69 protein-coding genes and 1 riboswitch (1 of these 70 only partly in view) are annotated in these 96,170 nt (G+C 72.6%); of the genes, 36 read left to right on the top strand and 33 right to left on the bottom strand.

Annotated elements, in window-relative coordinates; genetic code table 11:
- The 3 genes from V6U79_RS14775 to V6U79_RS14785 all read right to left on the bottom strand — a co-directional run.
- A protein-coding gene (locus tag V6U79_RS14775; RefSeq protein ID WP_334614956.1) for an MATE family efflux transporter crosses the window boundary here: on the bottom strand, positions 1-535 show its 5' portion. 848 nt of this gene lie to the left of the window's left edge; the window shows 535 of its 1,383 coding nt (coding positions 1-535); it begins with the start codon at positions 533-535; the stop codon falls past the left edge of the window.
- A gap of 8 nt (positions 536-543) precedes the next feature.
- Entirely contained in the window at positions 544-1,839 is a 1,296-nt protein-coding gene (locus V6U79_RS14780) for a hypothetical protein (RefSeq protein WP_334614957.1), read from the bottom strand.
- Between the two features lie 170 nt (positions 1,840-2,009).
- Complete coding sequence (locus V6U79_RS14785; RefSeq protein WP_334614958.1) at positions 2,010-3,320, bottom strand: phenylacetate--CoA ligase family protein; 1,311 nt, start codon at positions 3,318-3,320, stop codon at positions 2,010-2,012.
- Positions 3,321-3,464: 144 nt separating this feature from the next.
- Between V6U79_RS14785 and V6U79_RS14790 the strand changes: the two genes are divergently transcribed.
- Positions 3,465-6,575, top strand: coding sequence for a M14 family metallopeptidase (locus tag V6U79_RS14790; protein ID WP_334614959.1), 3,111 nt, complete (start codon positions 3,465-3,467; stop codon positions 6,573-6,575).
- A 93-nt stretch (positions 6,576-6,668) separates the two neighbouring features.
- Entirely contained in the window at positions 6,669-7,598 is a 930-nt protein-coding gene (locus tag V6U79_RS14795; protein ID WP_334614960.1) for an NAD(+)/NADH kinase, read from the top strand.
- A 30-nt stretch (positions 7,599-7,628) separates the two neighbouring features.
- On the opposite strand, the gene pgm is transcribed toward V6U79_RS14795, so the two are convergent.
- Positions 7,629-9,272 (bottom strand): phosphoglucomutase (alpha-D-glucose-1,6-bisphosphate-dependent), encoded by a 1,644-nt coding sequence (pgm, locus tag V6U79_RS14800; RefSeq protein WP_334614961.1) that lies wholly within the window; start codon positions 9,270-9,272, stop codon positions 7,629-7,631.
- 47 nt (positions 9,273-9,319) lie between these two features.
- Positions 9,320-10,552 (bottom strand): glucose-1-phosphate adenylyltransferase, encoded by a 1,233-nt coding sequence (glgC, locus tag V6U79_RS14805; RefSeq protein ID WP_334526289.1) that lies wholly within the window; start codon positions 10,550-10,552, stop codon positions 9,320-9,322.
- A gap of 72 nt (positions 10,553-10,624) precedes the next feature.
- Here glgC and glgA point away from each other — a divergent pair, with 72 nt between their 5' ends.
- The 3 genes from glgA to glgB are packed head-to-tail and all read left to right on the top strand — an operon-like array spanning position 10,625 to position 16,060.
- Positions 10,625-11,836 (top strand): glycogen synthase, encoded by a 1,212-nt coding sequence (gene glgA, locus V6U79_RS14810; protein ID WP_334614962.1) that lies wholly within the window; start codon positions 10,625-10,627, stop codon positions 11,834-11,836.
- Between the two features lie 37 nt (positions 11,837-11,873).
- The gene (locus V6U79_RS14815; RefSeq protein ID WP_334614963.1) at positions 11,874-13,970 is read left to right on the top strand and encodes an alpha-1,4-glucan--maltose-1-phosphate maltosyltransferase; all 2,097 of its coding nucleotides are present in this window, start codon (positions 11,874-11,876) and stop codon (positions 13,968-13,970) included.
- Positions 13,958-16,060 carry a 1,4-alpha-glucan branching protein GlgB gene (gene glgB, locus V6U79_RS14820; protein ID WP_334614964.1) on the top strand — a complete coding sequence of 701 codons (2,103 nt, stop codon included), beginning with the start codon at positions 13,958-13,960 and terminating at the stop codon, positions 16,058-16,060. The genes V6U79_RS14815 and glgB overlap by 13 nt, the downstream gene beginning before the upstream one ends.
- Before the next feature lie 691 nt (positions 16,061-16,751).
- On the opposite strand, the gene V6U79_RS14825 is transcribed toward glgB, so the two are convergent.
- The gene (locus tag V6U79_RS14825) at positions 16,752-17,150 is read right to left on the bottom strand and encodes a hypothetical protein (protein WP_334614965.1); all 399 of its coding nucleotides are present in this window, start codon (positions 17,148-17,150) and stop codon (positions 16,752-16,754) included.
- A gap of 65 nt (positions 17,151-17,215) precedes the next feature.
- Entirely contained in the window at positions 17,216-23,629 is a 6,414-nt protein-coding gene (locus V6U79_RS14830; RefSeq protein ID WP_334614966.1) for an RHS repeat domain-containing protein, read from the bottom strand.
- Positions 23,630-24,010: 381 nt separating this feature from the next.
- Between V6U79_RS14830 and V6U79_RS14835 the strand changes: the two genes are divergently transcribed.
- Entirely contained in the window at positions 24,011-28,465 is a 4,455-nt protein-coding gene (locus tag V6U79_RS14835; protein ID WP_334614967.1) for a LamG-like jellyroll fold domain-containing protein, read from the top strand.
- Between the two features lie 147 nt (positions 28,466-28,612).
- Here the strand turns inward: V6U79_RS14835 and V6U79_RS14840 are convergent, their stop codons facing one another.
- Positions 28,613-29,653: an App1 family protein phosphatidate phosphatase gene (locus V6U79_RS14840; RefSeq protein ID WP_334526266.1), complete on the bottom strand. Its 1,041-nt coding sequence runs from the start codon at positions 29,651-29,653 to the stop codon at positions 28,613-28,615.
- Between the two features lie 124 nt (positions 29,654-29,777).
- On the opposite strand from V6U79_RS14840, the gene V6U79_RS14845 reads away from it, so the two are divergent.
- The 5 genes from V6U79_RS14845 (at position 29,778) to V6U79_RS14865 (ending at position 34,087) form a co-directional block, all read left to right on the top strand.
- A complete protein-coding gene (locus V6U79_RS14845; RefSeq protein ID WP_442933780.1) occupies positions 29,778-31,412 on the top strand; it encodes a hypothetical protein in 1,635 nt (544 codons plus the stop codon).
- Between the two features lie 22 nt (positions 31,413-31,434).
- Complete coding sequence (gene yaaA, locus V6U79_RS14850; RefSeq protein ID WP_334614969.1) at positions 31,435-32,229, top strand: peroxide stress protein YaaA; 795 nt, start codon at positions 31,435-31,437, stop codon at positions 32,227-32,229.
- A gap of 100 nt (positions 32,230-32,329) precedes the next feature.
- Entirely contained in the window at positions 32,330-32,995 is a 666-nt protein-coding gene (locus V6U79_RS14855) for a hypothetical protein (protein ID WP_334526258.1), read from the top strand.
- 7 nt (positions 32,996-33,002) lie between these two features.
- Positions 33,003-33,128, top strand: coding sequence for a hypothetical protein (locus tag V6U79_RS14860; RefSeq protein ID WP_334526256.1), 126 nt, complete (start codon positions 33,003-33,005; stop codon positions 33,126-33,128).
- 56 nt (positions 33,129-33,184) lie between these two features.
- Positions 33,185-34,087 carry a TAXI family TRAP transporter solute-binding subunit gene (locus V6U79_RS14865; RefSeq protein ID WP_334526355.1) on the top strand — a complete coding sequence of 301 codons (903 nt, stop codon included), beginning with the start codon at positions 33,185-33,187 and terminating at the stop codon, positions 34,085-34,087.
- On the opposite strand, the gene V6U79_RS14870 is transcribed toward V6U79_RS14865, so the two are convergent.
- Complete coding sequence (locus V6U79_RS14870) at positions 34,077-35,516, bottom strand: sensor histidine kinase (RefSeq protein WP_334614970.1); 1,440 nt, start codon at positions 35,514-35,516, stop codon at positions 34,077-34,079. The genes V6U79_RS14865 and V6U79_RS14870 overlap by 11 nt on opposite strands.
- A gap of 9 nt (positions 35,517-35,525) precedes the next feature.
- Positions 35,526-36,194 carry a response regulator transcription factor gene (locus tag V6U79_RS14875; RefSeq protein WP_334526251.1) on the bottom strand — a complete coding sequence of 223 codons (669 nt, stop codon included), beginning with the start codon at positions 36,192-36,194 and terminating at the stop codon, positions 35,526-35,528.
- 99 nt (positions 36,195-36,293) lie between these two features.
- Between V6U79_RS14875 and V6U79_RS14880 the strand changes: the two genes are divergently transcribed.
- Both V6U79_RS14880 and V6U79_RS14885 read left to right on the top strand, forming a co-directional pair.
- Positions 36,294-36,632: a DUF952 domain-containing protein gene (locus V6U79_RS14880; protein ID WP_334614971.1), complete on the top strand. Its 339-nt coding sequence runs from the start codon at positions 36,294-36,296 to the stop codon at positions 36,630-36,632.
- Positions 36,633-36,697: 65 nt separating this feature from the next.
- Positions 36,698-37,243 (top strand): acyltransferase, encoded by a 546-nt coding sequence (locus V6U79_RS14885; RefSeq protein ID WP_334614972.1) that lies wholly within the window; start codon positions 36,698-36,700, stop codon positions 37,241-37,243.
- 60 nt (positions 37,244-37,303) lie between these two features.
- Here V6U79_RS14885 and V6U79_RS14890 read toward each other — a convergent pair whose 3' ends face one another.
- Entirely contained in the window at positions 37,304-39,061 is a 1,758-nt protein-coding gene (locus V6U79_RS14890; RefSeq protein ID WP_442933781.1) for a CDP-glycerol glycerophosphotransferase family protein, read from the bottom strand.
- Positions 39,062-39,489: 428 nt separating this feature from the next.
- Between V6U79_RS14890 and V6U79_RS14895 the strand changes: the two genes are divergently transcribed.
- Complete coding sequence (locus tag V6U79_RS14895; RefSeq protein ID WP_334614973.1) at positions 39,490-41,601, top strand: DUF6541 family protein; 2,112 nt, start codon at positions 39,490-39,492, stop codon at positions 41,599-41,601.
- A gap of 24 nt (positions 41,602-41,625) precedes the next feature.
- Here V6U79_RS14895 and V6U79_RS14900 read toward each other — a convergent pair whose 3' ends face one another.
- The 3 genes from V6U79_RS14900 to V6U79_RS14910 all read right to left on the bottom strand — a co-directional run bounded on the left by V6U79_RS14900 (position 41,626) and on the right by V6U79_RS14910 (position 45,924).
- On the bottom strand, positions 41,626-43,716 hold the full coding sequence (locus tag V6U79_RS14900) for a DUF6077 domain-containing protein (RefSeq protein ID WP_334526224.1): 2,091 nt from the start codon (positions 43,714-43,716) through the stop codon (positions 41,626-41,628).
- 145 nt (positions 43,717-43,861) lie between these two features.
- The gene (locus V6U79_RS14905; protein ID WP_334526221.1) at positions 43,862-44,827 is read right to left on the bottom strand and encodes a Gfo/Idh/MocA family protein; all 966 of its coding nucleotides are present in this window, start codon (positions 44,825-44,827) and stop codon (positions 43,862-43,864) included.
- Positions 44,824-45,924, bottom strand: coding sequence for a DegT/DnrJ/EryC1/StrS family aminotransferase (locus tag V6U79_RS14910; RefSeq protein WP_334526218.1), 1,101 nt, complete (start codon positions 45,922-45,924; stop codon positions 44,824-44,826). Before V6U79_RS14910 ends, V6U79_RS14905 begins: the two co-directional genes overlap by 4 nt.
- A 202-nt stretch (positions 45,925-46,126) precedes the next feature.
- Here V6U79_RS14910 and V6U79_RS14915 point away from each other — a divergent pair, with 202 nt between their 5' ends.
- On the top strand, positions 46,127-47,203 hold the full coding sequence (locus V6U79_RS14915; RefSeq protein ID WP_334526215.1) for a lysylphosphatidylglycerol synthase transmembrane domain-containing protein: 1,077 nt from the start codon (positions 46,127-46,129) through the stop codon (positions 47,201-47,203).
- 64 nt (positions 47,204-47,267) lie between these two features.
- Here the strand turns inward: V6U79_RS14915 and V6U79_RS14920 are convergent, their stop codons facing one another.
- The 9 genes from V6U79_RS14920 to V6U79_RS14960 all read right to left on the bottom strand — a co-directional run bounded on the left by V6U79_RS14920 (position 47,268) and on the right by V6U79_RS14960 (position 56,016).
- Complete coding sequence (locus V6U79_RS14920; RefSeq protein WP_334614974.1) at positions 47,268-48,503, bottom strand: acyl-CoA reductase; 1,236 nt, start codon at positions 48,501-48,503, stop codon at positions 47,268-47,270.
- Positions 48,500-49,546, bottom strand: a complete 1,047-nt coding sequence (locus tag V6U79_RS14925; RefSeq protein ID WP_334526209.1) for a LuxE/PaaK family acyltransferase — start codon at positions 49,544-49,546, stop codon at positions 48,500-48,502. The genes V6U79_RS14920 and V6U79_RS14925 overlap by 4 nt, the downstream gene beginning before the upstream one ends.
- Positions 49,543-50,964 carry an AMP-binding protein gene (locus tag V6U79_RS14930; protein WP_334614975.1) on the bottom strand — a complete coding sequence of 474 codons (1,422 nt, stop codon included), beginning with the start codon at positions 50,962-50,964 and terminating at the stop codon, positions 49,543-49,545. The genes V6U79_RS14925 and V6U79_RS14930 overlap by 4 nt, the downstream gene beginning before the upstream one ends.
- Positions 50,961-51,716, bottom strand: coding sequence for an SDR family NAD(P)-dependent oxidoreductase (locus V6U79_RS14935; protein ID WP_334526203.1), 756 nt, complete (start codon positions 51,714-51,716; stop codon positions 50,961-50,963). The genes V6U79_RS14930 and V6U79_RS14935 overlap by 4 nt, the downstream gene beginning before the upstream one ends.
- A complete protein-coding gene (locus V6U79_RS14940) occupies positions 51,709-51,948 on the bottom strand; it encodes an acyl carrier protein (RefSeq protein WP_334526200.1) in 240 nt (79 codons plus the stop codon). Before V6U79_RS14940 ends, V6U79_RS14935 begins: the two co-directional genes overlap by 8 nt.
- Before the next feature lie 25 nt (positions 51,949-51,973).
- The gene (locus V6U79_RS14945) at positions 51,974-52,609 is read right to left on the bottom strand and encodes an acyltransferase (RefSeq protein ID WP_334526239.1); all 636 of its coding nucleotides are present in this window, start codon (positions 52,607-52,609) and stop codon (positions 51,974-51,976) included.
- Between the two features lie 2 nt (positions 52,610-52,611).
- Positions 52,612-53,802 (bottom strand): glycosyltransferase family 4 protein, encoded by a 1,191-nt coding sequence (locus V6U79_RS14950; protein ID WP_334614976.1) that lies wholly within the window; start codon positions 53,800-53,802, stop codon positions 52,612-52,614.
- A 116-nt stretch (positions 53,803-53,918) separates the two neighbouring features.
- On the bottom strand, positions 53,919-54,851 hold the full coding sequence (locus V6U79_RS14955) for an NAD-dependent epimerase/dehydratase family protein (protein WP_334526194.1): 933 nt from the start codon (positions 54,849-54,851) through the stop codon (positions 53,919-53,921).
- Between the two features lie 25 nt (positions 54,852-54,876).
- Positions 54,877-56,016 (bottom strand): DegT/DnrJ/EryC1/StrS family aminotransferase, encoded by a 1,140-nt coding sequence (locus tag V6U79_RS14960; RefSeq protein WP_334614977.1) that lies wholly within the window; start codon positions 56,014-56,016, stop codon positions 54,877-54,879.
- 117 nt (positions 56,017-56,133) lie between these two features.
- Between V6U79_RS14960 and lhgD the strand changes: the two genes are divergently transcribed.
- Positions 56,134-57,330: an L-2-hydroxyglutarate dehydrogenase gene (lhgD, locus tag V6U79_RS14965; RefSeq protein ID WP_334614978.1), complete on the top strand. Its 1,197-nt coding sequence runs from the start codon at positions 56,134-56,136 to the stop codon at positions 57,328-57,330.
- Positions 57,331-57,376: 46 nt separating this feature from the next.
- Here lhgD and V6U79_RS14970 read toward each other — a convergent pair whose 3' ends face one another.
- Positions 57,377-57,985, bottom strand: a complete 609-nt coding sequence (locus V6U79_RS14970; protein ID WP_334615001.1) for a TetR/AcrR family transcriptional regulator — start codon at positions 57,983-57,985, stop codon at positions 57,377-57,379.
- A gap of 218 nt (positions 57,986-58,203) precedes the next feature.
- Here V6U79_RS14970 and V6U79_RS14975 point away from each other — a divergent pair, with 218 nt between their 5' ends.
- The 5 genes from V6U79_RS14975 to V6U79_RS14995 all read left to right on the top strand — a co-directional run bounded on the left by V6U79_RS14975 (position 58,204) and on the right by V6U79_RS14995 (position 64,512).
- Entirely contained in the window at positions 58,204-59,097 is an 894-nt protein-coding gene (locus V6U79_RS14975; protein ID WP_334526185.1) for an ABC transporter permease, read from the top strand.
- On the top strand, positions 59,090-59,908 hold the full coding sequence (locus V6U79_RS14980; RefSeq protein WP_334526182.1) for an ABC transporter ATP-binding protein: 819 nt from the start codon (positions 59,090-59,092) through the stop codon (positions 59,906-59,908). Before V6U79_RS14975 ends, V6U79_RS14980 begins: the two co-directional genes overlap by 8 nt.
- A 158-nt stretch (positions 59,909-60,066) precedes the next feature.
- Complete coding sequence (locus V6U79_RS14985) at positions 60,067-61,578, top strand: D-ribitol-5-phosphate cytidylyltransferase (protein WP_334526179.1); 1,512 nt, start codon at positions 60,067-60,069, stop codon at positions 61,576-61,578.
- Between the two features lie 22 nt (positions 61,579-61,600).
- Positions 61,601-63,304, top strand: a complete 1,704-nt coding sequence (locus V6U79_RS14990; protein WP_334526177.1) for a CDP-glycerol glycerophosphotransferase family protein — start codon at positions 61,601-61,603, stop codon at positions 63,302-63,304.
- A 272-nt stretch (positions 63,305-63,576) separates the two neighbouring features.
- A complete protein-coding gene (locus V6U79_RS14995) occupies positions 63,577-64,512 on the top strand; it encodes a peptidoglycan-binding protein (RefSeq protein WP_334614979.1) in 936 nt (311 codons plus the stop codon).
- A 60-nt stretch (positions 64,513-64,572) separates the two neighbouring features.
- On the opposite strand, the gene V6U79_RS15000 is transcribed toward V6U79_RS14995, so the two are convergent.
- The 5 genes from V6U79_RS15000 to V6U79_RS15020 form a co-directional block, all read right to left on the bottom strand.
- Positions 64,573-65,325 (bottom strand): alpha/beta fold hydrolase, encoded by a 753-nt coding sequence (locus tag V6U79_RS15000; protein WP_334526171.1) that lies wholly within the window; start codon positions 65,323-65,325, stop codon positions 64,573-64,575.
- A gap of 103 nt (positions 65,326-65,428) precedes the next feature.
- Positions 65,429-66,265 (bottom strand): C39 family peptidase, encoded by an 837-nt coding sequence (locus V6U79_RS15005; RefSeq protein ID WP_334614980.1) that lies wholly within the window; start codon positions 66,263-66,265, stop codon positions 65,429-65,431.
- Between the two features lie 7 nt (positions 66,266-66,272).
- Positions 66,273-66,415: riboswitch (cyclic di-AMP (ydaO/yuaA leader) on the bottom strand.
- A gap of 309 nt (positions 66,416-66,724) precedes the next feature.
- Complete coding sequence (locus tag V6U79_RS15010; protein WP_334614981.1) at positions 66,725-67,480, bottom strand: hypothetical protein; 756 nt, start codon at positions 67,478-67,480, stop codon at positions 66,725-66,727.
- A 149-nt stretch (positions 67,481-67,629) separates the two neighbouring features.
- The gene (locus tag V6U79_RS15015) at positions 67,630-68,067 is read right to left on the bottom strand and encodes a hypothetical protein (protein WP_334614982.1); all 438 of its coding nucleotides are present in this window, start codon (positions 68,065-68,067) and stop codon (positions 67,630-67,632) included.
- Positions 68,068-68,209: 142 nt separating this feature from the next.
- Positions 68,210-69,388 (bottom strand): acyltransferase family protein, encoded by a 1,179-nt coding sequence (locus V6U79_RS15020; RefSeq protein WP_334526159.1) that lies wholly within the window; start codon positions 69,386-69,388, stop codon positions 68,210-68,212.
- 274 nt (positions 69,389-69,662) lie between these two features.
- Here V6U79_RS15020 and V6U79_RS15025 point away from each other — a divergent pair, with 274 nt between their 5' ends.
- The 10 genes from V6U79_RS15025 (at position 69,663) to V6U79_RS15070 (ending at position 80,695) form a co-directional block, all read left to right on the top strand.
- Positions 69,663-70,988, top strand: coding sequence for a polysaccharide pyruvyl transferase family protein (locus tag V6U79_RS15025; protein WP_334526157.1), 1,326 nt, complete (start codon positions 69,663-69,665; stop codon positions 70,986-70,988).
- Positions 70,989-71,077: 89 nt separating this feature from the next.
- On the top strand, positions 71,078-72,208 hold the full coding sequence (locus V6U79_RS15030; RefSeq protein WP_334614983.1) for a glycosyltransferase family 2 protein: 1,131 nt from the start codon (positions 71,078-71,080) through the stop codon (positions 72,206-72,208).
- Positions 72,205-72,708: a GNAT family N-acetyltransferase gene (locus V6U79_RS15035; protein ID WP_334614984.1), complete on the top strand. Its 504-nt coding sequence runs from the start codon at positions 72,205-72,207 to the stop codon at positions 72,706-72,708. The genes V6U79_RS15030 and V6U79_RS15035 overlap by 4 nt, the downstream gene beginning before the upstream one ends.
- Positions 72,705-73,757, top strand: a complete 1,053-nt coding sequence (gene pseI / locus V6U79_RS15040) for a pseudaminic acid synthase (RefSeq protein WP_334526148.1) — start codon at positions 72,705-72,707, stop codon at positions 73,755-73,757. The genes V6U79_RS15035 and pseI overlap by 4 nt, the downstream gene beginning before the upstream one ends.
- Positions 73,758-74,114: 357 nt before the next feature.
- A complete protein-coding gene (pseB, locus tag V6U79_RS15045; protein ID WP_334614985.1) occupies positions 74,115-75,098 on the top strand; it encodes a UDP-N-acetylglucosamine 4,6-dehydratase (inverting) in 984 nt (327 codons plus the stop codon).
- On the top strand, positions 75,095-76,252 hold the full coding sequence (locus V6U79_RS15050) for a DegT/DnrJ/EryC1/StrS family aminotransferase (protein WP_334614986.1): 1,158 nt from the start codon (positions 75,095-75,097) through the stop codon (positions 76,250-76,252). The genes pseB and V6U79_RS15050 overlap by 4 nt, the downstream gene beginning before the upstream one ends.
- 10 nt (positions 76,253-76,262) lie before the next feature.
- Positions 76,263-77,102 (top strand): hypothetical protein, encoded by an 840-nt coding sequence (locus tag V6U79_RS15055; RefSeq protein WP_334614987.1) that lies wholly within the window; start codon positions 76,263-76,265, stop codon positions 77,100-77,102.
- The gene (locus V6U79_RS15060; protein ID WP_334614988.1) at positions 77,092-78,915 is read left to right on the top strand and encodes a class I SAM-dependent methyltransferase; all 1,824 of its coding nucleotides are present in this window, start codon (positions 77,092-77,094) and stop codon (positions 78,913-78,915) included. The genes V6U79_RS15055 and V6U79_RS15060 overlap by 11 nt, the downstream gene beginning before the upstream one ends.
- On the top strand, positions 78,912-79,643 hold the full coding sequence (locus tag V6U79_RS15065) for a cytidylyltransferase domain-containing protein (protein ID WP_334614989.1): 732 nt from the start codon (positions 78,912-78,914) through the stop codon (positions 79,641-79,643). The genes V6U79_RS15060 and V6U79_RS15065 overlap by 4 nt, the downstream gene beginning before the upstream one ends.
- Entirely contained in the window at positions 79,640-80,695 is a 1,056-nt protein-coding gene (locus tag V6U79_RS15070; RefSeq protein ID WP_334615002.1) for a PseG/SpsG family protein, read from the top strand. The genes V6U79_RS15065 and V6U79_RS15070 overlap by 4 nt, the downstream gene beginning before the upstream one ends.
- 117 nt (positions 80,696-80,812) lie before the next feature.
- On the opposite strand, the gene V6U79_RS15075 is transcribed toward V6U79_RS15070, so the two are convergent.
- Positions 80,813-82,762: a hypothetical protein gene (locus tag V6U79_RS15075; RefSeq protein WP_334614990.1), complete on the bottom strand. Its 1,950-nt coding sequence runs from the start codon at positions 82,760-82,762 to the stop codon at positions 80,813-80,815.
- A 166-nt stretch (positions 82,763-82,928) separates the two neighbouring features.
- On the opposite strand from V6U79_RS15075, the gene V6U79_RS15080 reads away from it, so the two are divergent.
- Both V6U79_RS15080 and V6U79_RS15085 read left to right on the top strand, forming a co-directional pair.
- On the top strand, positions 82,929-83,561 hold the full coding sequence (locus V6U79_RS15080; protein ID WP_334526130.1) for an alpha-ketoglutarate-dependent dioxygenase AlkB: 633 nt from the start codon (positions 82,929-82,931) through the stop codon (positions 83,559-83,561).
- Positions 83,562-84,394: 833 nt separating this feature from the next.
- Entirely contained in the window at positions 84,395-85,729 is a 1,335-nt protein-coding gene (locus tag V6U79_RS15085; protein WP_334534439.1) for a uracil-xanthine permease family protein, read from the top strand.
- A gap of 110 nt (positions 85,730-85,839) precedes the next feature.
- Here V6U79_RS15085 and V6U79_RS15090 read toward each other — a convergent pair whose 3' ends face one another.
- The gene (locus V6U79_RS15090; protein WP_334534436.1) at positions 85,840-88,329 is read right to left on the bottom strand and encodes a DNA gyrase/topoisomerase IV subunit A; all 2,490 of its coding nucleotides are present in this window, start codon (positions 88,327-88,329) and stop codon (positions 85,840-85,842) included.
- Between the two features lie 29 nt (positions 88,330-88,358).
- The gene (locus V6U79_RS15095; RefSeq protein WP_334614991.1) at positions 88,359-90,416 is read right to left on the bottom strand and encodes a DNA gyrase/topoisomerase IV subunit B; all 2,058 of its coding nucleotides are present in this window, start codon (positions 90,414-90,416) and stop codon (positions 88,359-88,361) included.
- Between the two features lie 297 nt (positions 90,417-90,713).
- Here V6U79_RS15095 and V6U79_RS15100 point away from each other — a divergent pair, with 297 nt between their 5' ends.
- Positions 90,714-91,970 carry an SGNH/GDSL hydrolase family protein gene (locus V6U79_RS15100; protein ID WP_334614992.1) on the top strand — a complete coding sequence of 419 codons (1,257 nt, stop codon included), beginning with the start codon at positions 90,714-90,716 and terminating at the stop codon, positions 91,968-91,970.
- A gap of 414 nt (positions 91,971-92,384) precedes the next feature.
- Here V6U79_RS15100 and V6U79_RS15105 read toward each other — a convergent pair whose 3' ends face one another.
- A complete protein-coding gene (locus V6U79_RS15105) occupies positions 92,385-93,026 on the bottom strand; it encodes a class I SAM-dependent methyltransferase (RefSeq protein WP_334534426.1) in 642 nt (213 codons plus the stop codon).
- Between the two features lie 320 nt (positions 93,027-93,346).
- Here V6U79_RS15105 and V6U79_RS15110 point away from each other — a divergent pair, with 320 nt between their 5' ends.
- On the top strand, positions 93,347-95,017 hold the full coding sequence (locus V6U79_RS15110; protein ID WP_334614993.1) for a carbamoyltransferase family protein: 1,671 nt from the start codon (positions 93,347-93,349) through the stop codon (positions 95,015-95,017).
- Positions 95,014-96,036 (top strand): glycosyltransferase family 2 protein, encoded by a 1,023-nt coding sequence (locus V6U79_RS15115; RefSeq protein ID WP_334614994.1) that lies wholly within the window; start codon positions 95,014-95,016, stop codon positions 96,034-96,036. Before V6U79_RS15110 ends, V6U79_RS15115 begins: the two co-directional genes overlap by 4 nt.
- The last annotated feature ends 134 nt before the right edge of the window (positions 96,037-96,170 follow it).

Below are 96,170 nucleotides of genomic sequence, written 5' to 3' on the forward strand. Positions count from 1 at the left end.
TCACCTGCAACAGACCGAGGAGAGCGGCCGCGGCCGTCAGGCCGGTCCATACCGCCTCACGGTGGCAGGGCGGGCGGGGCGACCCGATGCCCAGGGCGACCGTCTTGCCGTAGTCGTGCAGCACCAGCCCCGGAAGCGTGGCGCCGGCGACGACCAGGTATCCGGACCGGTCGAGGACCCCGCCGACGACGAGGGGCACGGCACAGGCGACGCCGACGGCGGCGGCCCGACGGGTCCCGGCGGCGATCGCCGCGCGACCGGAACCGGCCAGCACGGACTCGGTCACCGTGGCCCGGGACAGGCCGGTCGCCAGCACGTAGAGCGAGAAGGCGAGCGCGAAGCGGCCAAGGTGCTCGATGGATTCCAGCCGAGCCACGGTCAGCGAGAGGAGCAGGTTTCCCAGACTGGACAGGGCGCCCGCGGTGACCGCCCAGCCCGCTCGGCCGGCCGCCCCTGCCCGGCCGGCCCGCACGGCGCGCGCTGCCCGCCTGACCAGCCCGTGCGGGCGAGCCTTCGTGCCGGTCGCGCCGGTCATCGCCCGGATCAGGACAGCCGGGAGCCGGACAGCACCGGAACGTCGCCGGGCCGCGGTGGAGCGGGCACTCGATCCGGCGCCCGCCGCCCCGGCGTCCTCCGGCGGGTCAGCCACAGCAGCGCGAAGACGGGCAGTGCGGCGACGGCGTGCTGGAGGAAGCCGATCATGGAGTCGGGGTAGGTGCTCGACCAGAGCAGCGGACCGCCCATCACGAAGCAGAACAGGCTGAGTCGCACCGGTCCCGGCGCGCCCCGCCGGAGCAGCAGCACCACCAGGGAAGCCCAGCCGATGTAGTAGAGCAGCACCCCGAGCCAGCCGTCGAAGAAGTAGACGTTGCCCAGGGCCAGGAAGCTGTACGACGAGGTCGCCACGCCGCCGAGGTACTGGTTGATCAGGGCGCCCGTGGAGATCATCGGCCGCTCCTGATCGAGGATTCGGGGCACGAGCCCGTACCGGAGGAACTCCGTGGGACCGGGCTGGCCTACGTCCACCGGCACGTCGTACCGGCCGGCCTCGGCGAGCTGCAGGTCGACCCGGAGCCGGTCGCCTGCGGAGACGTCGGCGGAGACGGAGACCCCGCCCTCGGCGCGGATCTCGTTGCGGATGGCGAACAGGGACGGCCACGCCAGCAGCAGCACGACGCCGACGGCCACGACCGCGCGCGTGCGTAGCAGACCACACACCGCGCCGGCGCCGGCCGCGAACGTGATGTATCCGATCGCCGGCGAGACGATGCCGGTGAGCGCGACGGTCGTGACCTGCCCGGCGATCACGAACCCGGTCCAGCCGAGCACCCGCGCACGGCCGACCCGGCCGCTCAGGAAGCTGGCGACCAGCAGGGCGAAGGCGAGATAGGGCCATCCGGCGGCGAGCGCCGCCACCCGTGCCAGCGGTGAGGCGGCGACGTCATGGGTCAGTTGAGTGAAGATCGTGCCCCTGCCGGCGTAGGCCCCCGTCAGAGAGGCCACGACGCTGACCACCGCGACCACCCGGGCGATGCGGTACAGGTGCGGGTGAGCCAGGTTGGCCTCGGCGGCGCGTTGCCGCCAGCCGGGTCGCGGGGGCGCCGCGGCCAGGGCGACCGTCTCGACCAGCACGGTGCCGACCAACGCCACGGAGAGCAGCCGGAGGATGAAGGTGGTCCCGGGATTGCCGTTGAGGAGCGCCATCGGCACGATCAGGATGGCGAACGGGGCGATGACCAGGATGCTGACCGGGTAGCGCCGCAGCACCCAGTGCCCGAGGCCACGCGGGTCGTTACCGGTTCTCAGGCCGACCGCGTTCCGCCGGGCGGATGCCCGCACCGGGTCGAGGGTCAGGGCCGATTCATACGTTGCCGTCCGCACCTGTGTGCAACGACGGCCGGGCCGGCGGGACACGGCGGCGACAAGGGTACGGAGACGGCTGCTCCCGTGGTGCGCCGTTTCCGCCGACACGGCGGGCCACCGCCACCCGGGACGGCCAGGTGTCCGACTCAGGAGACGAAGAGGGCGTGCTTACCGGCACGGGTCCTGGACGCCTCGGCGACCTGGGTGAAGGTGACCGTGCGTGGGTCGAGGGCCGGGTGGTCCTTGCTCAACTCCCGGACGAAGAACGCGGTGACGTCCGGGAGGTCCAGCGGCCGGTCAGCCTCGACGTGGATCCGCAGCGCGTCCGGCCGCTCCTGCCGGAACTGCACGCCGATTATCCCCGGGTACGACTTGAGGATGTGTACCGGCAGGATCGCGGACAGGTCGAGGATCCCCTGGGACGAGCCGACCCGGACGATGTCCTGCTGACGGCCGAGCACGGCGCGGAAGGCCAGTGCGTTGCCGTCCCGCACGTCGCTCGGCTCGACCCGGTCGCCGATCGCGTAGTTGACCAACGGGAAGAGCCGGCGGTCGAGGGTGGTGACACCGAGGTCCCCACCGTCGGACACCAGGCAGATGTAGCTGTCCCAGAGCATCCGGATGTCCCGGGTCCCCCGGCGGGACATCGCCAGCACACCGGTCTCCGCCGAGCCGTACTCGATGACCGCCGGGGCCTTGAAGACCTGCTCGATCAGCGCGATGTCCGCGTCGCTGGCCGTTTCGGCGCACATGACCACCGCGCGCAGTGCGCTCATCTCCCCCAGGGTCAACCGGTTGCGCTCGATGTACCGGGCCAGCTTGAACACCGCTGAGGTGTAGCCGGCCAGCGACACCGGATTCCGCTCGCGCAGGGCCAGGTAGTGCGCGTGCAACGACGGCTCGCTCAGGTCGTAGGCGTTCAACCGGGTGACGTTGATCAGCCGATCGGCGAGACGTCGCTTCGCCTGCGCCAGCCGTCCGCGCAGGCCGCTGCCGAAGAGATGGGAGTGGCCCCACAGGAGCACGTTCGGATCTGTCGGACGGATTCCCGACCAGTGCCGGCCGAGGTACGCGTTGACCCAACGCTCGTCCACTTCGCCGGCACCACGGGGATACCGCGTGGGCTGTCCCGTGCTGCCGCCGGTGGTGTAGGCGTCGGTGATCCGGCCGTCCTGGAAGATCTCCCCGGCACGAGCGATCAGGACCTCCTTGGTCAGCGGCGGGAACTCGCGCAGCGCACCGGGCCGGTCGATCCGCTCGGGGAGACCGTGCTCGCGACGCCACGACCGGTAGAACGGCACCTCCGCGAGGCAGTACGCCCACACCTCGTTGAACCGGCGTACCTGCTGCTGCTCGATCCACCCCCGGGACGGGTGGGTGTCGTACCGGGCGATCTTCCGGGCCAGCTGACGATGACGGTCGGCGAGGACGGTGCCGCGCAGCAACCACGGGTTCATGAGCGGTAGCCCTTCCTGGGAGACACCGCACCCAACGAGGACCCGGGGGGCGGGTTACGACACCACCCCGACCATCAGGTCTATTGACATCCTTCACCGCCGGCAGAAGGCTCGCGCTACAGGTCCTTCCACCAAGGAGGCTCGATGAGGCGCACACGGCTGGCGATCGCCGGCGTGTTCACTCTGGTCGGCGCACTGGCGCTGACCGCACCGGCCAGCGCGCGACCACCGTCCGACCCGGGCAGCCGCGACGGCCTGGAGGTGTACGTCGGGACGGTCAACGCGGAGCAGTTGGAGAAGCTGCGCGGCGCGGGGGTCGACCTCGGTCACGACCACCAGGACAGCGACGGGGCCGGCAACACCACGGTCGAGACCGTGTTGAGCCGGCGGCAGGCGGAGCGCCTGGCCGGCCAGGGCGTCAAGCTCGACGTCAAGAAGGTGCGCGGCAAGGCCGCCTCCCAGGCGCTGCGGGAGCAGGCCGCGGCCGGTTGGGACGCGTTCCGCCCGTACAGCGCGCCGGGCGGCCTGCGGGACGAGATCACCGCCACCGCGGCCCGCTTCCCCAGACTGGCCAAGTTGGAGACCATCGGCCGTACCTGGCAGGGCAAACCGATCCTCGCGGTGAAGGTCACCAAGAACGCGCGGAGCGTGCCGGACGGCAAGCGCCCGGCGGTGCTCTACGGCAGCGCCCAGCACGCCCGGGAGTGGATCACCCCGGAGATGACCCGCCGGCTGATGCACCACGTGCTGGACAACTACGGCAGCGATCCGCAGATCACCCGCCTGGTCGACACCACCGAGCTGTGGTTCCTGCCGGTGGCCAACCCGGACGGGTACGACCACACCTTCACCCCCGGCAACCGGCTGTGGCGCAAGAACCTGCGCGACAACGACGGGGACGGGCAGATCACCACCGCCGACGGCGTCGACCTCAACCGCAACTTCAGTTACAAGTGGGGCTACGACGACGAGGGCTCCTCGCCGGAGCCGAACAGCGACACCTACCGGGGGCCGGGCCCGAACTCCGAGCCGGAGACGAAGGCGCTGGACCGGCTCTTCAAGCGGGTCGGCTTCGAGTTCTTCGTCAACTACCACTCGGCCGCGCAGCTGCTGCTCTACGGCGTCGGCTGGCAGGTGAGCACCCCCACCCCGGACGACGTGATCTACGAGGCGATGGTCGGCGACGACGCGCATCCGGCGGTCCCCGGCTACGACCCGGACATCTCCGCCGAGCTCTACACCACCAATGGCGACACCGACAGCCACGCCACCGTCCGGTACGGCACCCTCGGCTTCACGCCGGAGATGTCCACCTGCCAGGCGGCCGCCGCGTCGGACCCGGACGACCAGTGGCGCCCCGAGGACTGCGTCAGCGGCTTCATCTTCCCCGACGACGAGAAGCTGATCTCGGCCGAGGTGGCGAAGAACCTGCCGTTCGCCCTGGCGGTGGCGAAGTCGGCGGCCGACCCGGACGACCCGGTGTCGGTGGTCGGACGGAGCACCCCGGACTTCGTGGTGGACGCCTTCGACACCTCCTACGGGCGCGACCAGCAGGTCGCGTCGATCACCCGGCGGGCGTTGAAGAACGTGCGGATGCACTACACCGTCAACGGCGGCCGGCCGAAGACCGCCAAGGTCCGCGAGTGGCGCGGCGGTGAGCGGTACGGCGACACCCACGACGACTACTACGCCGAGCTGCGCGGCACGGTGCGCGGCGCGAAGCCGGGCGACCGGGTCGAGGTCTGGTTCACCGGGGTCAAGCCCCGCCAGGGCCCGGTGGCCAGCGAACACTTCACCTACCGGGTGCACGGCGACATCGGCGGTGACGTGCTGGTCCTCGCGGTGGAGGACGTGACCGGGCTCAGCCCGGCGCAGAACGCCACCGGCGCGAAGTACGCCGACGAGATCGCCGCGTCGCTGGCGAAGGCCGGCCGCAGCAGCGACGTGTACGACTTCGACACGATGGGCCGCAAGGCGCCGCACCCGCTGGGGGTGCTCTCGCACTACCGGACGGTGGTCTGGGAGACCGGCGACGACATCATCCTGCGCTCCCCCGGCCAGGTCGGCGGAACCGCGGCCCGGGCGGCGCTGGAGACCGAGCTGGCCGTGCGGGACTACCTCAACGAGGGCGGCAAGCTGCTGGTCAGCGGCAAGTACGCGCTCTTCGCCCAGGCCGCGAACGGCTCGTACGTCTATCAGCCGAACCCGGGGGCGGAGTGCACGGACCCGGACGACGCCAGCTGCCTGCCGCTGCTGAACGACTTCCAGCAGTACTACCTCGGGGCGTACAACTACGTCAGCGACGGTGGCTCCGCCCCGGACGGCACGCCGTACCCGCTGCGCGGCGCCGAGGGGGCCTTCGCCGGCTTCTCCGGGCAGCTCAACGCGGAGGGCTCCGCCGGCAACCAGGACCACACCGCCTCGTTCCTGTCCACGTCGAGCTTCCTCCCGCCGGACAGGTTCCCGCAGTTCGCCAGCTCGGCGACGGTGGACTGGGCGCGGCCGGGCAGCGCGCCGTTCGACCCGCGCACCGGTGAGTGGTACCTGTACAGCGGGCGGGCCGACGAGTCGTACAAGCGGCTCACCCGGACCGTCGACCTGACCTCGGCCTCCAGCGGCGAGCTGCGCTTCTTCACCTCGTACGACATCGAGCAGAACTGGGACTACCTGTTCGTGGAGGCGCACGAGGTGGGCAGCGACGACTGGACCACGTTGCCGGACAAGAACGGCCGCACCGGCACCGGGACCGGGGAGAGCTGCGAGTCCGGCTGGGCGGCGACCCTGCACCCCTTCCTCACCCACTACCAGGGCGCGGACTGCTCGCCCACCGGCAGCACCGGCAGCTGGAACGCGGCCACCGGCGCCTCCGGGGGCTGGCAGGAGTTCGCCGTCGACCTGTCGGCGTACGCCGGCAAGAAGGTCGAGCTGTCGATCACGTACGCCTCCGACTGGGGCACCCAGGGCCTGGGTGTCTTCCTGGACGACGCGCGGGTGTACGCCGACGGCGTGGTCGTCTCGGAGACCTCCTTCGAGGCCGCCGACCTGGACGGCTGGACGGTGGCCGGTCCGCCGGCCGGCTCCGCCCCGGCCGCCAACGACTGGGCCCGCAGCCAGCAGGCCTTCGAGGAGGGCGCGGCGGTGGTCACCGACGACACCGTCTACCTGGGCTTCGGCCTGGAGGGCCTGGCCCCGGCGGCCCGGGACGATCTGGTCGCCCGGTCGCTGGCCCACCTGAGCGGAGCGGCGCGGCGCTGACACCGCGGACCGGGCGCGCCGGCGGTGGGGACACCGTCGGCGCGCCTTCCGGTACGCCCGCCGCCGACCCGGCGGATGTGGTGAGCTGTAGCGGTGGCGGGGTACCTGATCGGTCTGGTGCTGCATCCCACCCGGGACGTCTCCGAGGTGGTCGAGATCATCGAACGGTGGGCCGCCCGGCACGGGAAGTCGCTGGCCGTCCGGGTCGACGACCGGCACCGGGTGCCGCCGACGGTGGAACCGGTCCCAGCGGAGGAGCTGGCAGCCCGGTGCGACGCGCTGATCAGCATCGGCGGGGACGGCACCATGCTGGGCGCGCTGCGCTCGGCCGTGCGCCACCCGAAGCCGGTGCTCGGGGTGCACCTGGGGCGGCTGGGCTTCCTGGTCGAGGTGGAGCCGCCCGACCTGCCGCGAGCGCTGGCCCGGCTGGTCGCACGGGACTTCACCGTCGAGTCGCACGCCTGCCTGGCCTGCGACATCTGCGGCGACGACATGGTCGCGTTCAACGACGTCGCGCTGGTCCGCCAGCCCGGCTCCGGCTTCGTCACCGCCACCCTCGCCGTCGACGGCCAGCAGTACGGCTACTACCGCTGCGACGCCCTGGTGGTGAGCACGCCGACCGGCTCGACGGCGTACAGCTACGCCGCGGGCGGTCCGCTGATCTCGCCGGCCGCCGACGCCGTGGTGGTGACGCCCTCCGCGCCGATGTCCGGCATCTCCCGGTCGGTGGTGCTCTCCCCGGACGAGACGATCCGGTTGGAGCTGCGCGCCGAGTCGGCGCCGGTGGCCGTGGAGATCGACGGCATGGTCATCCAGGAGGCGGCCACGGAGGGCGCGGTGCACGTGCGCTACCAGCGCGACGCCGGCCTGGTGGTACGCCTCGACCCGCGCCGCTACCAGGAGCGCAACAAGCTCAAGCTCGGCCTGCTCGACCTGCCGCTGCTGCCGGAGCAGCTGCGCGAGCTCCTCCCCGCGGGGCTGCGCGAGCAGCTCAACCGCCGGGAGCTGCTCCCGCCCCGCTGACCGGTCCGCCCCCGTCCCGTCGACCCGGCGTCAGGCCTTGGCGAGCACCCCGTCCACCAGCGCCTTCGCCTCCTCCTGGATCCGCGTCAGGTGCTCCGCCCCCTGGAACGACTCGGCGTAGATCTTGTAGACGTCCTCGGTGCCCGACGGGCGGGCGGCGAACCAGCCCGACCCGGTGGTCACCTTGAGCCCGCCGATCGACGCGCCGTTGCCCGGTGCGGCGGTGAGCGTGGCGGTGATCGGCTCGCCGGCCAGCTCGGTGGCGCCGACCTGCTCCGGAGAGAGCTTGCCGAGCACCGCCTTCTGGGCCCGGGTGGCCGGGGCGTCGATCCGGGCGTACGCGGGGTCGCCGAAGCGCTCGGTCAGCTCGGCGTAGTGCTGGCTGGGGGTCCGGCCGGTGGTGGCGATGATCTCCGCGGCGAGCAGGCAGAGCAGGATGCCGTCCTTGTCGGTGGTCCAGGTGCCCCCGTCGCGGCGCAGGAAGGACGCGCCGGCGCTCTCCTCACCGCCGAAGCCGACCGCCCCGTCGAGCAGCCCGGGGACGAACCACTTGAAGCCCACCGGCACCTCCAGCAGCGGCCGGCCGAGGTCGGCCGCGATCCGGTCGATCATGGAGGAGGAGACCAGCGTCTTGCCGACGGCCGCCGCCGGGCCCCACTGCGACCGGGTACGGAACAGGTGGCCGATCGCCACCGCCAGGTAGTGGTTGGGGTTCATCAGGCCACCGTCGGGGGTGACGATGCCGTGCCGGTCGGCGTCGGCGTCGTTGCCGGTGGAGACCGCGTAGTCGGCGCGGGCGGCGATCAGGGAGGCCATCGCGTTCGGCGAGGAGCAGTCCATCCGGATCTTGCCGTCGCCGTCCAGGGTCATGAACCGCCACGTCGGGTCGACCGTGGGGTTGATCACGGTCAGGTCGAGCCGGTGCCGCTCGGCGATCTCGCCCCAGTAGGCGACGCTGGCGCCGCCGAGCGGGTCGGTGCCGATGCGCACCCCGGCGGCGCGGATCGCGTCGATGTCGAGCACCGCGGGCAGGTCGTCGACGTAGTTGGCGAGGAAGTCGTACCCGCCGGTGGTGTCGGCGGCCCGGGCCCGCGCGTACGGGATCCGCCGGACCTCCTTGAGCCCGGCGGCGAGGATCGCGTTGGCCCGGTCCTGGATCCACTTCGTGACGTCGGTGTCGGCGGGCCCGCCGTGGGTGGGGTTGTACTTGAAGCCGCCGTCGTCGGGTGGGTTGTGCGACGGGGTGATCACGATGCCGTCGGCGAGCCCGCTGGTCCGTCCCCGGTTGTGGCTGAGGATGGCGTGCGACAGCGCCGGGGTCGGGGTGTAGCCGTCGCGGCTGTCCCGCAGCACGGTGACGTCGTTGGCGGCGAGCACCTCCAGCGCGTCCGCCTCGGCCGGGGCGGAGAGCGCGTGGGTGTCCCGGGCCAGGAAGAGCGGACCGTCAAGGCCCTGCTCCCGCCGGTAGTCGCAGAGCGCCTGGGTGACCGCGAGGATGTGGTCCGAGTTGAAGGAGTTCCGCAGCGACGACCCCCGGTGTCCGGAGGTGCCGAACGAGACCTGCTGCGCCGGGTCCGCCGGATCGGGGTGCTCGGCGTAGTAGGCGGTCAGCAGCCGGGGCACGTCGACCAGGTCGGCGGGCTCGGCGGGCTGTCCGGCACGGGGGTGGGACACTGCGGGATCCTCCTCGGTTCAGGCGCTGGCTGCTGGCGGGGCGGGGTTCAGGGCTCGACGCGCTGACCCTTGCCGATGACCACGATGCCATTGTCGGAGACGGTGTAGCGCTGCCGGTCCTTCTCCAGGTCCACGCCGATCTCCGCGCCCTCGGGGACGAAGACGTTCTTGTCCAGGATGGCCCGGCGCACCACGGCGTGCCGGCCGATCTCCACGCCTTCCATCAGCACCGCGCCGTCCACGTGCGCCCAGGAGTGGACCTTGACCTTCGGCGAGACGATCGAGTTCTCGACCAGCGAGCCGGAGATCACCGCGCCGGGCGAGACCATCGAGCCGACGGCCCGGCCGACCCGCTCGCCCCACTGGTGGACGAACTTCGCCGGCGGGAACGGCGGCTGGGCACTGTAGATCGGCCAGTCGAAGTTGTAGAGGTTGAACACCGGGTGGACGTTGATCAGGTCCATGTGGGCGTCGAAGAAGGAGTCCAGCGTCCCCACGTCACGCCAGTAGCCCCGGTCCCGGTCGGTGCTGCCGGGCACCTCGTTGTCCTTGAAGTCGTAGACGTTGGCGTCGCCCCGCTCGACGAACATGGGGATGATGTTGCCGCCCATGTCGTGTTTGCTGGTCTTGTCCTCCGCGTCGCGCTCGACGGCCTCGCAGAGCGCCTTGGTGGTGAACACGTAGTTGCCCATCGAGGCGTAGATCTGGTCCGGGGCGTCGGGCAGGCCCACCGCGTCGGTGGGCTTCTCGCGGAACGCCCTGATCCGCCGGCCGTCCTCGCCGACCTCGATCACGCCGAACTGGTCGGCCATCGACAACGGCTGGCGGATGCCGGCGACGGTGACCCCGGCGCCGGAGGCGATGTGGTCCTCCACCATCTGCCGGGGGTCCATCCGGTAGATGTGGTCGGCGCCGAAGACGATCACATAGTCCGGCTGCTCGTCGTTGATCAGGTTGAAGCTCTGGTAGATGGCGTCGGCCGAGCCGGCGAACCACCAGGGACCGCGCCGCTGCTGGGCCGGCACCGGGGTGACGTAGTTGCCCAGCATGGTCGACATCCGCCAGGTCGTGGTGACGTGCCGGTCCAGCGAGTGGGACTTGTACTGGGTCAACACGACCATCTTCAGATAGCCGGCGTTTGCCAGGTTGGAGAGGACGAAGTCGACCATGCGGTACATCCCGCCGAACGGGACGGCCGGCTTGGCCCGGTCCGCGGTGAGCGGCATGAGGCGCTTGCCCTCTCCACCGGCCAGGACGATCGCGAGCACCTTGGCAGCCATGCAACGACGCTATCCATCCCGCTGCCACTTCACCACTTGTACGGGCACAGTTCTGCACTAGGGTGCGGGGGCATGACGGACTCCGTACCCTCGCTCCGCGTCGACCTGCTCACCCGGGAGTACCCGCCGGAGGTCTACGGCGGCGCCGGGGTGCACGTCGAGTACCTGGCCCGGGAACTGCGCCGACTCGCCGACGTGCGGGTGCACTGCTTCGGCGCGCCGCGCACCGGACCGGGCGTCACCGCGTACGCCGAACCGGCCGGCCTGGCCGGCGCGAACGCCGCGCTGCGCACCATGGGCGTGGATCTGGAGATGGCCGCGGGGTGTGCCGGCAGTGACGTGGTGCACAGCCACACCTGGTACGCCAACCTGGCCGGGCACACCGCGAAGCTGCTGCACGGGGTGCCGCACGTGGTGACCGCGCACAGCCTGGAACCGCTGCGGCCGTGGAAGGCCGAGCAGCTCGGCGGGGGCTACGCGCTCTCCTCCTGGTGCGAACGCACCGCGGTGGAGGGCGCCGACGCGGTGATCGCGGTCAGCGAGGGGATGCGGCGCGACGTGCTCACCGCCTACCCGGCGGTCGACCCGGACCGGGTCCGGGTGGTCTACAACGGCATCGACACCGCGCAGTACGCCCCGGACCACGGCACCGACGTGATGGACCGGCTCGGCATCGACCCGTCCCGCCCGAGCGTGGTGTACGTGGGGCGGATCACCCGGCAGAAGGGCCTGCCGTACCTGCTGCGCGCGGCCCGCGAGCTGCCCGCCGACACCCAGCTGGTGCTGCTCGCCGGGGCCCCCGACACTCCGGACATCGCCGCTGAGGTCCAGGGGCTGGTCACCGAGCTGCGGGCGAACCGCTCCGGGGTGGTCTGGGTCGCCGAGATGCTGCCCAAGCACGAGGTGATCCAGGTGCTCACCCACGCGACGATCTTCGTCTGCCCGTCGGTCTACGAGCCGATGGGCATCGTCAACCTGGAGGCGATGGCCTGCGAGACGGCCGTGGTGGCGACCGCCACCGGCGGCATTCCCGAGGTGGTCGCCGACAAGGAGACCGGGCTGCTGGTGCCGATCGACCAGGCGACCGACGGCAGCGGCCGGCCGTTGGACCCGGAGCGGTTCGTGGCCGACCTGGGCGCGACGATCAACGGGCTGCTGGCCGACCCGTCACGGACCGAGGCGTTCGGCCTCGCCGGGCGGCGGCGGGCCGTCGAGCACTTCTCCTGGGACGCCATCGCGGCACGCACGCTGGAGGTCTACCGGTCGGTGGGCGCGACGGGCTGACCGAGCACGAAGCGATCTCGCACAGTAGGTTGGCGGTGTGAGCGGACGGTTCCCGATCGAAGACGTCTCCCCCGTGGTCGCCTGCGGTCGCTACCCCGCCAAGGCGGTGGTCGGCGAGGTGGTGCCGGTCTCGGCTCGCGCCTACCGGGAGGGCCACGACGCGCTCGGCTGCAACGTGGTCTGGCTCGGCCCGGACGGCGCGGCGCGGCCGTTCACCCGGATGCGCCCGGGTGAACCGGGCCAGGACCGCTGGCACGCGGCCATCCGGCCGGACGCGGTCGGCGAGTGGTTCTTCACCGTCGAGGCGTTCCAGGACCCGTACCTGACCTGGCAGAACGCGGTCACCAAGAAGATCGCCGCCGGGCAGGGCCCGGAGGACCTGGCCAACGACCTGGCCGAGGGCGCCCGGGTGCTGGAGGCGGCGGTCGCGCTGGTCCCCGCCGCCGAGACGGAGCGGGTGCGGACGGCGGTGGCGGCGCTGCGCGACGAGCGGCTGGCGCTGCCCCACCGGGTGGCCCCGGCGTTGGGCCTCGCCGACCTGCTCTGGGCGCACCCGGTGCGGGAGCTGGTCACCACCGGGGACGAGTACCGGCTCTGGGTGGACCGCCCCCGGGCGCTCTTCTCCGCCTGGTACGAGTTCTTCCCCCGCTCCGAGGGGGCGGTCCCGGCCACAGTGGACGCGCCCGCCCGGTCCGGGACCTTCGCCACCGCGATGGACCGGCTGCCCGGCGTCGCGGCCATGGGCTTCGACGTGCTCTACCTGCCGCCGATCCACCCGATCGGCCGGGTCAACCGCAAGGGCCCCAACAACGCGCTCACCGCCGGCCCGGACGACGTGGGCTCGCCGTGGGCGATCGGCGCCGCCGAGGGCGGCCACGACGCCATCCACCCCGACCTGGGTGAGCCGGACGACTTCCGGGACTTCATCGCCGCCGCCGCCGAGCAGGGCCTGGAGGTGGCGATGGACCTGGCTTTGCAGTGTGCCCCCGACCACCCCTGGGTGACGCAGCACCCCGAGTGGTTCACCACCCGCGCCGACGGCAGCATCGCCTACGCGGAGAACCCGCCGAAGAAGTACCAGGACATCTACCCGCTGAACTTCGACAACGACCCGGAGGGCATCCGCGCCGAGGTGCTGCGGGTGGTGCTGCACTGGGTCGGCGAGGGCATCCGGATCTTCCGGGTGGACAACCCGCACACCAAGCCGTTCGACTTCTGGCACTGGCTGATCGCCGAGGTCAAGAAGGTCGACCCGGACGTGCTCTTCCTCGCCGAGGCGTTCACCCGGCCGGCGATCATGCACGGGCTGGGCAAGATCGGCTTCACCCAGTCGTACACCTACTTCACCTGGCGCACCTCGGCGGCCGAGATGCGGGCGTACTGCGAGGAGCTGGTCGCGGCGGCCGACTACATGCGGCCCAACTTCTGGCCCAACACCCCGGACATCCTGCACGAGTCCCTGCAGCACGGCGGCCCGCCGATGTTCAAGATCCGGGCGGTGCTGGCCGCGCTGCTCTCCCCCTCGTGGGGCGTGTACGCCGGCTTCGAGCTCTTCGAGCACGTGGCCCGCCCCGGCGCCGAGGAGTACCTCGACAACGAGAAGTACGAGCTGCGGCCCCGGGACTGGGCCGGCGCGCAGGCCCACGGCCGCTCCCTGGCCCCCTTCATCGCCACCCTCAACCGGGTACGCCGGGACAACCCCGCCCTGCACCGGCTGCGCAACCTGCGCTTCCACGACATCGACAACCCGGCCCTGCTCTGCTGGTCCAAACACGACCCGGACACCGGCAACACCGTCATCGTGGTCTGCTCGTTCGACTCGCACACCGTGCAGTGGGGCAACACCACCCTGGACATGCCGGCGCTGGGCTTCGACTGGCACGAGCGGTTCACCGTGCACGACGAGCTGACCGGGGCCAGCTACGAGTGGGGGCAGCGCAACGCGGTGCGGCTCGACCCGTACCTGCAACCGGCGCACGTGCTGACCGTGCGCCGGCCGCACGCCGCCGACGCTCCGGCGCCCGCGACGACGGTCCCGGCCACCCTGACCGTGGCAGACGTACCCACCGACCTCTCGGGCGGCACCGCCCCGACCGCTCCGGCCCAGAAGGACGACGACCGATGGACCAGCTGATCGCCGGCGAGACGCACGATCCGCACGCCGTGCTGGGCGCGCACCCCGCCGACGGGCGCACCACCATCCGGGCGATGCGCCGGGGGGCCGGCGACGTGGCCGTGCTCGTCGGCGCCGAGCGGCACCCGATGAAGCGGGTGCACGACGTCGGGATCTTCGAGACCGTCGTCGACGGCACCGTGCTGGACTACCGGGTCGACGCCGACGGCCGGGTCACCGACGACCCCTACCGCTACCCGCCCACCATCGGCGAGCTGGACCTGCACCTGATCGGCGAGGGCCGGCACGAACGGCTCTGGGAGGCGCTCGGCGCGCGCGTCTTCGACGAGGGCGTGGCCTTCTCCGTGTGGGCGCCCAACGCCCGCGGGGTGCGGGTGATCGGCGACTTCACCGGCTGGGGCGCCGACGACGGCTGGCCGATGCGCTCGCTGGGCTCCAGCGGCGTGTGGGAGATCTTCGTGCCGGGCGCGCAGGTCGGCGCCCGCTACAAGTACCGCGTCCTCGGCGCCGACGGGCGGTGGCGGGACAAGGCCGACCCCCTCGCGGCGTACGCGGAGGTGCCGCCGGCCACCGCCTCGGTGGTGCACCACTCCACGTACGAGTGGGACGACGCGGCCTGGCTGGAACGGCGGGCGCGGCGCCAGCCCCACCAGGAGCCGATGAGCGTGTACGAGGTGCACCTCGGCTCGTGGCGGCCCGGCCTGGGCTACCGGGACCTGGCCGAGCAGCTCACCGCGTACGTCACCGAGCTGGGCTTCACCCACGTGGAGTTCCTGCCGGTGATGGAGCACCCGTTCGGCGGCTCCTGGGGTTACCAGGTCACCGGCTACTACGCGCCCACGTCCCGGTTCGGCAGCCCCGACGACTTCCGCTACCTGGTGGACCGGCTGCACTCCGCCGGCATCGGGGTGATCCTGGACTGGGTGCCGGCGCACTTCCCCAAGGACGAGTGGGCCCTCGCCCGCTTCGACGGCACCCCGCTCTACGAGCACCCCGACCCGCGCCGCGGCGAGCACCCCGACTGGGGCACGTACGTCTTCGACTTCGGCCGCCGCGAGGTCCGCAACTTCCTCGTCGCCAACGCGCTCTACTGGTGCGAGGAGTTCCACATCGACGGGTTGCGGGTCGACGCGGTCGCCTCCATGCTCTACCTGGACTACTCCCGTCAGGACGGGCAGTGGGCGCCCAACCAGCACGGCGGCCGCGAGAACCTGGAGGCGATCGCGCTGCTCCAGGAGGTCAACGCCACCGTCTACCGGCGCCACGCCGGGGTGGTGATGATCGCCGAGGAGTCCACCGCCTGGCCCGGGGTGACCCGGCCGACCGCCGAGGGTGGCCTCGGCTTCGGTTTCAAGTGGAACATGGGCTGGATGCACGACACCCTGCTCTACACCTCCAAGGACCCGATCTACCGCCAGCACCACCACCACCAGCTCACCTTCTCCCTGGCGTACGCCTGGAGCGAGAACTACGCGCTGCCGATCAGCCACGACGAGGTGGTGCACGGCAAGGGCTCCCTCGCCGGCAAGATGCCCGGCGACACCTGGCAGCGGCTGGCCAACGTGCGGGCGCTGCTGGCGTACATGTGGGCCCACCCCGGCAAGCAACTGCTCTTCATGGGCTCGGAGCTGGCCGACGACCGGGAGTGGAGCGAGGAGCGCGGCCTCGACTGGTACCTGCTGCACGACCCGGCCCGGGCCGGCGTGCAGCGCCTCGTCGGCGACCTGAACACCGTCTACCGGGGCACCCCGGCGCTCTGGGCGCAGGACACCGAGCCGGCCGGCTTCCGCTGGATCGCCGGCGACGACGTCGCCAACAACACGGTTTCGTTCGTGCGGATCGCTCCGGACGGCGCGACGCTGGTCTGCGTGGCGAACTTCTCCGCCCTGCCGTTGGAGGACTACCGGGTGGGGCTGCCGGCGGGCGGGACGTGGACCGAGGTGATCAACACCGACGCGCAGCACTACGGCGGGTCGGGGGTCGGGAACATGGGGGCGGTGCACGCGGAGGACGTGCCGTGGCACGGGATGCCGGCGTCAGCGGCGCTGCGGGTGCCGCCGCTCGGGGTGCTCTGGTTGCGCCGCGATTGACCCTTGGTCAGTACGGCAGGCGGGCATCGCTCCCGGTTGCTCACCACATCCTCGGATACGAGCAGGTGTGGCGGCTGCCCCGGGTATCGAGGTCGCTCGACCAGATCGGGTCGCGGGAAGGACCACGAGAGCCAGGTCCCTCTGGCGACGACGCCAGGCCTCGTCGTAGACACCAATCTCCAGGGGCGCCGAAACGGGCAGGTCTGCCAACTCCCTACGCAACCCGGCGGAGCCGGCGGCAGAGCCCGCGCGCTCGATGATCTTCGTATGCGCCGCAGGTAATCGCGAGCAGACCGAAGGACGAGCCCAGCTCACCGCGTTCCTTCGGCACCCTCGCGAACAGGCGTGCCAGGGCTGCTCGCCGTTACGGCAGGCGCCGCTTCGGCACCCCCAACCACTCGTACGCCACCACGCTGAGCCTGTCGGCCGAGCCGTCCCAACTGCAGATCGATCGGAAGAGGGACACGAACTGCGTCCTTTCGATGCGTTTCCCCTATCATCGGCCGAACCGCGACGGCGCTACTGCGGGTGTCGCCGCTGGGTGTCCTCGGCAGCGTCGAAAGTGGCAGGGCGAGACTCCGAAGAAGCCTCGCCCTGCCAGACAGCGCGCGGGTTAGCAGAACTAGACCGCCCAGCGAACTTTCGCGATCTGTCTCAGGACGAGACGCCGGGTGCCTCCACGATCACTGGGTCAACTCCGTTCGAGAACGAAGCGGCGACCGAGATCAGGATCACCGATGAACCAGAACAGAACAATCTCGCCGTCGGCTGAATCCGACCGGAGGTTAGTCGAATATGGGACCGGAAAGCCGTCGAGCGCATCGAAGACGAGAGCGACTTGTGTCTTCCTCTCGCTGTAGTCGTTTACTGCGGCCCGGACCGACCACGTCCCAGAGCCGGACATCGTATTCGATTGTGTCGATGCCCGCCCCAAGAGCGAGGCGGGGATCTGCGACGCGCGGAACGTTCCATCGTCGTTGAAAACAAACTCGCAGCCACCAGCACCTCGCCACGACCCCACCACCGTGAGGTCGGACAGTTCCGGGCGGGAGTCCTCAAGCCAGCTCGACACCGCGTTGATCGCGACCACCACGAGAAGGAAGACCGCGCACGCGGCGGCAACTCCAACAGCAAGTCGCCGCCGCGAACGTCCGGTTACTGCGGACACGCCGAGTTCACACAGGTGGTGGACCTAAAACGGTAACTCTGAATCACGAAGTGCTCAAACGGATAGGCATCCGCTCCGCTTCCCGCATTCCCGTCACCGCGTGGTGGCGTCACTCCGGGAATCCTTGTGCCGGAAGCGAGGGTCGTGGCGTTCTGCACATGGTACTCAACGACGGGGTTGTCGTTCTCGTATCCCACTACCTGCCAATCGACGTCGAACGACCCCGTCAGGGCCGTAACCCGGCGGCTACCTATCGCACCCCTGGTCCCATGGCTCAACATGTCCCGGGCGAAAGCCTTGCGGCTCACGCTCGGCGGCATGTCGGCGAAGTGGTAGTCCTGGCGGCCGCCCAACTCGCCGGCAGCGGCCCTCCTGTCGATGTCAAGGTAGATGTTCGAGAACTCGCTCGTCAGCCAGAGCTCCCTGGTCATCCGATCCCCCCAACGGAAGTACTCGTAGGTCGCGCATCGATCCGTGGAGCCGACGATGCCGCAGGTGAGATTCGGCGAGCGGAAGCCCGGAACCAGACCTGTGAAGAATTGCCGCAATATGTCGTCCGGGCTTTCCTGGCGGGCCCCCTCGGCGTGGCAGTACTCAGGGGTTGCGAGCGTGCAAGCCTCCGGCCGCGGCTTCGGTTTGCCGCCGCCCTTGCCGCCGCCCTTGCCGCCGCCCTTGCCGCCGCCCTTGATGCGAGTCTTCTTGCCGCCAGGCTCGTGAATGATCTCTCCACCATCAGGAGTCGGGGTGGAGTAGATGGTGCAGGGGTCGTCGGCGCAGTCCTTCATGCCCGTGGGGTCGCTGAAGACCATTGGGCTGTTGTGTCCGTAGGCGTAGGGGTTCCACTGTTGCGGGTCTGCCGTGTCTATGACGGGGTCGACGGAGATGAACCGTCCGATGACGGGGTCGTAGGCGCGGGCGCCGATGATCGTCAGTCCGGTGGGGCTCATCGGCTTGTCGAGGAATCCGCGGTTGTCGGGTGCGGTGACGGCGGCGCCGCGGGGTGCGCCGTAGGGGGTGTACTGCCTCCAGGTCGGGGTTTGCGCGGTGCTGTCGAGGTAGAGGCTGGGGGTGCCGTGGTGATCGGCGATGGCGAAGCTGTACGCCGTGCCGCTGCCCGAGCGGATGCAGGTGCCGCCGCCGGGAAGGGCGTAATAGCGGTTGCCGTCGGTGACGCCGGTGGCGGTGTTGAGGGTGAGCTGCTGCCCGGGCAGGTAGAGGGTGGTCTTGCCGGGTTCCTTCTGCAGCAGCAGGTTGCCGTCGGCGTCGTGGATGAAGGTGCTGTCGCCGCCGGTGCCGCCGGTGACCGCGGTGAGTTTGCCGGCGTCGTCCCAGGTGAGGGTCTGGTTGCCCTGGGCGGCGTTGCGGCCGGTGGTGTTACCGGCGGCGTCGTAGGTGTAGGAGGTGGTGCCGGTGGCACCACCGGTCTTCGTGGCCGAGGTCAGGGTGTGGGGCTTGTTCTGACCGTTGCCGTCGTAGGTGTAGGTGGTGGTGATGTCGGTGCCGCCGGCCAGGCCGCGCTCGATCTGCTTGGTCCGGTTGCCGATCAGGTCGATCTGCCAGCTGGTCCAGTAGGCGCTGCCGCTGCCGGCGCTGTTGCCGACCATGGACCTGTTGGTGGTGGTCGGCGTGGCGGCGCAGGCGTCCGTGGCCGTCCAGGCTTCGGTGAGCCGGGCCAGGCCGTCGTAGCCAAAGCACTGGGTCTCGGCCGGGGTGGTGGCCCCGTACCGCTTGCTGATCTTGCGGAGCAGCTTGCCGGCCGGGTCGTACTGGTACTCCTGCTCGTCCACGGTCGACGGGGTCGCCGTGGACCGGGTGATCAGCTGCTTGGTGAGCTTGGCGTTGTGCGTGTCGTAGGTGTTGGTGACGTAGGCGACGTTCGTGCCCGACCCGATGGTCTGCTGGTTGACCCGGCCCCACGCGTCGTAGGTGACGCCGTTGTTGTAGCCGGCCAGGCCACCGAGCGTGGTCGGCAGGTCCAGCACACCGGAGTAGCCGTGCAGCACCGTCTCCGCGGGCAGGCTGCCCTTGGCCGGGTACGTGTCGGTCAACGGCAGACCCAGCACCGAGGTGTACGACTTCCCGAAGAAGTACGACCCCGCCAGGGATCCCTCGCCGGCCGGGATCGTCACGGTGACGCCCAGGCTGCTGCCGAAGACGTTGAACGCCTTCTGCTGCGACGTGTACGCCTGACCACCCCGGTACGCGATCGTCGTGGTCAACTTGCCGATGGCGTTGGTGACCCCGGCGACGGCGTTGCTGTTGTCGTACACCCACGCCGCCCGCTGGTTCGCCGACGACTGGTTCGCCACCGTCGAGGCGAACTCCGCGGTCTTCCGGTTCAGCGCATCAAAGGTGTAGGACAACGTTTTGCCTCTGCCATCGGCAACCTGCTCCACGTTTCCGTTGGCGTCATAGCTCATCGCACTGCTGCCCGCGTCGGGGTCAGCCTTCGTCGTCACCTGACCCAGCAGGTTGTACGTTGAGGTCCAGACGTTGCCGTCCGCATCAGTGAGCGTGGACTGCTTGCCGTGTCCGTCGTAGCCGTACCGGCTGACCGTGGTGGTGCCGCCGGTGACGGTGAAGGTGCCGGTGAAGGTGTCCGCCGGCGTGGTCACCGTCGGCGCCGCGGTGTACTCGTGGAACTCCGTCTTACGGCCGAGCGGGTCGTTGATCGTCGTCGAGACCGTGCCGCCGGTCGGCGGCACCGCGGTGGTGCGGTCACCCCCGTACACCGTCGTCTTGGTCGAGACGGTGACGCCGTTCTTGGCCGACGCCACGATCACCGCCCGGCCCAGACCGTCGTAGGTGGTGAAGGTCTGGTTCGGCACCTGCTTGCCCAGGTCCGCCGCCGACACCGGCGCACTGACCGTCGGCGTCGTCGCGTCGTCCCACCACCCGTTGTACGACGCCCGCGTCCAGCCACGGGTGTCATAGAACGTGTCGGTGATCAACCGGCCACCCTGCGGGGTCACCGCCTGGGTCTGCCGGTTACGCAGCAGCGCGTCGTAGATGGTCACCGAGGTCTGGTAGCCGTTGGAGTTGTTCAGCTTCTGACTGGTGACCGCCGTGATGCCGGTCTTCGAGATCTGGTAGGTGAACTTGTGGTTGGCCGGGCTGCTGGTCGCCCGGTCATTCGTCCACACCGCCGCCGTCCTGCCGAGCGCGTCGTACTGCTGCCGCACCACGATGCCGTTGGCGTCGGTGGAGGTGAGGCTGCTGCCCCGCTTCGGGTTCAGCGTCGCGGAGGCCACGTGCCCCAGCGCGTTGGTCGTCGAGGTTCCCGTCAACAGCTTGACGCTGTTCATGGTGTAGCCGGTGATGGTCCGGTTGCCCTTGGCGTCGTACGCATCGGTCACCCGGCCGTACGAGTCGTACACCGACTTGGAGGTCTGCCAGGTATAGGCGCCGGAGGCGTGGTCCTTCGCCACCTGCGCCATGGTGACGTTGCCCTTGGTCGGCGCCACCGCCTGCGGGAACGTCGTGGAGAAGCTCGGGTCGTCGTAGAACTTGCGCTCCACCTTGACCACCTGGGCCGGCCGGTTCACCGTCGCGGGCGCGGTGAGCGTGTTCAGACTGCCCGGCTCCGAGGCCGGCGTGCCCTGAGTGAAACCACCGCAGGCCACGCTGACCGTCTCAGTCTGGCTGACCAGGCCGACGAGGTTCTTGCCCGCGTTCACTGGCGCGTATGCGTAGGTGGTGCACTGGTCGTAGGCCGCATTGGCCGGCACGGTGTAGGTGTAGGTGTTCTTCAGCTCACCGAAGGTGGTGCTGGCGGTGTTGGCGTCATAACTGCTCTCCGTCGCCGTGTAACGCCAGGTCGTCGAGGCGCCACTGGTGATCGCCTGCCGCGTGTAGGTCTTGATCGCTTCGACCCATTGAGCGGTCATGGCGGACAAGCCGGTGCGGGTGCGGGTGGCGGTGGCGCCGGAGACCCAGTACGAGGTGATGGTGGAGGAGTCGATCCGACCGCCTTCGCCGAGGTACTGGGTGGATTCGAGCTCCTTGCCAGCGAGTTCGCCGATGTCCTCGTGGGTGCCGCCGGCCGAGTCGGTCAGGTTGACCACGGTGGTGTTGTTGTTCCTGGACATGCCGCGGTAGTAGGCGGTCTCGGAGAGGGTGCGGCGGTCGTTGACGCCGTCACCGGCGAGGGTCTGAACCTTGGCGTAGCCGCGGAACTGTCCGTAGGTGCGGTACTTGGCCTTGACGATTTCGTTCTCGTCGTAGCGCCAGGCCGCGCCACCGAGGTACTTGTAGCTGGTCGACAGGGCGGCGGCGCCGCCGGTGGGGTCGGTGGAGGTGACCCGGGTGACGGCGTACTTGTGGAACCAGTCCTTGGTGGGGTCGGTGTACCCGTCAGGGGTCCAGTACACGGGATAGCAGGACTTGGTGTTCGCCGCAGGATCGGTGGTGACAGGGGCGGTGCACGGCACCGGAAGCTCGTAGGACGGGCTGATGACCGAGCCGGTTTCAGTGGTGATGGTGGCGAGGCGCTGCCGGTAGAAGCTCGGCAGCCCGCCGGTGGTGTCGACCCGGTTGGCCAGCTTCACCCCGGTGAACGACACCGACGGCAGGCTGATCGCCGCCGTGGACCCGCCCGCGCTGGTGTCATGGCCCGTGCGGGTGACCGAGGTCAGCCACAGCGTCGGCGAGGTGCCGTCCCCGGTGGCCGGCATCGTCTGGGTCAGCGCGTAGGAGTCGATCTTCTCGTACGCCGACGAGGCGGTGTTGTACTGCTGCGTCTCGATGGAGCTGAGCCGGACGGTGGAGAAGAACGACGGGCTCCAGTTGTCGCAGTCGACGCCGGAGTTGCAGATCAGGTCGAACGGCACATCCGGCCAGTTCGCCTTGTTGGTGGAGTTCAACGGCTGACACGTCCCGGACAGGCAACGGTCACCGGTGTTGAACACCACCCGGTTCGGCACCGTGCCGAACGCTCCGCCGTCGGTGAACCCGTAGTCGATCCGGGTCAGCCAACTGTCCCGAACGTAGGACACGTCGGTGGCACCCTTGTTACGCCCGTAGTAGTTGGTGGCCTGGTCGTAGTAATACGCCATCGCATTGCCGTGCACGTCGGTGACGTAGTCCAGGTTCCACCGGTGAGCCATGGTGCACACCGACGAGGAGAACCCTGCGGAGTTGTAGCACGGGTCTCCGGAGTGCGGGGAGTAAACCGGCCCGCGGTCGACCGACTTCGTCTCTGCCTTACCCGCCGCCCAACCCGGCAGCCGGTTGCGGCCGAACTCGTAGCTCGTGCCGTCGCGCAGCGTCACCCGCCAGTAGTCCGTGTTGTAGGTGCCGCTGCCGTTGTTCGAGTTCGTCACGTGGGTGACGACCTCACCGTTGTCCGACTCCGGCTTCCACACCTTCTTCGTCGCATCCCACACGAGAGACGAGGACGATCCGTTCAGAGACAGCGTCAGAACCGGCCCGTCGTAGCAACGGTCGGACGTCTTCACCGGCGACGCGCTGCCACCCGGGTCGTCCATGCACGAGGCGAAACTCTGCTCGATGTACGAACGCGGCGTCGACCAGCCGTCACCCACCCACGACGCCTGCGCGTTGGTCGACGCGGTCTGCCCGTCGACACTGCTCGAGTCGTACGAGAGCGCCACGGTGGGCACCAGGTCCGACGCGGCCGGCGGCACCGAGATGGGGTACGAGTACGAGAAGGAGCCGGTGCTTCCGCCGCCGGTCCAGGACCCGGAGGGCTTCAGGTCGGTGGCTGCGTACGTGCCGCCCTTGCCGCCGTCCTCCCCCGTCGTGGCCATCGCCGCGAGCACGGTCGTCATGCTGCCCGCAGCGGTCTGCATCCCAGCACCGGAGGAGGTCAACGGCACTTCCGCCGAGACCGACCTCGCCGCCGCGTCATTCGTCGACGGCAGCGGTGTCGCCGTCCGACACGCGGCCAGCCCAGGAGTGGTCAGCGCACACGCCGGCAACTGCACCAGCCGCAACCGCGAGCCGTAGTTGCCGCCGTACGCCTCCGCGAACCCCGCGTAGTCCACGCCCACCCGGACCGCACCGGAGGCCACGTCCGGGCTGACGGAGAGCAGCACACCGTCCACCCCGGCCGCCTGCGCCGCCTTGCGATCGGCGACCTTCACGTCCAGGCTCCGCGGGCCAGCCGCCCGACCGGCCTTCGCCGCCACCGGCTGCGCCCACACCGGCGTCCCCGCCGCCCGCACCTTGCCCGGCGCCGCAACCCGCGCTCCCGCCGAGGAGAGGTCGACCCGCGCGGACGCGGCCTTCGGCCAGGACACCCGGGTCGGCTTGAAGTTCGACTTGGCGTCGTCCGGCGGCGTGACGAACTTGGTCGGCAACGGCTTCACACCCTTGACCGACCGACCCGGCGACGTCGCCGGGGCCTTCGCCAGCTCTCCACCCTTGGGTTTCGCCGACACCGGCGATCCCGACAACAAACTCGTCACCAGTGATGTCGCCGCGATCATCGCGACCACATACCTGGGACGAGTCAGGCGTATGCCCCCGTGCCCGACCATACGGACCTCACCTCTGCGAGAAGAGACAGGAGCCACGCAGAGTGTCCAGTCGCGCACCCCCGTGGCGCGATCAATGTGTCATGTCATCGGTCATCGATGGTAACGAAATAATAACGATAGACGCCCATCGCAGCCCCAAATCCATCGCAGTGAGTGCGAAAGGGACAACGTCGTGTGACCGAAGACGTTCCCCGGACACCGCGCCGGCTGATTCACTGTGGCCGCTCAACCGGACGCGCGACGCGCGTCCGTCGGACTTGCACACGGGGGAGTCAGTTCTTCATGTCATCCAGACGGAGTCCACAAGGGACACGGTCAGTCGCGGCCGGGACGGCGGTCGGCCTCGCCGTCGCGTCCACGGCATTCACCCTGGTGGCGGGGCCGGTCGCCGCCGCGCCGGCGAAGCCGGCCCCGAAGCCGGCCGACGGCGCGCTCAGCGTCGACCAGGCCATGGCCCAGGCGAAGCGCACCGGCAAACCGGTCGAGGCGACCGCGGCCGGCACCTCGACCTCGACCTTCACCGCCCGCCCCGACGGCACGATCGAGCTGACCCAGTCCGCCGTGCCGACCCGCACCCGGGTCGACGGCCGCTGGAAAGACCTCGACCCGACCCTGGTGCGGCAAGCCGACGGCAGCATCACCGCCGCCGTCACCACCAACCCGATCCGCGTCTCCGCCGGCGGCACCGGCCCCTTGGCCGAGATGACCAGCGGTGATCGAGCCCTCTCCGTCACCGCACCACTGGCCCTACCCGCGCCGACCCTCGACGGGCCCACCGCCACCTACGCCGAGGTGCTACCCGGCGTCGACCTCACCGTCCGGGTCACCGGCGAAGGCGCCTTCTCCCATGTCTTCGTGGTCAAGAACCGCACCGCCGCCGCCAACCCGAAACTCGCCGCCCTCGACCTGACCACCAGCACCAAGGGCGTCACCCTCGCCGCCGACACCGCCGGCAACATCACCGGCCGCGACCGCGCCGGCAAGACGGTGCTCACCGCTCCCTCCCCCGCCATGTGGGACTCCACCGCCGGTGCCGGCACCCAGAGCGCGCCGGCCGAGCGACACGCCACCTCCGGCCCGGACGCCCCCGGCGAGGGCGCGAAGACCGCCGCCATCGGCGTAAAGGTGGCCCCCGGCAAGCTGCGCCTGACCCCGAGTCGGGCGATGCTCGCCGATGCGAAGACCGCCTACCCGGTCTTCATCGACCCGACGTTCACCTGGACGCCGGTCGGGCCGAAGATGTCCGGCTGGGCCAGCATCTCCTACCAGCACCAGTCGACCAACTACTGGAAGAACACCCCCGACCTCATCGGCCGGATGCAGGTCGGCAACTCCGGCAGCCAACGCTCCAACACTCTGATCAACTTCCCGGTCCCCCACAGCACCCTGACCGGAGCGACGATCAACTCGGCCACCTTCAAGATCACCAACACGAAGTCCTGGAGCTGCACCGACAAGACGGTCAACGTCTACGCCCCCGGCACGACGCTCAGCTCCGGCAACGCCACCTGGAACTACTGGGAGTCACAGAGCAAGGGCCCGCTGGCCGCCTCCAAGAGCTTCGCCCACGGCTACAGCGGCTGCGACGCCGCCGGCGTCTCCTTCGACATCAGCAGCCAGATCAGGACCGACGTCACCAACAAGAAGCCCACCCGCACCCTCTGGATGGTCGCCGCCAACGAGGCCAGCGACACCCAGAGCTGGAAGGAGTTCCTCGAAACCAGCCCCACCCTGACCATCCAGTACAACCACAAGCCCAACACCCCGACGGGAATGACCACCTCACCGAAAACTGCCTGCACCGCCACCACCCCGACCGTGGTGGGCGACGGGTCGGTCTCCCTTTACGCCCCGGTCTCCGACCGCAACGGCGGGACCCTCGGCGTCGCCTTCAAGCTCTGGAAGACCACCGACACCACGCAGACGGCCCTCGCCTCGTCCAACCCGAGCCTGCTCACGTACTCCTCCGGCTCGACCGCCGTGCTCGTCGTCCCGGTGACCACCCTGCGCACGGCGGCGGCCGGCGCCATCACCAACTTCTCCTGGAAGGTCCAGGCCACCGACTTCGGCGCCACCAGCGACTGGTCGGCCACCTGCACCTTCAAATTCGACCCCACCCGCGCGGGTGCCCCCAACGTCGGCCAGCCGCAGACGCAGCCGGTCATCGGTAAGCCGGTCTCCTTCGCCGTGACGCCACCCGACACCGGCTCCACGCCGAGCAGCTACGTCTACCAGCTCAACGGCCTGCCGCCGTCGACCGTCACCGCCACCTCCGGCAACGCCACCATCACGCTGACCCCACCCCGCTTCACCAACACGCTCACGGTCACGAGCCTGTCCACGGGCGGGAACGCCGGTGAATCGGCGAGCGTCACCTTCAACGCCGAGCCGGCGGCTGTCGCCACGGACGGTGACCTGACCGGCGACGACACCACGGACCTGCTCACCGTCGGCGGCGTCAACGGCATCCCGGCCGGAGTGTGGCTCGCGACCGGCATGAACAGCGGTGCCGTCCGGACCGCGATGACCAACGTCGGCGCCCTCGGCAACGGGACCTCCGGCACCAACTCCCCCACCGACTTCAACGGGGCGCAGGTCGTGGCGGGCAGGTTCTTCGGCTCGGGCCTGCAGGACGTGCTCGTCTACTACCCGGGTGGCGTGAACCCCGGTGCCGCCGGCATCCTGCGGGGCAACGGGGACGGCTCGGTCATCCAGTCGCAGCTCAGCGGAAACCAGCAGAGCGTGATGCGCGAGCAGCTCCTCGACGGGACGGGCAACCAGCCGCTCCAACTCGCCAACGCCGGTGACTCCCGGCGGCTCGGGTCCGTCTACCCGGACCTCATCGGCGTCAGCGGGGACCCGGCCAACGGTTTCCACCTGACCTACTACCCGAACCTGGGTATGACCGGCGGTTACATCGGCACCTTCGACCTCTCTGCGGCGACGCCGACGGGCGGAGCCGACTGGAACAACTGGACCATCGCCACCACCCAACTCGCCGGCGGGACCGCGATGTTCCTCTGGAACCGCACCACCGGCGCGCTGCACCTGTGGACGAACCTCACCGTCAACCCGGACACCGCTCAGCTCACCTACACGCCGTACACGGTGTCCAGCAACTGGAACGCGGGCGCGGCCCTCACCCTGCGCGCGGGTGACATCAACAGCGACGGTACGCCGGACCTCTGGACCATCGGGACCGCCGGCGCGACCCGGGCCCACCTCGTCGACCTGTCGCCAACGCCCACCATCACGGCCCAACAGCCGCAGACCCTGTCCACCGCCACCCACACGTACCCGCTCAACGAGGGGGTGGGCGGTGCGACGGTGACCACCGTGGCCGACACCACGGGCACCAAGCCCCTGACCGCCGCCGGGAACGTCCGGTGGCACGAGGGCGACCTGTTCGACCCGTCCATCCGCATGAACACCGATGCCGGCGCCACCGTGGGTGACGCCACCGGGACCGGTTACCTCGCCAGCAGCGGAACTCTCGTCGACACGACGAAGTCCTTCAGCCTGTCGGTGTGGGCGAAGCCCACGGCCGCCGGCGGCATCATCCTGTCCGAGGACGGGAGCCGCTCCGCCCGGTTCATCCTCTGGCAGGAGGACACCGACAAGACGTGGCGGTTCGGCATGGCCCGGTCGGACGGGCCCGGTTGGGCGTACGACCAGGCGGTCAGCTCGACGCCGGTGCAGCTCGGGGTCTGGAGTCACCTGGTGGCGGTCTACAACGCCTCCACCGCCACCATGGCCCTGTACGTCAACGACGTCCTCGCCGGCACGGCCTCGCACGCCGCGGCGGTGGCGTGGCCCACGACGGGCAACTTCGTGGTCGGTCGCTACCTCTACAACAGCGCACCGAGTTCGTACTACAAGGGCCAGATCAGCAACGTCCAGATCTGGAACCGCAGCCTGGACCCGGCCGAGGCGACGGCGCCCGGCAACTACTCCCAGCAGAGACCGGCGCCGAACCTGCGCGACGTGACCGGCGACGGTCGTACCGACATGCTCATCACCCAGGCCAACGGCGACGTCGTCCTGCGTCGTGGCACCAACCTCGACGGCGTCGGGACGTTCGACACCGGCATCGTGGTCTGCGGTGGCTGCTGGCGGTACGACTCGTTCACCCTGGCCGACGCCAACAACGACGGCAAGATCGACCTGTTCATGCGGTACACGAGCACGGGCGACATGTACGTCTACCCGAACACCGTGGGCACCGGCGATCCGGTGTGGGGAAACCGGGTCCTGGTCTGCGGCGGATGCGACAACTTCACGCTGGCGGACCTGGACGACGTCACCCGGGACGGCAAGACCGACCTCTTCGTCCGCGAGACCAGCACCGGCAACATGTACCTCTATCCCGGCAACGGGACGGGTGGTGCCATCACCTGGGGCAGCCGGTTCCTGCTCTGCGGGTTGTGCACCGGCTTCGACATCGCGAGCGTCGAGGACGTGAACAACGACGGCAAGGTCGACCTGTTCGTGCGTCAGGCCAGCACCGGGGACATGTACGTCTACCCGAACACCGCGACCTCCGGGAACCCGGTGTGGGGACCCCGGGTGCTGGTCTGCGGGCTGTGCCGGGACTTCGGCGTGGCGAGCCTGGGCGACGTGACCAACGACGGGAAGACCGACCTGGTGGTCCGCCGCAACAGCGCGGGCACGATGATCCTCTACCCGGGCACGGCCCCGGTGGGCTCGATCGCCTGGGGAAGTCCCTCGTTCCTGTAGCCGGCAAGCGCTGTCCGGGCAGCTCGTACCTGAGCTGCCCGGACAGTCCGACGCGTCCGCCTCATCGGCACGCGGGCTGGACGGCGTACAACCCGATCTTTCGATCGGTACCGGGAAGGGCCGGTCGTGGCGCGCGCCGGTCGTCGGTCAGACCAGGCCCGCGTCCCGCAGCAGTTTCCAGAGCCCGGCGCCGTCCGGCGCGGAGAGCCACTTCTGCCCCACCGGTCCCGCCGACGGGCGGTCCTCGGGGGTGGGCAGGCTACCCGCCAGCACCGACTGGGTCGGCGAGAGCCGGCGGATCGCCACCCCGGCGACGTTCTCCGGGTGGGCGGCGGCGAACTCGCGGTAGATCTCCGGGTCGTGCTGCCCGTCGTCGCCGATCAGCAGCCAGCGGACGTCGGGGAACTCCTTGGCCAGGCGGGCGAGGGTGGCCCGCTTGTGCTCCCGGCCGCTGCGGAACCAGCGGTCGGCGGTCGGTCCCCAGTCGGTGAGCAGCAGCGGCCCCGCCGGGTAGAGGTGCCGGGACAGGAACCGGGTCAGCGTCGGCGCGACGTTCCACGCCCCGGTGGAGAGGTAGAAGACCGGTGCGCCGGGGTGCGCCGTGGCCAGCCGCTCGTAGAGCACCGCCATCCCGGGCACCGCGGCCCGGGCGTGCTCGTCGAGGACGAAGGTGTTCCAGGCGGCCAGCAGGGGGCGGGGCAGCGCGGTCACCATGACGGTGTCGTCGATGTCGGAGAGGACGCCGAAGCGGACCTCCGGGTCGAGGATCCGCACCAGCGCCTCCGCCGGCTCGGCGTCGGGCACGCTGAGGCGTACCGAGGCCCACCCGGGGGTGAAGTCGGCCTCGATCACGGTGTCGACGAAGCCGCTGCGGTCGGCGCGCGCCTCGTGCCGGACGCCACCGGCCTCGATGGTCACGGTGACGTGCTTGGCGGGCAGGGTGGTGAAGCTCCGCCAGCCGCGGACCTTGTCCAGTCGGCCCCGCTGGCGGGTGTCCGGCCGGCCGAGCAGCACCCGGCACAGCACCCGCGCCCAGCCGGGCGCGCCGTAGCCGGCGTAGGCGACGATGTTCATCTGCCAGCCGGTGCGCCGTAGCCGGCGTTCCACCAGCTGGTGCACGGCGTCCTCGATCCGTGCGGCCCGGTGCAGGTTGGGGATGGCCAGCTGGCCGGCGGGAGTGGGTGGCACGCTGCAACCCTGCCACACGTGGGCGGAAGCGGCCAGGCGAGCGGGGGCCGGCTGCGCGGATCCGCTCCGGAGGCCCCGGCGACCGTGACAGACTCCGGTCGGGACGACGACGGGGGCGTTGGTCGTGTCGACACCTGGGCAGCAGCACCGCGCGGCGCGTCCGCGACTCGACCGGCCGGCGTTCGTCGCGCTGCTGCTCGGGCTGGCCGCGGTGGCCTACCGGCTGGTCCTGACCGCGCTGACCGTCCCGCCGTCGAACAGCGACGAGGCCACCTTCGGCCTGGCCGCGCTGCACATCGCGGCCGGCCGGGAGCACCCGGTCTTCCTCTACGGCCAGCACTACATGGGGATGATCGAGTCGTACCTGGCCGCGCCGCTGGTGGCGTTGGTCGGACCGAGCTGGCCGGTGCTGCGGCTACCGCTGGTCGCCCTGTACGCGATCTTCCTCTGGTTGGCGTACCGGCTGACCCGCCGGCTCTTCTCCCCCTGGTTCGCCGTCGGAGTCGTCGGCCTGTTGGCGCTCGGCACCGAGCGGGTGGTGCGCGACCAGTTGACCGTGGTGGGCGGGCGGCCGGAGGTGAAACCGGCGGTGCTGGCGATGCTGCTGATCGCGGTGGGGCTCGCCGAGGGCCGGGTGCGCCGACGGCGGGCCGCCGTCGGCCTGGCCGGGCTGCTGGCCGGGCTGGCGCTCTGGTCGGACTGGTTGATCCTGCCGTACCTGGCGGCGGCGGGCCTGCTGCTGCTCTACGCGGCCCGCCGGGAGCTGCTCGGCTGGTCGGGCGCGCTGCTGGTGGCCGGCTTCGCGGTGGGCGTGGGGCCGATGGTGCGGGACAACCTGATCGCCCCGCCGGGAAAGGACTCGTGGTCGGTGTTCCGCGAGGTCAGCGCCACCGACGGCCCGCCGCCGCCCTGGTCGGAGCGGCTCGGCGGCGGGCTGCTGGAGGGGGTGCCGCTGGCCTCCGGTCTCTGCCCGGTAACCGGCTGCGCCCGCTGGCAGGAGTGGTTCGGGCTGCTCTACCCCGTCCTGCTGGTGGTCGCGGCCGCGCTGGCGCTGGTCGCCTACCGGCGCGGCGCGGGAGCGCCGACCGGCGTCCGGGTCCGGCCGGTCGCGCAACTGGCCCTGGTCGCCGGCGCGGCCCTGACCCTGCTGGCGTACGTCCGCAGCCCGCTCACCGTCACCGACCCGCTGGGCAACGCCCGCTACCTGTCGGTGCTGCAGATCTCGCTGCCGGCGGTGCTCTGGCCGCTGTGGGTGGCGGCGGTCGCCTGCTGGCGGGGCACGGTGGGCGTGGCGGGACGGCTGGCCGGGGCGGCCGCCACCGCCGTGCTGGCCGGGCTGGTGGCCACCTCGGTCGTCGCGACCGGCCTCTTCGTCACGGCGCTCGACGCGCCCCGGGCCGACGAGCGGCAGGCCCGGGAGTTGGCCGACGCGGTCCGCGGCACCGGCCTGCGCGAGGTGTACGGGGACTACTGGACCTGCAACCGGCTGACCTTCAACACCGGCGAGGAGGTGGTCTGCGCGGTGCTCGACGGCGGCCTGCGTCCCGGTCAGAACCGGTACCGCCCGTACTGGCGGCAGGTGGGCGGGGCCGAGCGCCCCGGGTACGTGCTGCCGGTCGGCTCCGGGGCGGAGCGGCGGCTGCGCCGGCTGCTCGGCGACGGGGCCGACGCCGCCATCCTGGTCGAGGTCGCCGGGTACGACGAGGTCGCCGGGTATCGCGTGTACCACCCGCCGACCGCCGTGCGGCCGTGGCGCTGACGACGGCCCGTACGCTTTCCGGGTGCTGATCCTGCTGCCGCCCTCCGAGGGCAAGGCCGACGCCGGGACCGGCCGGCGACTCGACCTGTCCCGGCTCTCCCTGCCCGAGCTGACCGCGGCCCGGGAGGAGGTGCTGGGCGCGCTGACGGTGCTCAGCGCCGGCGACGAGGAGACCGCGCTGGCGGCGCTGGGACTCAGCGGCGGCCAGCGGGGCGAGCTGACCCGCAACGCCCGGCTGGCCCGGGCCGCCACCGCGCCGGCCGGTCAGATCTACACGGGGGTGCTCTACGAGGCGCTCGACCTGGCCACCCTGCCGGCGCCGGCGCAGCGGGCGGCGCGCCGGTCGGTGCTGATCAGCTCCGGGCTCTGGGGCGCGGTGCGGCTCGCCGACCGGATCCCGCCGTACCGCTGCCCGATCGGCGCGAAGCTGCCCGGGGTGGGCGCGCTGTCGGCGTACTGGCGGCGGGTGCTGGCGCCGGTGCTGGAGGCGGCCGCGGGTGAAGGGCCGGTGCTGGACCTGCGCTCCGGCGCGTACGCCGCGATCTGGACGCCGCGTGGCGCGGCGGCCGGCCGCACGGTGACGGTGCGGGTGCTGCACGAACGCCGGGTCGACGGCCGGCCGGTGCGGACGGTGGTGAGCCACTTCAACAAGGCCACCAAGGGCCGCCTGGTCCGGGACCTGCTGGTGGCCGGCGCCCGGCCGCGCACCGCCGCCGGGCTGGTCTCCGCGCTGCGCGACCTGAAGTACACCGTCGAGGAGCAGCCGACGGCCGCCGGGCGGCCCCGGCAGCTCGACGTGGTGGTCACCGAGCTGTAGGCCAGCCGCAAGATTTCCTCAAGGCTGGACCGGATCGGTGGAACCGGGCCGCTCGGCGGGTCACGGTTAGGGGACCCCGACGCCGACAAGGAGCGGTCCGATGGCCCCCGAACCCACCCTGCTCGACCGGCCCCGCTTGCCGTCGCCCCCACCGCCGTTGGACTGGCTGACCCTCGCCGACGCGTTCGAGGTGGCCTGCCTGGTCCGTTGCACGCCCCCGCCGGCGGTCGCCGCGCGCGCCCCGGTCGGGCCGTACCGGCCGGTGGCGGAGTTCAACCGGGAGGACGCCGCGCTGCGGATGCGGCAGCTGCTGACCCGGCTGGACGTGCCGGTGGAGCACGAGGTGACCGGTGGCGGCCTGCGCCGCCGGTACGAGCTGCACCGGCTGCACGTGCCCCGGGAGCACCGGGCGACGTACGTGGCGCTGAGCGAGAGGGGCTGGCGGCAGGGGCGCCGGGAGCTGCTCGGCGGCCCGGTGGGCGCGTCGACCGCCCGGGCGCTGTGGCGGTCCCGGCTGGCCGCGGCGGCCTGGCGGTCCGCGCTGCTGGCCGGCGGGCGACACGTACGCCGGCACATCCTGGGCATCCGGCTGACCGACCGGGAGTTGGCCGCCGTGCTCGTCCGCAGCGCCGCCCTGCTGGAGGTCCCCGCCCTGCTCCGCCCGGGGGCGGGCTGCTTCGTGGTGAGCGTGGCCGACGGCCCGGACCGTTCGAAGATCATGAAGCGGGCCGCCCTCGCCCCCGCCCGGGCACCCGCCGGGGCATGATGGGCCGATGAGGCTGACCGGGACGGTCGGTGAGTTCCACGCCGAGCACGGCTGGGGAATGAGCGACGCGCCGGCCGACCGGATGCCTGAGCTTGCGCCGGAGGCGGTGCACGGCGCACAGTGCTGCCCGTGAGCCGTTACCGGTCCGCGCCCGGCCGGCGGCGCGTCGCCGCCCCGACCGCGCTGCTGATGCTGCTGGTCGTGGCGGCCGCCGGGCTCGCCGGGTGCCGCGACGAGCCGACCGAGCCGGTGCAGCTGCGGATCGCCACCGGCAGCCCCACCGCGGTCTACCACGCCTTCGGGCAGTCCCTGGCCGCCGTCCTCAACCGTGAACTGCCGAGCGTGCGGGCCAGCGTGGTGGTCACCGCCGCCTCCGCGGAGAACGTCCGCCTGCTCCGCGCCGGCGAGGCCGAGCTCGGCTTCACCCAGGCCGACGTGCTGCCGACCGGGCCGGCCGGGGAGCCGTCGGTGCTGGCGGTGGCCCGGGTCTACGACGACCTGCTGCACCTGGTCACCACCGCCGGCGGCCCGGTCCGGACGGTCGCCGACCTGCGCGGCCGCCGGGTCTCGGTGGGCGCCGCCGGCTCCGGCACCGAGGTCACCGCGACCCGGCTGCTGGCGGTCGCCCAGCTCGGCGGCGACCGGGTACGCCAGGAACACCTCGGCCTGGACGACTCGGTGGCCGCGCTGCGCGCCGGACGGATCGACGCGTTCTTCTTCTCCGGCGGGCTGCCGGTGCGGGCGGTGGACGAGCTGGCCGGGGCCTCGGCGATCCGCGTGGTCGACCTGGGTGACTGGACGGAGCCGCTGCGCCGCAGCTACCGCGAGGTGTACGTGTCCCGGGACATCCCCCGCTCGGTGTACGACGTGGATCCGGTCACCACGGTCGCGAACCCGAACTATCTGGTCGTCCGGGCGGGGCTGCCGGAGGCGCTGATCCGGGACGTCACCCGGCTGCTGATGGAACGCCGGGCGGAGCTGGCCGCCGCCCATCCGGCGGCCGGCCGGATGAGCCCCCGCTCGGCGATCGCCACCACGCCGCTGCCCCTGCACCCGGGCGCGGCGGCCTGGTACCGCTCCGTCAAGCCCTGACCGGGTCGGCGTCCGCCGGGCCGGTCTCCGCCGCCGCGGTCCGTGGCTCGGGGGCCGGGGCGCCGGGTGGGGCGGGGAACCACAGCTCCGCGACCAGTCCGCCCGACTGTCCCGACCGCATGGTGAGCCGCCCGTCGGAGGCGTCGACCAGCACCGCGACGATGGTCAGCCCGAGTCCCGCGCCGTCGATGTTCTGCACGTCCGGGGCCCGCCAGAACCGCTCGGTGGCCTGGTCCAGCTGCCCGGGGGTCATGCCCGGTCCGGTGTCGCGCACCTCCAGGGCCGTCCCCCCGTCGGCCGGCCGCACGGTCACCGTCACCTCGCCGGCTGCCCCGCTGAACTTCACCGCGTTGTCGATCAGCGCGTCGAGGGCCTGGTCGACGGCGGTCGGCACGGTCCGGGCATACGCCGGGCCGGAGGTGACCAGGCGCAACGTGACCGACCGGTGCCGGGCCAGCGGCTGCCACGCGTCGACCCGGGAGGCGGCGACGGCCGCCGCGTCCACGGTGACCCGCTCGTTCTCCTCCCGCTCGGCCCGGGCCAGGGTGAGCAGGGCGTCGAGCACCAGCGCCAGCCGGTCGGTCTCCTCCAGGGCCAGCCGGTGCTCGGCCCGGCCGTCCGGGTCGGTGAGGCTCGGTCCCAGCTCCTCCACCCGCAGCCGCAGCGCCGTCAACGGGTTGCGGAGCTGGTGGCTGGCGTGCGCGACGAAGGCGCGCTGCCGGTCCATCACGTCGGAGACCACGTCGGCCATGTTGTTGAAGCTCGCCGCCAGGCGGCGCAGCTCGGGTGGGCCCAGCCGGTGCTGCACCCGCGCGCCGCGGTCGCCCTCGGCGATCTCATGGGTCACCGCGTCCAGCTCCGTGACCGGGCGCAGCACCCAACCGGCCAGCCCGAACGCGGTGGAGACGCAGGCCAGCACCGCGAGCAGGCCGATCCCGGCCAGCAGCAGCCACCAGGCGGTGACGGTGCGACGCACCTCGCCGACCGGGGTGGCGGTGACCACCGCGCCGAGCACCTCCCCGCCGTCGTTGATCGGCACCGCCACCACCAGCGGGCCGTCCACCCACGGCCAGACCGACTCGGGGCCGCTGGACTGCTGCCCCGACAGCGCGGTGTCCAGCGCCGCCTCGGTGGCCGGGCCGCCCCGCCACCCCGCGGAGGTGACCACCGTGCGGCGGTCCCGGTCGACCACCGCCGCGCCGATGCCGTACAGCTCGTGGTAGCTGCCCAGCTCACCGCCGAGCGGCCCGGGCACCCCGCCGCGCAGCGCCGGCCCGGCCAGCGAGGCGAACCGGGTCGCGTCGGCCAGCCGGTCCGCCCGGACCCGGTCGGTCTCCCGGGAGGCGAGGGTGGCCGCGAGCGGGGTCTCCAACGCGATCAGCACCAGCACCATCAGCAGCAGGTAGCTGATGACGAGTCGGCGGCGCACCGGCGCCCCTCACTCGCCCCGGAGCCGGTAGCCGACCCCGCGTACGGTCTCAACCAGCCGGGGATCGCCGAGCTTGCCGCGCAGCGAGCCCACGTGCACCTCGACGGTGTGCCGGTCGGCCCAGGTGGTGCCCCACACGTCGAGCAGGATCCGGTCGCGCGACACCGCCACTCCGGGCTGGCGGGCCAGGGAGAGCAGGATGTCGAACTCCTTGCGGGTCAGCGCCACCGGCCGGGCCGCGACGGTGACCGTGCGGCCGGCGACGTCGATGCGGACCGTCCCGACCTCGATCAGGTCCCGCTCCGGCACGGTGTGCGCCGCCCGCCGCAGCACCGCCTCGATCCGGGCCTGGAGCTCCACCATGGAGAACGGCTTCACCACGTAGTCGTCGGCGCCCAGCCGCAGGCCGGCCACCCGGTCCCGCTCCTCGCCCCGGGCGGTCACCGCGATGATGCCCAGCTGGCTGCTGCGCCGGCGCAGCTCACGGCAGACCTCGGTGCCGTCCCCGTCGGGCAGGGTCAGGTCGAGCAGCACCAGGTCGCAGGGGGCGGCGGAGAGGGCGGCGGCGACGGTGCCCGCGTGCTCGACCTCGTACCCGCGCCGGGTCAGCGCCGACGAGAGCGCGGCGGCCACCCGTCGGTCGTCCTCGACCAGCAGGATTCGCACCCGTACCCCCATCCGTTGCCGTGCCGACCCGCGAATGGTGGCAGAAGCGCCGGCGCGGCGGGAAGGCCGGTGGTACCGGTTCCGACCCGGTGCGGACCGTAGGCTGCCGACGTGATCTACAAGATTGTGTCGACCGGCGAGTGGGAGCAGGCCCGGGCAGCGGGACAGCTCACCGGCACGCCGATGGACCACCAGTCGGGGTTCATCCACCTCTCCGGGGCCGACCAGGTGGTGGAGACGGCGCGCCGGTTCTTCGGCGGCGTCACCGGGCTGACGCTGCTCACCGTCGACCCGGCGCGGCTCGGCGACGAGCTGCGCTGGGAGGCGTCCCGGGGCGGCGCTCTCTTCCCGCACCTCTACGGTGTGCTGCCGGTGACCGCCGTGGTGGCGGCGGAGGTGCTGCCGGTGGACGTCCCGGCCGCCGACGCGGTGGCGGCGCTGCTGGCCTGAGCGGGTCGTTATGCTACGCCGAGTTCGCGCGCGCCGGGCGCGCCCCGACCCATGCGAGTTGAAGGATGACTGACACCAACGACCGGTCCCCCTCGGTCTTCGTCCACCCGACGGCCGACGTGGAGGAGGGCGCCAAGGTCGGCGACGGCACCAAGGTCTGGCACCTGGCCCACGTCCGCTCGACCGCGCAGGTCGGCGACGGCTGTGTCATCGGCCGCAACGTGTACGTCGACGCCGGCGTGACGGTCGGCGATCTGGTGAAGATCCAGAACAACGTCTCCGTCTACCAGGGCGTGACCTTGGAGGACGAGGTGTTCGTCGGCCCCTGCGCGGTCTTCACCAATGACTTCCGGCCCCGGGCCCAGAACCCCGACTGGAAGATCACCCCGACCGTGGTCCGCCGGGGTGCGTCGATCGGCGCGAACGCCACCCTGGTCTGCGGCATCGAGGTGGGCGAGTACGCCATGATCGCGGCGGGTTCCGTGGTCACCCGGGACGTCGCCCCGTACCAGCTCGTGGCGGGCAACCCGGCCCGGCCGAAGGGCTGGGTCGACGAGCGGGGCGAGGTCGTCTCGCGCGACGTGGACAACCCGCCGCAGCGGCGGAGCTGATCCCGCGACGACGAACGGCGGTGGACGGGAGCTCCCGTCCACCGCCGTTGGTGTCACCGCTCAGCGGCAGAGCCGCGCGATCTCCTCCCGGAACCGGTCCATCGGGTTCGCCTCGGCCGGCCCGAGCAGGTAGGTCTTCAGCTCCCGCCGGGCCTCGGTCATCGGGTCGTCGCCGGCCCGGGTCACCGCAACGATCTTCTCCAGCTCGCCGCAGTCCCGGGAGAGCAGGTACGCCGCCCGCGACGTCGGGTAGTCCCGGCGGAACTCGTCCTCGGAGAGGCCGCCCGGGTTGGCCACCACGTACGGTCGCTGGCTCTGCACGAAGTCCGAGACCACACTGGACACGTCGCTGATCAGCAGGTCGGTCTGGTTGAAGCAGTCGAACAGCGCCGGCGTGCGGCCGGTGACCACCAGGTGGCGGGTACCGTCCAGTGAGGTGGCGTCGGTGTCACCGCCGGCGGCGCGGATCCGCTCCACCACCCGCTGGTGCACCGCCTTGGCCTCCTTGGACCGGGTGCCGGTGAGCGGGTGCGGCTTGTAGACGAGCCGGACGGCGGGCGTGGTGGCCAGCAGCCCCGCGACGATCTTCTCCCCCATCAGCACCAGCGAGGTGTGGTACGGGTCGTCGTCGAGCCACCCCTCCCAGGTGGGGGCGTAGAGCACGGTGAACGGCCGGTCGACCGACTCCGCGCCGAAGGTGTGCACGCCGGCGAGCTGCGGCCGGCCGATCTCGGTGATGTCCGCGTCGAGCACACCCACCCCGGCGCGGGCGTACCGCTCGCGGCCGGCGAGGCCGGCGACCCAGACCTCGTCGTACACCTTGCTGTACGGGTTGACGCTGGCCTGCTTGTCGCTGTCGCCGTGTCCCACGAAGACGTGCTTCATGCCCGGCTCGCGGAGCATGTGGATGTTCGCCCCGACGTTGGCGGCGTAGAGCGCCGCGCGCACGCTGCCGAACTCGAGGTTCATGAAGTCCACCCCGGCGGGCACGCAGATCACCGGCAGCCGAGTGTCGGCGAGCTCCTTGAACGCCTCCTTGCTGCGCATCAGCACGACCGCCGGGCGCCCGAGCGCCTCGGTCGGCGCCAGCCACATGTTGGCCTGGTAGACGTCCTTGGCCGGACCGGCGAAGTAGAACGCCACCTCCGGCCGGTACGTGTCCAGCCAGGCCTGCACGGCGGGCAGCAGCGAGGGCTGCCCGGTGCCCCGGCCCCGCAGCCAGGTGATCGCGATGATCAGGCCGACCACCGCGGTCGCCAGCACGGCCACCGCCCCGGCGACGAACACCGGGATGATGTCGTCGGTCACCGCCGCCACCACCGCGGCGGGTACCAGCAGCACGTTCGTGAAGGCCAGCCGGTCGCCGGCGAGCTGGGCCGACCACTCCGGCGGCCGGGGCGCCGAACGCACCGGGCCGAGGTCGATGTTGCGGACCAGCGCGGACACCGGGTTACGCCGGTCGATCATCTTGGAGAGCGCGCCGGCGAAGATGGAGATCACCCAGACGACGGCCGGCAGGACCATGACGGCGAGGGTCTGCGGCGCGTCGAGTCGCACGGTGGCGATGACCAGCAGCACCGTCGCGAGGTCGCGAGTGAGCTGACGGTAGGCCCGCCCGAGGCCGACCTTTTCCAACAGGGTGACGGAGGGCGCCGACCACCGGTCCACGACGTACTCGCCGACGACGGCGGCGAATCCGGCGAGGGCGTACACGACCACCCCGCCGAGGGCGCCCGCGACCAGCATCACCAGGTAGAACAGCAGCAGCAGCGCACCGCGGGCAGCGACCCCCAGCCGCTGAAATAACGTGCCGAACAAGGACTGCACTCCCTACGAGATCAATGGCGGGCGGGGCCCGGCCAGGCATCGGCGTCACACCGGGCCGTCGAGGCCCGGTGAGCCGCCGGAATGACGTGATCCTCTTCCTGCCACCGGTGCGACCCGGTCTGCGAACGTGGTGCCGGCGCAGACCCCTGAATTCAGTCTGTCATCCTGGCGGCGGACTGGCCGCTGCGACCTTAACGCGAGCCGACGGGACGTCGCTGCTCGGGTATCCCATGACACTCCGGTCACAAGGCCCGTACCGACGTGGACGAACCCGCGACGGGAAATACGCCCCTGCATGGGGCGAATCGGTTGAGGCGCCGTCGCAACGCGCGACAGCACGGTCACCGGGCCAGCTGGAACCTCGATACTGTCTCCCCCGAGGAGCGGCGTCGCCGGCTCCCTGCCGCGAGGAATCTCTCTTGACGACTCTCATCGCGCTGGCCGTGGCAGTGCTGCCCGGGATGCTGCTCGGGTTCGTGGTGCCGCCGGGGCGTCACCGCTGGGCCGCGTGGGCGGCAGCCCCCGCGCTGACCCTCGGGCTCACCACGGTGGCCATGGGTTGGCTGCCCAAGCTCGGACTGCCGGAGAGCGCCTCAGCGGTCCTGGCCGCCGAGTTGGTCCTGGCCGGCGCGGCGGTCCTCGCCTGCCGTCTGGGCTCCCGGGGCCGGACGGACGGGCACGGGCAGCGGGCGGAGACGGCCCACGACCCGGGGCGGGCGTTCGAGGAAGACGCTCCTCCCGGAGCACCGCCGGCAGGACCGAAATGGACGGCGCCGGTGCTGTCGCGCCTCGGACCTCAGTCGGTCCGACGGGCGTGGGCGGACATGATCGGCCTGGCGGTGCCGGCAGTGGTGACCGTCGGCTACGGCTGGTTGCTGCTCGGTCGGCTCATCGCGCCGCCCGGCTGGGACGGCATGAACCACGGATACTTCACCCGGCGGATCCTGGACACCGGTAGCGCCACGATCGCGTCCGCCTGCAGCACCGGATCCACCGAGAGCGCGCTCAGCTGTTCCTTCTACCCACTCGCCACGAACGTCTCCTGGGCGCAGGCCGCCGAACTCTCCGGCGGACGGATCAGCACCACGATGACCGCGTGGTCGATCCTGGTCGGGCCACTCGCCCTGGTCGCCGGGGTCTACGCCGCGGTCCGCCTGTCAGGCGGCCGCCCGATCGTCGCCGCCTGCGCGGCGCTCGCCCCCACCTTCCTCGGCCCGCTCTGGTACTCCGTGTCCACCGGGCGGATCACGCAGCAGACGGGCCCCTGCATCGGCGTGGGTATCGCGGTGCTGGGCGCCCTCGCGCTGCGCGGCCCCCATCCGGTCCGGCTCGGCCTGCTCGCCGGGCTGGCCGGCGCCGGACTGGTGATGTCCCACACCTACGACGTGGTGGTCACCGCGGTGCTCACCGTCGGCCTGCTGGTGGTGATACGGCACTCGATGTCGCTCCGCGCCGTGGTCGGCGGCGCGGCCGCGGCCCTGGTCGGCGCAATCGCTGCGCTCATTCCGTTCCTCGGTCCGCTCACCAGCGCCAAGGGCGAACGCGCGTCGAACGGGCCGGCTCTGCCCGGCCAGTGGAGCGAGGCGTTCGACTACTGGGTCACCGACCCGCAACGGTACGTCCTGCTGGGCTTTCCCCCGCCGGGCGCGGCGCACCACGACGTCAGCCTGCCGACCATCCGGATCGGCCTGGCGATCACGGTCGTCTGCCTGATCGCGTCTCCCCTGTGCCTGCTCTTCCGCCAGCTGCGCTGGGCCCGGCCGTGGCTGCTGACCGGGGTCCTCTTCACGGCGGTCGGTATCTGGACCACCAGCTCCGACTCCGCCGGGGCGATGCTGCTCTCGAGCCTCTGGTACGGCGTCCGGGAACGACTGCGGTCGATGATCCTGCCGGTCTACGGCTTGCTCGCGGTCGCCGGCGCGGTGGCGATCGGACTCGCCGTGCAGTGGCTCGCCACCAGGCTGGTGGCCCGAGCACGTGCCCTGCGCGACTCGACCGCGCCAGGGGCGGTCGCCGCGTCCGTCCTGCTGCTGGTCCTCGGCGGGCTCGCCGCGGTGCCGGCGACCTGGCATCCGCTTCGGGGCGAGTTCAAGCGTCGCGCGCCCGTCGGGGCGCAGTACACCGACACGTACCGGTGGCTGGCCGCGAACACCCCGGTCGGCAAGGTCGTCGCGTACGACCGGCACCGACAGTTCATGACCTGGTCCTACGTGGATCACGGTGCGCCAGCCCTGTTCGGCGTGCCCCCGCTGCCCACCTTCGACCTCGACAACTACAAGCGCCGTTGGGCCGCGTGGCACTGGCTGGTGAACAACCCCGAGGCCCGGCCCGCCGGCTGCGAGGTCGCCCGGTTCGGCGTCGAGTACGTGGTGGTCGGGGGCGGACGCGCCATGCCCGGTGGCTGGCAGCAGCACTATTCGCAGGCGCGCCTCGACGCCACCGACCGGGTACGACTCGTCCAGCAGTTCGACAGGATCAGGATCTACCGGGTCACCGAGACGGGTCGCGCCTGCGGCACCCCGGGCGACTGAGCCGACCAGGGGCGGTGCTCCCGGTCAGCCGGTGTGCCGGAAGCAGCGCATCGCCCCGGGTGCCTTGTGCCTCGCGAACTCCTCGAAGCCGAGCTCGACCGCGGCGGAGCGGGCCTTCCGGTTACCGGAGTAGACGCAGATGGTCGTCACGTCCAGCCGCTGCACGGCCGCCGCCACCTCCGGCAGCGGCACGTCCCTCGTACCGTCGGCGAACGCACCGAGCGTCAGTCGATCCTTGACGAAGTCGGAGTTGGGGTCGTACTCCACCAGGTAGCCGTCGCGCGGCATCACGACCCGGAGCCTGCTGCTGATGATGGGCGAGATCCGCATCAGGGTGGTGGGGGCGAGCAGCAGTCCGGACGGTCGATCCAGCCCCTCCATCCAGAAGACCAGCTTCTGACGCTGCTGGGGCAGTTTCCAGATCGGATACGGCCGCACCTCGACGAAGCTCCCCGTCGACCACATCGGCACGCCGAAGAACGCGAACGACCCGACGAGAACCGCCGCGATCACCCCGCTGGCGAGCCGGCGCAGCGGCGGCACCTGGACGGTGCAGAGGATGCCGATCAGCCCGGGCAGGGCCAGGATCCAGGGCACCCGCCACAGCACCGCGGAGACGCCGCTGACCGCGCCGAGCAGCTCCAGCACACCGGGGACGAACAGGACGCTCATGGTCAGCGCGGCGCTGGCCGCGAGCAGCTGCGGAGTCCGCCGCCGGATCACCATCGGCCCGCACCAGAGGGCGAGCCCACCGATGATGCCGAGCACGCCGACCAGCAGGGTACGCCGGTAGGTCCCCTCGGCATCGAAGAACTGCGTCTCGCCGCCGGCGCTGGAGACCGACCCGAGCAGCAGGCGCGCCACCACCACCGCACCGACCGGGTAGGTCAGCGCCACCGCTGCCGCGAGCAGGGCGTCCCGCCAGCGACCCACCAGCAGCATGGCCAGCGCCGCGGCGCCCACCAGGATCGGCAGGATGATCGCGGAAGTCGAGCTGAGCCCGGTCGCGACCACGGAGAGCGCGCCGATGAGGAAGAGCTTCGCCCGGGAGCGCGACTCGAACCAGTCGGTCAGGTAGACCCACATCAGGGGGACCACCGCGGAGACGAACATGCCCTTGCCCTCGTAGAGCCGGGGCAGGTGGAAGGTGCCCAGCGCGGCGTCGTCGCCGACCACCAGGTACAGGTAGGCGATGGCGACCGTGAAGGCCAGCACCGGCCGGCGCGGCGCCCAACGGTGCACCAGTCGCCACAGGGCGAGGACCGCGAGGACGGCCAGGACGGGCAGCAGGACGTACCAGGTGGCCGCGGCGCCGTGGATGCCCAGGATCCGACCGAGCGAGCCGGCGAAGACCTCGATCGACGAGATCGGCGGCTGGGTGGTCAGCCCCGGGGCGACGCCCTCGGTGAAGAGGAAGTCCCGCACCGGGACGAGGTCGCGTTCCGCGACCCACACCGACTTTCCGACGTAGAAGACGTCGTCCCTCGAGTTGCGGGCCATGAACAGCGAGGAGACGGCGACCAGCACCGAGAGGACCAGGGCGTAGACCGCCTGCCCGGCGCTCGTGCCCCGGTACGCCGCCTCCGGCCCGACCAGCCAGGCCCGCCGGGTGAGCAGCACCGCCACGGCGGAGGCGACGAGGCCGAGAACGGCCGGCACCCCCCACGGCATCGGGCCGTCGAGTCCGGCGGTGACCGCGGCGAGGACGGCCGCGGCCAGCGTGACCCACCACCACCGCCGCGCCCGGCCCCACCCCGTCGCGCCCTGCTCGGCCGTCGTCGCCTGCTCGGCCGTGGCCCCCTCCTGGACCGCGTCCCGCTCCGGTCCCGGCGCGACGCGGGCCCGCCGGAAGGCGAGCGCCAGCCGCAGGGCCCCGAGGACGACGCAGCACACCAGCCAGATCAGGAACGTCGCCGACGGCCGCAGGGCGAACAGGAACGCCGCGTGGTACAGGACCGTGTACAGCGCGAACGCCACCACCGCGGCATCCGTGAGGAGCCGCGGGAGGGACGCGACGGCCGACCGCAGGCGATGCGTCAGCCCGGCGGGGCGTTCGGGCAGCGGATCGGTGCGCTGCTCGTTCGCCACCAGCGCGGAGTTTCCGGCTTTCGACACAGGGCTACCTTGCTCTCAGGTCCGACTGGAACAGGTCGACGGAAGCGTCCGGCCACCCGCACGACGCAAGCTGTCGCCAGCGCGTCGTCGCGCCCGGCCAGCGGACGGCCGGGAGGGACCTGCCCTCCCCGGCCGCCCCCGCGCCTCAGCGCTGGTTGTCCTCGATGACGCCGGCGACCGCGCGGTGCGCGGGCAGGATCCGCTGCCGCTCCGCGTCCAGGTCGACCCGCCCGTCGACGATGTCGAGGAAGTGGTCGAGCTGGGCGGCCAGCGGCTCGCGGTTGGAGACCAGCTCCGGCACCTCCATGATGCTCTGCTGCCGGTAGCCGCGACCGTCCGGCGTGGCGGCGTCCAGCGAGACGTGCCGGTAGATCGTCACGTCCTTGCGGATCAGGTCCGCCTCGATCAGCCGGTCCACCTCGCTGATCACCAGCGTACGGACCTTGCGCTGCCCGATCCGGCTCGCGGACACGTTGGCCAGCCCGCCGTCGCCGAAGGTCAGCACCGCCTCGGCGACGTCCTCGGCGCCCGGCAGCGAATCCGGGTGGAAGTGCCCCAGGGAGCCCCGCACCGTGGCCGGCTCCTGCCCGCCGAACACCTGGATCGCCAGGTCGACGTCGTGCACCAGCAGGTCCCAGGCGACGCCCGTCTTGATCCGGGGCGCGTACGGCGAGTGCCGGGTCACGGTCAGGTGCACCGGCCTGTGCGCCAGCGCCAGCGCGGTGAGCACGGCCGGGTTGAAGCGCTCGAGCAGGCCGCAGAGCAGCGGCAGGCGCCGCTTCTCGGCGTTGGCCACGATCTCCTCGGTCTCGCTGAGGCTGCCGCAGACCGGCTTCTCGATCAGCAGCGGCTTGTCGGCGGCGAGCACCTCCTCGGCGAGCCCGTGGTGGAACTCCGTGGGCGCGGCGATGACCACCGCGTCCACGCCGGACAGGTCGCTCAGGTCCGGCGCCCAGGCGGCGCCGTACCGGTCCGCGATCTCCCGCCCCACCGTCTCCCGCGGCTCGACCACCAGCGCCAGCCGGGCGCGGGACGACTGGGAGATCACCCGGGCGTGCAGCGAGCCCATGGCGCCGGTGCCGACCAGCGCGAAGCGCATCGGGGCGGTCATGCGCCGACCGCCTTCCGGACGGCCTCGACCACGCGCTCGACGTCGCCGTCGGCGAGGTGGTGGTGCACCGGCAGCGAAACGCACTGCCGGACCACGCGGTCGGCGACGGGCGCCGGGTCGGCGACCACGCGGGGGTGCTGTCGGTAACAGTCGTAGTCGTAGACCGTCTTCGGGTAGTAGATGCCGCAGCCCACCCCCTGCTCGGTGAGGCGGGCGATCACCTCGTCCCGGGAGACCGGGGCCTCGTCGGTGACCAGCACCGTGTACTGGTGCCAGACGTGCGAGCGGCCGGGCAGCTCGGTGGGGAGCCGCAGGCCGGGCACGTCGGCCAGGCCGGCGGAGAGCCGGGCGGCGTTGTCCTTGCGCCGCTTGACGTTCTCGCCGTAGTTCGCGAGCTGCGGGATGCCGAGCGCGGCCTGGAGGTCGGTCAGCCGGTAGTTGTGCCCGGCGACCTCGTACTGGTAGCGCTGGCGCATGCCCTGGTTGCGCAGCACCCGGAGCCGGTCGGCGAGCACCGCGTCGTTGGTCGTGATCATGCCGCCCTCACCGGTGGTGAGGTTCTTGGTGGCGTAGAGGGAGAAGGTGCCGAGACCGAAGCTGCCGGCGCCGCGCCCCTCGACGGTGGCGCCCAGCGACTGGGCGGTGTCCTCCACCAGGCCCAGGCCGTGCCGCTGCACCAGCGGGACGATGGCACCCATGTCGGCCGGCTGGCCGTACAGGTGCACCGGCATGACCACCTTGGTGCGCGGGCCGATGGCGGCGGCGAGCGCGTCCGGGTCGAGGCAGAAGTCGTCCTCGCGGATGTCGGCGAACCGGGCGGTCGCGCCGGCCTCCAGGATCGCGTTCAGCGTCGCGACGAAGGTGAAGGGGCTGGTGATGACCTCGTCGCCGGGCTGCAGGTCGAGCACCTCGAGCGCCGCGACCAGGGCGGTCGTGCCGTTGTTGACCGCCACCGCGTGGTCCACCCCGACCGTGTCGGCGAACTCGCGCTCCAGCCGGGCGACCATCGGGCCCTGGGCCAGCACGCCGGAGCGGATCACCTCGACCGCGAGCTGTTCGGCCGCCTCGTCCAGCTTGACGACGGAAATGGGGATCACAGCGTCTCTCCTCGGGGGTCGGTGGCAGCGGGGCAGACGTTAACAGCGGCGGACGCGGGGGTGTGAAAAGGTCGCCGCTCGGGGTGTCCGGCGCGGGCGCGCCGGGGTACGTACGGGCGCGGGGCCTCGGCTAGTGTAGTGCCTTGCTCTGTCAAGCCCATCCCCTGCATCAGATGAAACGCGACGCGGAGGCAGGTAACCCGTGGTAGATACGGCGGCCCGCGAGGGCGTCGACAGGACCTCCGGTTCCGACCCGGCGCCCACCCCGGCCTCCGGGACCCGCCGGTGGTTGTCCCTCGGCGTCCGGGTGGTGGTCATCGTGGCCATCGTGGCCGGGATGACGTGGAGCGTGGTCGACCAGTGGCCGCAGGTTCGCTCGACGTGGGTCGGGCTGGCCTGGCAGTCCGTCGCGCTCTCCGTACTCGCCGCCCTGCTCGGCATGGCCGCCAACACGATGGCCTGGCGGGCCGCGGTGGACGACCTCGAACACCGGGTGTCGGTCACCGCCGCGCTGCGGATCTGCCTCGTCGGCCAGCTCGGCAAGTACATTCCGGGCAGTGTCTGGGCGTACGTGCTCCAGATCGAGCTGAGCAAGCGCGCCGGCCTGCCACGGGCCCGAGCCTTCCTCGCCTCGCTGGTCACCGTCGGGCTGGGGGTCACCGCCGCGCTCGGCCTGGGCCTGCTGAGCCTGCCCTCGCTGAGCGAGGCCGCCGGGGGCGACGACTCGACCTACGCGGCGTCGGTCCGGGTGGCGCTCTGGATCGTGGCGCTGCTCTTCCCGATCGCGCTCATCTGCGCCATCCCCCGGGTGCTGACCGCCCTCGTCCAGCTCGCGCTCCGGTTGCTCCGCCGACCGCCGTTGGAGCACCGGCTGACCTGGCCGGGCGTGCTGCGGGTGATCGGCTGGAGCGCGCTGGGCTACAGCCTGTTCGGAGTGCACCTGTGGTTGCTGGCGAACGCCCAGGCCGCGCCCGGCGCCGAGGGCCTGCTGCGCTGCGTCGGCTCGTTCGCCATCGCCATCACGGTCGGCATGTTCGCCTTCCTCTCCCCCTCCGGGCTGGGGGTGCGCGAGGCCGTGCTGGTCGCCGCGCTCGCCCCGTTCCTGCTCGACAGCGGCGGCGTCGGCGCGGCGATGGGCATCGCCCTGGCATCCCGCCTCATCTTCACGATCGCGGACGTCATCGCCGCCGGCCTCGCGGCCCTCTCCGGCATGCGCCAACTGCGTGGCAGCGGGCCGGAGGTGGTCCGGCTCGCCTCGGGCGAGTCCGTCCCGGGCTGAGCGGCGGAACGACACGACAGGGCCGGTCACGCGATGGCGTGACCGGCCCTGTGCGCGTACGGGGTCAGCGGGTGACGACGCTGGTGATCCGGGTGAACTCCCGCATCAGGTCGTAGCCGTCCCAGGTGGCGGCGAAGTTCAACGCGTCGCCGATCGGGACGATCCGGTCCACGCCGCGCCCGGCGATCGCCCGGGCGAAGGAGGTGAGCTCCTGCGGCGTGAAGCCGAAGTGGGTGACGGTCTGGTCCCGCCGGACCACCAACGGGGCGAGATCGGCCAGGGCGTCCACCCGCGACTGCGGGAAGGTGCCCACGCCGAGCCAGCGCCGCGGGATGTCGCCGGGGCCGCTCAGCTCCACGGTGGCGAGCTCGTTGCCGTCGAACCGGATCCCGGTCGCCACTCCCTCGATCGCCAGGCCGTAGGTGGCCACCCGCTTCTCCACGGCCATCGCCGCGTCAACCTCCGGGCGCTTGCCGTCGAGGACCGTGCGCAACCGGCCGAGCAGGTCGGCGCGGGCCGACTCGACCCCGGCCGGGTCGCCGACCCAGTAGACCGTCCGGGGTGAGGAGCAGGCGGCCTGGTCGAACCAGTAGGAGTCGTTGTAGAGGCCCAGCGCCGCGGCGTCCCGCTCCGCGGTGGAGGCGGCCAGCCAACCGGCGACGCTGATCACGGTGAACGACGAGCGGTCCGGGAAGGTCACGTCCCGGGCGTGCGGCGCCAGCGGGTGCCGGCGGATCTCGGTGACCGACCGGTCGCCGCCCCAGATGACGCGCAGGTCGGCGGCGGCGGAGAGCGCCGCGGTGACCGCGTCGTCCCGGCCGTAGGTGACCATCCGCTGGGTCTGCCGGATCGCCGGATGCGCGTCGGCCAGCGTGTCGTTCAGGGCGTCGAGCACCGCGTCCGCCGCCCCCGCGGAGCGGGACGAGATGCGTACGACGTTGGTGTTGCCGGCGAGCGCCGCGAGGGCCCACGAGTAGACGAAGATGGTGTCGACGTTGGCCGGCGGCACGTGGAACACCAGCCCGCGCGGGAAGCGCAGCTGGCCCGGCTCGTCAGCGACCCGGGCGAGCGCCTTGCTGATCTCGCCCCGCCGCAGGAAGAAGCCCAGCGAGGCGAGCTCGGGGTGCCGGCGGGCCACGGCGGGCCGCAGCAGCCGGCGGGCGAACGCCACGAGGAACTCCACCACCCGCTCGTCCCCGACCGCGAGGGGCCCGTCGGTGGGGTCGGCCCGCAGGGCGGCGACCAGGTCGTCGACGGCGATGGCGCCGCCGGCCGGGAAACGTTCGATGGCCTTGCTCATGCCGCCTCCGCGAAGGTGTCGCTGCAACCGCGCGCCTCGGCGCGCGGCAGCCGGCCGAGGATGGAGAACCGCTTGCCCGGCCAGACGCCGTCGTCGACGCCGTGCACGACGCCACGGTCCTCGGTGAGCAGCAGGTGCCCGGGGTACGACCGGGGCAGCGTGCTGATCACCTGCACCACGCCCGGGGTGCCGACCGGCACCTCCTCCCAGGTACGCGGGTCGCGGATGATGATGTCGGAGAAGTCGGGGCAGTAGAGCCCGCCGCCGTCCGGGCCCTCCAGGAAGGTCAGCCCGATCTGCTCGACCATCCCGTAAAAGTTGTGGATCCGGGTGAGCCCGGTGTCCTCCGTGAAGCGGCGGCGGAACTCGGCGTTGTCGACCGCGCGGTCGACCAGCTTCTTCCAGCCGCCGCTGTGGATGAGGATGCCGTTGCTCAGGTCGAGCCTGTTGTCCCGAGCGAGCTCGTAGAGATAGAGCCAGGTCATGAAGGTGAAGCCGAAGATGAGGAAGGGCTGCCCGCCGTGCTTGTCCAGGAAGGCGCGCACGGCCTCCAGGTCGGGCTGGTCGTGCTCGTCGAGCACGAAGGTGTGGTCCCGGCCGAAGTTCATCAGGCCGAGCACACCCGCGCCACGCGCGGAGAACGACTTCCGGTTCTTGAACAGGGCCCGGGTGTCGACCAGCAGCATTGGCAGCCGCTGTGGGCCGATCACCGTGCGCAGCGTCGCGGAGAGCATCTTCTGCTGCACCGACGCGGCGTCCTTGTCGAGGTAGATGCGGCTGACGTCGCCGGTGGTGCCGGACGAGGTCAGCACCTTGAACACCTCGTCCTCGGGGATGCTCTTGAGCACATGGTGCTTGAAGAGCCGCACCGGCAGCCACGGCAGGTCGGCGACGCGCTCGTAGCGGCGGCCGGGCAGGTGCCCCAGCGAGGCGAGCAGCCGGGCGTACTCCGGGCTGTTGGCCCGGTGGTGCTCGGTCAGCTCCACCAGCTCGGGCAGCAGGCGGGACTCCCGTTCGGCCTGGTCGAGGGTGAAGAGGGTCATACCAGCGCCTCCAGGGAGCGGTAATCGATCTTGCCGTTGGGCAACTGCGGCAACCGCTCGACGGCACGGACGTCGAAGCCGGACCGGTGCAGCTTGAGCCGCTCCGCCAGCCGGCCGGCCAGCGCCCGGCCGCCCTCGTCGTCGATCCCCTCGGCGAAGAGCACGACCTTGTCCGGACCGGAGACCGCGACGACGGGCCCCTGGTCGCGGACCATCTCCTCGATGTCGTGCAGGTTGACCCGGATGCCGAAGACCTTGCCGAAGCGCTTGAGCCGGCCGCGCAGCCAGACGAAACCGTCCTCGTCGAGCTGGCCGAGGTCACCGGTGCGCAGCACGCCGCCCTGGTCGTCGCCGCGGCTCAGGTCCGCCGCGCTCTCGGCGTAGCCCATCATCACGTTCGGGCCGCGGTAGACCAGCTCGCCGACCACGCCGGGCCGATCGGTCTCCGCGCCGTCCTCGTCGAGCACGGTGAACGACCCGCCGTCCAGCGCCGGGCCGACCGAACCGACCCGCTCCGGCAGCGCGTCGGCCGGCAGCGTGCTCATCCGGGGCGCCGCCTCGGTGCAGCCCCACATCACGTGGAACCGGCCGCCGACGGCGGCGATCTTCTCGTGGAAGGCGAGGATCATCTCGTCGCGCAGCTTGCCGCCGGCCTGGGTCAGGGTCCGCAGGGACGGGTACTTCGCCGGGCTCCACCGGATGCGGTGCAGCATCTCGTAGTTGTACGGCACCCCGGCCAGCGAGGTGGCGCCGTGCTCCTGCACCGCCTGCCAGAACTCCCGGGCCAGCACCCCGCCGTCGACCACGAGCACGGTGGCGCCGGCGGCCAGGTGGCTGTTGAGCACGGACATGCCGAAGCTGTAGTACAGCGGCAGACTGGTGGGGGCGATCTCGTCCGGGCCGATGGCCAGCGCGGCGCCAATCGCCGTCGCGTTGGCCAGCACCGCTTCACGGGAGAGCCGGACGAACTTCGGGTCCCCGGTGGAGCCGGAGGTGGCGAGCAGGACGGCCAGGTCGGGGTGGGGCCGGTCGGCCGGGGGCGTCTCGCGCACCCAGGCCGGACCCAGCACCGGGTGGTCGACGTGGCGGTAGTCCTTCGGCCGCTCGCCGAGGGCCGCGCCGACACCGCCCTCGGCGAGGCCGACCACCGCGACCGGCTCGAACCGGCGGACGAAGTCCGCCAGCACCGCCGGGTCCAGCGCCGGGTCGAGCAGCGCCACCGGGCGCCCGCCGTCGACCGCGCCGGCGAAGCGCAGCACGGCGGCGGTGGAGAGGCCGCTGCGGGCGAAGACGACTCCGGGTGGCAGCTCGGCGTACGCGGCCGCGACCTGGTCCACCCGGGCGGTCAACTCGACTCCGGCGAGGGTGCTGCCGGTGGCGGCGTCGACCAGCCGGGCCGACGGGGCGACCAGCCTCATACGACGAGCCCTCCGTCCACGCCCAGCACCTGTCCGGTGACGTAGCGGGCGGAGTCGCTGAGCAGGAACCGGATCACCTCGGCCACCTCGGCGGGCTCCCCGAGCCGACCGAGCGGTGCCGCCGCGGCCTGCGCCGCCAACACGTCGGCCGGGAGAGCGGCCGTCAGGTCGGTGCGGATGACACCCGGGGCGACCGCGTTGACCCGGATGTGCCGGCCGCCCAGTTCCCGGGCGGCCGAGCGGGCCAGCGCGGCGACGGCGGCCTTCGACGCGGCGTACACGGACTGGCCGGCGGCGCCGTGGGTGCCCACCACGCTGGCCAGCAGCACGATGGCGCCACCGCGCCGTTCGGTGCCGTCGGCGGCCTTGCGGCGACGGGCCATCGCCCGCGCGGCACCCTGGACCGCCGCGACCGCGCCGGCCACGTTGACGTCCAGGGTGCGCCGGACATCATCGGCGCGGACCATGCCGAGCAGGCCGCTCTCCATGATCCCGGCGTTGGCGACGAGCATGTCGAGCCCGCCGTGCTCGGCGGCGACCTGCTTGACCACCGCCCCGACGGCGTCGAAGTCGGCCACGTCCAGCCCCACCCCGTGGGCTCCGAACTCCTTGGCGACCTGTTCGGCGCGGGCGGCGTCCCGACCGGTGAGCACGACGGTCGCGCCGGCGTCGGCGAGCGCCCTGGCCGTGGCCAGACCGATTCCCCGGGTACCGCCGGTCACCAGCGCCACCCGGCCGGCGAACTCACTCATCGACGCCGAGACCCCGCAGCATGTCCAGCGCGACCTTGAAGCTGCTCATGTCGATGACCTGCTCGGTCTCCAACTGCACGTCGAACTCGTCCTCGATCGCGGCAACCAGCGTCATGTGCCCGAGCGAGTCCCACTGCTCGATGTCGCGGTACTTGAGGTTCTCGACGTCGGTGCCGTCGGGCAGTTCGAGGGCGTCGACGAAGACCGCACGAAGCCGGTCGTTGAGAGGCATGATGGTGATTCTCCGTTTTTCGTTGTCACTTGGAGTCGTCGTCGGTGCGGCGACCGGGCGGCGAGCCCCACTGCGGGGTCTCCCCACGCGCCTGCGCCTCGGCCCGCCGGGCGGCGTTCTGGGCCCGCACCCGTTCGGCCTCGGCCTTGATGTGGTCCTGGTCGTAACGCTGGAAGACCCGCGCCGGATTGCCGGACACCAGACTGTACGGCGGAACATCCTTGGTGACCACCGAGAGTGGGCTGACGGTGGCGAAGTCGCCGATGGTGACGCCCATCATGATCACGCTGTTGCCGCCGATGAAGCAGCCCTTCCCGATCCGCACCGGTTTGCGCTCGATCAGGTCGCTGCCGGAGTGGTTCTCCAGCATCATGTTCGCGAGCCAGCTCGAGTGGGTGAAGACCAGGCAGTTCAGTCCGATGCTGGTGTGCTCGCCGATCTCCAGACCGCCGCTGGCGTCCAGCACGGTGTTCTCGCCGATCCAGCAGTGCTCGCCGAGGACCAGGTTCTCCGGGCTGATGATCTTCGTGCGCTCGCGGATCCGGGTGCTCTCGGGCAACCCGAGGTGGCGGGCGCGCTCGACGTCGTTGAGGAAGCCGCCCAGGAAGTCGTTGAGGATTCCCGTGCGCAGCCGGTTGCTGCGCTCGTCGTCGGAGAACATGCTCACCGGCGCGAACCCGTCATCCGCTCGAACGCCGCAAGATGCTGGCGGGTCACCACGTCCAGGGTGAAGTGCGAGTAGACCAGGTCGCGCTGCTGCTTGGCGATCCACTCCCGCTCCTGCGGATCGTCGAGCAGGCGGATGATCGCGGCGGCCAGGTCCGTCGGGTCGTTGGGACGGGCCAGTACGAAGTTCTCCCAGTTGTGCAGCCGCACCGCCGGGAAGTTGGTCTCGGTGACCGTGCCGATGGTGGCCCGGCCGGCGGCCATCGCCTCCAGGCTGGCCGTGCCGAAGCCGCCGCCCTGCAGGTCGTGGGCCACCACGTCCGCGGCGGCGAAGTACGAGGGCACCTCGGCCGGCGGCACCGCGCCGGTGGTGATGATGGCGTCGGCGACGCCCAACTCGGCAGCCCGCTTGGCGAAGGCGTCGTAGTAGACCCGACCGATGATCATCACCTTGGTGTCCGGGTGCTTCCCCAACACCGTGGGCAGCGCCTCCACCAGGGCCATCCGGTCCCGCAGCGGGATGACGTGCCCCAGCGAGACGATCAGCGGCTGGTCGCCGACGCCGTGCCGCTCCCGCACGTCGACAGTGGCCGGCTGGTCGAACCGGGTCGGCTCGACCGCGACCGGGATGTACTCGAAGTCGTTCTCGGTGGCGCCGTAGCGCTGCTCGCAGTACGTGGCGGCCAACTCGTCCATGATCACGTAGCGCGGTCGGAACCGACGGATGATCGGCTTGACCAGGAACCGGTCCAGCGTGCGGAAGAGCGCGGCGTACTTCGGGTCCGGGCTCTCCAGCCGGGTGTGGATGGACAGCAGCACCGGAATCCGTCGGCGCCGCGCGTACCAGCCGGAGAGCCAGCTGAGGTCGAAGAACTGGCCGTGCTGGTGGATCACGTCCGGGGCGAACTGGTCGAGCAGGCGCGACACGCGGCGCAGGTTGCCCGGCCGGGCGATCGCGAAGGCCATGTCGAAGTCGATCGCGAGCCCGAGCTGCGGCATCGGCATGGCCGGCAGGCGCACGACGCGGTAACCGTCCCGCTCCTCCTCAGCCGGCGCGCCCTTGTACTCGGCGGTGAGCACGAGGACCTCGTGGCCGGCGGCCGCGTACCGGGCGGCGAGGGCGGCGGCAAGGTGCGAACTCCCGCCGGGTCGCGGCGGGAAGAAGTTGTTCACGACGGCGATCCGCACGGCTTGACTCCTGTCCGGGGGGACGGTCGGGACGGTGGGGATGGTGGAACGGGGTCGCGGACCGCCGGGACAAGAACCTACGTGTCCCGGACGGCCCGCGGGTAAACGCCGTACGACTAGACGATTTCCGTCTTGATCAGGTCGGTCATGCCATCCTCGACGGCGATGGTCGGCTCCCAGCCGAGCACCTCACGGGCCCGGGTGATGTCGGCGGCCCGGCGGCTGACCAGCACCTCGCGCGGGCTGAACTGCGGCTCCACGTCGACGCCGACGGCCTTGATCAGGATCTCGGCGAGGGTGGCGACCGAGGTGTCGATGCCCGTCCCGATGTTGACCGGCACGTTGCCCTGCTCGGACTCGAGCGCCGCGACGACCGACCGGGCGATGTCGTGGACGTGGATGAAGTCCATCGACTGCTCGCCCTTGCCGTCGATGACCGGCGGCTGACCGGTCTTCAGGCGCTTGACGAAGTGGTTGATCACCGAGGTGTAGTACGCGGTCGGCTTCTGGCCCGGGCCGTACACGTTGAAGAACCGCAGCGCGACCCAGTTCAGGCCCTTGCTGCGCTGGTAGAAGCCGAGCAGGTCCTCGCCGGCCCGCTTCGAGATGCAGTACGGGGTGAGCGGGTCCAGCCGGTCGTCCTCGTGCATCGGCAGCTTCTTGGGGTCACCGTAGACCGAGGCCGACGAGGCGAAGACCAGCCGCTTGACGCCGTGGTCGGCGGCCGCGGCGAAGACGTTGTGGTTGCCGACCATGTTGATGTCGAGCGACTCGTACGGGTCGGCCTGGCTCTTGTTGATCGAGACCGCGGCGAGGTGGATCGCGTAGTCGCAGCCCTTCATGGCGGCGTGCACGGCTCCGCCGTAGCGGACGTCCTGCTCGATCAGCTCGACGTCGCCGGTGGCCACCAGTTCGGCGACGCGGTCCCGGTCACCGCGGGTCATGTTGTCGAAGATGCGGACCTGGTAGCCCTTCTCCAACAGCAACGGCACCACGTGCAGGCCGATGAAGCCCGCGCCTCCAGTGATGAAGACGGTTTGCTTCGACATGGTGGAACTGTCCTTCCTGGGGGTTTCAGCGACGGCTGGCCGTGGTGCCGACGACGTCGATCAACGTGGCGGCGACGGTTTCGACCTGGGCCTCGGTGAGGTTGGCGTGCATGGGGATCGCCAGGTGCCGGGCGAAGAGGTCCGCGGAAACCGGGCACCGCGTGGTCTGGCCGTAGAGCGGCTGGACGTGCGACGCGTACGTGCCGAAGGTGCACTGGATCCCGCGCTGGCGCAGTTCCATGGCGACCGCCCCGCGGTCGACCCGCGGGTCCAGGGTGACCACGTAGGACTGCCAGGGATGCTCACGGTCCGGCGCCTCGTACGGAGTCGTGATCAGCTCGTGGTCCTTGAGCAGCTCGCCGTAGCGGGCCGCGGTGGCGCGCTTCGCGGCGAGCAGGTCCGGCAGCCGGTCGAGCTGGGCGATCATGATCGCCGCGGAGATGTCGGAGAGCCGGTAGTTGTAGCCCAGCTCGGTGAAGGTGGGGATCGGCAGGTGCGACAGCTCGGCCCGGGTGAGCGCCCCCTCGACGCCGTAGGTGTGCAGCTTGCGCGCATGCGCGGCGAGGTCGTCCCGGTCGGTGACGTAGGCCCCGCCCTCACCGGCGGTGATGCCCTTGCGGCCGTGGAAGCTGAAGGTGGCCACGTCGGCCAGGCTGCCGGCCGGGCGGCCCTTGTAGGTGGCACCGGCCGAGCAGGCCGCGTCCTCCACCAGGAACAGCCCGTGCTTGTCGGCGATGGCACGCAGCTCGTCGTAGTCCGCCGGCTGGCCGAACGCGTCGACCGCGATGATGCCGACGGTACGAGGCGTGATGGCCGCCTCGACGGCAGCCGGGTCGACCGTCCAGGTGTCCGGACGCACGTCGGCGAAGACCGGCTTGGCGCCCGTCCACATCACCGAGTGGCCGGTGGCGGGGAAGGTGTAGTCACCCACGATGACCTCGTCGCCCGGCTTGACCCCGAGGGTGAGCAGCGCCAGGTGCAGTGCCGAGCCGCAGTTGCTCGTGGCGAGCGCGTGCCGGGTGCCGGCGGTGGCGGCGAACCGCTCCTCGAAACGGCGGCTGGTGGGGCCGGAACCGGCGAGCCAGCCCGAGGCGAAGACCTCGGCGATGGCGGCGAGTTCGGCCTCGCCGACCGTGGGCTGACCGAGCGCGATGACCTCAGACATGTGACTCCCAGAGAGGATGGACCGGAGAAGTGTAGGCCACCGGGCCCCCTCGGGCGCGAGTTGGGCACGCCGGAAGCTTCGTTACCATCGGTCGCGGTGCCGGGCAGGGGAGATGAAATGACAAGGTTCGTGGTCGTGGGTGGCGGCATCGTCGGTCTGGCGGTGGCGCACCGGCTGATGACCGAACGTCCCGGCGACTCCGTCACGGTGCTGGAGAAGGAGCCCGGCTGGGCCGCGCACCAGACCGGGCACAACTCGGGTGTCATCCACGCCGGCGTCTACTACAAGCCGGGTAGCCTCAAGGCCACTCTCTGCAAGGCCGGCAGCGCCTCGATGGTCGAGTTCTGCGCCGAGCACGGGCTGTCGTACGACATCTGCGGCAAGCTCATCGTCGCCACCGACGAGGCCGAGCTGCCCCGGCTGCACGCCCTGCACGAGCGGGCCGCGGCCAACGGCCTGCCGGTGCGGCTGATCGGTGCGGCCGAGGCCGCCGAGCACGAGCCGCACGTGGCGGCCGTCGCCGCGCTGCACGTCGCCTCCACCGGCATCGTCGACTTCGGCGCGGTCTGCCGCAAGCTCGCCGAACTGCTCGCCGCGGGCGGGGCGGACCTGCGCACCGGCACGGAGGTGACCGCGGTCGCCAACCGACCCGAGGGGGTGGTGGTCGGCACCACCGCCGGCGAGGTGGTCGGCGACATCCTGATCAACTGCGCCGGCCTGCATGCCGACCGGATCTCCCGGCTGGCCGGGGTGCCCACCCCGGTGCGGATCGTGCCGTTCCGGGGCGAGTACTACGAGCTCGTCCCCCAGCGACGCGACCTGGTCCGCGGGCTGATCTATCCGGTGCCGGACCCGCAGTTCCCGTTCCTCGGGGTGCACCTGACCAAGATGATCGACGGCAGCGTGCACGCCGGGCCGAACGCGGTGCTGGCGACCGCCCGGGAGGGCTACTCGTGGGGCCGGGTCAGTCCGCGCGACATCTGGGACGAGCTGTCCTACCGGGGCCTGTGGGCGCTGGGCCGCCGGCACTACCGGTACGGCCTGACCGAGGTGGCCCGGTCGCTGTCGAAGAAGAAGTTCGCCGCGAGCCTGGCCCGGCTGGTGCCGGAGCTGACCCCGGCCGACATCGTCCGGGCCGGCGCCGGGGTGCGCGCCCAGGCGATCCTGCCCGACGGCGGCCTGGTCGACGACTTCCTGATCGTCGAGGCGGACCGGCAGGTGCACGTGCTCAACGCGCCCTCCCCCGCCGCGACCAGCTCGCTGGAGATCGCCCGGCACATCGTCTCGCGGCTTCCGCTGGACGCCGTCCGCTGACCACCGGCCCCGCCGGCGACCGGGTCTCCCCTGCCGGACCGACGGCTCAGGCGGGGGCGGCCGGTAGGGCCGTGTCCCGCTGCCGGGGGACGGCCGGTGCCGCGCCGAGGCCGGTCGCCACGGCCTCGACCAGCGCGTCGAGGTACGCCTCGGTCGGTGCGGTCCGGGCGATGGCGAACCGCCAGTAGAGCGGTCCGACGATCAGATCCACGGCCGCGTCGGCGTCGATGTCGGCGGGCAGTTCGCCGCGCTGCACGGCCCGGTCGACCAGTGACCCGCCGATCTCCTGCTGCTTGGCGCGGAGCAGTCGTTGCAGGGTCTGGTCGATGGTCGGGTTGCGGGCGGCCTCGGCGAGCAGGTCGGGGATGATCTGCGAGGCCAGCGGGTGGCTCAGCGCGTGCGCCACCACCTGGAACAGCAGCGTCAGGTCACCGCGCAGGCTGCCGGTGTCGAGGGCGGGCAGCTTGTTGCCGGCGGCCGCGCTCACCGTCTCCAGGACCAGGTCCAGCTTCGCGCTCCAGCGACGGTAGATGGCCGTCTTGCTGACGCCGGCCCGGCGGGCCACCGCCTCGATGGAGAGCCGGCCGTAGCCGACCGCGGCGAGTTCCTGCATCAGCGCCCGCCGGATCGCCTTGGTGATGTCGCCCCGGAGCACCGCGGCGCCGGCCGGCGTACGCCTCTTCTCGCTGGTCATCGGGGACTCTCTGCACCTGTCACGGAAGCCAGGGTAGCGCAACGACGGTACGGTTGCGTCCCGACGTGTTTTGCACTACCGTCCACGCAGCGACGGGGCGGCCGTCCGGGCCCAGCGCCCTCTAGGATTCCATCGTCGCGAGCATCCCCGACGGCACGAAAGATCGGAGCGCCCTTCCCATGGCCACCACCGCGCTGGTCGACCCTGAAACGGGCCTGACCCAGGCGCAGCTGGCCGCTCGGCACGGACTGCGGGTCGCCGGCGAGCGACCCTCTCTCGCCGAGTACAGCCGCCGACTGTGGGCCTACCGGCATTTCATCGCCGCGTACGCCAACGCCAAACTGGTCGCCTCGTACAGCAACGCCAAGCTGGGCCAGATCTGGCAGGTGCTCACCCCGCTGACCAACGCCGCGGTCTACTACCTGATCTTCGGCGTCGTGCTGGCGCAGAACAGCATGCCGAACTTCATCGCGTACCTGACCACCGGCTTGTTCATCTTCAACTTCACCCAGAGCGCGGTGCTGGCCGGCACCCAGTCGATCAGCAGCAACCTGGGGTTGATCCGGGCGCTGCACTTCCCCCGGGCCAGCCTGCCGCTGGCCGCCACCGTCACCCAGTTCCAGCAGCTGCTGGCCTCGATGGTGGTGCTGATCGGCATCGTGCTGGCCACCGGCGAGCCGATCACCTGGAAGTGGCTGATGCTGGTGCCGGCGCTGCTGCTCCAGGCGGTGTTCAACGCCGGCGTGGTGATGCTGGTGGCCCGGATGGGCTCGAAGGCCAGCGACCTGAAGCAGGTCATGCCGTTCATCCTGCGCACCTGGATGTACGGCTCCGGCGTCCTCTACAGCGTCACCCTCTTCGAGCGGCTGCCCGGCTGGGCGACCACCCTGGTCCAGTTCAACCCGCTGCTGGTCTACATCGAGCTGGCCCGGTACGCGCTGGTGGAGCAGGCGCCACTGCTCAACGAGTCGCTGACCCGGCTCTGGCTGGTCGGCGCGGCCTGGGCGCTGGTCGCCGGGATCGGCGGTTTCATCTACTTCTGGCGCGGCGAACAGGAGTACGGCCGTGGTTGATCACTGGGACACCTCGAACGACGCGACGGTCACGCTGCCCCGGATCACCGAGCGCGTCCCGACCGTGGTGGTGGACGACGCGCACATCATCTACCGGGTGCACAAGGGCGCCGCCGGGGGCAGCAGCCCGGTGGCGGCGCTGCGCCGGCTGGTCAAGCGCACCTCCGCGCCGAACGTCCGGGAGGTGCACGCGGTCAAGGGGATCTCCTTCACCGCGTACCGGGGCGAGGCGATCGGGCTGATCGGCACCAACGGCTCCGGCAAGTCCACCATCCTGCGGGCCATCGCCGGCCTGCTGCCGGTCAACCGCGGCGCGATCTACACCCAGGGGCAGCCCTCGCTGCTCGGCGTCAACGCCGCCCTGCTCAACGACCTGTCCGGGGAACGGAACGTCACCCTGGGCTGCCTGGCCATGGGCATGCACCCGGACGACGTGGCCCGACAGGCCCCAGAGATCATCGAGTTCTCCGGGATCAACGAGCGGGGCGACTTCGCCAGCCTGCCGATGCGCACGTACTCCTCCGGCATGGCGGCCCGGCTGCGGTTCTCCATCGCCGCCGCCAAGAAGCACGACGTGCTGCTGATCGACGAGGCGCTCGCCACCGGCGACAAGGGTTTCCGCAAGCGCAGCGAGGCGCGCGTCCGCGAACTGCGGGAGGGCGCCGGCACGGTGTTCCTGGTGAGCCACCAGCTCTCCTCGGTGCGGGACACCTGCGAGCGGACGATCTGGCTGGAGTCGGGCGTCCTGCGGATGGACGGGCCGACCGACGAGGTCATCCGGGCATACGAGGCGTACGCGAACAGCAAGTAGGATTCCGGCCAACGCGGGGCACGGACACGATGCCCGCGGACCGCGCCGTCCCGTTCGGACGGCGCGGTCCGCGCGTTAAGGTTCATCCCGTCGCCACGCGGGCGCCATCTTTCGTTCAGGCATTCCTGACCGTGCATCCCTGAGAGTGAGGATCGGCAATGACGCAGGACCACACCACTGCCCCGGACGCCACACCGGAGACCCCGGCCCCGTGGCGACCCTCGCGGACGGTGGCGGTGGTGCTGGCCGGCGGCACCGGGACCCGGCTCGGCCTGGGCATCCCGAAGCAGCTGCTGAAGATCGCCGGCAAGCCGATCATCGAGCACACCCTGGCCGTCTTCGACGCCGCCCCGGAGATCGACGAGATCATCGTGCTGATGGCCACCGGGCACGTCGCCGACGCCCAGCAGATCGTCGACAAGGCCGGCTTCCGCAAGGTCAGCAAGGTGATCGAGGGCGGCGACACCCGCAACGCCACCACCCGCATCGCGCTCGACGCGGTCGGCGAGGGCGACGTCAACATCCTCTTCCACGACGCGGTCCGCCCGCTGGTCAGCGCCCGGATCGTCCGCGAGTGCATCAACGCGCTCTGGACGTACGCGGCGGTCGACGTGGCGATCCCCTCGGCCGACACGATCATCCAGGTCGACGAGAACGAGTGCATCACCGACATCCCGGTGCGGGCCACGCTCCGCCGCGGCCAGACCCCGCAGGCGTTCCGGTCGGGCACCATCCGCGAGGCGTACCGGCGGGCCGAGGGCGACCCGAACTTCGCCGCCACCGACGACTGCGGCGTGGTGCTGCGCTACCTGCCCGGCACGCCGATCAAGGTGATCGACGGCTCGGACGAGAACATCAAGGTCACCCACCCGGTCGACGTGCACCTGGCGGACAAGCTCTTCCAGCTCGCCGCCGCCCAGGCGCCCCGGCTCACCGACCACCGCAGCTACACCGAGGAACTGGCCGGCCGGACGATCGTGATCTTCGGCGGCAGCTACGGCATCGGCCACGACCTGGCCGAGCTGGCCCGCCGCTACGGCGCGCAGGTCTTCCCGTTCAGCCGCTCCAGCACCGGCACCCACGTCGAGCGCGCCGGGGACGTCGAGGCGGCGCTGAAGACCGCCTTCGAGGCCACCGGCCGGATCGACCACGTGGTGGTCACCGCCGGCATCCTGGAGAAGGGCTCGCTGGCCGAGATGGACCAGGAGACCATGGACCGGGTGCTCCAGGTCAACTTCGTCGGCCCGGTCATCGCCGCCCGGCAGTCCCTGCCGTACCTCCAGCAGACCAAGGGTCAGCTGCTGCTCTACACCTCCAGCTCCTACACCCGGGGCCGGGCCCAGTACGCCCTCTACTCCTCCACCAAGGCCGCCCTGGTCAACCTGACCCAGGCGCTGGCCGACGAGTGGGCCGAGTTCGGGGTACGGGTCAACTGCATCAACCCGGAGCGCACCGCCACCCCGATGCGGACGAAGGCCTTCGGCGAGGAGCCGGAGCACACCCTGCTCGCCGCCGAGACGGTCGCCCAGTCCTCGCTCGACGTGCTGATCTCCGACCTCACCGGTCAGGTGATCGACGTGCGGCGGGCGCCGGGCGAGCCGGTCCCGGTGCCGGCGCAGCCGACGGCCGCCGGGCAGGGCCGGCTCGGCACCGGCGTCGACGCGGGCTGAGCCGGGGCGGAGACAGCGACTCATGCGTGGTGACCTGGTCAGGAAGCTGATCGCGCGGTGCCTGACCACCGGGCTGGCCGTCCTGGCGTTTCTCGTGGTGGCGCTGACCGGCGCCACCGGCTGGGGGCTGGCGCTGGCGGTCGCCGCGCTGGCCGCGGCCGCCGTCGAGCGCCGGGTCCGGCCCGGCGCCGACATCATCGCCGAGTCGGTGCTGCTCGCGGCCGGGATCCTGGTGGGGTACGCCCGCCGGCTCGACGCCGGCTTCGACCCCGCGCTGACCCTCACCGCCCTGGTGCTGCTCGGCCTGGTGCTGCTGGTCGGCCCGCTGCGCGACGCCGGCAACCTGGAGCTGCGGGCGGCGAACCTGCCGGTCCGTTCCTGGACCCCGCTGGTCGCCGCCCAGCTCGGCAACGCGCTGCTGGTGCTGCTCGGCCTGGTCGCGGTGGCCGCCGCGCTCACCCTGCCCGCCCTCGTCGCGCTGGCCGCCGCCCTGGTGGTGGCCGGCGCGTGCGGGGTGGTCGGGCTGGACCTGGCCCGCCGGCGGTTCCGTCCGCCGACCGGTGGTGGGGCGGTGGCCCGGGCGCTGCGCGCGCACCAGCCGGAGTTCCTGCTCTACTTCTCCGCCCCGCCCGGGTCGGAGTACCAGGTCACCATGTGGTTGCCGTACCTGGAGCGGATCGGCCGGCCGTTCCTGGTGCTGCTGCGGGAGCCGGAGTTCCTGCCCGCCGTCGCGGCCGCCACGAGCGCCCCGGTGGTCTACTGCCCGACGCTCAAGGCCATGGACGAGGCGCTGGTACCGAGCCTGCGGGTGGCGTTCTACGTCAACCACGGCGCGAAGAACAGCCACTGCATCCGGTTCAACCAGCTCACCCACGTGCAGCTGCACCACGGCGACAGCGACAAGGCGCCCAGCGCCAACCCGGTCTCGGCGATCTTCGACCGGATCTTCGTGGCCGGGCCCGCCGCGATCGAGCGGTACGCCCGGGCCGGCGTGGAGATCCCGGCGGAGAAGTTCGTGGTGGTCGGCCGCCCCCAGGTCGAGTCGATTGAGGTGCGTACCGCACCGGCCCGTGGCCTGGCGAACCCGACGGTGCTGTACACCCCGACCTGGACCGGGCACCACGCCGACGCCAACTACTGCTCGTTGCCGGTGGCCGAGACGCTGCTGCGTCGGCTGCTGGAGCGGGGCGCCACGGTCATCCTGCGGGCGCACCCGTACACCTCGCAGAATCCGACCTCGGCCCGGCAGCTGGCGCGGCTGACCGACCTGCTGGCGGCGGAGAAGGCGCGGACCGGGCGGCCGCACCTGTGGGGCGCGGCGGCGAGCCGTGAGCTGAGCCTGACCGAGTGCGTCAACCGTTCCGACGCGCTGGTCTCCGACGTCTCCGGGGTCATCTCCGACTACCTGTACTCGGGCAAGCCGTACGCGGTGACCGACATGGGTGTCGACGGCGACGACTTCGTGGCCCGGTTCCCCCTCGCCGGCTCCGGTTACGTGCTGCGGCGGGACATGGCCGACGTGGACGAGGTGCTGGACCGGCTGCTGGTCACCGATCCGCTGGCCTCGGCCCGGTGGGAGACCCGCCGCCGCTACCTGGGCGACTTCCCGGCCGACGCGTACGCAGAGGGCTTCCTCGACGCCGCGCGGCGGGAGCTGGACCGGGGCTGGAGCCCGCCCGCGCCGCGCACCTCGGAGGCCGTCGCACCCGCCGACGCCCCCGCCTGACCGACACCGCTCCCCGCCCCGCACCGGCCTCGGCAGGTGCGGGGCGGAGCTGTCTCCCGGGTCGGTGACGGGGCACGGGAACAGGCCGCGCGACGGTCGGCGCGGCGAAACTTCTTTACAAGTTCTCACCATTGTAAATATTTATCTTCATGAGCATACTGGCTGCCGGACGCGTGATTGACCGGCGGCGGCACCGCCACCGGCGCCCGCGCGCCGGCGACGCGGCGCGCCCCGACGCCGCTCGCCTCCCCTCCGTCCCCCGGGAGTGCGCCATGCATCCAACAGTCCGCCGGGCCGTCAGCTGGCTCGGCGCGGCGTCCCTCGCCGTCCTCGCCGCGCTCGCCGCACCGGTCGCGGCCCACGCCGCCACCCCCAACTGGCCGACGCTGGGCACCGGCACCAGCGGCGCCAACGTCGCCACCGCCCAGTTCCTGCTCCGCCACCACGGCCGGACCCTCACCGTCGACGGCTGGTACAGCTCCGGCACGGCGACGGCGGTCAGCTCCTTCCAGTCCGCCAACGGCCTCACCGCCGACGGCGTGGTCGGCCCGCTGACCTGGGCGAAGCTGGTGGTCACCCTGGACGCCGGCGCGAACAGCAACGCCGTGCGCGCCCTGCAGACCTCGCTCAACAAGTACGGTTACGGTCTCACCGTCGACGGCGTCTGGGGCGGCTCCACCACCACCGCGGTGACCGACTTCAAGTCCAGCCGTGGGCTCACCGGCGGCAGCACGGTCGGCGCGACCACCTGGCAGTGGCTGGTCGGCGGCGGCGGGGGTGGCGGCAACTACGCCCCGGTCATCGACCGCTCGGTGCTGCCCCGCAGCGAGTACGACGACCCGCACCACGACTACCCCGCCATCGACCTGCCCACGGTCACCGGCGTCACCACGTACGCGATCACCGCCGGCACGGTCGGCCACGCCGGGGGCGGGTGCGGCAACGGCATCGGCATCACCGCCGACGACGGCGCGTACTACCTGTTCTGCCACCTGTCGTCGCGCTCGGTCGCCGCCGGCGCCCGGGTCACCGCCGGCCAGGTGATCGGCTACACCGGCGCCACCGGCAACGTCACCGGCCCGCACCTGCACATCGAGATCCGGGTCAACGGCGCCAACCGCTGCCCGCAGCGGCTGCTGCTGGCGATCTACGACGGCGCCACCGTGCCGGCCCCGGCGTCGCTGCCCGCCACCGGCTGCGCCTACTGACCGTCCGGTCCACCCCGCGGCGGCGGACGGCCGGGCCGGAGCCCGATCGTCCGCCGCCGCTCACAGGTACGGGTCGAGCAGCCCCAGCACCGCCGCCGGGTCCTCCACGTGCGCGTTGTGACCGAGGCCGGGCAGCGTCACCACCGGCACCCCGTACGCGGCGAGCTGGGTCTCGCTGACCATCGGGTCGTGCTCGCCCCGGGCCAGCACCACGGGCACGTCGGTCGCCGCCAGCAGGGCCGCCAGGTCCGGGGCGCCGACAGCGAACGCGGCCGGGTCCATGGCGAGTCGCCAGCGGCCGTCCTCGACGCGCAGGCCGGCGTCGACGACCGGGTGGTCCGGGGCGAACAGTCCGGTGAGGCCGGCGACCTTCAGGTACCGCCGTGCCGCCTCGTCCCGGCCGGCGAACCAGGTCACCGGGCGCTGCGCCAGCTCGCGCGCCTTCACCAGTTCGGCCGGCGACCAGACCGCCTTGATGCCGAGGCCGACCACGGCGTCGACCGGCAGCCCGGCGTCGCGGGCGGCGAGCGCCAGGGCGACCACCCCGCCGAGGGAGTGCCCGAGGATCACCAACCGCTCGCCGGGGCGGGAGCCGTCCGCGGCCGGCCCGAGCTCTTCGGCGACCCGGCCGGCGAGCCCGGCGAAGGAGTAGCCGGACAGCGGCGGGGAGAAGCCGTGCCCGGCCAGGTCCGGTGCCAGCCAGCGCCCCGGCCAGCGGCGCTCGAGCAGCGGCGCCCCGGGCAGCCAGACGTCGCCGGTGGCGCCCATCCCGTGCAGCAGCAGGAGGTGCCGGGTACCCGTGTGGTCGGTCATGGGGCGCAGTCTCCCACCGTCGGCGCCGGCACCGCGAGACCCACGGACGGCGACGGGCGCCGGCCCCCGAGGGGAGCCGGCGCCCGTTCGCGTACGAGGTGGATCAGGCGGAGTAGCCGCGGGTGGCGATCCAGTTCGCCAGCTCGATCGTGCTCATCCAGTACTGCGGCAGGCTCGGGTCCGCCGAGTCGGCGATCTGGACGGCCCGGCCGTCGTTCTTGTAGCCGACCACGGCGATGTAGTGGCCGCCCGGGAAGGAGTGCCAACCCCCGGCGCTGTCGGTGGCGCTGCCGGCCACGTTGACCACCACGCCGCGCTTGTCGGTGATCGCGTCGACCACGTCGGCCTGGAGCCGGTCGATCTGCGCCCGGCTCGGGGTGCTGTCGAACAGCCGGGTCCGGTACGGGTCGCCCTTGACCATCCGGTTGAGCACCCGGGTGGTGTCCCGGACCGAGTTGGTGCCCACCTCGGTGGTGCCGAGCGGGCCGGCCAGCTCGTCCTGGGTGGTCTCCACGCCGGCCGCGCTGAGCGCGTTGCGCACCGCCGCCGGACCGCAGTTGTAGTAGGTGGTCTGGGCCTGGTAGTCGTACGAGAGGATCTTGGTCGACGGCGGCTTCGGTGCCGCCCTGCGGGTCAGGTCCGGGTCCGGCCTGCCCCAGGTGCGCTCGCCGGAGTTGTGGTCGGTCCTGGGGGCGGCGAGGCGGGCCTGGCCGCGGGTGGCGACCTCGTTCAGGCGCGGTGCCGCCTCGGCCACGGCGGCCGAGCTCTGCTGCGGCGCCGGAACGTGCCGTTCGTTGCCGGTCAGGGCGGCGGTCCCCGTGGCGAACACGAGGGCCGCGGCCGAACCGACGACGACCTGGTACGGCCGCTCGGTGACCAGTCGGCGCAGCTGCCGCTTCAGGTGGTGCGGGAACAACCGGGAAGTGGGATCGTGCTGCACGAAGTGGAGCTCCTTCCGACACCGCCGACCGGGTTAGCTGACGGATTCGGGCGGGAAGAACGCCCTACCACGGGCCGTGGCCCGCGGATTCACCCCACAAACAATTGGGTCCCCGGTTCGTGGTCACCCACGATTGAGCGGGTCGGCGCGGCGTCGCCTTCTGCGATCGAAAACCGCACCGGACGGGGGCGACACTACTGGCGGGGCGCCGGCCTCGCCAAGCGCTCTCACCTGCCTAAACATGACCGGGCCCACAAATTTCCCGTGCATTGAGGCACTGACGTCACTCAATGGGACGTGGGGCTTTGGCCGTATCTTTCGGGCAACAACCGGACAGCTCGGCGCCAATCTCCGGGCATACTCGCGACCGGTGTCACCACCCGTGACCCGATGACCGATTCCCGACGGAAGTGACGCAGCTCACCCGGACTTGATAACGATTTCGTCCCGTTCCGGCCGTCAACCCACCCTTGCCGGACGCCAGCGGGCCGCAGGCGCGGTCCGGGCCGCCACGGCAACCGCCCGGGGCGCGGGGACCCGGCCCGGCCGCAGCCGCTGCGCCGCCGCGTACGCCTCGGCCGCCAGCGACCGGGCCGCCTCGGCGGCCAGCTCGGCGTCCCGCCACGCCGTCCGCTCCCGCTCGGCGGCCGAGGTGTACGCGTCCCGCCGGCCGTCCCGTACCGCGCGGGCGAGCAGCACCTCCTGCTCTACCGGGTGCCGGCGGGGATCCCAGCCGTCCCGGTGGGCGAAGACGTCCCGCAGCCGCTCCACCGGCAACTCGCCCCGCCAGTGCGCCGCCACCGCGGCCTGGTGCAGCCAGCGCTCCCGGCCGGCGTACTCGGCGGGCGTACGGGGGGTGCGCGGGGCGGGCAGCGCCGCGGCGCCGGCGAAGCGGCGGGCCGCCGTCTCCGCCTCGTCGTACGCCGTCCAGGCCCGGTCGACCTCTTCGTGGGCGGCCTCCCACGCCGCCCGCCGGCGCTGCGCGGTACGGGCCGCCCGGGCGGCGGCGACCGCCACCTCCTCGGCGTACCGGCGCAGGTCGGCCAGCTCGACGGCCGGGGACGGCTCGGCGGGCGTCGCCTCGCCGACGGGGCGGTCCCGCTCGGGGCGGGCCACCAGGACGGTGAGCACGGTGAGGGCGAGCACCAGCAGGGCGGACCAGATGGCGGCGGCGGTGGGGACCTCGGTCAGGAACTCGTGGAGCACGGTGTTCATGAGCGGCACCTCCCGGGAGCGGGATGCGGAAGAGGGATCCGGCACGGGCCGGACGGCGCGCGCGGCACGGGCGGCGGCGGGCCTTCGTCAGGCGGGTGCGGCGGTGAGGTTCGACGAGACGGTGGTCGCGGGACACCCCCGCGCGGCGGTCAGCCGGCCGGCGGCGCGCGGGGCCCGGTGACGGTCGGGGCGAGCCCCGTGAACGTCGCCGCCGCGGCGACGAGCGCGCCGGCGGGGCGGGCGGAGCCGTCCGCGACAGCCGGCATGGCCGGCCGGCCAACCGGGTCGTGCGCGCCGGCGGCGTACCCGGTGAGGTCTCCGGCGACGGTGTCGGCGCGGCCGGTCGGCGCGGCGCCGGCGGCGCGTCGGCCGGCGACCGCCGCCGAGGCGGCGGGATCGGTGACGGCGGGAACGAACTGCGACGGCGCGGCGGTCACCGGCAGCGGCGCGGTGCTCGGCAGCTCCACCGCGCCGCTCGGCGCGGAACCGCCGAGCGAGAGGGCGACCGCCACGGCGACGCCGGTCACCAGGCGGGAACTCCAGCGCGCCACCCACCACAGGGGACTGGTGAGCGCGACCGGGAGCACAGGGCCACGCTACCGCCGACGTGGGCGGGCCGCAGCGTGGCCGGGCGTGTCGCCGCGCCCGGCCCGTCCACCGTGGTCCGATCCGCCGCGCCGCCCGGAGCGGTCCCCCACCCGGCGGCCGAGGCGGGCCGGTACGGCCGGTTCAGCGGGCGGTGGTCCCGACCGGCGGCCGCGCGTCGTCGTGGGCGTCGGCCGGCCGCCCGGGTGCCACCGGGGGCGTCGACGGGCGGCCCGCGCCGGCACGGGGGCGGCGAGGGCTGAGGCGGCGCATCATCGGCGTCTCCACCCAGCGGTGCAGCAGGGCGGCCAGCGCCAGGTTCACCGCCAGGAAGCCGACCACGACCAGCGGTCCCCACCAGCCGGGCAGCCCGACCCCGAGCCGCCCGGCCAGCCGGAGCACCGTCACCATCACCAGCACGTGCACCAGGTAGAAGGCGAACGAGACCTCGCCGAGCCAGACCAGCGTGCGGTGCCGCCACGGCGACGGGCGGCCGTGCACGTCCGCGCCGGCCGCGGCGGTGATGACCAGGATGTACGCCGCCGACAGGATCGCCGCCCAGAGCTCGGCGCGGATCCACTGCGCGGCGACCACCCAGGTCACCACGAAGATCAGGCTGGCCAGGGGCAGCCCCGGCCCGCGCCACCGGCCACGCCGCATCAGCTCGGCGGCGGCCACGCCCAGCCAGAACTCGGTGGAGCGGACCACCGGGAAGATCTGGTTGAACCACCAGGTGCTCGCCTCGGGCACCAGCGACTGGCCGGGCCAGAGGGCCACGATGAGCAGCGGCACCGCGACCACCACGGCCCACAGGACGCCGGCGCGGGCCCGCCGGATCGCGGGCAGCACCAGCGGCAGGCAGAGGTAGAAGAACAACTCGCAGGAGAGCGACCAGCTCACCGAGTTGATGCTGTAGAAGTAGCCGGGCGTGGGGTCCCACGCCTGGACCAGCAGGAGGCTCTCCAGCGCCGCGCGCGGCACCACCGGGTCGGCGAACCACCACATCACCAGCAGCGCCGCGGCCCACGTCAGCACGTGGTTCGGGTAGATCTTCGCCAGCCGCCGCCGCCAGAAGTCCCGACGGCGGTCGGTGTCCCGGGCCGACCAGACCAGCACGAATCCACTGAGGATGAAGAAGAACTGCACCCCGGACAGGCCCAGCGTGAAGGTCCAGTCCAGGACGGCCTTGACGTCCGGTTCGCCGACGATCCCCATGGTGCCGGCGTGATAGCCGAACACCAGCATCGCGGCGACCCAGCGCAGGCCGGTCAGCGACGGCAGCCGGCGCGCCCGCGCGGCGGTGGCCTCCGGTGCGCTCGTCATGCCGGGCACCCGACCGTCGCCACGCTGACCCGCACGTACCTCTCCTCCCGGCCGGAACGCCGGTGCCCTCCGGCAGCGGCACCGGTCGGTCCCGCCGCCGGGCACCCTACCGGCTGCCCCGGCCGCCGCGTCCCGGCCGGGGCGTGGCGGGTGACACGCGGGTGTGCGCAGGGCATCGGTTGTCCTAATATTCCGGGGCCCCGGTCGAGTCGTGCCCGGTCCGGGCGCGCAGCGGGCGTCGCCCCGGCACGGACGAACGAGGGATGGAGCGGACATGCACCAGCGGATCCTGATGCGAGCGAAGAAGGGCCCGTTCGACGTCCGCTCCCCGGAGGAGGCCTTCGAAGGGGACTGGATCGGGGTCAACAACGGCAACCTGGTCTTCAGCCACGCCGCGCACAAGCTGCTCAGCACCGCGACCGCGGAGATCACCCCGACCGAGTTCAAGGTCAACCCACGGGACGCCGACGAGATCAACGAGCGATACGACGTCTACGTCATCCCGCTCGCCAACGCCTTCCGGCGCAGCTACGCCCACCGCATCGAGCTGATGACCCGGCTGGTCGAGCGGCTCCGGATCCCGGTGGTCGTCCTCGGGGTGGGTGCCCAGACCAACCTGGCCGGCGACCGGGAGTACCTGCGCCCGATCGACGACGTGGTGAGCCGTTTCGTCCGGGCGGTGCTCGACCGCTCCCCCAGCATCGGCGTCCGGGGCGAGATCACCGAGGGCTACCTGCGTTCCCTGGGCTTCTCGGCGGTCGACGTGATCGGCTGCCCGTCGATGTTCCTGCACGGCGACCGGCTCGGGGTGGAGAAGGGCAAGCCGACCCTGGAGCCGGACGCCCGGGTGGCGCTGACCATCTCGCCGTACGTCAAGTCGATGGCGAAGATCATCGAGTCGCATCACCGGCGCTACCCGAACCTGCGCTACCTGCCGCAGGACCTGAAGACCCTGGGCATCCTGCTCCACGGCGACGACCCCGCCGACCGGGGAAAGCGCAGCGACATCCCGATCCACACCTCCCACCCGCTGTTCACCGAGGACAAGGTGCGGATGTTCCTGGATCCGTGGACCTGGATGGAGTACCTCTCCGGCTTCGACTTCGCCTTCGGCACCCGGATCCACGGCACCATCACGGCGCTGGTCTCCGGCACGCCCGGCTACCTCTTCGCGCACGACTCCCGCACTCTCGAACTGGCCCGCTACTTCGACATCCCGCACCGCCCGATGCCGGAGGTGCCGGCCGACGTCGACGCGGCGCAGCTCTACGCCGAGGCCGACTACACCGCCCTCAACGCCGGCCACCGGGCCCGCTACGAGGTGATGAGCGCGTTCCTCGCCCGGCACGACCTCGGCAACGCCTTCACCGACGGTGACAGCGCGGCCCGCTTCGACGAGCGGGTCCGGGCCACCACCTTCCCGCCCGCGGTCCGGGCCGCGACCGCCACCGACCGGGAGGAGCTGCTGACCCGGATCCAGTGGCTGCGCGACCAGAACGCCGAGCTGCGCGCCCGGGTGACGGCGCTGGAGGAGCAGCGGTTGCGGACCCGGGTCAGGCGCGCCGTCGGGGCGCCGGTGCGGCGGCTGCTGAGCCGTTAACCCGCCGCTGGGCCGCTGTTCAGGAACTTCATCTCCGCCGGATACGTGAGGTTCCGGGGCCGTCCACCCGGATGGATCAGGGTGACGGCGTGGTCAATCAGCCCGCGCACCCCCCGCTGCTGAGCGTCGTCGTACCCGTGCACCGGGTGGAGTCGTACCTGCACCAGTGCCTCGACTCGATCCGGACCGACGTCCCGGCCGGCGACGAGGCGGCCGTCGAAATCGTCGCCGTCGACGACGCCTCACCGGACCGGTGCGGGGAGCTGCTGCGGGCGTACGCGGCCGCCCACCCCGGGGTGCGGACGGTGCACCTGACCCGCAACGTCGGCCTGGGCCCGGCCCGCAACGCCGGCCTGGACGTGGCGTCCGGCACGTACGTCTGGTTCGTCGACAGCGACGACTGGCTGCCCCCGGGCACCGTCCCCGCCGTGCTGGACCGGCTCCGCGCCCACCGCCCCGACGTGCTGGTCCTCGACCACCTGCGGGTGCGGGAGGACGGCGGGCGGGAGGTCGACGCCAGCAGCCCGCTGCTGCGCGGAGTGCCCGGGGTGGTCCGGCTGGCCGACCGGCCGCAGCTGCTGCGGGTGCAGCACACCGCCTGGAACAAGGTGGTCCGGCGGGCCTTCCTGGACGAGCTGGGGCTGCGCTTCCACGCCGGCTGGTACGAGGACATCCCGTTCAGCCACCCGCTGCTGATCGGCGCCGAGCGGATCTCGGTGCTCGACCGCGTCTGCTACCTCTACCGCCAGGGCCGGCAGGGCGCGATCACCTCGACCCGCAGCGGGCGGCACTTCGACGCCTTCGACCAGTACGAGCGGCTGTTCGACTGGGTGGCGCGGAGGTCGTCGGACGACCGGCTGCGCGCCGACCTGTTCGCCCTGATGGTCGGTCACCTGCTGGTGGTGGTGGGCAACGACCACCGGATGGACCCGCGGCTGCGCCGCGCCTTCTTCCACCGGGTGGCCCGGCACTACCGCCGGTACCTGCCCGTCGGTGGCTACCCCCGGCCGGCCGGGGCGGCCGGGCTCAAGCACCGCCTGGTGGCCGGGGACGCCTACCTGGCGTACACCCTGCTGCGCACGGCGCACCGGGCGGCCGGCCGGCTGCGGGGCGCCCGCCCGGTCGAACCGGCCGCGACGGCGACGGCCACCCCCGCCGTTCCGGTGCCGGCCGCCGACCTGCCCTCGGACCAGCCCACGGCGCTCACGGGTCGCGGATGACGGGGCTGCTGCGCCCGGCCGGGGAGGCCGACCTCGACCGGATCCGGCGCTGGCGCAACCATCCCCGGGTACGCGCGGTCAGCCTGACCCGGCACGAGATCGGCACCGCCGAGCATCTCGCCTGGTGGACGGCGGTACGCGCCGACCCGGACCGCCGGGTGCTCGTGCACCTGCACGACGGCACCCCGGCCGGGGTGGTCACCTTCTCCGGCGTCGCCTCGCCAGAGCGGGCCCTCACCTGGGGGTTCTTCCTCGACGTCGCCGGGTTGGACGCCTCCGGCGGGCTGCTGCCGGCCTGGATGTCCCTGGAGCGGGCGGCGATCGCGCACGCGTTCGAGGTGCTCGGCGCGCGGACCCTCGGCGGGGAGACGCTCGCCGACAACACCCCGGTGCTGGCCCTGCACCGGCGCTTCGGATTTCGGGTGGTCCGCCGGTACGAGCGGGACATCGACGGTGAGCCGCACCAGGTGGTGTGGACGGAGATGAGCAGAGGAACATGACGGCGACAGTGAAGATCGGGCCGCACGCGGTCGGCACCGGTGAGCGACCCTTCGTGGTCGCGGAGATGTCCGGCAACCACAACGGCAGCCTGGACCGGGCGCTGGCCATCGTGGACGCGGTGGCCGCCAGCGGGGCGCACGCGCTCAAGCTCCAGACGTACACCCCGGACACCATCACCATCGACGTCGACACGCCCGCCTTCCGCATCTCCGACGGGCACGGGCTGTGGGGTGGCGAGAACCTCTACCGGCTCTTCGCGCGGGCGCACACCCCGTACGAGTGGCACGAGCCGATCTTCGAACGGGCCCGCCGGCACGGCCTGACGGTCTTCTCGTCGCCCTTCGACGCCACCGCGGTGACGCTGCTGGAGGAGTTGGACGCGCCGGCGTACAAGATCGCCTCGTCGGAGCTGGTGGACCTGCCGCTGATCCGGCTGGTGGCCGGCACCGGGAAGCCGATGATCATCTCGACCGGGATGGCGACGGTCGGCGAGATCGACGCGGCGGTCCGGGCCGCCCGGGACGGTGGTGCGGCCGGCATCGTGCTGCTGGCCTGCACGGCGTCCTACCCGGCGCCCCCGCAGGACAGCAACCTGCGCCGCCTGCCGGTGCTGGCCGACGTCTTCGACGTGCCGGTCGGGCTCTCCGACCACACTCCCGGGATCGGCGTACCGGTCGCCGCGGTGGCGCTGGGCGCCTGCCTCATCGAGAAGCACGTGACGCTGCGGCGCTCCGACGGCGGGGTCGACGCGGACTTCTCACTGGAGCCGGCGGAACTGGCCGCACTCCGCGTCGAGACCGAGCGGGCGTGGGCGGCGCTGGGCGGTCCGGCCATCGGCCCCACCCCGACGGAGCGGGAGGGGCTGCGGTTCCGCCGCTCCCTGCACGTGGTGGCCGACGTCCGCGCCGGCGACCCGGTGACCGAGGCCAACGTCCGCTCGATCCGGCCGGCCGGGGGCCTGCCCCCGGCCGACCTGGACCGGGTGCGCGGGCGCGTCTTCACCCGGGACGTGCCGCGCGGCACCCCGCTCGACTGGGACCTGGTCTGAGCCGACCGACGCGACCGGGTCCGGGAGGCGGTCCCGACCGCTCCCGGACCCCGTCGGGTCCGCGGCGACCGCCGGTCGCTCGCCGGCCGGCACCGGTCGGACCGGCCGCGGCCGTCCACCCGGAATTCGTCGGGCATTCCCGGGGCCTTCCGGAACACTTTCCCGACTCTTCGCAATTCCCAAAGCAGGGACTTGACCTGCCGAAATGCGTTTCCTCAATGGGCGTGGGGCATTCACCCGACCAGTGACCCATGTTCACCGCCGGGCGTCGGGACGTTAACCCGCCGGGCTTAGCGTCTCGATCCGGCCGACCGGCTTCAGGCCGCGACCGATCAACGACGACCATGGGAGCACCAGTTGAGTGAATTGAATGGTTCGTCCATTCTGATCACCGGGGGGACGGGTTCCTTCGGGAAGACGTTCCTCCGGCACGTTCTCACCGAGGCCGACCCGGCCCGGGTGGTGGTGTTCTCCAGGGACGAACTCAAACAGTACGAGCTGCGCCAGCAGTTCGGCGACGACCCGCGGCTGCGCTGGTTCATCGGCGACGTCCGGGACCGGCACCGGCTCACCCGGGCGATGCACGGGGTGGACCACGTGGTGCACGCCGCGGCGCTCAAGCAGGTGGACACCGCCGAGTACAACCCTTCGGAGTTCATCGCCACCAACATCACCGGTTGCCAGCACGTGGTGGACGCCGCGATCGAGGCCGGCGTCAGGAAGGTCATCGCGCTCTCGACCGACAAGGCGTCCAGCCCGATCAACCTGTACGGGGCGACCAAGCTGGTCGGCGACAAGCTGTTCATCTCCGCCAACCACTACGCCGCCCACCATCCCACCCGCTTCGCCGTGGTGCGCTACGGCAACGTGGTGGGCAGCCGCGGCTCCGTCGTCCCGCTGTTCCGTCGGCTCGCCGCCGAGGGTAGGAGCCTGCCCGTCACCGACAAGCGGATGACCCGGTTCTGGATCACCCTCGACCAGGCGGTGCGGTTCGTCATGGACTCCTTCGACCAGATGCAGGGCGGGGAGCTGTTCGTCCCGCGGATCCCCAGCATGCGGATCCTGGACCTGGTCGAGGCGGTCGCCCCGGACGCCACCACGCACGAGGTGGGCATCCGACCGGGCGAGAAGCTGCACGAGGAGATGATCGCTCCCGACGACAGCCGACGGACGCTGCGCGCGGCGGACCGGTTCATCGTCCAGCCGACCATCGCCACCTGGGGCTACCAGCCGCCGGCCGGCTGCGAGCCGGTCCCCGACGGCTTCGCCTACCAGTCGGACGGCAACGACCAGTGGCTCGGCGTGCAGGAGCTGCGCGACATGCTCGAGGTCTCCGCGTGACGGCGCTCCTGCCGTACGGCCGGCATTCGGTGACCGAGGACGACGTGGCCGCCGTGGTCGCCGCGCTGCGCAGCGACTGGCTCACCACCGGCCCCCAGGTGGACGCCTTCGAGGCGGACCTCGCCGGCTGGACCGGCGGGGTCGCCTGCGCGGCGGTCGCCAACGGCACGGCCGCGCTGCACGTCGCGTACGCGGCGGCCGGCATCGGCCCCGGCGACGAGGTCGTCGTGCCGCCGATGACCTTCGCCGCCACCGCCAGCACCGCCGTCGCGCTGGGTGCCCGGGTGGTCTTCGCCGACGTCGAGGAGGAGACGTACACCCTCGACCCGGCGGCGGTGGCCGCGGCCGTCACCAGCCGGACCCGGGTGGTGTCCGCGGTGGACTACGCGGGACACCCGGCCGACCACGACGCCCTGCGCGGCGTGCTCGCCGGCACCGGCGCGCTGCTGCTCGCCGACGCCGCACACTCCATCGGCGCCACCTACCACGGCCGGCCGGTCGGCTCGCTGGCCGACCTGACCACGTTCTCGTTCTTCCCCACCAAGAACCTCACCACCGCCGAGGGCGGGGCGGTCGCCGCCCTCGATCCGGCGCTGCTGGCGCGGGCCCGCCGGTTCCGCAACCACGGCCTGGTCCGGGACCGCGCCGAGCAACGCTGGCCGGACGAGGGCGGCTGGCACCAGGAGGTGCACGAGTTCGGGCTCAACTACCGGCTGCCCGACGTGCTCTGCGCGCTGGGCCGCAGCCAGCTGCGCCGGCTCGGCGACTTCCTCGCCGCCCGGGAACGGCTGGTGCGACGGTACGACGAGGCCCTGGCCGACCTGCCCGGGGTGCGCAGGCCCGGACGCCGGTCCTGGGCCCGACCCGCCTGGCACCTCTATCCGATCCGGGTGCTCGACGGACGTCGCCGGGAGGTGTACGACCGGATGCGCGCCGCCGGGATCGGCGTGCAGGTCAACTACATCCCGGCGCACTGGCACCCGGTCTTCGCCGACCTCGGCTACCGGCGCGGCTCCTGCCCCGTCGCCGAGGGGTTCTACGCCGAGCAGCTCTCCCTGCCGCTGTACCCGGGCCTCACCGAGGCCGACCAGGAGCGGGTCGTCGACGCCCTCGGCGCGGCGCTGCGGGCCAGCACGGCGCGTGCCGCCGCCTGATTGGAAGCCGATGCACCACGCGAACCACTTCTACGGCCACGCGCACGTGCTCGCCCGCTACTGCGGGCTGGGCGACGGGCACCCGCCGCGGATCAACGGGTACGTCCAGCACGGCTGGAACATCGGCGACGGGCTCGCCCCGGGGCACCCCTACGTCCAGGGAACGCCGAGCCTGCTCTGGTCCGAGCAGACGCGGCGCCGGGCCTGGTCGGTGGGGCGGCGCAACCTCGTGGTCACCGGCGCGCCCTTCGTCTACCTGCTCACCATGCAGCCGCAGGCCGCCGAGCAGGAGCGCGAGGGCACCATCTGGTACCCGTTCCACGGCTGGGAGGGCCAGCACGTCCGCGGTGACCACAAGGAGCTGATCGCCGAGATCCGGGACACCGAACCCGGCCCGGTGACCGTCTGCCTCTACTGGCACGAGTACGGCATGCGCCGGGTGCGCCGGCTCTACGAGCGGGCCGGCTTCCGGGTGATCTGCCACGGCTACCGCGGCCACTGGTGGCGACAGACGGACCCGCTCTTCCTCGACAAGCAGCTGGCCGAGCTGCGCCGGCACCGGCGGGTGGCGTCCAACCGGCTGACCAGCGCGGTGTTCTACGGCATCGCCGCCGGCTGCGAGGCGGCCGTCTACGGCAACCCGATGGTGCTCGCCGACGAGGACCCGACCTTCGGCGGGACCGCCCGGATCCGCCGACAGTGGCCGGAACTGCACGGCGCGCGGACCGACCAGCGCACCGCCACCGAGATCGCCCGCGCCGAGCTGGGCACCGATCACCGCTGCACGCCGGCCGCCCTGCGCGAGCTGCTCGGGTGGGCGAACCTCCAGGAGGACCGAGTTGACGACTGACACCGCACCCGCCGAACGGATCGCACTGCCCGGCGGGGAGATGCTCGCCTGGTCGGACCTGCGCGCCGACGTGCCCGCCGGGGGCGGACCCCTGGCCGCGCTCGCCGCCCGGATCGTGCCCGTCGGCGCCCGGGTGCTGCTGGCCGGACCGCACGACCCGGCCCTGCTCGACCGGCTGGCGCACGCCGAGGTGACCTGCCTGCTGCGCAGCCACCTCGACGGGGTGGCGCTGGCCGACCTGGCCGGCGACCGGCCGGTCCGCGTCGTCGTCGGCGGGCCGCACGGGCTGCCGGCCGACGAGGCGTACGACGTGGTGATCGCCGGTTCGGGGCTGGACGCGGTGGAGTCCGTGGAGGGCGCCCGGCTCGGCTGGGGTGGGGTGCTGGATCGGTTGGTCACGGCGCTCCGACCGGGCGGCTCCCTGCTGCTGCGGCTGGACAACCCGGTCGGCCTGCACCGGATGGTCGCCGCCTCCCCCTGGTACGCCGACCGGGACGACGCCGCCTGGGCGGTCGGCGGGGTGCTCGACGCCGGCCGGCCGGTCAACCCCGACCAGCTGCGCGCCCGGCTGGCCGACTCGGGGCTGCGGCCCGGCGCCTGCTTCGCCGCGTACCCCGACCCGGGTGCGGCCACCGCGCTGCTGGCGACCGACCAGCTCGACCGGCGGACGACCGCCGGACTGTTCGACGCGGTGCTGCACGGTGCCTGCGCGGGTGCTCCCGCCGGTCGTCCCCTGCTGCAGGACCCGGCCCGGCTCGCCGTCGACGCGCTGCACGCCGGGCTCGGCACCGCGCTGGCCCCCGGCTGGGTGCTGCTGGCGCACCGCCCGACCGACCCCGGACCGTTGCCGCCGGAGCTGCCGGTGGCGCTGGTGCAGACCGGGCCGCCCGAGATCGGCGTGGTCGAGGTGGTCGCCGGCGCGGACGGCTGGCGGTGGCGGCCTCCCGCACCGGCGGCGCGCGCCGAGCCGGCCGCCCCCTTCGCCAGCCGGGAGGCGGCGTACCGCGACCCGGACGCGCTCACCGGCCCGGTGGCCGACGGGCGGCTGCTGCGCAGCCTGCTGCTCGACGCCTGCCTGCGCCGCGACCTCGACGCGCTGCGCCGGCTGCTGACCGGATACGCCGACTGGCTCGCCGGGCACGCCGGGGACGGCCGGTTGACGGGGGCGGTCGCGCTCGCCGGGGTGGACAACGTCGTGGTGGCCGGCGACGACTTCGCGGTGCTCGACCCGAGCTGGCGGGCGGCCGAGCCGCTCGCCCTGGAGGTGGCGCTGGCCCGGAGCCTGTGGCGCTTCGCCGCCGGGCTGCTGACCGGCGGGTACGCCCACCCGTGGTCCTCGACCCTGGACGTCGTGGGCCTGACCGTGGTGCTCGGCGGGGTGGCCGGTCGGGAACTCGACCGGCCGACCGTGGCGGCCGCGATCGAGGCGGAGGCGGCGGTCACGGCCGCGATGCGCGGGCTGGACGCCCGCGAACGGCTCGACCTCGTCGGCGAGCTGCGGGCGGTCGAGCCGACCGATCCCGCCGTCGGCCCGGACAGCTACCAGCAGCTGCGCGAGGCGTGGCTGCGCCAGCGGGAGGAGCTGAGTCGGCTCCGGGCCCTGCTGCGCTGGACCGAGGACCTGCTCACCTCTCGGGAGCGGGCGCTGCGCCGGTCCGACGCGACGATCAACCTGCTCAGCGGGTCGGTCAGCTACCGGGTCGGGCGGCTGGCGATCTTCCCGGCCCGGCTGGCCAGACGGCTGGCCCGGGGGGCGAAGCGGCGGATCCGTACCGCGTTGCGCCGGCGCCCGGTCCGGCAGGAGCAGCAGTGACCCGGATCGTGGGCATCGTGCAGGCCCGGATGGGCTCCTCCCGGCTGCCCGGCAAGGTGCTGCGCACCCTCGCCGGCCGGTCGGTCCTCGGCCGGGTGGTACGCGCCGCCGGGGAGAGCGGCGCCCTGGCCGACCTGGTCGTCGCCACCAGCACCGAGGGGGTCGACGACGCGGTGGCGGCCGAGTGCGCCCGGCTGGGCGTACGCTGCCACCGCGGTCCGGTCGACGACGTCCTCGACCGGTTCGTCGGCGCGCTGGACGGCCGTCCCGGCGACGCGGTGATGCGGTTCACCGCCGACTGCCCACTGCTCGACCCGGAGATCATCCGGCTGGTCGCCGACGTCTACCGGGCGGCACCGAGGCTGGACTACCTGAGCACGTCGATCACCCGTACCCTCCCCCGCGGCCTGGACGTCGAGATCATCGACGCCGGCGCGCTGCGTACCCTGCACCGCGTCGCGACCGGGCACCACCGGGTCCACGTCACCTCCTACGCCTACACCCACCCGGAGCTGTTCCGGGTGCTCGGCGTGACGCTCACCCCGGACCGGTCCGACCTGCGGCTCACCCTCGACACCGAGGAGGACTGGGCGTTGGTGCGGGCCGTCACCGACCACTTCGGCGACGTCAGCGTGCCACTGGCTGAGCTGGCCGGCTGGCTGGCCGGTCGACCGACCCTGCGCGCCCTCAACGCCGGGGTACGCCAGAAGCGCCTGGAGGAGTCCTGAGCACGGTACGGATCGGGCTGCGCTGCGACGCCGGGCCGGCCCGTGGCGTCGGCCACCTGGTCCGCTGCCTCGCTCTGGGCGAGGAGTTCCTCGCCCGGGGCGCCCACGTCCGGCTCCTCGGCGAGGTGGACCGGGTCGACTGGGCGGCGCGGCAGCTCGCGTCACGGGGGATCCCACTGGCCCCCGGCCCGGACACCCCGGACGGCCTCGTCGAGGCGGCCCGCCGGTACGCGCTGGACGTGCTGGTCCTCGACTCGTACACGCTGGACCCGGCCGGCGCGGGCGCCCTACGGGCAGCGGGCGTGTTCACCCTGGCCGTCGTCGACGGCGACAGCCGGGGACAGGACGCCGACCTCTACCTGGACCAGAACCTCGGTGCCCACCCCGCCGTGCCGGCCGGCCGACTGCTGGCCGGCACCGCGTACACCCTGCTGCGCGACGACGTGGTGGCGGCGCGGCCGCCGGCGCCCCGGCCCGCGACGCCGGTCGGTCGTCCCCGGGTGCTCGCCTTCTTCGGCGGCACCGACGCGCTCGGCGCGGCGCCGGTGCTGACCCGGGTGCTGCTGTCGACCGGTCACCCGATGGAGCTGACCGTCGTCGTGGCGCGTCCCGACATCGAGGCGGAGCTGGCGACGCTGAGGCCGGGCCGGGGGCAACGGCTCCGGCTGGCGCCGCCCACCGACCAACTGCCCGCCCTGATCGGCGCGGCCGACCTGGTGGTCAGCGCCGCCGGCACCTCCACCTGGGAGCTCTGCTGCCTGGGCGCGCCGGCCGCGCTGGTCTGCGTGGTCGACAACCAGCGGGAGTCCTACCACCGGGTGGTGCGGCACGGCATCGCCGCCGGCCTGGGCGAGCTGCCCGCACTGGCCGCCCCCGGGACGGCCGGGCGGACGGCCCGGGCGGCGGCGGTCCGGAGCCTGCGGGGGCTGCTCGGCTCCGCCGACCGGCGCGCCGGGCTCTCCGCCCGCGCCTGGTCGACGGTGGACGGACAGGGCCGACGCCGGGTGGCCGACGCCGTGCTCGGCGCGGTCCGCCCGACCGTGCTCGGCTGACCGAGCCCGCCCGCCGCCCCGCCTGGCCGGCCCGCCTGGCCGGCCCGCCTGGCCGGCCCGCCTGGCCGGCCCGCCTGGCCGGCCCGACGGTTGCGGCTCGGCGGACCGGGCGACCGGTCAGCGCAGCCGTTGCAGGCTGACCCGGTCGCGCAGCTCGGGCTGCTCGGCGAGCAGCCGCTCGACGACCCCGACCGCGTCGTCGTCCGCCGCGAGGAACCGGATCCGACCCGGCACCGCCGCCACCACGGCCGCGGAGCGTGCCGGTTCCGCCAGCGGCAGGTGGTAGACCGCCGGCGCGGACGCCCCGGCCGTGCGCCGCAGCGTCGAGAGGAAGAGCGTGGACAGGTAGCCCTCGCGCCGGTGCCCGCTGACCACGACGTCGACCGTGTCCGGGCGCACCGGCGCCTGGGCCAGTGCCCGGGCGGTCACCTCCGCCGGGCGTGGCCGGGCCGGCGTCCCCGACCACCAGGCCGCCGACCAGGTGGTGCTGCGCGCGCCGAACGGCTGGGCGAAGATCCCGCCGCCACGGGGCAGCCCGGCCACCCCGACCGCCGCCGCGACCACCGCCACCGCCACCAGGATCCGCCCGGTGGCGCCCGGCCGCGTACCGGCGGCCCGCCACGGCGGGGGCAGCAGCAGGGCCAGCGCGCCCAGACCGACGAGCAGCACCACCAGCAGCAGGTGCAGAGCCTTCCCGTAGTAGTAGCGCGGATCGGTGCCGAGCACCCGGAAGTAGGCGTGGAAGCCGACCGCGAAGACCAGCGCGGCGGCGAGCGCGCCCGCGTACCGGCGCCACACCGGCAGCCGCAGGCCGCCGGCGAGCAGGCCGGCGCCGACCAGCGCGCACAGCGCCAGGAACGCGTCGTACCGCGGGGCGACCCCGCCGCCGGTGGCGACGTTCTCCACCTGCCGGGTGAAGAGCAGGCCGGCCACGCTCGGCAGCGGGGCCAGCGGCACGGTCACCAGCGCCACCGCGACCAGCAGCACCGGCCGGCGCCGCACCGACCGGCGGTGCCGCACCAGCCAGGCCAGCACCAGCACGCCCACCACCGGCAGGAACATCAGGTACGCGAACCCCACCCCGACGCAGAGCGCCCCGAGCAGGCAGAGCTGGGTGCCCGTACGGGCCACCGGCCGGCAGACCAGTGCGACCAGGATCGCGGTCAACGCCAGGCCGAGGGTCTCGCCCGGGTAGCCGTACACGACGAAGCGGGCCAGCTCGGAGCCGAGACAGAGCGCGGTCACCGCGCCGGTCAGGGCGAGTGACCGAGCCAGGTCGAGCTGCCGGCCGGCGATCCAACCGGCGGCCCACGCGACCGCGAGCAGCAGCAGCGCGTACGCGCCGAGTGTCCAGCCGAGGTAGTGGTCGAACGCGTCCACCGGGCCGCCGGTCGCGGTCGACGAGCGCAGGAAGGTGTCCAGCAGCGCCGCGGTGACGTGGAAGCCCTGCGGGTACCAGACCATGCCCTCCGGCGCGATCCGGGCCGCCGCGTCCGGATCGGTGAAGAGGTAGCCGCCGACGGCGCGGATGCCCTCGACGGTGGCGAGGTGGCGGCTGTTGTCCTCCCCGGCCATCGCGTACGTCAGCCGCCCGGTGACACCGTCGGCGCGCAGGTACGGCCAGCCGAGCGCCACCGTCGCCGCCACGGCCGCCCCGACCGGCACGAGGTCGGCCACGGTCACCCGGGGCAACCGGGGACGGCGTCCGGTGCGGGCGGCGATCCCGAGCAGCACGGTCAGCGCCGTACCGGCCACCGGCACCGGGTGCAAGCCCCAGGGCCAGATCGAGAAGACCAGCGCGGCGGCGCAGAGCGCGCCCACCAGCAGCGCCACGGCCAGCACCAGCCGGTCCAGCAGGGTGCGCCCGGCCCGGAGCAGCCCGGCGGTCAGCCCGAGCACGACCAGCGGGAGCAGCCCGGCGAGCCCCAGCGCGTACGCCAGCAGTGGGCCGAGCCAGGCGGCGGCGAGCAGCACCAGCGCCCGGCCGACCGGGGTGGCGCGGCGACCCGCCGTCGACCTCACCTGCCGCCGCGGCGTCGCCGGTGCCGTGATCGGCTCGCTCGGCACGGTGGGCCTCCTCTGCACGTCGCGGCGCGCCCCGGGTCGGTGGGGCGGGACAACGGTAGGCAAGGGCCGGCGACGGAGGGCGAAGGACGCGTGTCCCGCAGGTGACCGACGGGTGACGGGACACCGTAGTCGCACGGGTGTACTAAACCGTGGCTAGGATGGTCGCATGTCCGGGACCGCCTACCAGCCGTCGATGCTCGACCTCGCCGAGGCCGGGCCGTCCCTCGCCCCGCTCGACGGGCTACGGCGGCACGTGCTGACCCGGGGCGCCTGGGTCGACCACCTGCCCGGCTGGGTGCGCGGCTCCGACGCGGTGCTGGACACCCTGCTGGCCGAGGTGCCCTGGCGCGCCGAGCGGCGCAATATGTACGACACCGAGGTCGACGTCCCCCGCCTGCTCTGCTGGTACGCCGGCGACCGGCGCCTGCCGCACCCGGTGCTGACCGAGGCGCGGGCGGCGTTGACCCGGCACTACGCGGCCGAGCTGGGCGAGCCGTTCGTCACCGCCGGCATGTGCCTCTACCGGGACGGCCGGGACAGCGTGGCCTGGCACGGCGACACCCAGGGCCGCTCGGCGCACACCGACACCATGGTCGCGATCGTCTCGTTCGGCTCGCCCCGGCCGCTGCTGCTGCGCCCACGAGGCGGCGGCGACAGCCTGCGCTTCCCCCTCGGCCACGGCGACCTCGTGGTGATGGGCGGCTCCTGCCAGCGCACCTGGGAGCACGCCGTGCCCAAGACCGCCCGCCCGGTCGGCCCCCGCGTCAGCGTCCAGTTCCGCCCCACCGGCGTGGCCTGACCCCACCGGTCGCCGCCCCGCCTCGGGCCCCCGGTCCCCGCGCCGCTCCGCTCCGCCCGCCGCCCCAGCCCTTGTCTGCTGCCCCGGCCCCCACCGGCCCAGGAACCAGCACCGGGCAGAGCAGCGGCCGGGCACCTGGTCGGGTCCGGTCGTACGAAGCCGGCACCTGGTGAGCGATACCTGTCGGTATCGGTATATCTCACAGGTATCGCGCCCAAGAGCCTCATGCTTCCGATGGTCCGAGCGGCCCGAGCGGCCCGAGCCGACCGAGCAGCCCGAGCGGTCCGAGCCGACCAAGCGGCGCGAGTCGACCATGCGGCCCGAGCCCATCAAATCGCCCGGGCCCATCAAGCGGCCCGAGCCGACCGAGCGGCGCGAACTCCTCGCGCACCTCCGCCAGCCGCGCCCCGAGCCGACAGAACCGACCGAGCGGCCCGCTGACTCGCTTACGTCATCAGCTCCAAAGGCTCCGACACCTGATCTGCCAACCACCGAAAGAGCACGGCCAACCGCCAGAAGGGCAGGCCCCGAGCAGGCCAGGCGGCGACCTGGTCGTGCCAGACCCGCGAAACGCAGCGGTGATCAAGAAGTTTGCGTCTCAGAACCGGGCAGGGATGACGCAAACCTCTTGATCACCGCTGCGGGCGGGGGCTGGGACCGGGGGCGGGGGCCGGGGCGGGCGGGGGCGGCGGGGGTGGGGGCGAGGCGGGGCGGGGGCGAGGGCGGGGCGGGGGCGGGGCGGGGGCGAGGAGGAGGTCGGCCTGGGTGGCGTGCTAGAAACGACTCTCAGGGTCGATCACGCCCCCCGTCAGCCGACGACGCGGAGGGCCGCGATGACCCAGTCCCCCACTTCTCGCTGGTCACCGTGGACGGTGCACGGCGACGGCCGGTCCGTCACCCCCGGCGACGTGGTCCACCCCGGTGAGCGGCTCTCCTGGCCCCGCACGCTGGGCGTCGGCGTGCAGCACGTGGTGGCGATGTTCGGCGCCACCTTCACCGTGCCGCTGATCACCGGCTTCCCGCCGGCCACCACGCTCTTCTTCTCCGGGCTGGGCACGCTGCTGTTCCTGCTGATCACCGGCAACCGGCTGCCGTCGTACCTCGGCTCGTCGTTCGCCTTCATCGCGCCGGTGCTGGCCGCGAAGGCCGGCGGCGACATCGGCCCGGCCCTCGGCGGGATCGTCGTCGCCGGCGTCGCGCTGGCGCTGGTCGGCCTGGTGGTGCAGCTGGCCGGCGCGCGCTGGATCGACGCGCTGATGCCGCCGGTGGTCACCGGGGCGATCGTGGCGCTGATCGGGCTCAACCTCGCGCCGGTGGCCTGGGACGGCGGCGGCAGCGGCACCGGCTTCCTGGCGCAGCCGCTGATCGCCCTGGTCACCCTGGTCGCGATCCTGCTCGCCACGGTCGCCTTCCGCGGTTTCCTGGCCCGACTGTCCATCCTGCTCGGCGTGGTCGTCGGCTGGGCGCTCGCCGCGCTCCTCGGCGAGCTGGACCCGCGCGCGGTCGAGGGGCTGCGCGACGCCGCCTGGGTCGGGCTGCCGCAGTTCCACACGCCGAGCTTCAGCCTGCGCGCGGTGGTGCTGGTGATCCCGGTGATCCTGGTGCTGGTGGCGGAGAACGCCGGGCACGTCAAGGCGGTCGCGGCGATGACCGGCCGCAACCTCGACAAGGACATGGGCCGGGCGTTCCTCGGCGACGGCCTGGCCACCGTGCTCGCCGGCTCCGGCGGCGGCTCCGGCACCACCACGTACGCGGAGAACATCGGCGTGATGGCGGCGACCCGGGTCTACTCCACCGCCGCGTACTGGGTGGCCGGGCTGGCAGCGGTCCTGCTCGGGCTGAGCCCGAAGTTCGGGGCGCTGATCCTCACCGTGCCGGCCGGGGTGCTCGGCGGCGCGACCACCGCCCTGTACGGCCTGATCGCCATCCTCGGCGCCCGGATCTGGATCGAGAACCGAGTGGACTTCCACGACCCGGTGAACCTGATGACCGCCGCCGTCGCGGTGGTCGTCGGCGCCGCCAACTACACCCTCACCGCCGGCGACCTGTCGTTCAACGGCATCGCCCTGGGCACCGCCGCCGCGCTGCTCATCTACCACGGCATGCGCCTGGTCGCCCACCTACGCGGCACCACCCCGCCCACCCCCGCCCCGCCACCGATTCCGTGATCATGAAGTTGTCGCCACGAAACGCCGGTGGGCCGGGCGACAACTTCATGATCGACGCGGGGAGGCGGAAGGGCCCGGGGGCGTAGCCGCCGGGCCCTTCCGCGTGCGGGTCAGTCGCGTTCGACCAGGTGGCCGACGACCGTGGGGCCGAGCATCACGGCGAAGCCGGAACCGTCCCGGCGGGGATCCGCCGGGGGCAGCTCCACCGGGTCGCCAATCGCCGTCGCGCCGACCGGTCGCGGCCCGACCCAGGCCACCACCAGGTCCGTCTCGCCCTTGAGGAACCGCTGCGCGCGCACGCCGCCGGTCGCCCTCCCCTTCGCCGGGTACGACCCGAACGGCGTCACCTTCACCGTCGCCCCCGTGGAGGTGACCACCATCGGCTCGCCGTGCACCGGGTCGTCGGTGCGGACCGCGCCGAAGAAGACCACCCGGGTCCCGGCCGGCAGATTGACCCCGGCCATGCCACCACCCTTGAGCCCCTGCGGGCGGACCAGCGACGCGGCGAAGCGCAGCAGCGACGCCTCCGAGGTGATGAAGGTCAACGACTCGGCGCCGTCGGTCAGCCAGGTCGCCCCGACCACCTCGTCGCCCTCCCGCAACCCGATCACCTCGAACTCGTCGGAGCGGACCGGCCACTCCGGGGCGCAGACCTTCACCACGCCCTGCCGGGTGCCGAGTGCCAGACCGGGCGAACCCTCGGCGGTCGGGCCGAGCGGCGCCAGGCCGACCACCGTCTCCCCCGGCTGCAACGGCACCAGCTCGGCGGCGGCCATCCCCCCGCGCAACGACACCGTGCCGGCCTGCTCGGGCAGCACCGGCAGCGGCAGCACGTCGACCTTGAAGGCCCGACCGGCGCTGGTCACCAGGAGCACCCGACCGCGGGCCGTGGTGTGCACCATCGCGCGTACCGTGTCGTGCTTGACCCGGCCGTTGCGCCGACGCCCCTCGGAGGCCTCCTCCGACTCGGCCGCGGTGCGGGCCACCAGCCCGGTGGCCGACAGGATCACCTGGCACGGGTCGTCGGCGACCTCCAGCGGGCCGGCCGGCACCGACGCCGCGAGGACCTCCTTGAGGTCACCGTCGACCAGGGTGGTGCGGCGCGGGCTGCCGAACTGCTTCATCACCGCGGACAGCTCGTCGGAGACGACCTTCTTGAGCACCTTGTCGTCGTCGAGGATCTTCGACAGCTCGGCGATCTCGCCGCGGAGCTTCTCCTGCTCGGCCTCCAACTCGATCCGGTCGTATTTGGTCAACCGGCGCAGCGGAGTGTCCAGGATGTAGGTGGCCTGGATCTCGGAGAGCTTGAACTTCTGCATCAGGCCGTCCCTGGCCGCCTGGGCGTCCTCGCTGGCCCGGATCAGCTTGACCACCTTGTCGATGTCCAGCAGGGCGATCAGCAGACCGTCGACCAGGTGCAGCCGCTCCTCGCGCTTGCGCCGGCGGTACGCGCTGCGCCGGGTCACCACCTCGTAGCGGTGGGACAGGAAGACCTCCAGCAGCGGCTTCAGCCCGAGGGTACGCGGCTGGCCGTCCACCAGGACCAGGTTGTTGACGCCGAAGGACTGCTCCAGCGGGGTGAGCCGGTAGAGGTCGGCGAGGAGTGCCTGTGGGTTGACCCCGACCTTGCACTCGATGACCAGGCGGGTGCCGCTCTCCCGGTCGGTGAGGTCCTTGACGTCGGCGATGCCGGTCAGCCGCTTGGTCTTGGTGACCTCGTTCGTGATCGCCGCGATCACCTTCTCCGCGCCGACGCCGTACGGCAGCTCCACCACGGTGATCGCCTGCCGCCCCCGGCTGCCCTCCAGCGGGCCGATCTCGACCCGGCCGCGCATCCGGACCACCCCACGCCCGGTCTCGTACGCCCGGCGCACCTCGTCCAGGCCCAGCAGCAGACCGCCGGTGGGCAGGTCGGGGCCGGGGACGAACTCCATCAGCTTGTCGAGGTCGGCGTCCGGGTGGTTGATCAGCCAGCGCGCGGCGGAGACCACCTCGCCGAGGTTGTGCGGGATCATGTTGGTCGCCATCCCGACCGCGATCCCGGACGCGCCGTTGACCAGCAGGTTGGGGAAGGCGGCCGGCAGCACGGTCGGCTGGGTCAGCGAGCCGTCGTAGTTGGGCTCGACGTCGACGGTGTCCTCGCCCAGCTCACCGACGAGCAGCATCGCCTCCCGGGAGAGCCGCGCCTCGGTGTAGCGGGCGGCCGCCGGGCCGTCGTCCGGTGAGCCGAAGTTGCCGTGCCCGTCGATCAGCGGCACGTTCAGCGAGAAGTCCTGGGCCAGCCGGACCATCGCGTCGTAGATCGCGGTGTCGCCGTGCGGGTGGTACTTGCCCATCACGTCGCCGACGACCCGGGCGGACTTCACGTGCCCCCGGTCCGGCCGGTGGCCGGCCTCGTGCATGGACCACAGGATGCGCCGGTGCACCGGCTTGAGCCCGTCGCGCGCGTCGGGCAGGGCGCGGGAGTGGATGACCGAGAAGGCGTACTCCAGGTAGGAGTCGGAGACCTCGGTGACCAGCGGGTTGTCGAAGACCCGCGCGCCGGCCTGGTCGAAGGCGGAGAAGTCCACCTTGGTGCGGTCGTCCTTGCGGCGTGCCATCGTTCAGCTCTCTCCCGTGACAGGCGTGCTCATGCGTCGATCGCCTCGCGGTCGACCCGGTCGGAGGAGTCGATCAGCCAGTTGCGGCGCGGCTCGACCTTCTCCCCCATCAGCAGTTCGAGGATCCGCTCGGCGGCGTCGACGTCGTCGAGGGTGATCCGGCGGACCGCGCGGGTGGCCGGGTTCATCGTGGTCTCCCACAGCTCGTCGGCGTCCATCTCACCGAGGCCCTTGAAGCGCGGGATCGGGGTGACGATCTGCTTGCCGGCCTTCTCCAGCTTGCGGACCGTCGCCTCCATCTCCGCCTGGGTGTAGGTGTAGATGGTCTGCGGGTTGCGCCCCTTCGTAGTGATCTTGTGCAGGGGCGGCATCGCGGCGAAGAGCCGCCCGGCCTCGATCAACGGCCGCATGTAACGGGCGAAGAGCGTGATCAGCAGGGTACGGATGTGGGCCCCGTCCACATCGGCGTCCGCCATGATCAGTACGCGGCCGTACCGTAGCGCCGACAGGTCGAAGGTGCGCCCCGAGCCGGCGCCGAGCACCTGCACGATGGCGGCGCACTCGGCGTTGTCCAGCACCTGCTGGAGGTTCGCCTTCTGCACGTTGAGGATCTTGCCCCGGATCGGCAGCAGCGCCTGGTACTCCGCGGAGCGGGCGAGCCGGCCCGTGCCGAGGGCGCTGTCGCCCTCCACGATGAAGAGCTCGCTGCGGTCGATGCCCGCCGCGCGACAGTCGACCAGCTTGGCGGGCATCGACGCGCCCTCCAGGGCGGTCTTGCGCCGGGCGGCGTCCTTCTGCTGCTTCTGGGTGAGCCGCACCCGGGCCGCGTCGACGATCTTCTGGAGGACGGTGCGCGCCTCGGCCTTCGTCCGCCGGTCCTCCAGCCAGGACTTGAGGTGCTGCTCGATCAGCGTCTGGATGACCTTGGTGATGCCGGCGGTGGAGAGCTCGTCCTTGGTCTGCGAGGTGAACTGCGGTTCGGGGATCCGCACGTGCACCACGGCGGTCATCCCCTCCAGGACGTCGTCCAGGGTGGGCGGGTCCTCCTTGGCCTTGAGCAGGCCGCGGGTGTTGCGGATCGCGTCGGCGAGGGTCCGGACCAGGGCCCGCTCGAAGCCCTTGCGGTGGGTGCCGCCGTGCGCGTTGCGGATGGTGTTGGTGAAGCACTCGACGGTGCGCTCGTAGCCGGTGCCCCAGCGCAACGCCACTTCGACCTCGGCCCGGCGCTGCACGTTCGACTGCATCACGCCGTTGGCGTCGGCGGCGTTCTCCCGGTACTGACCCTCGCCGGTGACCAGCAGGGTGCCGGAGACCGGGCGGTCGCCCGCCGGGGCCAGGAACTCCACCATGTCGGTCAGGCCGTTGGGGAAGTGGAAGCGCTCCTCGACGGGCTCCTCGCCGGTCTCGTCGCGGAGCCGGTAGTCCACGCCGGGCACCAGGAAGGCGGTGTTGCGCAGCTTCATCCGGACGGCGTCGACGTCGAGCGTCGCGCCGGTCTCGAAGTAGCGGGCGTCGTGCCAGTAGCGGATCGAGGTGCCGGTGCGCTGACCGCGCTTCATCCCGCCGACGATCTGGAGACCGGGGCCGGGGGTGAAGGGGGCGTCCGGGCCGTCGCCGTCGAAGATCCCGGGTACGCCGTGCCGGAACGACATCGCGTGGATCTTGCCGGCGCGCCGGACGGTGACGTCGAACCGCCGGGACAGGGCGTTGACCGCCGACGCGCCGACCCCGTGCAGGCCACCGGAGGTCTTGTAGCCGGAGCCGCCGAACTTGCCACCGGCGTGCAGCCGGGTGAGCACCAGCTCGACGCCGGAGATGCCGGACTTGGCGTGCACGTCGGTGGGGATGCCGCGACCGTCGTCGTCGACCTGCACCGAGCCGTCGGCGTGCAGGATCACCGCCACCTGGGTGGCGTGACCGGCGACGCCCTCGTCGGTGGAGTTGTCGAGGATCTCGTTGACGAGGTGACCCACGCCACGGCTGTCGGTCGAGCCGATGTACATGCCGGGACGCTTGCGGACGGCGTCCAGGCCCTCCAGGTGGGTGAGGTCGTCTGCCCCGTAGAGGGTCTCAGGCTGTGCGGTCAACTGGTCGTACTCCCAGGTCTCTGCGGTGTGGTGCCGGTCACCGTCCCGATCACCACGCGCGGCGCGCCGCAGCGAGCCTAGCCCGACGCTCCGACAAGCCGGCCACCTCCCGACGCGGCGCGCCGTCGGCGCCCCGCCCGAAGGTGAGGCGGAGCACAGCCACCCGGATCCCCCGAGCCGCTCCAGGTGATCGACGAACCCGGTGTCCGGCCGTTGACGGGCCGGTGACGAACGTGATCTGATCGCGCTCCCAGAGAATCTCTCACATTTCCATCAATGAATGGGGAGGGAGTGCCGATGTCCGTACTCCGACGGGCCGGGCTGGCGGCGGCGCTGGCCGTCACCGCGGCCGCACTGTCCACCGCCGTCGCGCCGGCCGCGCCCGCGGGGGCCGCGCTGCCCACCGCCGCGGTGGCGCTGGGCGACAGCTTCATCAGCGGCGAGGGCGCCGGGGCGTACTCCCCGGTGGTCGACGTCGCCGGCGTCGCGCAGCCCTTCCCGGGCTGGTCCGCGCCGAACAGCAACGCCTACTTCTGCCACCGTTCGCCGAACGCGTCGCTGCACCGGGCGGAACTGCCGGGCATCGCCGCGCGGTTCAACCTGGCCTGCTCCGGCGGTCAGCCGTACGACATCGCCAACGCCTCGGCCGACCGGGCCAAGGGGCGCCAGGTGGCCGCGCAGCTGGACCAGCTCCGCGCGGTCGGGCAGAGCCACGACATCGACCTGGTGCTGCTCGGCATCGGGTCGAACAACAGCTCGTTCACCTTCGGCAGCGTGGCGGAGAAGTGCGCCAACCGGTTCATCGCCGACGCGTGGACCGGCTGGTGGGAGTTCTGGGCGTACCTCGGCGGGCCGGTCGAGCAGGAACCCTGCGACGACGCGGACCTGGCCACCGCCGCCCAGTTCAGCGCCGCGACCGCGGAGACCACCGCGGCGGTACGCCAGATCCTCACCACCCTCGACCAGATCGACGCCGACGGCCAGCACCGGATCGTGTTCCAGGACTACACGAACCCGCTGCCGCCTGAGCTGGCACCCGGCTACTGGACCGAGGACGACCGGGACGACACCCGGGACAAGTTCCGCGCCCTGGGCGCCGAGCGGTACGCCGCCGGCTGCCCGATCCACCGGGGCAGCCTCGCCCCCGGCCACCGCTTCTCCCAGGGCCTCGGCACCCTGGTCAGCTCGGTCCGCACCACCCTCGCCAGCGAGTTCCCCACCGCGGACCTGGTCTACCTGAACGTGCAGCGGGCCTTCGACGGCGCCCGGCTCTGCGAGGCGGCCGGCAGCCCGGCGAACAGCCTGGCCACCCCCATCCGGCTCCAGGACGGCCCGACCGGCGTCTTCGTCACCAGCCTCTCCGGCTACGACAAGCTGGCCATCCAGCGCATCGCCAACGCCTGCGGCACGTACTTCCAGACGTGCCAGGAGTCCTGGCACCCGAACGCCGCCGGGCACCAGGTGCTCGGACGGTGCCTGACCGGCGCGGCGGCCACCAGCGCCCGCGCGGTCTCCTGCGTACGGGCTCCCGACGGCACGGTCGCCGTCAGCTGAGCCACCGGTGCAGGAGGGGGCGACCCACCCGGGTCGCCCCCTCCTCCGCTGTCTGCCCGCCGGGAGGCGGCGGCCCGCTTCACGGCAGTGCGCTGCGGCTGGCAGGAACAGGCCGGCGTCGGAGCCGGTCACCGCCTCGCAGGCGCGACAGCACGAGATCCGATGACGCTGACGGCACCAGCATCGCGCCTGCCACCGTCTCGACAGGGGTGCGGGCCCTTTAGAGCTGACAGCACAAACGAATCGGCACCAGCGGCCGGTGAGTCGTCTGCGTCATCAGCTCCAAAGGACGCGAATGGCAGACGGCCCGGCGGAACGGGCGGTGCCGGGACGCCGGCCACCGGCGACGCCGTCGAGGGCGCGGATGGCCGGTCGGTGGCGGGCGGGTGTCGGGTGCGGTGGAGGTGGCTGGGCTCAGGGACGGATCGCGGTGCCGAGCACGTGCGGTGACGCGGGCATCGCCAGCCCCTCGGGCGGGAAGCGGAACCGGTCGAGCGCTACCACGCTGAAGCCGGCCGCGGCGATCGCGCCCACCGTGTCCCGGGCGGTGTGGCAGCCGCCGCAGAACAGCGGCCAGCAGGTGGCGTCGACCCAGCGCTGCGCCCGGCGGAGGCCGGGCGTGTCCGCCACCACGTGCTCGTAGAAGCGCAGCTGGCCACCGGGGCGCAGCACCCGGTACGCCTCCCGCAGCGCGACGGACTGGTCGCGGACCGAGCAGAGCACCAGCGACAGCACCACCGCGTCGGCGCCGGCGTCGGGGACCGGCAGCGCCTCGGCCAGACCGTCGGTGACCGTGACCGGCACCGGCGCCCGGTCGGCGGCGGTACGGGCGTCGGCGCGCAGCCGCGGTTCGGGCTCCACCGCCAGCACGGCCGTCACCGCCGGCGGATAGTGCGCGAACATCCGGCCGTTACCGGCGCCCACCTCCACCACCTGGCCGTGCAGGCCGGCCACCAGCCGATGCCGGTGCTCGGCCATGCCGGCCCGGTCCATCGCGACGCTGGCCCGCGCGAAGAGCCGGGCGAAGATCGGATGGGAGACCCTGGTCGTGGACATCGCACCGCCCCCCGTAGGCGTCAATCGATCCACCGCAGGCTACCGCCCCGCGGCCACCCGGACCGGCGACCCAGCCGGGGAGTCGGCCACTCACCGGGTCGGCCACCGACCGGGTCGGCCACCGGGCGCGCGTCCCGACCCGGGCGGCGGCACGACCACGACCTGCCCGACGCCGGGCCGGTGGGGAGAGGACCGGCGCCGCTGACGACGTGGGGGCGGCCGACGGCCGGGCGCGAATCTCCAGCGTGGAGATTCCCGCCTCCGCCGAGAAGTCGATGATCTGCAGGTTAGGCGGAGAGGTCAGGGGTAGGGAGCCCTGCATGCACGTCCTCGGTATCAATGCGATCTTCCACGATCCGGCCGCCGCCCTGGTGGTCGACGGTGAGGTGGTGGCAGCCGCCGAAGAGGAACGGTTCAGCCGCCGCAAGCACGGCAAGCGGCCGGTGCCCTTCTCCGCCTGGGAGCTCCCCGAACTCTCCGCCGCCTGGTGTCTGGCCGCCGCCGGCGTCGACGTCGACAGCCTCGACGCGGTCGCGTACTCCTTCGACCCCGGCATGTGCCGGGACGCGGCCAGCCTGGGCCTGACCGACCCGTGGGACTGGCTGCGCGTCGACTACGCGGAGCGGGCCCCGCAGTTCCTGGCCGCCGCCCTGCCCGGCCTCGACCCGGAGAAGGTGCGGTTCGTGCCGCACCACGTGGCGCACGCCGCCTCCGCCGGGCTGGCCGCGCCGACGGCCGGCGACGACACCGCCGTGCTGGTGCTCGACGGCCGGGGCGAGGTCGCCAGCCATCTGGCCGGCGTCTACCGGGGCGGTGAGCTGACCTCGCTGTACTCGCAGGAGCTGCCGCACTCACTCGGCCTGCTCTACGAGGACCTCACCCGACACCTCGGCTTCCTGCACTCCAGCGACGAGTACAAGGTGATGGCGCTCGCGTCGTACGGCGAGCCGAAGCACCTCGGCCTGTTGCGGGAGCTGGTGCGGGTCACGCCCGAGGGCGGCTTCCACGTCGACCGGATCGACTGGGCGAGCATGGCGAAGGCGCGCGCCGCCGACGGGGAGATGACCGACGAACACGCCGACCTGGCGGCCAGCGTCCAGGCCCGGCTGGAGGAGGTCGTCCTCGACCTGGCCCGCTGGCTGCACGACGCGGCCGGCGGCCCGGCCACCCTGGCGATGGCCGGCGGGGTGGCGTTGAACTGTGTGGCCAACGCCCGGATCGCGGCCGAGGGGCCGTACCGGAACGTGTGGGTGCAGCCGGCCGCCGGTGACTCGGGCACGGCGCTCGGCGCCGCGCTGCACGTCGCCGGGGCGCTCGGTGACCGGTCCGCACCGATGAGCGGAGCGGACCTCGGGCGCGGCTGGTCCGACGAGGCGCTGGAGGCGGAGCTGCGCCGGGCCGCGCTGCCCTACCACCGTCCCGAGTCGATCGCCGCCGAGGCGGCCCGGGTCCTCGCCGGCAACGGCATCGTCGCCTGGTATCAGGGGCGCAGCGAGTACGGCCCCCGCGCACTGGGCCACCGCTCGCTGCTGGCCCATCCCGGCGACCCGGCCACCACGGCCCGGATGAACGACGTGAAGGGCCGCGAGCAGTTCCGCCCCATCGCGCCGATGGTCCGCGCCGAACGCTTCGCCGACATCTTCCAGGGCGTCTTCCCCAGCCGCTACATGCTCTTCGTGCACCGGGTGAAGCCGGAGTGGCGGGACCGCATCCCGGCGGTCACCCACGTCGACGGCACCGCCCGGGTGCAGACCGTGCACACCGACACCGAACCCCTCGTCGCCGAACTGCTGGCCGAGTTCGAACAGCTCACCGGCCTGCCGGTGGTGGTGAACACGTCGCTGAACACGGCCGGCCGGCCGATGGTCGACACCCCCCGGGAGGCGATGGAGCTCTTCGGCTCCGCCCCGGTGGACCTGCTCGCCCTCGGCCCGTTCGCGGTCCACCGGCACGCGCTCGGCGCGGACCGTGGGCGGGACGGTGGCCGGTGATCAGCATCGTGGTGCCGACCGTCGGCCGGCCCAGCCTCGGCGCGCTGCTCGACGCCCTCGCCCCGCAACTGGCCGACCTGCCGGACGTGGAGCTGCTGCTGGTCGACGACCGGCGGGACGCCACCGACGAGCTGCCGCTGCCGGCGACGCTGTCGGCGTACCCGAAGGTGTTGACCGGGCGGGGCGCGGGCCCGGCGGCGGCGCGGAACACCGGTTGGCGGGCGGCCCGCCAGCCGTGGGTGGTCTTCCTCGACGACGACGTGGTCCCCGATGCCGACTGGTCGCGGCGGCTGGTCCGCGACCTGGCCGTCGGGCCTCGGGTCGGCGGGGTGCAGGGCACGCTGCGGGTGCCGCTGCCACCCGACCGCCGCCCGACCGACTGGGAACGCGGCACGGCGGGGCTGGCCGACGGCGAGTGGATCACCGCGGACATGGCGTACCGGCGGGCGGCGCTGGCGGACGTCGGCGGCTTCGACGAACGGTTCCCCCGGGCCTACCGGGAGGACGCCGAGCTGGCCCACCGGGTCCGCCTCGCCGGCTGGGAACTCGTCCGCGGCCGACGGGTGGTCAGCCACCCGGTGCGCCCGGAGGACCGCTGGGTGAGCCTGCGGGTGCAGCGCGGCAACGCCGACGACGCCCTGCTGCGCCGGCTCTACGGTCCGAGCTGGCGGGCCGAGCTGGGGTTGCCGCCCGGCCGCCGGCCGCGGCACCTGGCGGTGACCGCCGCCGGAGCCCTGGCGCTGGCCGCGACCGCGCTGCGGGCCGGCCTGCGACCCGGCTCGGCGCCGCGGCGCCCGCTCGGCGTCGCCGCCGCCGTCGCCGCCCTGGGCTGGGCGGCGGGCACCGCCGAGTTCGCCCGGGCGCGGATCGCGCCCGGCCCGCGCACCCGCGACGAGGTGCTCACCATGCTCGTCACCAGCGCGCTCATCCCGCCGGTCGCGGTCACCCACTGGGTACGCGGCTGGTGGCGCAGCCGTCCGTCCGGCACGGACGGTCGCGGACCCGGAGCGCAGGGTTGATGTTCACTCCTCCTGCCCGGGGCAACCGGTTGCCCGTGAACCGGGGGACGACGCCGCACCGCCTCTTCGACGCGGTGCTGCTGGACCGCGACGGCACGCTGGTCGAGGACGTGCCGTACAACGGCGACCCGGAG

It is taken from the genome of Micromonospora psammae, from assembly GCF_036902725.1.
In the GTDB taxonomy this organism is placed as follows: domain Bacteria; phylum Actinomycetota; class Actinomycetes; order Mycobacteriales; family Micromonosporaceae; genus Micromonospora.

Bases quoted from the DNA above. Each gene is read 5' to 3' on its own strand.
- V6U79_RS14875 (WP_334526251.1), bottom strand. From the start codon at position 36,194: ATGGGGGTACGGGTGCGAATCCTGCTGGTCGAGGACGACCGACGGGTG.
- glgC (WP_334526289.1), bottom strand. From the start codon at position 10,552: ATGGCTGCCAAGGTGCTCGCGATCGTCCTGGCCGGTGGAGAGGGCAAG.
- V6U79_RS15090 (WP_334534436.1), bottom strand. From the start codon at position 88,329: ATGGCACGCCGCAAGGACGACCGCACCAAGGTGGACTTCTCCGCCTTC.
- V6U79_RS14865 (WP_334526355.1), top strand. From the start codon at position 33,185: ATGCTGCTGGTCGTGGCGGCCGCCGGGCTCGCCGGGTGCCGCGACGAG.
- pseI (WP_334526148.1), top strand. From the start codon at position 72,705: ATGACGGCGACAGTGAAGATCGGGCCGCACGCGGTCGGCACCGGTGAG.
- V6U79_RS15110 (WP_334614993.1), top strand. From the start codon at position 93,347: ATGCACGTCCTCGGTATCAATGCGATCTTCCACGATCCGGCCGCCGCC.
- V6U79_RS15020 (WP_334526159.1), bottom strand. From the start codon at position 69,388: ATGACGAGCGCACCGGAGGCCACCGCCGCGCGGGCGCGCCGGCTGCCG.
- V6U79_RS14905 (WP_334526221.1), bottom strand. From the start codon at position 44,827: ATGACCGCCCCGATGCGCTTCGCGCTGGTCGGCACCGGCGCCATGGGC.
- V6U79_RS14995 (WP_334614979.1), top strand. From the start codon at position 63,577: ATGCATCCAACAGTCCGCCGGGCCGTCAGCTGGCTCGGCGCGGCGTCC.
- V6U79_RS14835 (WP_334614967.1), top strand. From the start codon at position 24,011: ATGTCATCCAGACGGAGTCCACAAGGGACACGGTCAGTCGCGGCCGGG.
- V6U79_RS14960 (WP_334614977.1), bottom strand. From the start codon at position 56,016: ATGTCTGAGGTCATCGCGCTCGGTCAGCCCACGGTCGGCGAGGCCGAA.
- V6U79_RS14785 (WP_334614958.1), bottom strand. From the start codon at position 3,320: ATGAACCCGTGGTTGCTGCGCGGCACCGTCCTCGCCGACCGTCATCGT.
- V6U79_RS15025 (WP_334526157.1), top strand. From the start codon at position 69,663: ATGCACCAGCGGATCCTGATGCGAGCGAAGAAGGGCCCGTTCGACGTC.
- V6U79_RS15080 (WP_334526130.1), top strand. From the start codon at position 82,929: ATGTCCGGGACCGCCTACCAGCCGTCGATGCTCGACCTCGCCGAGGCC.
- V6U79_RS15055 (WP_334614987.1), top strand. From the start codon at position 76,263: ATGCACCACGCGAACCACTTCTACGGCCACGCGCACGTGCTCGCCCGC.
- V6U79_RS14945 (WP_334526239.1), bottom strand. From the start codon at position 52,609: ATGTTCTCCGACGACGAGCGCAGCAACCGGCTGCGCACGGGAATCCTC.
- V6U79_RS14975 (WP_334526185.1), top strand. From the start codon at position 58,204: ATGGCCACCACCGCGCTGGTCGACCCTGAAACGGGCCTGACCCAGGCG.
- V6U79_RS14790 (WP_334614959.1), top strand. From the start codon at position 3,465: ATGAGGCGCACACGGCTGGCGATCGCCGGCGTGTTCACTCTGGTCGGC.
- glgB (WP_334614964.1), top strand. From the start codon at position 13,958: ATGGACCAGCTGATCGCCGGCGAGACGCACGATCCGCACGCCGTGCTG.
- V6U79_RS15100 (WP_334614992.1), top strand. From the start codon at position 90,714: ATGTCCGTACTCCGACGGGCCGGGCTGGCGGCGGCGCTGGCCGTCACC.
- V6U79_RS14860 (WP_334526256.1), top strand. From the start codon at position 33,003: ATGAGGCTGACCGGGACGGTCGGTGAGTTCCACGCCGAGCACGGCTGG.
- V6U79_RS15000 (WP_334526171.1), bottom strand. From the start codon at position 65,325: ATGACCGACCACACGGGTACCCGGCACCTCCTGCTGCTGCACGGGATG.
- V6U79_RS15010 (WP_334614981.1), bottom strand. From the start codon at position 67,480: ATGAACACCGTGCTCCACGAGTTCCTGACCGAGGTCCCCACCGCCGCC.
- V6U79_RS14930 (WP_334614975.1), bottom strand. From the start codon at position 50,964: ATGAGGCTGGTCGCCCCGTCGGCCCGGCTGGTCGACGCCGCCACCGGC.
- glgA (WP_334614962.1), top strand. From the start codon at position 10,625: ATGACGGACTCCGTACCCTCGCTCCGCGTCGACCTGCTCACCCGGGAG.
- V6U79_RS14920 (WP_334614974.1), bottom strand. From the start codon at position 48,503: ATGAGCAAGGCCATCGAACGTTTCCCGGCCGGCGGCGCCATCGCCGTC.
- V6U79_RS15085 (WP_334534439.1), top strand. From the start codon at position 84,395: ATGACCCAGTCCCCCACTTCTCGCTGGTCACCGTGGACGGTGCACGGC.
- V6U79_RS14940 (WP_334526200.1), bottom strand. From the start codon at position 51,948: ATGCCTCTCAACGACCGGCTTCGTGCGGTCTTCGTCGACGCCCTCGAA.
- V6U79_RS14925 (WP_334526209.1), bottom strand. From the start codon at position 49,546: ATGACCCTCTTCACCCTCGACCAGGCCGAACGGGAGTCCCGCCTGCTG.
- lhgD (WP_334614978.1), top strand. From the start codon at position 56,134: ATGACAAGGTTCGTGGTCGTGGGTGGCGGCATCGTCGGTCTGGCGGTG.
- V6U79_RS14990 (WP_334526177.1), top strand. From the start codon at position 61,601: ATGCGTGGTGACCTGGTCAGGAAGCTGATCGCGCGGTGCCTGACCACC.
- V6U79_RS14985 (WP_334526179.1), top strand. From the start codon at position 60,067: ATGACGCAGGACCACACCACTGCCCCGGACGCCACACCGGAGACCCCG.
- V6U79_RS14885 (WP_334614972.1), top strand. From the start codon at position 36,698: ATGACTGACACCAACGACCGGTCCCCCTCGGTCTTCGTCCACCCGACG.
- V6U79_RS14855 (WP_334526258.1), top strand. From the start codon at position 32,330: ATGGCCCCCGAACCCACCCTGCTCGACCGGCCCCGCTTGCCGTCGCCC.
- V6U79_RS15105 (WP_334534426.1), bottom strand. From the start codon at position 93,026: ATGTCCACGACCAGGGTCTCCCATCCGATCTTCGCCCGGCTCTTCGCG.
- V6U79_RS14955 (WP_334526194.1), bottom strand. From the start codon at position 54,851: ATGTCGAAGCAAACCGTCTTCATCACTGGAGGCGCGGGCTTCATCGGC.
- V6U79_RS15035 (WP_334614984.1), top strand. From the start codon at position 72,205: ATGACGGGGCTGCTGCGCCCGGCCGGGGAGGCCGACCTCGACCGGATC.
- V6U79_RS14935 (WP_334526203.1), bottom strand. From the start codon at position 51,716: ATGAGTGAGTTCGCCGGCCGGGTGGCGCTGGTGACCGGCGGTACCCGG.